Here is a 111,972-nt window from a genome sequence, read left to right as displayed (position 1 = left end):
AGTAGTGCGGCTGCGCGTCGGTCCAGCCCAGCGAGAGCTGGAGCGCGAGGTGCAGATCGCGCAGCGACGACTCGGAGGAGAGCTCGAGGCGCCGCCAGACGACGGGCTTGGTCCCGAGCAGGGCGACGTGGAGCGCGTAGGCCGTCGCCGTGTCCTGGGTCGCCTCGTCGAGGATCTCGAGGCGGGTGGCCTCGCGCTCGCCGAGGAGGACGACCGTCGCGCGGACGACGGAGGCGAGGACGGGCGCCAGGCCCTCCGGCACGGCGTAGCCGAACTCGGGCGAGTGCAGCAGCAGCCCGAGCTCGGCGGTGTCGTCGAGCATCCGCTCGGCCGTGCCGACCATGCGCTCGCGCTCGTCGAGGGCCTCGTCGAGCGAGACTCCGGAGTCGGCTGCCAGCTCGTCGACCAGCTCGCCGACGACCAGGCCCGGGTGGATCTCGGCCTGGCAGGCGACCGCGATGCGGACCAGCACGGCGTCGGTGGTGGTGACCGCGCGCTCCTCCGGGGAGAAGGCGCCGTCCTCGGTGTCGGCGGCCGCCAGCGCGGTCTGGGCGCTGAGGATCCACTGCTCGAGGAAGCGGGCGACGTAGGCGATGCGCTCGGCGGCGGCCTCGTGCGCGTTGGAGCTGCGCCAGAGCACGGCGGCCTCGCCGAGACCTGCGGCGGATCCCTCCTGCTCGAGCACGGCCGAGCCGACCAGCGCGTCCCACCAGGCCGAGACCGGGATGCGGACGGAGTCGTCGCTCGGGGTGGATCCCGCGGAGGAGATGCCCGCCTCGACCGCGATCTCGCGGGCGGCGCGCTCGGTGAGGGTCGCGCCGTCGTCGGCGGCGAGGTGCTCGACCACGACGTCGGCGGCGTGCACGAGAGCGGTGGCGCGCACGGCGGAGAGCTGCTCCTCGGCCGGGACCTCGTCGAGCTCGGCGAGGTCGTCGAGCACGGCCTCCACGAAGGAGCCGGCGAGGTCGAGGACCTCGTCGAGGACGGCCTGGCACTCGTCCAGCTCCTCGTCGGTGCCGGTCCAGAGGTCCTCGTCGGTGAGGAAGTCGAGGAAGTGCTCGACGACCTCGGCGACGGTGAAGAGGGTGTCGTCGAGGTCGGCCTCGCTCTCCTCCCCCGACAGGTCTGCCTCGATCTGGTCGAAGACGGCCTCGAGCAGCTCGGCGTCGGGCTGGGCGAAGGAGCCGCGCGGGCGCAGGTCGCGGGTCATCGCGAAGAGGTCGGTCAGCACCTCGACGGCCTCGTCGGCCTCGAGGTGCTCGTGCTGCATGCCCACCTCGGCGAGGTGCGAGCGGTACCAGCTGCGGAACCGCACCATCAGCGCGGTCTCGGCCGTACGGCCGCCGCCCTGACCGCCGGACCCGCTCTGACCGCCTCCGGATCGTCCCTGGTTGCGCTTCTTGCCCATGATTCCTCCGCGACCGCTCCACTCACGACGAAGCGCTCCAGCCTACCCAGTGCGGGCGCGCGGCGGCACGCGCGGGTCGCCCCCTGTTCACCCTGTGCGCACCGGGTCCGCTCCCTCTGATGCGGCCGATCGCCCGAGTCCCGGGATCCGCGCGCTGTGGGAGTCCTCGCCGCCCGGGCCCCTGCCACACGGGTCGCGATGATGAGAAATCTCGCAGCGATCGGGCGGCGAGGCTTGCGCTCGGACCCTCCGCTTCGGTGGAGTGTCCGGATGACCGACACGACGGACACCGCCGAGACCGCTCCCGGGAAGGCGTCGCTCAAGCGGGTGATCACCGGGCCGCTGCTGTTCGCCTTCATCGTGGGCGACACACTCGGCGCCGGCATCTACACCCTGGTCGGCACGATGGCCGAGGACGTGGGCGGCGTGATCTGGCTGCCGCTGCTGATCGCGCTGGTCGTCGCCCTGCTCACGGCGGGCACGTACGCCGAGCTGATCACCAAGTACCCGCACGCCGGAGGGGCGGCGCGCTACGTGGACCGCGCGTTCGGGAAGCCGTACCTCTCGTTCCTGATCGGCTTCCTGATGATGGCGTCCGGCATCACGACGGCGGCCTCCCTGGCGAACGCGTTCGCCGGCGACTACCTCGGGGCTCTGCTGGACGTGCCGCCGATCCCCACCGCGATCGTCTTCATCGCGATCCTCACCCTGGTGAACCTGCGCGGGGTGAAGGAGTCGCTGACCGCGAACCTGGTCGCCTCGGTGATCGAGGTGAGCGGACTGGTCATCGTCATCGTCTGCGCCGCGATCTTCTTCGGCTCCGGCGACGGCGACGCCTCCCGCGTGCTCGAGTTCAACCCCGACGTCGCTCCGCTGCAGGGGGCGTTCGCCGCCTCGATCGTCGCCTTCTTCTCGTTCCTCGGCTTCGAGGCCGCGGCGAACATGGCCGAGGAGGTGCGGAACCCCTCGAAGGTCTACCCGCGGGCCCTCTTCGGTGCGCTGATCACCGCCGCCGTGGTCTACCTCCTGATCGCGCTCGGCGCCGTGATCGTGCTGCCGAACGACGAGCTCGCGGCCTCCAGCGGCCCCCTGCTGGACGTGGTCGCGGCGAGCGGAGTGGCGGTGCCGCCGTGGCTGTTCGGCCTGATCGCGCTCGTCGCCATCGCGAACGGCGCTCTGCTGTTCATGGTGATGGCGTCGCGGGTCGGCTTCGGGCTCGCCACCTCCGGGCTGCTGCCGAGCGCCTTCGGGAAGGTGCTGCCGGGCCGCCGCACGCCGTGGGTGTCGATCGTGGTCGTCGGCGGAGTGACGATGCTGCTCAGCCTGATCGGCGACGTCGGCACCCTCGCCGAGACGACGGTGCTGCTGCTCCTGCTGGTGTTCATCGCGGCGAACGTGTCGGTGCTGGTGCTGAAGAAGGACCGCGTCGACCACGCCCACTACTCCGTGCCGCGGGTGGTGCCGGTGCTCGCGACCATCGCGAGCGTGGTGCTGCTGACGCAGCAGACGGGCGTGATCTGGCTGGCGACAGCGGGCTACGTGGTCGTGGGGACGCTGCTGTTCCTCGCCACCCGCCTGGGGAAGCGGAAGCACGCGGAGCGGACCCCGGACTGATCCGGGCCGGCGGCGATCCGTCGCGAGCGGCCCGTCCGCGGATCCCCTGCGGGCCGTCCGCGGCGGATCGATCGCGGGGGGCGGTGAGGAGTGGGATCGTGAGGCTATGACCGTCACGCTCGAGCCGATGCCCGCCGCCGCTCTCGCCGCCTGGATGCGGGTCCAGCGCTCGGCGTACATCGAGGACCGGATGCGGGCGGGCGACGACGAGGCGGCCGCGACCCGCAACGCCGACGCCTCGTACGAGAAGTACTTCCCGGGCGGCTCCCCCGCCGCCGGGCACGACGTGCTCCTCGTCTCCGAGGACGGCCGCGCGGTCGGGTCGCTCTGGCTCGGCCCGCACCCGAGCGGACTCGAGGGCGTCGGGTACGTCTGGGACGTGCAGATCGACGCCGCCGAGCGCGGCCGCGGCCTCGGCCGGGCGGCGATGCTGCTCGCGGAGTCGCACGTCCGCTCCCGCGGCGGCTCCGCCCTCGCGCTGAACGTGTTCGGCTTCAACACCGCCGCGCGGGCGCTGTACGAGTCGCTCGGCTACGAGACGACCTCCCTGCAGATGCGCAAGCCGCTGGCCTGAGCGGGGGCTGCTCGACTCCGGGAAGGGGCACGACCCGGTCGCGCAGAACACCGCACGCCGTGCTCGAGGGCGGACGCCGACGGGCGCCCACCGACGAGCACGGCGGCGGTGGTGGAACCGCCGGAAATCAGCGGGACCCTGCGGTCAGCTCGTGGAGGCGACGGCGGTCGGGTCGCCGGTGCCGGACGGACGCGGGGTGTCACCCGGTCCGGTCGGCACCGACGCGCCGGTCGGCACCACGGTGCCGCCGGTCGCCATCCCCCGGCCGAAGGCCTGGCCCTGGAGGATCGCGCCGAGGTCGACGCCGGTCGCCGACCTGACGCTGTCGAACGTCGCGGCGAGACCCGCCGCCTGCTCGCGCGCGATGTGGGTGCCGGCGGTGTCGCCGCCGATCAGCGTCACCGAGCCGACGTTCTGGTAGCCCTTCGCGAACTCGGCCATGAGCGAGGGCAGCTGCCCGATGAGCTCGCGACCCAGGATCGCCTCCTGGTTCTCGCGGAGCGCCTCCGCCTCGGCCGCGATGGCCGCCGCGCTCGCCTCGCCCTTCGCGCGGATGGCCTCCGCCTCGGCGGTCGCGTTCGCGCGCAGCGCCTCGGCCTCTGCGCCCGCCTTGGCCCGCAGTGCGTGGGCCTCGGCCTCGGCGCGGGCGCTCACGGCGGCGGCCTCGGCGGCGGCGGACGCCTGGCGCGCCTCCGCCTGGCGCTGGACGGCGTACGCCTCGGCGTCCGAGACCTGCTGCGCGACCTGGCGGTCCGTCTCGGCCTTCTTCTCGCGTCCGTAGGCGTCGGCGTCGGCCTCGGTCTGACGGCGGTACTTCTCGGCGTCCGCGACGCGCTTGACGTCGGCGTCGAGCTCGGCCTGCCGGTTCTCGGCGCGCTGCACGAGGACGGCCTGCTCGCGCTCGGCGCGGGCCAGGTTCTCGGCCTGCTCGGCCTCGGCGTTGGCGCGGCCGACCTCGGACTTCGCGGCGGCGGTGTTCTTGTCGTAGGCGGTCTGCTCGATCAGGTTCGCCTCGTCCGTGGCCAGCTGGCGAGCCTTGACCTCGCGGGCCGCGTTGATCCGCGCGACGTCGGCCTCGCGGCGGACGCGCTCGATCTCCTGCGCTCCGAGCGCCTCGATGTAGCCGTTGCGGTCGGTGACGCCCTGGATGGCGAAGGAGTCGAGGACGAGGCCCTGGGCGAGCAGGTCGCCCTTGATGCCCTCGGCGATCTCGTCTCCCAGCTTCTGCCGGTCCTGCATGACCTCCTCGACGCTGAGCTTCGCGACGACGCCGCGGAGGGCGCCCTCGAGCTGCTCGGTCGTGAAGACGTCGATGGACTGGTCCTGCGACGCGAAGCGCTCGGCGGCGGCGCGGACCTGGTCGGCCGTGGACCCGATCTTGACCAGGGCGACGCCCGCGAGGTGGATGGTCACGCCGTTCTTGGTCTGCGCGACCGGCTCCATCTTGATCTGGCGGGAGCGCAGCGAGATGCGGTCGGACCGCTGGGTCAGCTTGTTCACGAACGCGCCGCCGCCGGTGATGACGGTCATGTTCGAGGTGAGGCCGTCCTCGCCCTTCTGCTTCTTCCCGACGATCACGATCGCCTCGTCGGCCTGCGGCACCTGGTACCAGGCGCGGAAGAGGAAGAAGCCGATGAGGGCGATCAGCAGGAGTGCGCCGACGGCGACTCCGGCGAGGACGATCCAGAGGAGATCCGGTTCCATGGGCGGGCGACCTTTCGTCCGACCCGCGCGACGCGGGTACCTGAGAGACGTACAGTTTCCATCGTGTCACAGCGCCTCGGACGGCCGCGTCGGCCGGAGGGGGGATACTGCGGACGCCGCCGAGAGCGGTTCACGCGGGGGCGGGCCCGGAGGAGGACGCCACGAACGAGGGCGTCGCGCGGAATGCCGCGGAAGAGATCAGTGCTGGGGTACCTGGACTCGAACCAAGAACAACTGAACCAGAATCAGCCGTGTTGCCAATTACACCATACCCCAATGGTCATCCGGAGGTGATCCCGGGACCAGGCGGCGACCGGATCGAGACCCGAGCGCCGAGAGACGACAGTACCCTACGCGGGCATCCCGCTCAAATCGAGCCGCGGACGACGCTGCCCTCGGACTCCGGGGCGGCCTCGCCGAGGCGGGCGCGGACGAGGTCGCGGTTGATCGCGGAGGCGACCTGGGCGCCCGATCCGGCGGCGACGATCAGCTGCTGCGGGCCGGGAGGGGTGACCTCGCCGGCTGCGTAGAGGCCGGGGACGGACGTGCGGCCACCGGCGTCGACGCGGAGGAAGCCGTCGGCGTCGCGGTCGGGGCCGGCCGCGTCCAGGTAGTCCAGCGCGGGCGTCCAGACGGGGCGGACGAACGCCCCGGTGCGCGGGACGACGTCGCCGTCGACGAGGCGGACGCCGGTCATCTCGGCGCGCTCCCCGGCGAGGTCGGCGACCGGGCGCCGGTCGACCCGGATGCCGATGGAGGCGAGCAGCGACTCGTCGGCGTCGCTCACCGTCCCGACGCCGTTGGTGAAGACGATCAGGTCGGTCGACCACTGCGAGAGGAGCATGGCCCGCTCCGCGAGGTCGTCGGTCTCGCCGATCAGGGCGAGCGCCTCCCCCGCCTTCTCGTAGCCGTCGCACTCCATGCAGCTGTGCACGGCGGTGCCGTAGTAGGCGCGCAGGCTCGGGAGCGCGGGCGGCGTCTCGAGCAGTCCCGCGGCGACCACGACGGCGGTGGCGACGACGGAGCGGTCGGCGCTGCCGCGCACGCCCCGGGCGCCGACGACGAACTCGCCGCCGGAGCGCTCGACCGACGTGACGAGGGCGTTGTGCACCTCGGCGGCCTCGTAGCGCTCGAACTCCTCGCGGCCGAGGCGGCGCAGCTCGAGCGGCGAGATGCCGTCGCGGGTGAGGAACCCGTGCGAGTGCAGGGTCGCGGCGTTCCGCGGGCGGTTGCTGTCGAGCAGCAGCACGCTGCGGCGCGCCCGGACGAGGTTGAGCGCGGTCGAGAGCCCGGCGGGGCCCCCGCCGATCACGACGACGTCGTAGCGTCCGCCGACCGTCTCCGCCACGGTCAGGCCTGCCGGGAGGCGCCGAGGTGAGCGCCCAGGCGGTCGAGGCGGGCGATCGACTCCTGCTTGCCGAGGATCTCCATCGACTCGAACAGCGGCGGCGAGACGCGGCGCCCGGAGACCGCGGTGCGCAGCGGCCCGTAGGCGATGCGGGGCTTGAGGCCGAGGCCCTCGATCAGCGCGGAGGCGAGCGCCTCCTGGATCGAGGCCGTCAGCCACTCGGACGCGGGGACGAGCTCGAGAGCGCCGATCGAGGCGGCGAGCACCTCGCCGGCGTTCGCGGGCAGGCCCTTCAGCGCGTCCTCGTCGTACTCGAGCGCGTCGGAGGAGGTGAAGAGGAACCCGAGCATCCCGGGGGCCTCCCCCAGCAGGCCGATCCGCTCCTGCACGAGGGGCGCGGCGGCGTCGAGCACCGCGCGCTGCTCGGCGGTCGGCTCGCCCGCGAGCACTCCGGCCGCCACGAGGTACGGGATCGTCCGCTCGGTGAAGTCGTCGACGGCCAGGAGGCGGATGTGGTCCCCGTTGATCGACTCGGCCTTCTTGAGGTCGAAGCGGGCCGGATTGGGGTTCACGTCGGCGACGTCGAAGGCGGCGACCATCTCGTCGATCGAGAAGACGTCGCGGTCGTGCGTGAGCGACCAGCCGAGCAGGGCGAGGTAGTTGACCAGGCCCTCCGGGATGAAGCCGCGGTCGCGGTGGTGGAAGAGGTTCGAGGACGGATCGCGCTTGGAGAGCTTCTTGCTGCCGTCGCCCATCACGTAGGGAAGGTGCCCGAAGCGCGGGACGAAGGTCGTCACTCCGATGTCGATCAGCGCGTGGTACAGCGCGATCTGCCGGGCGGTCGAGGGGAGGATGTCCTCGCCGCGCAGCACGTGGGTGATCTGCATGATCGCGTCGTCGACCGGGTTCACCAGCGTGTAGAGCGGCTGGCCGTTGGGGCGCACCACGACGAAGTCGCTGAAGGAGCCCGCGGGGAACGTGATCGGGCCGCGGACCAGGTCGTCGAAGGACAGGTCGGCGTCCGGCACGCGCAGGCGCAGCGCCGGGGCGCGGCCCTCGGCGCGGAAGGCGGCGCGCTCCTCCTCGGTGAGATCGCGGTCGTGGTTGTCGTACCCGTGCTGCTTCGCGCGGCCGGCCGCCTCGTTGCGCGCGTCGATCTCCTCGGCCGTGGAGTAGCTCTCGTAGAGGTGCCCCGAGGCCGTCAGGCGCGCGATCACGTCGAGGTAGACATCGGTGCGCTCGGACTGCCGGTACGGGCCGTGCGGGCCGCCGACTCCGACGCCCTCGTCCCAGTCGAGCTTCAGCCAGCGCAGCGCGTCGAGGATCTGCTCCACGCTCTCCTCGCTGTCGCGGGCGGCGTCCGTGTCCTCGATGCGGAAGACGAACGTGCCGCCGGTGTGGCGCGCGTACGCCCAGTTGAACAGGGCGGTGCGGATGAGGCCGACGTGCGGGGTCCCGGTCGGCGAGGGGCAGAAGCGGACGCGGACGTCGCTCCCGGTCGCGGTCGTGAACGGGTGCGCGTCCGGCGCGCTTTCCAGGGGCGGGGTGAGCTCAGACATACGAGGCCGATCCTACCGGCGGGAGCCGGTGCGGCGCCCGGGATCGCGGGGGCCGTGGCGCCTCCGCCCCGGGCACGGTGCGCGCCTCGCGGCGACTGCTTCTACCGGACAGCACTGCTCCGAGTCAACGGACTCCCCGAGCGAGCAGGAGCAGTGGTGCGCTGACCCCGGGCCTCTCGTCGAGAGGGCCCGAGCGCCGCACCGCAGGCCGCGCCGGGCCTCCGCGCGAGCGTGCCCGGAAGGAGCACTGATGAGCACGATCGATCTCGACCCCCGCACCGACCGCCCGAGCGCCCTCACCGAGGCGGCACGGGAGGAGAAGGACGCCCGCACGCTCTCGCTCTTCCAGGCCGCGGTGAGCGCGGAGGCCGCCGAGGGCGCGCGCATCCGCGAGCGCATCGTGCTCGACCACCTGGGCCTGGCCGAGGCCATGGCCCGCCGGGTCTCCAGGAGCGGAGGCGACTGGGCGGATCTGCGCCAGGTCGCCTACGTGGGCCTCGTGAAGGCCGCCCGCCGCTTCACTCCCGAGCGCGGCGACAGCTTCGCCGCGTTCGCCGTCCCCACGATCACCGGCGAGCTCAAGCGCCACCTCCGCGACCTCGGCTGGATGATCCGGCCGCCGCGCGGCGTGCAGGAGCTGCACCGCCGCTCCGCCGTCGTCGCCGACGAGCTCGCGCAGGAGCTCGGCCGTCACCCCACCGACCAGGAGATCGCCCGCCGCCTCGGAGTGGACGCGACGGAGGTGGCCGACGCGCGCCTCGCGGGGCATCCGCTCTCCCTCGACGAGACCGTGGGCGAGGGCGGCGTCGGCCTGGGCGACACCCTCGGCGGCGAGGACGAGCGGCTGCTCGAGATCGACCGGCGGCACGGGCTCGCCGAGGCCCTCGCCGAGCTCGAGGAGGGCCAGCGCGAGCTCCTGCGCATGCGCTTCGTCGAGGAGCGGACCCAGCAGCAGATAGCCGACGCCCTGGGGACGACGCAGATGCAGGTCTCGCGCCTGCAGCGGCGGATCCTCGCGCAGCTCGCCGACCGGCTCGGCGCCCCCTCGCGCAGCCATCAGCCGCGCGCTCCCCGGGCCCGCGTGGCCACGGTCACTCCGGTCCGACCGGCGACGCGGCTGAAGTCCGCCTGAGGTGGGCCTCGGCACGCGACGGGAGCGATGCGAGGGCGGCGAGGACGTCGTCGACCTGGACCGCGAGCAGCGCCGGATCCGGCTCGGCGGAGAAGACGTCGCCTCGGCGGAGGGAGGCGTCGGTCAGCACGACGTGCGGACCCGAGGCCGGAGGGCCCCAGGCCTCGGGCGGTGCCGGACCGAAGATCACGACCGAGGGGACGCCGTACGCGGAGGCGAGGTGCGCGGCTCCGGTGTCGACGGTCACCACGACCTCGGCGGCCGCGACGACCGCGGCGAACCCGCTGAGCGCGAGCTCCCCCGCCAGCACCTCGCCCGTGCCGGCGAGCTCGGCGACGCGGCGGGCGCGGTCGGCCTCGTTCGCGCCCCCGGTGTAGACGACGCGGTGCCCCTCGGCGGTGAGGGCGCGGGCCACCGCGGCGAAGCGCTCCTCCGGCCACTCGCGCGAGCCGTAGAAGGCCCCGATGTGCACGACGGCGGCTCCGGGGGCCGAGGCGGGCTCCTCCGGGACGGCGATCGCGACGTCCTCGGGGTCGGCGTCGAGACCGATCGAGTTCACCAGCCGGGCCCAGCGGGCGCGCTCGAGCTCGCCGTCGATCCAGAGCGGCCGCGGGTCCTCCGGGCCCGCGCCCGGGTCCAGCGCCGGGACGCGGAACTCCAGCGTGCGCTCGGGCGCGATCTCGCGCAGCCGCAGCCGCGACTCCGGGCCGTTGCCGTGGAGGTTCACGCCGAGCTCGACCCGGCCGGCGGCCATCGGCAGCGGGTCGTCGAGTCCGCGGAGGGTGGGCACGAGCGCGTCCAGGCCCTCGACGAGGTCGACGATCGGCTCGAGCCAGGGCGTGGTCGCCATGATCAGCCGGTGGTCCGGGAAGCCGCGGCGCAGGGCCTTGAGCGCCGGGACGGCGACGAGCAGGTCGCCGAGCTTGAGGGCGCGCAGCGCGAGGATCTCCGGAGTCCCGTCCGGGGCGGTGAGAGCGCGCACGGCGCCTCCTTCCTGTCGGAGTCCCCGTACCCCGCTGCGCGCACCTCAGACGCGCCGCCCGCAGATGCGAGCGACGCGCCCGGAGGGACCGACTTCTCCGGAAGGGGGTTTACATCCCCGGTCGAGGGGTACGAGGAGAAGGTGAACGACTCCTCCTCCCGGAGCGCCGACGAGCGCGCGAGGGCCCCGCGCCTGCGGGGGATCCTCTTCGACCGCGACGCGACGCTCGTGGTCGACGTGCCCTACAACGGCGACCCGGCGCAGGTCTCCCCGATGCCCACCGCCCTCGCCGCGGTCGAGCGGGCGCGCGAGGCGGGGCTGGCCGTGGGCGTGGTCACCAACCAGTCCGGGATCGCCCGCGGGATCATCGACCGCGGCCAGGCCGACGCGGTGAACCGGCGCGTGGACGAGCTCTTCGGCGGCTTCGACGTGTGGATGCTCTGCCCCCACGGCCCGGAGGACGACTGCTCCTGCCGGAAGCCCCGGCCCGGCATGGTTCTCGGCGCCGCCGAGCAGCTGGGACTGCCGGCACGGTCCCTCGCCGTGATCGGCGACATCGGGGCCGACGTCGGCGCCGCCGCCGCGGCCGGCGCCCGTGGAGTGCTGGTGCCGACTCCGGTCACCCGCGCCGAGGAGGTGGACGCCGCTCCGCTGCAGGCGGCGACGCTCCTCGAGGCGGTCGAGCTGCTGCTCGCGATGCAGCCCGACGAGGACGCCGAGTGAGGCGCCGCGTGCTCGTCGCCCGCCTGGACAGCGCGGGAGACGTCCTGCTGTGCGGACCCGCCGTCAGCGCGATCGCGGCCGACGCCGAGGTGCTGCTGCTGAGCGGTCCGCAGGGAGCGCCCGCGGCCGCGCTGCTGCCGGGTCCCTCCTCCGTCCGCACCTGGTGGTGCCCGTGGATCGGCGACGCCTCCCGCCCCGTCGACGCCGAGCTCGTCGACGAGCTGCGCGCGATCGTCGAGGAGTTCGCGCCGGACGAGGCCGTGATCCTCACCTCCTTCCACCAGTCGCCGCTTCCGCTGGCCCTGCTGCTCCGCCTCGCCGGTGTCGCCCGCATCACGGGCGCCTCGGTCGACTTCGCGGGCGCCCTGCTCGATGTGCGCCTCGTCCCGGGCGAGACCCTCGAGGAGGACCAGCCGGAGCCGGAGCGCGCGCTCGCGATCGCGGCGGCGGCCGGCTTCGCGCTGCCCGCCGGCGACGACGGACGGCTCCGCGTGCGCCGCGAGGGCGTGCTGCCCGCCGCTCTCGAGGGGATCGGCCCCTACGCGGTCGTGCACCCCGGGGCAGCCGTCCCCGCCCGCGCCTGGCCCGCGGCGAACGCGGCCCGCGCCGTCGAGCTGCTGGCGGACGCGGGCCTCGCCGTCGTCGTCACCGGCGGCCCGGGCGAGCGCTCCCTCACGGCCGAGGTCGCGGGCTCCCGCGGCATCGACCTCGGCGGGGCGACGGACTTCCCCGGCGCCGCCGAGGTGCTGGCCGGCGCCGAGGTCGTGATCTGCGGCAACACCGGCCCCGCGCACCTCGCCGCCGCGGTCGGCACCCCCGTGGTCAGCCTCTTCGCGCCGGTCGTCCCGGCCGTGCGCTGGGCGCCCTACGGCGTCCCGGTCGCGCTGCTCGGCGACCAGGAGGCGCCCTGCGCCGGCTCGCGCGCCCGCGTGTGCCCCGTCCCCGGCCATCCCTGCCTCGCGGGGGTGAGCGCCGAGGAGGCGGTCGCCGCCGCCCTCCGACTCCGACCCACGACTTCCCCGAGAGAGGCCATCGCATGAGGATCCTGCTCTGGCACGTGCACGGCGGCTGGGCGGATGCCTTCGTCCGCGGCGCCCATACCTACCTGCTCCCCACGACTCCGGCCCGCGACGGCTGGGGCCTGGGCACCGGCGGCCGCGACTGGCCGAGCGCCGTCGAGATCGCCCCCGAGGAGCTGCACGACGCCGACGTCGACGCGGTCCTCCTCCAGAGGCCCGAGGAGCTCGCCGAGGCCGAGCGCCTGCTCGGGCGACGCCTCGGCCGCGACGTGCCCGCCGTCTACGTGGAGCACAACACCCCCCGCGGGGACGTGCCGGACAACCGCCACCCGCTCGCCGACCGCGACGACCTGCTGATCGTCCACGTCACCCACTTCAACGCCCTGATGTGGGACACCGGATCGACGCGGACGAAGGTGATCGAGCACGGGATCCACGACCCGGGCCCTCTCTACACCGGCGAGCTGCCGCACTTCGGCGTGGTCGTCAACGAGCCCGTCCGCCGGGGCCGGGTCGCGGGGACCGACCTGCTCCCCCGCTTCGGCGCCGTCGCTCCGCTGGACGTCTTCGGGATGAAGACCGACCGGCTCGCCGAGCTGCCGGGCCTGGAGGACGTGACGGTCCTCGGCGACGTCCGCACGCAGGCGATGCACGGGGCCCTGGCCCGCCGCCGGGTCTACCTGCACCCGTTCCGATGGACCTCCCTCGGCCTCGCACTGCTGGAGGCGATGCACCTCGGGATGCCCGTCGTCGCGCTCGACGTGACGGAGGCGGGGCGCGCCGTCCCGCCCGAGGCCGGAGCGATCTCGAACGACCTCGACGCCCTCGTCGCCTCGGCCCGGGCGCTCGTCGAGGACCCGGACCGGGCCGCCCGCGCCGGCGCCGTCGCCCGCGAGGCCGCGCTCGCGCGCTACGGCCTCGCCCGGTTCCACCGCGACTGGGACGAGGTCCTCGCCGACCTCCCCGGACGCCGGTCGCCGGAGCCCGCTCTGGAAGGGAGCACCCGATGAAGCAGCACCTCTCCGCCGCGCCCGCGCTCACGATCGCCATGGTCTCGGAGCACGCGAGCCCGCTGGCGACCCTCGGCGGCGTCGACGCCGGCGGCCAGAACGTCCACGTGGCGGCCCTCGCCGACGCTCTCGCGCGCCGCGGCCACCGCGTCGTCGTCTACACCCGCCGCGACGACCCCTCCCTCCCCCGGCGCGTGCCCTTCACCTCGGGAGTCGAGGTCGTGCACATCGACGCCGGACCGCCACGCCGGGTGTCCAAGGACGAGCTGCTGCCCTTCATGGGCGACTTCGCCGTCGACCTCGCCGAGGAGTGGCTGCAGGAGCGGCCGGACCTCGTGCACAGCCACTTCTGGATGTCCGGGGTCGCCGCGCTCGACGCCTCCGAGCGGGTGGAGCGCGCCACCGGGCGGCGCGTGCCCGTCCTCCACACCTTCCACGCGCTGGGCGTGGTCAAGCGCCGCCAGCAGGGCGCGCTCGACACCAGCCCCGAGGAGCGCGCCTGGCTCGAGCCCGGAGTGGGCCAGAAGGCCGACGGCGTCGTCGCCACCTGCTCGGACGAGGCCTTCGAGCTCAAGGGGCTCGGCGTGCCGACCTCGCGCATCTCGGTGGTGCCCTGCGGAGTCGACATCGACCGGTTCTCGGTCGAGGGCCCGGTCGCGCCCCGCAGCGAGCGCTCGCGGCTGATGACCATCGGACGCCTGGTGCCGCGCAAGGGCATGGGCATCGCGATCGAGGCGCTCGCGCACCTGGTCGCGGCCGGCCACGACGCCGAGCTCGTCGTGGTCGGGGGCTCCGGCTCCGGCGACGCGCTGACGGCGGACCCCGAGTACCAGCGGCTGCACGGCGTCGCCGAGAGCCTCGGCGTCGCGGACCGTGTCGACTTCGTCGGCCAGCTCTCGCAGACCGAGATGCCCGCGATGCTCCGCTCGGCCGACGTCGTGGTCTGCGCGCCCTGGTACGAGCCGTTCGGCATCACTCCGCTCGAGGCGATGGCCTGCGGCGTGCCGGTCGTCGCCTCCTCCGTGGGCGGCCTGATCGACACCGTGGTCGAGGACGTCACCGGGGTCCACGTGCCTCCGCGCGATCCGGTCGCCCTGGCCGCCGCCCTCGGCTCGCTGCTGGAGGACCCCGACCGCGCCCGCGCCTACGGGGCCGCCGGCCGCGAGCGCGTCGAGTCCCGCTACTCCTGGGACCGCGTCGCCGCCGACACCGAGCGCGCCTACGTCACGACCCTCGCCGGCCTCGGCGACGAGTCGCTCCTCACCGGCGCCACGAGCGCACCCTCATCCCCCACCACCCGGAAGGCGGCTCCGCGACGATGACCATCGACACCGCGACCATCGACACCGTTCTGGACACCCCGGCCGGCGCCGCCCGGCGCCTCGTCGACGACCACGTGGCGCGCGCGCTCGACGCGGTCGCGCAGCTGGAGCGCCACTCCGACAGGATCGCCGCCTGGGGCGTCGAGCTCGCCGACCGCCTGCACTCCGGCGCGCGCCTGCTCGCCGCGGGCAACGGCGGCTCTGCGGCGGAGGCGCAGCACCTCACCGCCGAGCTCGTCGGCCGCTTCGACGGCGACCGCGTCCCCTTCTCCGCCATCTCGCTGCACGCCGAGACGTCGAGCCTGACCGCGATCGGCAACGACTACGGCTTCGACCACGTGTTCTCGCGCCAGGTCACCGCGCACGCCCGGGCGGGGGACGTCGTGGTGCTGCTCTCCACCAGCGGACGCAGCGCGAACCTCCTCCACGCCGCGGAGGCCGCCCGTGCGGCGGGCGCCCGGTCGTGGGCGCTGACCGGCGAGGGGCCGAACCCGCTCACCGAGCTCTGCGACGAGGCGATCGCCCTCGAGGGCCACGGCTCCAACGTGCAGGAGGCGCAGCTGGTGCTCGTTCACGCGCTCTGCCGGGCCTTCGAGCACCGGATCCGCGCGCGGACGGCGGCCGCCGCGTGAGCCGCCTGCGCCTCGTCGTCGTCGGCGACGTGATGCTCGACGTCGACCTCTCCGGACCCGCCGAGCGGCTGAGCCCGGACGCCCCCGTCCCCGTGGTCGACGTGTCGGCCCGCAGCGCCCGAGCCGGCGGTGCCGGGCTCGTCGCCCGGATGCTCGCCCGCGACGGGCACGAGGTGACGCTGGTGACCGCGCTCGCTGAGGACTCGGATCCGGACGTGGCGGAGCTGCGCGCCGAGCTGTCCGGCGTCCGCCTGGTCGCCGGGCCCTCGGGAGCGGCGACGCCGGTGAAGACCCGCGTCGCCGCCTCCGGCCAGGCCGTCGTGCGGATCGACCGCGGCTGCGAGACGCCGCCCGTCCCCGGCGTCACCGACGCGATGCTCGCCGCGCTCGCCGACGCCGACGCCGTGATCGTCGCCGACTACGGCCGCCGCCTGACCGAGGAGCCGTCGCTCCGCACGGCGCTCGACGCGCTCACCGTGCCGCTGGTGTGGGATCCGCACCCGCGGGGCTCGCAGCCGGTCGCCGCCACCTCCCTCGCCACCCCGAACCTGGCCGAGGCCACCGCCTTCTCGGGAGCCGTCGGCCGCGGAGTGACGCGCGCCGAGTCCGCCGCGACCACCCTCCTCGAGCGCTGGGGCTGCGGTGCGGTCACCGTGACGATGGGATCCTCCGGCGCCCTGCTGCGCTCACGCGGCGCCGGCGTCCCGGTCGTCGCACCGGCCGTCGCCGTGCCGCCCACCGACCCGTGCGGCGCGGGCGACCGGTTCGCCGCCTCCGCCGCCGTCGCCCTCGCCGAGGGCGCGAGCACCTCGGAGGCGGTGCAGGCGGCGGTCGCCGCGGCCGGCGCCTACCTCCTCGCGGGAGGGGTCGCCTCCCTCTCCGCTCCCGCCGACCCCGCACCCCTCCACGGCGGCGGGGTGGACGCCCTGCGCGTCGCCGAGTCCGTCCGCGCGGCAGGAGGAACGGTGGTCGCGACGGGCGGCTGCTTCGACCTGCTCCACGCCGGCCACGCCCGCACCCTCTCCGCAGCACGCGCTCTCGGCGACTGCCTGATCGTCTGCCTCAACTCGGACGACTCCGTGCGGCGCCTCAAGGGCGCGGCGCGGCCGATCATCCCCGAGGACGACCGCGTCGACCTGCTGCTCGCGCTCGAGTGCGTCGACGCCGTGCTGGTCTTCGGCGAGGACACGCCGGACGAGGCGCTGCGCCGCATCCGCCCCGACGTCTGGGTGAAGGGCGGCGACTACTCCGCCGAGTCCCTCCCCGAGACGGCGACGGTGGCGGAGTGGGGCGGCCGGGTCCTGACCGTGCCGTACCACCCGGGCCGCTCGACCACCCATCTCGCCGCCGCGCTCGCGCGCGTCGGCTGACCCGCGGCCCACGAGGCCCGCAGACCACCCCCGGAAGGAAACCATGAGCACCACTCCCACCCCCATCGGCCGCGTCCTGATCACCGGAGGAGCCTCCGGGCTCGGTGCGGCCGTCGCCGCCGCGGTCACCGCCGCCGGCGGCACCCCGATCGTGCTCGACCGCGACGTCTCGTCGGTGAAGGAGGGCGTCGCCGCCTACCAGGTCGACGTCGCGAAGACCCGCGAGGCCGAGAAGGCGGTCGTCGAGATCGCCCGCGAGCACGGCGGGCTCGACGCCGTCGTGACCGCGGCCGGCATCGACCGCTGCGGCCGCCTCGTCGATGTGGAGCCGGAGGAGTGGGAGCGCGTCATCTCCGTCAACCTCCTCGGCACCGCGGCCGTCGTCCGGGCGGCGCTGCCCTTCCTCACCGAGACCCACGGCCGCGTCGTCACCGTCGCCTCCTCGCTCGCGATCAAGGCCGTCTCGGACGCGACCGCGTACTGCGCCTCGAAGTTCGGCGTGCTCGGCTTCACCCGCGCGCTCGCGGCCGAGACCAAGGGCGAGATCGGAGTGACCACGCTGATCCCGTCGGGCATGAAGACGCGCTTCTTCGACGACCGCGACGAGCAGTACAAGCCGGGCCCGGACGCGCTGCTGAACGACCCGGAGAACGTGTCGAACGCCGTCATGTTCGTCCTCGGCCAGCCGCGCGGCTGCGAGGTCCGCGAGCTCGTCATCACGCACGAGGAGGAGCCGTCCTGGCCGTGATCCGCTGATCCGGGCGCGCCCCGGATCCCCCTCCGCGAGACGCCGCCTCGGTTCGCACGCCCCGGCGCGTCGCGTACCGAGGTGGCGTCTCGCGGTTCAGCGGGTGGAGGCGAGCACCCCGCGGACGTCCTCGAGCACCGCCTCGACGCGCACGTCGCCGACGAACGTGACGTCGTGCTCGCAGCGCGGAGCGGTCCAGCCGACCTGCGTGGCGTCGCGCCCGCAGACCGGGCAGTGCGTGGTCCAGCTCAGCTGCACCCGGTGGCGCTGCCGCCCGAGGGCCGCGGCGTTGATCGCGTTGCCCACCCAGAAGATCCCGACCGTCGGAGCGCCGACCGCGGCGGCGAGATGGCGGGGTCCGGAGTCGTTGCCGAGCACGAGGTCGGCGAGCGAGAGCAGCGGAGCGAGGTCCGGAAGGTCCACGACGCCCGCCCAGGAGACCGCTCCCGGCGCTCCGGCGACGATCTCGTCGGCGGCGGGCACGTCCGAGGCGTCGCCCACCACCAGCACGCGCGCGCCGTCCGCCAGCAGCTCCGTCGCCACGGCGGCGAAGGAGGCGGCGGGCCAGCGGCGGCGGGGATCGGTCGCGCCGGGGTGGATCAGCACCAGCGGTCCGCCCGCGGGCAGCGCCGCGGCGAGGCGGTCCCGCCGCTCCGGATCCACGGCGAGCGCCGGCTCGAGGCGTGTCGCGGGCGCTCCTGCCAGCCCGACGATCTCGAGCGCCCGCAGCATCTCGTGCTGGTAGTAGACGTAGGGGATCGTGCGCTCGAGCTCCGCGGCGTCGTCGGTGCGCGACCCGACCGTGTGGCGCGCGCCGAGGCGCTGGAGGAACGGGTTGGAGTAGCGCCCGCCGCCGTGCAGCTGCACGGCCAGGTCGAAGCGGCGCGCGCGCATCCGCTCGGTGAAGTCCTCGACGACCCGGGGGTCCTCCCCCTCTCCGTCGCGGACGCCCTGCGCCACCGGCAGGATCTCGACGTCGGCGATCGGCGACTCGACGCCCGTCAGCAGGACCCGGTGCGCGGGCGTCCCGAGCAGGGTGATCTCGGCTCCCGGGTAGGCGGCCGCGAGGGCGTCGACGGCGGGCAGCGCGAACAGCAGGTCGCCGAGTCCGCCGCCGCGCAGGACGGCGATCCTCTCGACTCCGGCGAAGGGCTCTCGGAGGGGGGCGATGGCGACCACGACGGGTTCCTCTCAGGTGCGGAGGGCGCGCGGGCGCCGCTCCGGGGACGGTGCACTCCTCCACTTCCCCGCCGGGACCGATCCGAAACCGGATCGGCGGCGAGCCCTCGTCGCCGATCCGGGGGCGGATTCCCGAGGCGGCGTGTCTAGGCGCGCACCACCCGGGTACCGGACGGATGCGTCCGCCACTCCGCGGGCGCCCCCGACCGAGAGGTGACCGTGACCATCGACATCACGACCCCCGCCACGACCGCCGCCGACGCCGTCCGCCGCGCGCGGACCGCGTTCCCCGCGTGGGCCGCCACCGCGCCCGCCGAGCGCGGCGCCCTGCTCCGTGCCGCCGCCCACCGCGTGGCCGAGCGCGAGCAGGAGCTCGCCGACCTCAACACGCAGGAGACGGGCAAGCCCGCCGGCGACGCCCTGGGCGGCGTCCGCGCCGGTGTCGACACGCTGCTCCAGTACGCCGAGCTCGGCCCGCTGCACCGCGGGAGGAGCCTGCGCGGAGGGGCGCTCAACGTCGATCTCGCCCTGCCGCACCCGCGCGGTGTCGTGCTCGCCCTCACTCCGTGGAACGACCCGGTCGCCGTCGCTGCGGGCCTCCTGGGCGCCGCGATCGTCTCCGGTGACGTCGTCGTGCACAAGCCGAGCGAGCGCAGTCCGGGCACGGGCGCCCTCTTCACGAGCATCCTCGCCGAGGCGCTGCCCGAGGGCGTGCTGACCCTGGTCGAGGGCGACGGGGCGGTCGGCGACGAGCTGGCGCGCACCGAGGGCGTCGACGTCCTCGCCCACGTCGGCTCGACCGCCACCGGCCGCGCGCTCGCCCGGGTCGCCGCCGTCACCGGCGCGCACGTGATCCTCGAGAACGGCGGCAACGACGCGCTCGTCGTCGACCGCGACGTCGATCCGGTCTGGGCCGCCGAGCAGGCCGCGCTGGGCGCCTTCGCCAACGCCGGCCAGATCTGCACCTCCGTCGAGCGGATCTACGTGCACCGCGACATCGCCGAGGCGTTCACGGCGGCGCTGGTCGCCGAGGCCGACCGCTGGAGCGCGGGCCCGCTCCCCCGCCTTGTCGACGCCCGCATGCGCGACGCCGTCCACGAGCACGTCACGGAGGCGCTCGGCAGCGGCGCGCGCGCCCTCACCGGCGGCACTCCCGGGGACGGCACCTTTTACCCCGCGACCGTCCTGGCCGACTGCACCGAGTCGATGCTGGTGATGACGGAGGAGACCTTCGGGCCCGTCGCGCCGATCCGCGTCGTCGACTCCTTCGACGAGGGCCTGGACCTGGCCGCCGCGAGCCCCTACGGCCTGGCCGCCTCGATCCTCACCGCCGACATGGAGCACGCTCACCGCGCCGCGGCGACGCTGCCGGTCGGCACAGTCAAGGTCAACGGCGTCTTCGGAGGAGCGCCGGGCGGCAGCGCCCAGCCCCGCGGAGCATCCGGCTCCGGCTTCGGCTACGGCCCGGAGCTGCTCGACGAGATGACCACCACCACGGTCGTGCACTTCGGCCTGCCCGTCCTGCCGGGAGGCGCGCGATGAGCCTCGAGGGCTCGGCGCTCCAGCGGGCGAGCGCCCTCCTGGCGCACGTCCACGAGCGCCCACCGGTCGTCGCCGTGATCGGGGACCTCATCCTCGACTCCTGGTGGCTCGGCGAGGCGGAGCGCGTCACGCGGGAGGCGCCCGCGCCGGTCCTGCGGCTCGAGGACGTCGTCGACGTCGCGGGCGGGGCCGCCAACACCGCCGCCAACCTGCGCGCGCTGGGCGCCGTCGTCCGCACGGTCGGTGTGGCCGGACGCGACTCCGAGGGCGACCGGCTCGTGCGCGCCCTCGACCGGGCCGGCCTGGACACCTCCCGGGTCGTCCGCACCGGCGCCGCGACGACGATCAAGACCCGCGTGGTCGGCGGCGACAGCGTGATGCTGCGCGTCGACTCCGGCCCGCACCGCCCGGCCGACGACGAGCTGGCCCTGCTCGCCGGTGCCGCCGCCGAGGCCGCCGCGGGCGCCGACGCCGTCCTGGTCTGCGACTACGGCTCGGGGATCCTCCGCGAGGCCGTCGAGCGCCTGCTCGCCGTCGAGCGCCCCGGCCTCCTCGTGGTCGACGCGCACGAGCTCTCCGACTGGGCCTTCGCCCGGCCGGACCTCGTCACTCCGAACGCCAAGGAGGCGGAGCGGCTGCTCGGCGGCTCCCTCGGCCGCGGGACGGAGCGGGCTGCCGCCGTGCGCGACGCGGCGGACGACCTGCGCGCCCGCTCGGGCGCCCGGCACGTCGTGGTCACCCTCGACCGGGACGGCTCCACCGCGCTCGACGCCGACGGCACGGTCAGCCGCACCTTCGCTCAGCCCGCGGAGGAGAAGCAGGCGTCCGGCGCCGGAGACACCTTCGCCGCGACCGCCACCCTCGCCCTCGCCGCCGGCCGCTCCCTCGCCACCGCCGTCGATCTGGCGCAGGCCGCCGCCGACGTGGTCGTGCAGCGCCCCGGCACCTCCGTCTGCTCGGGCGACGACCTGCTCGCCTCCCTCGCCGCTCCCGGCGCCGTCGTGCTCGGCGAGGACGCCCTCGTCGAGGTCCTCGCGGAGCAGTCGCACCGCGGTCGCCGCGTGGTGTTCACCAACGGCTGCTTCGACGTCCTGCACCGCGGCCACACGGCGTATCTCCGCCAGGCCCGCGAGCTCGGCGACGTGCTCGTGGTCGCGGTGAACGACGACGACTCCGTCCGGCGGCTGAAGGGCGAGGGACGGCCGATCAACCCGGAGGGCGACCGCGCGGGCGTGATCGCCGAGCTGGGCTGCGTCGACTACGTGACTCTCTTCGGCGGAGACACCCCCATCCCGCTGCTCGAGCGCGTGCAGCCCGACGTCTACGTGAAGGGCGGGGACTACAACCCCGACATGCTCGCGGAGGCGGCCGTCGTCCGCTCCTACGGGGGCGTCGTCACCACGGTCGGCTACGTCTCGGAGCACTCCACGACCGAGATGGTCCAGCGCATCCGATCGGCCGCGCCGTGACCAGCCGCCGGTGGTCCGGGCGCTGGGGGGTCCCGGAGGCTCCCCGGCAGCCGCTGATCGACGTGCTGGTGCCGACGGTCGGCCGCCGTGCCGAGCTCGCCGCCACGCTCGCCGGACTCGCCGCCCAGGACGACCCGCCCTTCCGCGTGATCGTGAGCGACCAGTCCGACGACGCGGTCGCCGAGAGCGACCCGACGATCCTCGCGATGCTGCGCGTGCTGGAGGCGCAGGGCCGGGCTCCGGTGGTGCGCCGGCACCTGCCCCGGCGCGGGCTCGCGGAGCAGAGGCACTACCTCCTCTCCCTCGCCACCGCCCCGGCCGTCCTCTTCCTCGACGACGACGTGTGGCTCGAGCCGGGCACGCTCTCGCGGCTGCACGAGGCCCTCGAGCGCCTCGACTGCGGCTTCGTCGGCTCCGCGGTGCAGGGCCTGTCCTACCTCGAGGACGTGCGCCCGCACGAGACCGAGTCGTTCGAGACCTGGGAGGAGCGCGTGGAGCCCGAGCGGGTGCGGCGCGGAACCCCGGAGTTCGAGCGCTGGCCGCTGCACAACGCGGCGAATCTCACGCACGTCGCCGCCCGCCTCGACGTCCCGGAGGGCGCCTGGCGCGCGTACCGGGTCGCCTGGCTGGGCGCGTGCGTCCTCTACCGCCGCGACGCCCTCCTGGCCGTCGGCGGCTTCGACTTCTGGGAGCAGCTGCCCCCGGAGCACAGCGGTGAGGACGTCGCCGCGCAGTGGCGCGTCATGGAGCGCTTCGGCGGCGCGGGCCTCGTGCCCAGCGGCGCCGTGCACCTCGAGACGCCCACGACGGTCACCGACCGGCGCGTCGACGCCTTCGACCGGCTCTTCGCCGAAGAGCACTCGTAACACTCAGCAAGGCGACGAAAGGACAGCACGATGGACGCACCCAACCCGATCCAGATCCAGAAGTACCTCTCGGGCATCGACTACCCCGCCTCGAAGGACACGATCGTCGAGACCGCGGAGAAGGAGGGCGCGGACGGCGACGTCCTCGAGGCCCTCCGTGCGATCCCGGACGGCGACTACGAGAAGCCCACCGACGTGAGCTCGGCCGTCTCGAAGGTCTGACCCCCTCCGCGGGACGCCGCTCCGGTGCACGGCACGCCGTGCCTGCCGTACCGGAGCGGCGTCCCGCGTGCGGCGATCGGCCGGCGCGGAGAGCCGGGGTCAGGCGGAGGCGTGCTCGTGCTCGCGCAGGACGCCGGACTCGAGCGCCTGGAACGACAGCACCTTGTAGCCCTCGGACTCGAAGAAGATCGTCGCCCGGTCGGCCTCCACGCTCATCACGGTGCCGGCGCCCCACTCGCGGTGCTCCACCGACTCGTCGACGCTCAGAGGGGCGTCCACGGGCGCCTCGACGGTCTCGCCGCTCGCCTCGTGCCGCTCGCAGCCGTCGCAGTTGCCGCACCACTCGGCCGACTCCACGCCGAAGTAGTCCAGCAGGACTCGGCGGCGGCACTGGCTGGTCTCCGCGTACGCGCGCATCATCGACAGGCGCGACTCCGCGATCCGCTCGCGGGAGGCCAGAGCCTCCTTCACCGCGTGCACGGCCTCGTCGCCGGAGGCCTCGCGCGTCCCGCGCAGACCGGAGCCGGTCTCCACCAGCCCCGCGTCCGCGAGATCGTTGACGATCCGGGCGATCGTGCGGGCCGGCTTCCCCAGCTCCTTCGCGAGAGCCGCGGAGTCGAGCCCCGGCTGCTCCGAGACGGCCGCCCAGATCACGCGCAGCGCGGCCTTGTCGACCGAGCGCTTGGCGAAGAAGCGGCGGAGACCCAGATCCTCGGCGCGGTAGTGCAGCGCGCCCGTCGCCGGCTCGCCGTCGCGGCCCGCGCGGCCGATCTCCTGGTAGTACGCGTCGAGCGACTCGGTGGTCGTCGCGTGCAGCACGAAGCGGACGTCGGCCCGGTCGATGCCCATCCCGAAGGCCGAGGTCGCGACGACGACGTCGAGCTCGCCAGCGCGCCACTGCTCGTGCACGACCTTGCGCTCGGACACCTTGAGTCCGGCGTGGTACGCCGCGACCCGGCGCCCCTCCGCCGCGATGTCGGCCGCGTAGGCCTCCGTCTCCTTGCGGGTGGCGACGTAGACCAGGCCCGGAGCCGTCCAGCTGCGGGCCTCCTCGACCACGGCGGCGCGCTTCTCGTTCTCGCTCTCGTGGCGGTGCACCACCAGCCGGATCTCCGGACGGTCGACGCCGTGCACCTGGATCTCGGGGTCGGTCATCCGGAGGCGCTCGATGATCTCGTCGCGCACCGGCCCGGAGGCGGTGGCGGTCATCGCGAGCACCGGCGGGTCTCCGAGCTCGCCGCGCACATCGGCCAGGCGGAGGTAGTCGGGGCGGAAGTCGTGGCCCCAGGAGGAGACGCAGTGCGCCTCGTCGACGACCAGGAGCGACACTCCCGCGGCCGCCAGACGCGCCACGTTCTCGGGCTTGGCGAGCTGCTCGGGCGCCAGGAGCACGTAGAGCGGGCCGCCCTCGTCGATCCGGTCCCAGGCGCGGGCGACGGCCGCGGCGCCCTGGGAGGAGTTGATCGCGACGGCGGGCGGGGCCGCCGGAGCCGCCTCGATCGCGGCGAGCTGGTCGGCCTGCAGGGCGACGAGCGGGGAGACGACCAGGACGACGCCGCCGCGCTCGGCTCCGGCGATCTGGTAGACCGCGGACTTGCCGCCGCCCGTCGCCAGCACCAGCAGCGTGTCGCGCCCGGAGGCGGCCGACTCGATCGCCTCGCGCTGACCGGGGAGCAGCGACGACCAGCCGAAGTCCTCCCGGGCGATGCGGCTGACGGAGTCGGTGCGGGAGGAGTTCATAGCTCGACGCTACGACCAGACGGCCCCGGAGGCAGTCCGCTTGACAGCGCCGGGCAGCACGGTGAAGGCGCGTCGCCCGGCCTCACGGCCCGCCTCTGCCCCCTCGCCCCCGCGCTGTCAACGTCCTGCGGAGGGGCCCGTCGCGTGCTGGGCTGGAGCCCCGACGAGAGGAGCCGACATGGCCGACCAGAACGTGAACGAGGACCTTCCCGGATCCGGCGGCGACGCCGCCCCGAACACCGGCGGCGCGCAGACGGTGCTGCCCGGCGAGGACGCGGCCGACGCCTCCGCCGCCGGGGCCGCTCCCGGGGGCACCGCGATCGACCGCGGTGTCACGGACGCCGTGACCGACGGCGACAGCGGAGGGGACACCGTCTCCGGCGACGCCGACCTGCCGGACGAGACCGAGGGCGCGGTCGGCAGCGACCCGGCGAGCGCCGACTGACGTCCCGCTCGGACGCGTCCGGCCCGCCGGATCCGAGGATCCTTGCGGGCCGGAGGCGCTCGTCCCTCCGCGCAGGAGGGCCCGGGCTCAGCGCCGGACGACCACCGGGTTGAACAGCGTGCCGATGCCCTCGACGTCCACCGCGACGGTGTCCCCGTTCGCGATCGGCCCGACGCCGGCGGGCGTCCCGGTGAGGATCACGTCCCCGGGGAGCAGCGTGAAGATGCGCGAGACGTAGGCCACGAGCTCGGGCACCCCGTGGATCATGTCGCCGGTGCTGCCCGACTGCTGCACGCGCCCGTTGACGCGGGTCTCGATCGCGCTCTCGTTCCAGACGAACTCGGTCTCGATGACCGGTCCGAGCGGGCAGAAGGTGTCGTAGCCCTTCGCCCGCGCCCACTGGCCGTCGGAGCGCTGGAGGTCGCGTGCGGTGACGTCGTTGGCGATCGTGTACCCGAAGACCACGTCCTCGTAGTCCTCCGCGCGGACGTTGCGGGCCACGGCGCCGATCACGATCGCCAGCTCGCCCTCGAACTCCACCTGCTGGCTGTCCTCGGGGAGGACGATCGCCTCGTCCGGGCCGATGACCGACGTGTTCGGCTTGAGGAACACCAGCGGCTCCGCCGGGGCGTCGCCGCCCATCTCGGCCGCGTGGTCGGCGTAGTTCTTCCCGATGCCGACGATCTTGGAGCGCGGGATCACCGGCGCGAGGAGCTTCGCCTCCGCGATCGGGATGCGCTCCCCCGTGGTGTCGAACCCGGCGAACATCGGGTCGCCGGCGAGCACGACCAGGTCGTCCTCGTCCACGATCCCGAAGTGGATCGCTCCCCCGTTGTCCCCGTCGCGCTGCGTGGCGAATCGTGCGATCTTCATGCGTCCAGCCTCGTCATCCATCCGTGCGTGTCCTCGCGGCGTCCGTACTGGATGCCGGTCAGCTCCTCGCGGAGCGACATCGTGAGCTCCCCGGCGGGCGCGCTCTCGCGGCCGACGGAGAAGCCCTCGCCCTTGAGCTCGGCGATCGGGGTGATCACGGCGGCGGTCCCGCAGGCGAACACCTCGACCACGTCGCCGGAGGCCACTCCGTCGCGCCATTCGTCGATGCTCACGCGGCGCCGCTCGACGCGGTGGCCGCGGTCCTCGGCGAGCTGCAGGACGCTGTCGCGCGTGATGCCCTCGAGGATCGAGTCCGATTCCGGGGTGACCAGCGTGCCGTCCTTCTTCACCAGCACCACGTTCATGCCGCCGAGCTCCTCGATCCACTGCGACTCCTGCGAGTCGAGGAAGAGGACCTGCGCGCAGCCGTGGCTGTAGGCCTCCTGCTGCGGGAGGAGGGAGGAGGCGTAGTTGCCACCCGTCTTCGCCGCTCCCGTGCCGCCCTTGCCCGCCCGGGCGTAGGAGGTGGAGAGCCAGATCGACACGGGGGCGACGCCGCCCGAGAAGTAGGCGCCGGCGGGGCTGGCGATCACGTAGTAGCCGACGTCCTCGGCCGCGCGCACGCCGAGGAACGCCTCCTGCGCGAACATGAACGGGCGCAGGTAGAGGCTGGTCTCCGGCTCCGAGGGCACCCAGTCGCCGTCGACCGCGATCAGCTGCCGCAGCGACTCGACGAAGAGGTCCGTCGGGAGCTCCGGCAGCGCGAGACGGCGGGCCGAGCGCTGCAGGCGGCGCGCGTTCGCCTCCGGGCGGAAGGTCCAGACGGAGCCGTCCTCGTGGCGGTAGGCCTTCATCCCCTCGAAGATCTCCTGCGCGTAGTGCAGGACGGCGGCGGCGGGGTCGAGCGCGAGCGGGCCGTAGGGCTCGACGCGGGCGCTGTGCCAGCCGTCCGCGCGGGTCCAGCGGAGGCCGACCATGTGGTCGGTGAAGTGCATGCCGAAGCCGGGGTTCGCGAGGATCCGGGCGCGCTCCTCGGCGGAGCGGGGCGCGGGGGCGGCGGTCACCTCGAACGCGAGGTCGGCGGGGGCGGAGTCGGTGCTCATCGTGGTGGTGTCCTTCTGCGGGGGATCAGCGGAGGCGGGCGACGACGGAGTCGCCGATCGCGGCCGTGGAGCGCGGGGTGCCGTCGCGCGACTCGATGTCGGCGGTCACGGCCGCGGTGACGCGGGCGGCCTCGTCGCTCCGGCCGAGGTGGTCCAGCAGCATCGCGGCCGAGAGGATCGCGGCGGTCGGGTCGGCGAGCTGCCGTCCTGCGATGTCGGGCGCGGATCCGTGGACCGGCTCGAACATGCTGGGGAACGCGCCGTCGGGGTTGATGTTGCCCGAGGCCGCGAGTCCGATGCCGCCGCTGATCGCGCCGGCCAGATCGGTCAGGATGTCGCCGAAGAGGTTGTCGGTGACGATGACGTCGAACCTAGCAGGGTCGGTCACGAGGAAGATCGTGGCGGCGTCCACGTGGAGGTAGTCGACGGCCACGTCCTCGAAGGCGGCCCCCACCTCGTCGACGATCCGCTTCCAGAGCGAGCCGGAGAAGACGAGGACGTTCGTCTTGTGGACGAGCGTCAGCCGGGAGCGGCGCGTGCGGGCGAGCTCGAACGCGTGTCGGACGACGCGCTCGACCCCGTAGGCGGTGTTGACCGACACCTCGTTGGCGACCTCGTGCGGGGTGCCCTGCCGGATCGAGCCGCCGGTACCGACGTAGGGCCCCTCCGTGCCCTCGCGGACGACCACGAAGTCGACCTCGCCGGGAGCCGCGAGCGGCGAGGGGACGCCCGCGTAGAGACGGGTCGGCCGCAGGTTGACGTAGTGGTCGAGCTCGAAGCGCAGCCGCAGGAGCAGCCCGCGCTCGATGTTCGCGTCCCGGAGGCGCGGGTCCCCCGGTGCTCCGCCGACGGCGCCCAGGAGGATCGCGTCGTGCCCCGCGATCGCCGCGAGGTCCTCGTCGGTGAGGACGTCGCCGGTCTCGAGGTAGCGGGCGGCGCCGAGCGAGAAGGTGGTCGTCTCGAGCACCAGGTCGGAGTCGGCGGTGACGGCGTCGAGGACCTTGACGGCCTCGGCGGTCACCTCGGGCCCGATCCCGTCTCCGGGGATGACGGCGAGCTTCACGGTGCGGGGCATGGCGGTCCTCAGGCGTACGGGGTCGGAGTCCCCCCAGCGTACTCGCGGCCCGCCCGCGCCGCGGTCCGGGGCACGCGCCCCCGTCGGGCTGGCGAGGGCCGCCCGGGAGGCGCTGCGCGTCCCGGGCGGCCTCCCTCGGGAGGAGAGGAGGAGCGTCAGCTCCGGCGGAGGCGCCAGGCGCCGACCGCGGCGGCGGCCAGCACGAGGACGACACCGAGCCAGGCCGACCAGCCGACGCCCGAGTCGAACGCCGCGCTCGCCGACGCGACGAGGCTCGCGGCGGAGTCGGCGGGCAGCTCGCCGGCGACCGAGACGGCGCCGCCGAGGGTCTCCCCGGCCCGCTGCGCCTGCGCGGCGTCGAGGCCCTCGGGCAGCACGACTCCCCCGCGGTACACGGCGGTGAGGACCGTGCCGAGCGTCGCGGTGCCGAGGACGGCACCGAGCTCGTAGGCGGTCTCGGAGACGGCGGAGGCCGCACCGGCCTTGTCGGCGGGCGCGTTGGCCAGGATCAGCTCGTTCGACACCGTCTCGGCCGCACCGATGCCCAGGCCGAGGAACGCGAAGGCGACGGCGACGGTGAGCGCGGACGCTCCTCCGGGCGCCCCGCTGCCGAGGGCCAGCAGGATGTACCCGACGGCCGAGACCAGCAGTCCGGCCGGGACGACGAGGCGCGGAGCGACGCGGCGCGCGATCGGCACCACGCCGAGCCCGGCCAGGATCATCACGGCGAGGCCCGGCACGAGCACGAAGCCCGCCTCCAGGGGCGAGAGCCCGACCACGAGCTGCAGGTGCTGCGAGAGGAAGAAGAGCCCGCCGACCAGCGCGGTGACGCTGAGGAGGTTGACCACGATCGCCGCACTGAACGAGCCGCGGCGGAAGAGCGAGAGATCGAGCATCGGCGAGGCCCGGCGCTGCTGGCGGCGGACGAACAGAGCTCCCGAGACGACGCCCACGACGAGCGCCGCGACGCCGACCGCGTCGATCCCGTGCTCGGCGAAGGACTTGACCGCGTAGACGACCGGCGCCATGGTCGCCAGCGACAGCAGGATGCTGACCACGTCGACCGGGCCGGGCTGCGGGTCGCGCGACTCCGGCACCAGGATCGGCACCAGGACGACCAGCGGGAGCAGCACGGGCACCGCGAGCAGGAACACCGACCCCCAGGGGAAGTGCTCGAGCAGCACGCCGCCGACCAGAGGGCCGATGCCCGAGCCCACGGCGAAGCCGGTCGCCCAGATGGCGATCGCGAGGCGGCGCTGGTCGCGGTCGGGGAAGACGCTGCGCAGGAGCGAGAGCGTCGAGGGCATCAGCATCGCGCCGAAGAAGCCCAGTGCCGCGCGGGCGCCGATGAGCGCCGCGGCGGTGGGAGCGAACGCGGCCACGACCGAGACGGCGGCGAAGCCGACCGCGCCGACCAGCAGGAGGCGCCGCCGCCCGACGCGGTCGCCGAGACTGCCCATCGCCACCAGCAGGCCCGCGAGCACCAGCGGGTAGGCGTCGACGATCCACAGCAGCTCGGTGCCGGAGGGGCCCAGATCCTCGGCGATCGAGGGGAGCGCGAAGTTCAGCACCGTGTTGTCGACCGAGACCAGCAGCACCGGGAGCATCAGCACCGCGAGCGCCACCCAGGCGCGTCGCCCGACCCGGTCGGCGGCGCCGGCGGTGTCGTGGGTGGAGACGGGAGCGGTGCGCGCGGACACGGGGACGACCTTTCAGAGGAGAACGGAGAGAGTATACCGTCCAGCCGGTACAGTCGCCACTGATCCGCCGTAGGATGGTCGCCGTGCCTCCTGCCCCCGCCCGCGACCGCGTCCTCGACGCGTTCGAGCAGCTCCTCATCGAGCAGGGCGAGCGCGCCGCGACCCTCGACGCCGTCGCCCGCGAGGCCGGAGTCTCCAAGGGCGGGCTGCTCTACCACTTCCCCTCGAAGGACGCCCTCGTCGACGGGCTCCTGCAGCGCCTCGACGCGCGGCGGGAGGCGGACGTCGCGCAGAGCCTCGCCGCTCCCGAGGGCGTGGTCGCCTACCTGCTGCGCACCTCCTTCGCCGCCGACTCGGCCTTCGACCGCACGATCCTCGCCGTGTCGCGCATCGCGCAGGGGCACGACGAGCGCGCCAGCGGCGGCCTCGCGCGGATCCACGACAGCTGGAACGAGGTGGTCGCCGACGCCGTGGGCGACCCGCTCGTCGCCCGGGCGATCGTCCTGATGAGCGACGGGCTCTACTACAACTCCGCCCTGCTCCCCACGGGCTCGCAGTCGCGCGGCGAGGCCGAGGACGTCCTCGCGGTCGTCCAGCGCCTCCTCGGGAGCTGAGCCGCGCCGCCCGGCGGACCCGCTACAGCTCGACGACCCCGTCGATCAGGGTCACCGTCGCGCCGCCGATCCAGATCGCGCCGTCCGTGCTCTCGACGCGCACGCGCCCGGCTCGGCCCAACGCCGCCCCCTGAGCGGCCGTGTAGCGCTCGGGCAGCACGCCGCTGCCGATCAGCCACTGGGCGATCCCCGCATTGAGGCTCCCCGTCACCGGGTCCTCGGACACACCGGCGTCGGGGATGAACGCCCGCACCTCGACCGCGCACTCGCCTCCCGCCGGATGCTCGCCCACGACGCCGACGGGGAGCCCGGCGAGGAGAGCCTGGTCCGGCCGCAGCGCGAGGACCTGCTCCGCCGACGCGAGCCGCACGGCCAGCCAGCCGGGACCGTTGTCGACCCACGCGTGGTCGAGGATCTCCGCGCGCGGGATCCGCAGAGCCGCAGCCACCCGCTCGAGCGTCGCCTCGTCGACCGGTCCGGTCCGCCGGCGGGGCGGGGCGGCGAAGGCGATGCCCTCCTCCGTCACCCGCAGTCGGACGAGACCCGCGGCGCACTCCTGCACGAGCTCCCCCGCCGCGCGGGCCGTCCCTCCGGCCGCGAGCCAGGCGTGCGCGCTCCCGAGGGTCGGGTGCCCGGCGAAGGGCAGCTCCCCGCCCGGCGTGAAGATCCGCAGCCGGTAGTCGGCCGCGGGGTCGCTCGGGCGGAGGAGGAAGGTCGTCTCGGAGAGGTTCGTCCAGCGCGCGAACTCCGCCATCGCGGCGTCGCCCACGCCGTCGCCGTCGACGACGACCGCCACCGGGTTGCCCCGGAACGGCGCGGCGCCGAAGACGTCGACCTGAGCGAACCGCCGGGTGCTCACTGCTCGGTGATGTCGATCTCCTGCATGAGGTCGGCGTCGATCGCGACGCGGACCTTCTCGAGCAGGCCGTCCGGGGCGGGGGAGTCGATGGTGATCACCGAGAGCGCCTTGCCGCCCGCCTCGGTGCGCGCGATCTGCATGCCCGCGATGTTGACCGCGGCGTCGCCGAACTCGCGGCCGTAGACCGCGACGATCCCGGGGCGGTCGACGTAGCTCATGACGACGAGGTGCTTCGCGAGGGGGACCTCGACGTCGTAGCCGTTGATCGCCACGATCTTCTCGACCTGCTTGGTGCCGGTCAGCGTGCCCGAGACCGAGATCTGCGAGCCGTCCGAGAGCGCGCCGCGCAGCGTGATCACGTTGCGGTACTCGTCCGAGACCGGCTCCGTGATCAGGCGCACCTCGATGCCGCGCTGCTCCGCGAGCACCGGCGCGTTGACGTAGGACACCGTCTCCGAGACCACGTTGGTGAACACGCCCTTGAGAGCCGCCAGCTTGAGGACCTTCACGTCGTAGCCGGCCAGCTCGCCGCGCACCTCGACGTCGATGGAGGTGACCGGCGAGTCCGCGAGGCCCGAGAAGACCTGGCCGAGCTTCTCGACCAGCGGGATGCCGGGGCGCACGTACTCGTCGATCACGCCGCCGGCGACGTTCACGGCGTCCGGCACGAGCTCGCCCGAGAGCGCCAGGCGCACCGAGCGGGCGACCGAGACGCCGGCCTTCTCCTGCGCCTCGTCGGTCGAGGCCCCGAGGTGCGGAGTGACGACCACGTTCTCGAGGGCGAGCAGCGGCGATCCGGTCGGCGGCTCCTTGACGAACACGTCGAGTCCGGCGCCGGCGATGGTCTTCGCGACGAGCGCGCGGTGCAGCGCGTCCTCGTCGATGAGGCCGCCGCGGGCCACGTTCACGATGAACGCCGACGGCTTCATCAGCGCCAGCTGATCGTCCGAGATCATGCCCGTCGTCTCGGGGGTCCTCGGCATGTGGATCGTGATGAAGTCGCTCTCGGCCAGCAGCTCCTCCAGGGAGAGGAGCGTGACGCCGAGCTGCTGCGCGCGGGCGCTGGTCACGTAGGGGTCGTAGGCGACGACGTTCACGCCGAAGGCCTGCAGGCGCGCGGTGATCAGCGCGCCGATGCGGCCGAGGCCGATGATGCCGACGGTCTTCTCGTAGAGCTCGACGCCCGTGTACTTCGAGCGCTTCCAGAGGCCCTGCGCGAGCGCGCTGTGCGCGGCGGGGATGTGGCGGGCGAGGCTCAGGATGTGGCCGACGGTGAGCTCGGCGGCCGAGATGATGTTCGAGGTCGGCGCGTTCACGACCATGACGCCCGCAGCGGTCGCGGCGGTGATGTCGACGTTGTCCAGACCCACACCGGCGCGGGCGATCACCTGGAGCGAGGGGGCCGCGGCGATCGCCTCCGCGTCGACCTGCGTCGCGGAGCGCACGAGGATCGCGTGCGCCGTGGCGAGGGCCTCGAGCAGCGCCGGGCGGTCGGTGCCGTCCACGGAGCGGATCTCGAAGTCGGGACCGAGCGCGTCCACGGTGGCGGGCGAGAGTTCTTCGGCGATCAGGACGACCGGCTTTGTCACGAGAGGCGCTTCCTTCGGAGAGGGGACGGAGCGGGCACCGAGGCGGGGGCGTCGGCAGCCCCCCGACACTGTAGCGGAGGGGTGGGCGCGCCCCGCGCCGTGTGACGCCGCCGGTCAGCTCAGCGAGACCAGGCTCTCGACGCCGAGGACGAGCTGCACGTCGAGCGAGAGCGCCGCCGAGAGGCAGAGGGCCGCCGCGAGCAGTCCGACGCGCGCCGGGAGCCCCCGGCGGCGCCCGAGCAGGACGGCGGCGACGAAGCAGGCGACCGGCAGCACCAGGCCGAGCAGGAGCACCGCCCAGCCCGTCGGATTCAGATCGGTGCCGAGGGAGGCCGCGTAGCTGCGCAGGCCGATCAGGTTGCCGACCGCCTCCCAGACGTCCCAGGCGAAGAAGAGCGCGAACACCACGGCGGCGAGGACGGAGGCGGCCAGGCGCCGGCCGGGCCGGTCGCGCCGGCCGGTCCCGCCGAGGGTGGCCCGGGTCGAGTCGGTCATCAGGCCCCCTTCAGGAACGGCAGCGGAGCGAGGAGGACGAGTCCGGCGACCAGCCAGAGCACGCGGATGCGCACCCGGGCGTCGCGGGTGGCGAGGAGCGCCACGGCGAACCACACCGGCGGCGCCAGGACCGCCAGCCAGAGCCCGAGCGAGTAGAGGGCGCCGCCGAGCGCATCGCCCGCGAAGCCGGCCGTGGCGACCGGCGACTGCCGCGTCGCCGTGATCGCCCAGGCGATGGCGTACAGGAGGTAGAGGCCGGCCGCGATGCCCGCGGCGATCAGCAGAGCGGACGAGGACGCGGCCTCGTCGGCGGGGTCCTCGACCTCGGGGTCGTCGTCGTCCGAGCCGTCGTCCGCCGGGCCCGCCCCCGCGACCGCGCGGGGCGTCCGGCGCACGCGCGCCGTCCCCGCGGCGAGCGTCGGGTCCGCGCCCTCGCCCGCCCACTCCAGGGCCTCGTCGTCGGCGTCGTCCTCCGGGCCGGCGTCCGGCCCGCGGTCCACCGGCGGGGTCGCCGCGTCGTCGTCCTCCGGGGAGCGGCCCGGTCCACCATCGATCACCGCAACACCCTAGCCGCGCGCACCTCGCAGGAGGCTCGGAGCCCGCCGCCGCCTCCCCGACACCCGGCGGACACCCCGCGTCCTCCCCCGGGGGCGAGGCTGAGCGGATGGACGACCGCCGCCGCCGCTTCGTCGCCCTCGGCGACTCCTTCACGGAGGGGGTCGGCGACCCGCACCCGCGCCTGCCGAACGGAGTGCGCGGCTGGGCCGACCGCGTCGCCGAGCGCCTGGCGAAGGCCGAGCCGGGCTGGGAGTACGCGAACCTCGCCGTCCGCTCGAAGCGCCTCGCCCAGATCACCGAGGACCAGCTCGCGCCCGCCCTCGCGCTCCGCCCCACCCTGATCACGCTGTACGCCGGCGGCAACGACATCCTCGACCTCGGCACCGACACCGTCGATCTGATCACCCGCTACGAGGCGCTCGTCGACGCGCTCGCGACCACCGGCGCCTCCCTCGTGCTCTTCACCGGCGTCGACATCCCGGGACTGCCCGCCCCGCGGATGTTCCTGCGCCGCAACCACCTCTACAACAGCGCCGTCCGCCGGATCGCCCGCGAGCGGGGCGCGATCCTCGTCGACTACTGGGCGATGCGGGAGTTCCACTCCCCCGTGCTCTGGTCGCCCGACCGGATGCACCTCTCCAAGCGCGGGCACCGCGTCCTGGCCGGCCGAGTGCTCGACACGCTCGGCGTGCCGCACACGATCTCGACCGGGCCCTGGGACGCCCCCGAGCCGCTCCGCCTCCGCGCGCGGCTGCGCGAGCAGCGCCGCTGGGCCGCCGACTGGGTCCTCCCCCTCGTCGGCCGCAAGCTGCGCCGGGTCACGCTCGGCGACCACCTCTCGCCCCGGTGGCCGGACCCCGTCCTCGTCCCGCCGAAGGGCGGTCTCCGCCGTCTCGTCCGCGAGCTCGAGCGGTAGTCGCGCCCCGGACGCGGAGGAGCCCCGGCCCGGCGAGGGGATCCCGGTGGACGGGTCCCTCGTCGGGCCGGGGCTCCCCCGGTCGACGCGGTGCGACTAGCGCGCGACGCTGCCGTCGGTGTAGTCCTCGTCGGTCTGCTTCCAGGCGAAGAGCTTGCGCAGCTCGCGGCCGGTCTCCTCGATCGGGTGCTTCTCGCCCTTGGCGCGCAGCTCCTGGAACTCGGGTCCGCCCGCGTCCTGGTCGCCGATGAAGCGCTTCGCGAAGGCGCCGCTCTGGATGTCGCCGAGGACGGCCTTCATGTTCTCCTTCACGCGCGGGTCGATGACGCGCGGGCCGGAGACGTAGTCGCCGTACTCGGCGGTGTCGGAGACGCTCCAGCGCTGCTTGGCGATGCCGCCCTCCCACATGAGGTCGACGATGAGCTTGAGCTCGTGCAGCACCTCGAAGTAGGCGATCTCGGGCTGGTAGCCGGCCTCGACGAGCGTCTCGAAGCCGTACTGGACGAGCTGCGAGGTGCCGCCGCAGAGCACGGCCTGCTCGCCGAACAGGTCGGTCTCGGTCTCCTCGGTGAAGGTGGTCTTGATGACGCCGGCGCGGGTGCCGCCGATGGCCTTCGCGTAGGACTTCGCGGTCTCCCAGGCGGTACCGGTCGCGTCGTTCTCGACGGCGATGATGTCCGGGATGCCGCGGCCGGCGACGAACTCGCGGCGCACGGTGTGGCCGGGGGCCTTCGGCGCGATGAGGATGACGTCGACGCCCGCGGGCGCCTCGATGTAGCCGAAGCGGATGTTGAAGCCGTGCGCGAAGGCGAGGGTCTTGCCCTCGGTCAGCGCGGACGCGATCTGCTCGCTGTAGATCGCGCGCTGGTGCTGGTCCGGCGCGAGGATCATGATCAGGTCGGCCCAGGCCGCGGCGTCGGCGACGCTCTTGACCTCGAAGCCGTCGTCCTCGGCCTTGGCGGTCGACTTCGACCCCTCCTTCAGCGCGATGACGACCTGGACGCCGGAGTCGCGGAGGTTCTGCGCGTGCGCGTGGCCCTGCGAGCCGTAGCCGACGATCGCGACCTTCTTGGACTGGATGATGGAGAGGTCGGCGTCGGCGTCGTAGATGAGCTCGGTCACGTGGTGAGTCCTTTTCTGTAGTGGAGAGTTCGCGGTCAGTTCTTGAAGACGCGCTCGGTGATCGACTTGGAGCCGCGCCCGATGGCGAGCAGGCCCGACTGCGCGATCTCCTTGATGCCGTAGGGCTCGATCACCCGCAGGAACGCGTTGGTCTTGCCGGTGTCGCCGGTGACCTCGATCACCAGGGCGTCCGTCGCGACGTCGACCACGCGGGCGCGGAAGAGCGTGACGGCCTCGAGCACCTGCGAGCGCGTGACGTTGTCGACGCGGACCTTGACGAGCAGGTGCTCGCGCTGGACCGACTGGTCGGTGTCGAGCTCGACGATCTTGATCACGTTGACGAGCTTGTTGAGCTGCTTCGTGACCTGCTCGAGCGGCAGGTCCTCGACGTCCACGGCGACCGTGATGCGCGAGAGCCCGGCCAGCTCGGTCGGACCGACCGCCAGCGACTCGATGTTGAAGCCGCGGCGGGCGAACAGCCCGGCGACACGGGTGAGCAGTCCCGGCTTGTCCTCGACGAGCAGGGAGAGAACGTGGTGCGTCATGCGGGTCTACTCCTCGTCGTCCCAGGTCGGGCTGTGGTCTCGGGCGTACTGGACGTAGCTGTTGGACACGCCCTGCGGGACCATCGGCCAGACCATGGAGTCGCGGCTGACGACGAAGTCGATGACCACGGGCCGGTCGTTGGTGGCGATGGCGAGACGGATGGCGTCGTCGATCTCCTCCGGCTTCGTGACGCGGATGCCGAGCGCGCCGTAGGCGTCGGCGAGCTTCACGAAGTCGGGCACCCGGACGGTGTCGTGACCCGTGTTGAGGTCGGTGTTGGAGTAGCGGCCCTCGTAGAACAAGGTCTGCCACTGGCGCACCATGCCGAGCGAGGAGTTGTTGATCACCGCGACCTTGATCGGGATGTCGTTGATCGTGCAGGTGGCGAGCTCCTGATTGGTCATCTGGAAGCAGCCGTCGCCGTCGATCGCCCACACGGTGCGCTCGGGCTCGCCGACCTTGGCGCCCATCGCCGCGGGCACGGAGTAGCCCATGGTGCCGGCGCCGCCGGAGTTCAGCCACGAGTTGGGGCGCTCGTACTTGATGAACTGCGCCGCCCACATCTGGTGCTGGCCGACGCCGGAGGCGAAGACGCCCTCGGGGCCGGTGATCTCGCCGATGCGCTTGATGACGTACTGCGGCGAGAGCAGGCCGTCGTTCGGCTCGGTGTAGCCGAGCGGGAACTCCGTCTGCAGGCCCTTGAGGTAGCTCCACCACTCGGAGGTGTCGGCGCGGCCGTCGGCGGAGGCCTTGGCGAACGCGTCGGTGAGGTCCGGGAGGACGTCCTTGAGGTCGCCCACGATCGGCACGTCGGCGGTGCGGATCTTGGAGATCTCGGCCGGGTCGATGTCGACGTGCACGACCTTGGCGTGGGGCGCGAAGAGCGCCGCCTTGCCGGTCACGCGGTCGTCGAAGCGCGAGCCCAGCGCGAGGATCAGGTCCGCCTCCTGCAGCGCGAGCACCGCGGGGACGGTGCCGTGCATGCCGGGCATGCCCAGGTGCTGCTCGTGCGAGTCCGGGAACGCTCCGCGCGCCATCAGCGTGGTCACCACGGGGGCGCCGCAGGCCTCGGCGAACGCCTTCAGCTCGGCGGCCGCGCGGGCGCGGATGATGCCGCCGCCCACGTAGAGCACCGGCTTCCGCGACTCGACCAGCAGCTGGGCCGCGGCCTGGATCTGCTTGCCGTGGGCCTTCGTGACCGGACGGTAGCCGGGCAGGTCGATCTTCGGCGGCCAGAGGAACGGCGCCTGGTCCTGCTGCGCGTCCTTCGTGATGTCGACCAGCACGGGGCCGGGGCGGCCGGTGGTGGCGATCAGCGCGGCGGAGGCGAGGGCCGAGGGGATTTCCTCGGGACGCGTCACGAGGATGGAGTGCTTCGTGATCGGCATCGTGATGCCGACGATGTCCGCCTCCTGGAACGCGTCGGTCCCCATGAGCGTCGAGAACACCTGGCCGGTGATCGCGAGCATCGGAACCGAGTCCATGTAGGCGTCCGCGATCGCGGTGACCAGGTTGGTCGCTCCGGGGCCCGAGGTCGCGATGCAGACGCCGAGCTTGCCGGTCGCCGAGGCGTAGCCCTCGGCGGCGTGGCCGGCGCCCTGCTCGTGGCGGACCAGGATGTGCCGGATCTTCGAGGAGTCCATCAGCGGGTCGTAGACCGGGAGGATCGCGCCGCCGGGCAGGCCGAAGACGTCCTCGATCCCGAGCATCTCGAGCGAGCGGACGACCGCCTGCGCTCCGGTGAGGACCTCGGCCGCGGGGGCGGCCCCGGGAGCGTGGGCGGGTCGGGGTGGCTGGGGCGTCGGTGCGGGCTGCACGGCGGACGGATCCGGAGTCATGCGGGTGTCGATTCCTTCAGGAGGTGGTGCGGCGGCGGGCAGAGCCGGAGGCGAGTGCCCGGGAACGCGAGTGCGCGGCCGGCCGGAGCGGGCCGGGTCACCCGGTGACGGCGCCCTCGGCTGCCGAGCGGACGAGCTTGGCGTACTTGGCGAGGACACCGCGGGTGTAGCGCGGAGGGAGAGGGGCCCAGCCTTCTCGGCGGGCGGCGAGCTCGGACTCGTCGACGAGTAGGTCGATCGAGCGAGCGGCGATGTCGACCCGAATCGGGTCTCCGTCGCGAACGAATGCGATGGGACCTGCGTCCACCGATTCGGGAGCTATGTGGCCGATGCACAGGCCGGTTGTGCCGCCTGAGAATCGTCCGTCCGTCAACAGTAGTACATCTTTTCCGAGCCCGGCCCCCTTGATGGCGGCGGTGATGGCGAGCATCTCGCGCATGCCGGGGCCGCCCTTGGGGCCCTCGTAGCGGATGACCACCACGTCGCCCTTCTCGATCCGGCCCTCGGTCAGAGCGTCCATCGCGGCGCGCTCGCGCTCGAACACGCGGGCCGGACCCTCGAAGACGGAGGCGTCGAAGCCGGCGGTCTTGACGACCGCGCCCTCGGGGGCGAGCGAGCCCTTGAGGATGGTGAGCCCGCCGGTCGCGTGGATCGGGTTGTCGAGGGTGCGGATGACCTCGCCGTCCAGCGGCGCGATGTCCATCGCGGCGAGGTTCTCGGCGACCGTCCTCCCGGTGACCGTCAGGCAGTCGCCGTGGAGCAGCCCGGCGTCCAGGAGCGCCTTCATCACGGCCGGGACGCCGCCGTGGCGGTCGACGTCGTTCATGACGTACTTGCCGAAGGGCTTGAGGTCGCCGATGTGCGGGATCGTGTCGCCGATGCGGTTGAAGTCGTCGATCGTGAGGTCGACCTCGGCCTCGTTGGCGATCGCGAGCAGGTGCAGGATGACGTTGGTCGACCCGCCGAAGGCCATCGCCACCGCGATCGCGTTCTCGAACGCCTCCTTGGTGAGGATGTCGCGGGCCGTGGTGCCGTTGCGCAGCAGCTCGACGACGGCCTCGCCGGACTTGCGGGCGAAGTAGTCGCGGCGGCGGTCGGCGGCGGCGGGCGAGGCGGAGCCGGGCAGGCTCATGCCGAGCGCCTCGGCGACGCTGGCCATGGTGTTGGCGGTGTACATGCCGCCGCAGGAGCCCTCGCCCGGGGCGAAGGCGCACTCGATGCGCTTGGCGTCCTCCTCGGACATGATCCCGGCCTTGACGCCGCCGACGGCCTCGAAGGAGTCGATGATCGTGATGTCCTTCTCGGTGCCGTCCGAGAGCTTGACCCAGCCCGGGGCGATCGAGCCGGCGTAGACGAACACGGCGGCGAGGTCGAGGCGGGCCGCGGCCATCAGCATGCCGGGCAGCGACTTGTCGCAGCCGGCCAGCATGACGGTGCCGTCCAGACGCTCGGCCATCATCACGGTCTCGACGGAGTCGGCGATGACCTCGCGGGAGACGAGCGAGAAGTGCATGCCCTCGTGCCCCATCGAGATGCCGTCCGAGACGGAGATGGTGCCGAACTGGAGCGGGTAGCCGCCGCCGGAGTGCACGCCCTCCTTCGCGGAGCGCGCGAGGCGCTCGAGCGAGAGGTTGCAGGGGGTGATCTCGTTCCACGAGGACGCGATGCCGATCTGGGGCTTCTCCCAGTCGTCATCGCCCATCCCGACCGCCCGCAGCATCCCGCGCGACGTCGTGGCCTCGATGCCGTCCGTGACGGTGCGCGAGCGGGGCTTCCAATCGATTTCCGGCATGCGATGAGGCTACCGCCTCGCGCGCGGTGCCCCTGCTCGCCGGGCGGACCCGGACCGGCCCGCGCACCCGTCCCGGCCCCGGCCTCCGGCAGCGGCACCGGATGCGGACGTCCCCGCGGATCTCCGACTCGTCGCGAACGGCCGCTCCCCGCGTCGGCGGACGGCCGTCCTCGGCGAGTCGGCGATCCGGGACCCGCCGACGCTGACCGCCGGAAGGGGGCTGCTACTCCGCGCGCAGGTCGGCCAGCAGCCGGAGTGCCTGCGCGACCTGCTCGGGACCGCGGACCCGGTAGGAGGCCGCGGTGGTGCCCTCGCCGCTCTTGATGCCGACGTCGCCGGAGCCGAGGACCGCGAAGGCGTCCTCGTCCGTCACGTCGTCGCCCGCGTAGAGGACGGCGGTCGCGCCGGTGTAGCGGCGGAGGTGCTGCACGGCCTCGCCCTTGGTGGTCGAGCGGACCGAGAACTCCAGGACGTTCTTCCCCTCGCGGACGGTGACCCCCTGCACCTCTGCGCGCGCCTCGGAGAGGGCGACGACGTGGGCGACGCGGCTGTGGCGCTCGGTCGCGAGGCGGGTGTGCAGGGCGAAGCCGGCCGGCTTGTCCTCGATCCAGACGTTGTCGATCCCGCGGGCGATGCCCTTCAGGACGTCCTCGAGCACTCCCACCTTCTCGAGCTCGTCGTCGTCGAGCCGGACCGCGTCCTCCTCGGGGTCGAGGCGGATCTCGATGCCGTGGGAGCCGACCAGCAGCGCCTCGTCCGGCAGCTGCGAGACCTCCTCCAGGCTCCCGAGCGCCCGGCCGGAGACCAGCGCGACCCGGGTGCCGGGGAGGGCGAGGAGCCGCAGCACGGCCTCGCGCGCCTCGGGGAGCGCCCGCGCGCGGGCGGGGTCGTCGACCTCGGGCGCGAGGGTGCCGTCGAAGTCGAGGGCCACCAGGAGCCGTTCGGTCGCGGCGAGCTCCCGCAGCGCCGCCGCGAGCCGCTCGGGCACTCCTTCGCTCATCGCGCGCCGCCGTCGAGCTCGCGGTCGTCGGCGGCCTCCCGCTCGAGCTCGGCCGCCTGTCCGTGGGCCGCGTCGTCGCGGTGCTCGGCCTCCTGGCCGTGCGGCGCCTCCTGCCCGCGGGCGGCGGGCCGCACGTCGAGCTGCTGGCCGGCCGCGTGCTCCGCGAGAGCGGAGAGGAACGACTCGGACCAGCGCGCCACGTCGTTCTCGAGCACGCGGCGACGGAGCGCGCGCATGCGCCGGGTGCGCTCGACGCGCGGCATCCGCACCGAGGCCTCCATCGCGTCCTTCAGCCCCGAGATGTCGTGCGGGTTCACCTGCACGGCCTGCTTGAGCTCGTCGGCCGCTCCGGCGAACTCGCTCAGCACGAGCACGCCGTCGTTGTCGAAGCGGGACGCGACGTACTCCTTCGCGACGAGGTTCATCCCGTCGCGCAGCGCCGTCACGAGCATGACGTCGGCGGCGAGGTAGAGCGCCACCATCTCCTCGCGCGGGTAGCCGTGATGGAGGTAGCTGATCGCCGGGTGCCCGAGCGTGCTGTAGTCGCCGTTGATCCGGCCGACCTGCAGCTCGATGTCGTCGCGCAGCTGCCGGTAGGTGTCCACGCGCTCGCGGCTCGGGCTCGCGACCTGCACCAGCACCGCGTCCTCGGAGGTGAGGCGGCCGTCCGCCAGGAGCTCGCCGAAGGCCTTCAGGCGGTGGCCGATCCCCTTGGTGTAGTCGAGCCGGTCGACGCCGAGCATGATCGTCGCGGGGTTGCCCAGCTCGGCGCGGATCTCGGCGGCGCGGGCCTGGATCTCGGGGGTGCGCGCCATCGCCTCGAACGACGCGGAGTCGATCGAGATCGGGAAGTGCCGGGCGACGACCGGGCGCACGCTCGCCCCGCGCCGCGAGCGGTTGACGCGGCGGGTGCCGCCGACGGCCTCCTCCTCGACCGGGACCTCGACGACCGTGCTGCGGGTGTCGTAGCCGAGCAGGCGCCGGACCGCGCGGAGGAAGCTGCCCGCGTCTCCCTGGCGCTGGAAGCCGATCACGTCGGCGCCGAGCAGGCCCTCGACGATCTGCCGGCGCCACGGGAGCTGCGCGAAGATCCCGTAGGGCGGGAACGGGATGTGGTTGAAGAAGCCGATCGTGACGTCGGGCCGGAGCTCCCGCAGCATCTTGGGCACGAGCTGGAGCTGGTAGTCCTGCACCCAGACCACGCCGTCCTCCTCCGTCACGGCCGCGGCCGCCTCGGCGAAGCGCTGGTTGACCCGCACGTAGGCGTCCCACCAGTCGCGGTGGTAGGTCGGGGGCGCGATCACGTCGTGGTACAGCGGCCAGAGCGTGTCGTTCGAGAAGCCCTCGTAGTAGTCCTCGAGCTCCTGCGCACTGAGGGCGACCGGGACGATCTGCACGCCGTTGTCGACGAACGGGGCGACCTCCTCGTCGGCCACGCCGGGCCAGCCGACCCAGGCGCCCTCGTTCGCACGCATCACGGGCTCGAGCGCGGTGACCAGCCCGCCGGGCGAGGTCTTCCAGGAGGCGGTGCCGTCCTCGGCCACGACGCGGTCCACGGGGAGGCGGTTCGAGACGACCACGAACGCGTTGCGCTCGGTTCCTCCCGAGGTCCCGGCGTCGGTCCTGTCAGCGGCGGAGGAGGCGGAGGCGGAGTGCGGAGGAATGGTGGTCCCTTTTCGTCGGTCGAGCCGTCGTCGTGCCCGTCGAGGCTATCAGCCGGCCCCGCTCGGGGGACGGGGGATCAGCCCTGCACGAGGGCGAGGGCGAGCGTCGCTCCGCCCACCGTCGGGACGACCGCGACGAGTCCGAGGAGCGCGTACTGGCGCCACGAGACGTGCACGCCCAGCGCGGTCAGCCTCTGGTGCCAGAGCAGGGTGGCGAGCGAGGCCCACGGGGTGATCAGCGGTCCGGCGTTCACGCCGATCAGCAGGGCGACCAGGCGGAGCGGATCCGCCGCGACGGGCTCGAGGGCGAGGTAGGCGGGCAGGTTGTCGACCAGGTTGGAGGCGACCGCGCCGGAGCCGGCGAGGCGCAGCAGGTCGAGTGTCCCGCTCCCCTCCCCCGCGACCACGGCGAGCGCCGCGCCCAGCCCGAGCTGGTGCGCCGCCTCCATCGCCACGAAGAGGCCCGACGCGAACACGACGAGCTGCCACGGCAGGAGGGCGGGCGTGAGCGCCGCGGGACGTCGCACCGCGAAGAGGACGATCAGCGCGACCGCGGCGACCGCCGCCGGGATCCACACCTCGAGGCCCGAGACGAGCGCCGGCAGGAGCAGAGCTACGACGATCCCCGCGCCGACCAGCAGCACCCGGTCCTCCACCGGCGTCCGCTCCCCCGGGGTGTAGCGCCCGGCCAGCTCGCGCCGGTACCGGATCGCGAGGATCAGCACGGGCACGACGGCCGCGACGAGCGCGGGCACCGCGGTCAGCGCGGCGAAGGCGAAGGGGCCCTCGACCCCCAGGCGCCGCTGTGCGAGCAGGTTGGTGAGGTTCGAGACGGGGAGGAGGAGGGAGGCGCAGTTCGCCAGCCAGACCGTGGCCATCGCGAACGGCAGGGGCGGGACGCGCACGTGCGCCGCGAGCAGGACCACGACCGGGGTCAGGAGCACGGCGGTCGTGTCGAGCGAGAGGAACACCGTGCTGACGACGGCCATCGCCACCACCAGCAGCCAGAGCACCGCGGTCCGCCCGCGGCCCCACTCGGCGGAGCGCTCGGCGACCACGGTGAAGACGCCGGCCTCGGAGGCCAGCTCGGCGACCACGGTCACCGCGACCACGAAGCCGAGGATCGGCGCCGTCCGCTCGACCAGCTCGCCCAGCGCGTCCATCGGGAGGACCCCCGTGACGACGGCCACCGCCCCGACGACGAGCAGCACCGCCCCGATCACAGCCGTGCGCATGTCGTTCCCGTTCTCCTCGGTGTGCCCCGGCTCGAGGATTCGGGTCCCGGCGGCGGTCCACCGTAGCGGGACAACCCCTCGGTGCTGTCAAGCGTTCCTCTGAGAGCTTTCGCACCCGCTAGCGTCGGGGTGAACACGGGAGGCACACGCATGCGCAAGTTCATCCTCAACTCCAGCGTCATCAGCGCGATCGTCGGCGGCTGGTCGATCCTGCAGACCACGCGCAAGGGCCCGCGCGACTGGCGCCTGGCCCTCCAGTGGGTCAGCTGGGCCATCTCGGTCACCGTCGCCCTGGGCTCCGTGTCCTACGACTCGAAGGAGATCGTCAAGGAGGAGCGCGGCAGGAAGCGCGACCGCTAGGCCCTCCTGACGCGCCGCCTCCCCGCGGGGCGGCGTGTCAGCCGGTCTCCCGACCCGGTGGCGGCGACACTGTTCCCAGTCGCTGCCGGCACGGGAAACGGGGTTCGTCATGAGGTTTCGTCTGAGGCGCCGCAAGGCGGCCCCCGAGGTCGTCGAGTCGGCCCCCGTCCTCACGCAGGACGAGCTCTTCGCCGTCGTCCACGAGCGCCTCGCTGCCTTCGTCGGATCCGAGGGCGCCTGGGTCGTCACGCGCCGCAGCCACGACGACCGCGACCCGATCTTCCACGGGATGCTCGCGCGCTCCCTCGCCCACGAGCTCTCCGCCGCCATCCAGGAGGAGCAGCTCCGCGCCGGCGCCGAGCGGACGTCGTCCCCGGTCACCGAGGCGATCCCCGTGATGCGCGCCTCCACTCCCCCGGTGGAGCCGGCCGCCCTCACCTGGGAGCCGAAGCCGATCGCCGTCTGGGCGGAGCCGGCCCCCGCCGACGTCGCCGTCGACACCCCCGTCGCGACCCGCTCCTGACCCGAGCGGTCGGCCGGCGGGCTCGCCCTCCGGCCGACCCGACGAGCGACGTCGCGCTTCCCGCTGATCGAGGAGGCGGCGCAGCCGCCGTCTCGAGATCCCCCGCGGCCGCCCCTGCCTCTGCCGCCCGTCAGAGCGTCGGCCAGCTCCCGGGTCCCTCGCTGCCCGCCGGGTACTCGTCGAGCGGCACCCGGTCCGCGTGCCACGCGTCGATCGCGGGCTGCACGATGCGCCAGCACTCCTCGGCGGCGTCCCCGCGGACTGAGAGCGACGGGTCGTCGTCGAGGATCCCCGAGATGACCTCGCCGTACGCCAGCAGCTCGCCCGCGCCGAAGGTCGCCTCCAGCGAGGCGCGCTCGAGCGTGTACGGGTCGCCGGGGCCGTTGATGTTCAGCTCGAGCGACATCTGGTCGGGCGCGAGGAACAGCCGCAGCACGGACGGCGCCTCGGTGCCCACGAAGCCGCGGGGCAGGTGCGGCACCGGCTTGAAGCGGATGACCACTTCGCGCCGCCGCTCCCCGAGCGCCTTGCCGGAGCGGAGGGTGAACGGCACGCCGGCCCAGCGCCAGGTGTCGATCTCGACGACCAGCTCGGCCAGCGTCTCGGTCCGGCGAGCGGCGTCCACGCCCTTCTCATCCGCGTAGGCGGGCAGCTCGCGTCCGTCGATCGTCCCCGCCGTGTAGCGGGCGCGGCGCGAGCTCGCGGCGGGGTCGTCGCCGTGCAGGCGGGTGGCGCGCAGGACGATCGACTTCGCGTCCCGGAGGTCGGCCGCGTCGAGCGAGGACGGCGGCTCCATCGCGATCACCGCGAGGACCTGCAGCAGGTGGCTCTGGATCATGTCGGTCAGTGCGCCCGCGCCGTCGTAGTAGCTCGCCCGCCCCTCGAGGGCCAGCTGCTCGTCGTAGACGATCTCGACGCTCTCGATGTGCTCGGCCGACCACAGCGGCTCGAGGATCCGGTTCGCGAAGCGCAGGCCGAGCACGTTCATCACGGTCGCGCGGCCGAGGAAGTGGTCGACGCGGTGGATGCGGTCCTCGGGGACCAGCGCGGCGAGGCGCTGGTTGAGGGCGTGCGCGCTCGCCTCGTCGGTCCCGAACGGCTTCTCCAGCGCCAGCACGGTGCCCTCCGGCAGGTCGTGGGCGGCGAGCGCCTCGCAGGCCTTCGCCGCGATCGCCGGCGGGAGGGCGAAGTAGACCGCCACCGGACCGGCGCAGCTCGCGAGCAGTGCGGCGAGCGCCTCCGGATCGGTGACGTCGATCTGCTGGTAGCGCGTGCCGGAGGTGAGCGCGTCCACGCCCTCGCCCTGGGCCTCGACGGTGGCGAAGGAGGCGGTCAGCACCTCGTGCCAGTGCTCCTGGGTCCAGTCCTCGCGTCCCGCGCCGACGAGATGGACCCGCCGGTCGGTCTCGCGGGTCAGCAGCTGGCCGACGGCGGGGAGGAGGAGCCGCGAGGACAGGTCCCCCGTCGCTCCGAGGATGAGCAGGGTCGAGACGGTCTGTGCCATGCGGCTCACCCTACGGCGGCGCTGAAGAGCCCCGCTCCGCCTTGACTGGGAGGCCACAGCCGCACCTGAGAGGATCGCCGCATGGTCTCCCCGATCGAGGACTACGCCGTCCTCTCCGACTGCCGCACGGCCGCTCTCGTCTCCCGCGACGGGGGGATCGACTGGCTGTGCCTGCCGCGCTTCGACTCCGCCTCCGTCTTCGGCGCCCTCCTCGGCGGCGACGACCAGGGGCGCTGGTCGCTGCGGCCGGTGGACGGGGAGGCGACGAGCGAGCGCCACTACCTCGGCGACACGCTCGCGCTGGTCACCCGGTGGACGACTCCCACCGGCGTCGTCGAGGTGGTCGACGTGATGCCGCTGCGCGACGAGCGCGCCGAGCTGGTGCGCCGGGTGCGCGGAGTGTCGGGGACCGTCCGGATGCGGCAGGAGCTGCGCATCCGCTTCGACTACGCCCGCACCATGCCGTGGGTGCGGCAGGAGGGGACGGACGAGGATCCGCTGCTCGTCGCCGTCGCCGGGCCCGACGCGGTCGTGGTGCGCGGAGTGCGGCTGAAGGCCGTCGACCACGCCCACGCGGCGGAGTTCGACGTCGACGCGGACGCGGTCGTCGACCTCTCGATGGCGTGGTTCCCCTCGCACCAGCGGGCGCCGAAGCGCCTCGACGTCGACCGCGCGCTGGAGCGCACGCTCTCCTGGTGGTCCGAGTGGGCGTCGGCGATCGACTACGACGGGCCGCACCGCGACGCCGTCGTCCGCTCGCTGCTGACCCTCCGCGCCCTGACCGACGACGAGACCGGCGGCATCGTCGCGGCGGCGACCACCTCGCTCCCGGAGCAGTTCGGCGGCGCCCGCAACTGGGACTACCGCTACGTCTGGCTCCGCGACGCCTCGCTCACCCTGCAGGCCCTGCTCGCGCACGGGTTCGAGCAGGAGGCGCAGAAGTGGCGGGCCTGGCTGCTCCGCGCGGTCGCGGGCGCGCCGGAGGACGTGCAGATCATGTACGGCCTCGCCGGCGAGCGCGACCTGCCCGAGCGGGAGATGCCGAGCCTGCCCGGCTACGACGGCGCCTCCCCCGTGCGGATCGGGAACGCCGCCGTCGACCAGTACCAGGCGGACGTGATCGGCGAGGTGATGGTCGCTCTGCACGAGGCCCGCGTGGCCGGAGTGGACGAGACGGAGTTCTCCTGGCCGCTCCAGCGCGCGCTCCTGGGCTTCGTCGAGACCAACTGGCAGCGGCCGGACAACGGCATCTGGGAGATCCGGGGCGAGCCGCGGCACTTCACGCACTCGCGGGTCATGATCTGGGCCGCGCTCGATCGGGGCGTCCGCGCCGTGCGCGAGAACGGCCTGCCCGGTCCGGTCGGGACCTGGGAGCGCCTCCGCGACGAGGTGCGCGCCGAGATCGAGGCCCAGGGCTTCGACGCCGAGCGCGGCCACTTCGTGCAGTCCTACGGCTCGCCCGAGGTCGACGCGTCGCTCCTCGTGCTGCCGATGGTCGGGTTCGTCCCCGCCGACGACCCGCGGATGCTGGGCACCGTCGCCGAGCTGGAGCGCGTGCTCCTGCAGGACGGCCTGCTTCACCGCTACCGGACCGAGTCCTCGGTCGACGGCCTCGCCGGCGGCGAGCACCCGTTCCTCGCCTGCTCCTTCTGGCTCGTCCGGCAGTACGCCGACTCCGGCCGGATCGACGACGCGCGGACCCTGATGGACCGGCTCGTCGGGCTCTGCAACGACGTGGGCCTCCTCTCGGAGGAGTACGACGTCGAGGGCCGCCGGCACGCGGGGAACACTCCCCAGGCCCTCTCCCACCTCGCCCTGGTGCAGGCGGCCGACGCGATCGCGGCAGCCCGATGAGGCGCCGCCGCGTCGTTCTCGCGAGCATCGGCGGAGTCCTCGGAGTCGCGGTCCTCGGCTTCCTCACCTGGAGCTCGATCGTCAGCGGCCCCGACGAGGACGCCCTCGCCCGTGTGCGCGCCGATCCGGCGATCGCGGTCGAGCGCACGGACGACGCGCTCGTGATGACGCCGACCTCGACCGGCGAGCTGGCCGGCACGGGCCTGGTCTTCATCCCCGGAGCGAAGGTCGACGCCTCCTCCTACGAGGCGACCCTGGCTCCGCTGGTCGACGCCGGGGCGACCGTCGTGATCACGCGGCCGATCCTGCACCTGGCCTTCTTCGACCTCCGCTCCCTCGAGACCTTCACCAGCCAGGCCGAGGGCGTCGACCGCTGGCTCGTCGGCGGCCACTCCCTCGGCGGCGTGAAGGCCTGCCAGTGGGCCGAGGACCCGGCGGTGGCGGGCCTGGTGCTGCTCGGCAGCTACTGCGCGAACGACCTCTCGGGCTCCGGGCTCCCCGTCCTCAGCGTCAGCGGATCGGAGGACGGGCTCAGCACGCCGGAGAAGGTCGCCGACGCGAGCGTCCGGCTGCCCTCCTCCGCCGACCTCGTCGAGATCGACGGCGCCAACCACGCCGACTTCGGCTGGTACGGGCCGCAGGCGGGCGACGGCGAGGCGACTATCAGCCACGAGGAGGCGGACGCCCGCATCGCCGAGGCCCTCCTGGGCTTCAGCCGCGAGGTCGGCTGAGTCGCCCGCTCCCGCTTGACCTCGAGCGCACTCGAAGTCGTAGGTTGACGCCATGTCCACCGCCACCGCCGCCCCGGCCGAGCCGGAGGTGCTGTCGATCTCGCAGGTCGCCGCCGTCACCGGTCTCACCGTGCACACCCTGCGCTACTACGAGCGCGCCGGGCTCATGCTCGACCCGGTCGAGCGCGCCTCGTCGCAGCACCGCCGCTACCGGCCGGCCGACGTCGGCTGGGTCGACTTCCTCACCAAGCTCCGCGCGACCGGGATGCCGATCGCGAGGATCCGCGAGTACGCCCGGCTCCTCCGGATCGGGCCCGCCACGGAGCCGGAGCGCCTCGCGCTGCTCCGGACGCACCGCGAGGAGGTCGAGGCGCAGCTCGCCCGGACACACGCCAGCCTCGCCGCGATCGACATCAAGATCGCGGCGTACCAGGAGAGGACCACCCACTGATGAAGACGATCACCCTCGGATCCGACGTCGCCGCTCTCGAGGTCTCGCGCCTCGGTCTCGGCGCGATGGGCATGTCGGCGTTCTACACTGGCGCCGGCACCGACGACGCGGAGTCGATCCGCACCGTGCACCGCGCCCTCGAGCTCGGCGTCACGTTCCTCGACACCGCCGAGATCTACGGCCCGTACACCAACGAGGAGCTGCTCGGCCGCGCGCTGGCAGGCCGCCGCGACGAGGTGGTGCTGGCGAGCAAGTTCGGCATGATCCGCCACCGCGGCGACGGGGGCCGCGGACTCGACGGCTCCCCGGAGAACCTGCGGCTCGCCGTCGAGGGCTCGCTCGCGCGCCTCGGCACCGACCGCATCGACCTCTACTACCAGCACCGCATGGACCCGGGCGTCCCGGTCGAGGAGACCGCCGGGGCCTTCGCGGAGCTGATCCAGGAGGGCAAGCTCCGCGGCTACGGCCTCTCGGAGGCGGCGCCCGCGACGATCCGGCGCGCTCACGCCGTGCACCCGGTCACCGCTGTGCAGTCCGAGTACTCGCTCTGGACCCGCGACCCCGAGGCGGAGGTGCTGCCGGTCCTCCGCGAGCTCGGCATCGGCTTCGTCCCGTACTCGCCGCTGGGCCGCGGCTTCCTCACGGGCAGCATCCGCTCGGTCGCCGAGCTGGGCAGCGACGACTTCCGCCGCGACAACCCCCGCTTCGCCGACGGAGCGCTGGAGGCGAACCTCCGCATCGTGGAGGCCGTCGACCGTGTGGCGGCAGAGGCGGACGCGACCGCCGCGCAGGTGGCGCTCGCCTGGCTGCTCGCCCAGGGCGAGGACATCGCTCCGATCCCGGGCACCAAGCGCGTCTCGCGCATCGAGGAGAACGCGGCCGCGGACGCCCTCGTGCTGACCGCGGAGCAGCTCGACGTCCTCGGCGCGCTCGAGGCCCCCGTCGGCGACCGCTACGCCGACATGAGCTCCGTGAACCGCTGACCGCCCTGCGGGACGCCGCTCGCCGCGCGCACCCCGGGCGCGGCCGTGGGAGCGGCGTCCTCGCAGGAGTCAGTCCCTCGGCGGCAGCTCCCGCTTCGGGGTGTCCCGCTTCGGGGTGTCCCGCTTCGGGGTGTCCCGCAGGTCGATGAGACCCGTGAACATCGCCCCCCGCTCGTTCGAGCGCTCGTCGCCCGAGAACAGGTTGTCCGGGGCGGAGGACCCGTGCCGGCGCGGTGTCGCGGTGGGAGCGGGCTCCCGCTCCATCTCGACGCGCTGACGCGGCAGGGCGACGGGGTCGTTCTCGTGCAGCCACGAGACGAGCCGCTCGCGCACGTAGCAGCGCAGGTCGAAGAGCGTCGGCGCGTCCTTCGCAGTGACGAGCACCCGGATCCGGACGAAGCCGCCCGTCGCGTCGGTCACCTGCAGCACGCTGGTGCGCCGGTCCCAGAGGTCGGTCTCCTCGAGCATGCGGTGCAGCTCCTCGCGCATCTGCTCGGGGCTGACCCGCCAGTCCAGGTCGAGCTCGACGGCGCCGAGCAGCTCGGACCCGGTGCGGGTCCAGTTCTGGAACGGCTGGGTCGTGAAGTAGTTCGTGGGCAGCACCAGGCGGCGGTCGTCCCAGAGGTGGACGACGACGTAGGTCAGCGTGATCTCCTCGATCCGCCCCCACTCGGTCTCGACGATCACCACGTCGTCCAGGCGGATGGCGTCGCTGAAGGCGAGCTGCATCCCGGCGAAGATGTTCGTGAGGCTCGACTGCGCGGCCAGGCCCGCCACGATCGAGAGCACGCCGGCCGAGGCCAGGAGGCTCGCACCGGCCGTGCGGGCCTCGGGGAAGGTCAGCAGCGAGGCGCCGATCGCGATGACCACGACGGCCGCCACGGCGACCCTCCGGATGATCGTCATCTGCGTGCGGAGGCGGCGTGCCCGGCGGTTGTCGGCCGTGTCGGTCCGGTAGCGCTCGGCGCCCAGGTCCTCGAGGAACACGAACAGGGAGCCGATCACCCACGCCGCCGCGCCGATCGTGGCGATCTGGAACACCCGCTGCACGAGACCCGGCCAGGGGTCGCCCGACACGGTGGCGGCGAGCGCGGCCCAGACCGCGATGGTCATCAGCAGCACGCGGAACGGGATGCGCAGACGCCGGATCAGCAGGCGCGCCCAGGTCTTGCGCTTGCCGACCGAGCGCAGCACGAGGGCGACGACGGCGGTCGCGACCACGGCGATCACGACCGCGATCACCACGGCGAGCGCGATCGAGCCGATCACGGGGAGGACGTCTTCGGGCACATCGGTCCTTTCTGGAGGGGAAACGGAAGCGAACGGAGATCCTGCCACGCGAACGGGGGTCGGTCCGCATTCTGCGCCGGACACCGTGCGGATGCTCAGGCGCCTGTTAGCGTCGGCGGACGGAGACGTCGACCTCGCCTGGAGCACCGTCGCCCGGGCCTTCACGCGGACGGGCATCACCCTGAGCCTGACCGCCGCCGCCGCCGATCAGGCCCGGGCCTCGGACGCGCTCGACATCGGGATCGGCTCCACGAGCGTCGGCTTCCGCGGAGTCCTGCCGCCTTTCGACCCGTCGACCGCCGCACCCTCCAGCGAGTGAGCACGGGCCGGCGCTCCCCCTGCGGGCGCTCGGAGGAGGTCGGGAACGGACACGGACCGGGAACGACGAAGCCCCGCACCTCACGAGGAGGTGCGGGGCTGGTGGTGCACCCCCTCGGACTTGAACCGAGAACCCACTGATTAAGAGTCAGTTGCTCTGCCGATTGAGCTAGAGGTGCATTCCGGCCGGCTGATCGTGCGTGCCGAACCGAGGGATCACATTACCAGCGTCTCCCCCCGTCTCGTCAAATCGAGTGCGACGGACCGCCCGCGGCAGCGATCGGAGGCTCCGCGGGACCCACCGGTATCGTGGTCGCGTGACCCCGCAGAGCAGTGACCAGAGCTTCGACGACGACCTCCGACTCGCCCTCCGCCTGGCGGACGCGGCCGATGCGATCTCGCGGGAGCGGTTCGGCGCGCTCGACCTCGTCGTGGACACGAAGCTCGACCGCACCCCGGTCACCGACGCCGACCGCGCCGTCGAGGAGGCGATCCGCGCGCTGCTCGCCGCCGAGCGTCCGGACGACGCGATCCTCGGCGAGGAGTTCGGCACCTCGGGCGAGGCCTCGCGGCAGTGGATCCTCGACCCGATCGACGGCACCGCCCACTTCCTCCGCGGCGTCCCGATCTGGGCGACCCTGATCGCGCTCGCGGTCGACGGCGTCCCCGTCGTCGGAGTCGTCTCCGCTCCCGCTCTCGGCACGCGCTGGTGGGCGGCTGAGGGCTCCGGCGCCTGGGCCGTCGAGCTGGAGGCCGGGGCCGAGCCGCGACCGCTGCGCGTCTCGGGGATCGACACGCTCGCCTCGGCGACCTTCAGCTACAACAGCATCCAGCAGTGGAAGGGCGCGGGCCGTCTCCCGCAGCTGCTCGAGCTCGCCGGCGCCGTCTGGCGCGACCGGGCGTACGGGGACGCGTGGCCCTACATGCTCGTCGCCGAGGGCCTCCTCGACGGTGCGGGCGAGTTCGACGTGAAGCCCTACGACCTGGCGGCCCTGGTGCCGATCGTGCAGGAGGCGGGCGGCCGCTTCACCTCCGCCGACGGGGAGGACGGGCCGTGGCACGGCAGCGCCGTCGCCACCAACGGCCTGCTGCACGACGAGGTGCTCGCGATCGTGGCGCCGCGATGAGGAGCCGGACGGCCGCGCTCGCCTCGGCGGCGCTCCTCCTGCTCCTCTCGGGCTGCTCCTCCGTCGTCGGGCCGGACGGCCCGGAGGCCGTGCGTGACGAGGGCGGCACGGTGGCGACCGCCGGCGTCACCGACGTGTTCTCGCTGCGGCGCGGCGACTGCCTGGCCGACCCGGGCGACGACCGCATCGCCGACGTGGACGTCGTCCCGTGCGCCGAGGAGCACGCACTGGAGGTCTTCCACACGTTCGCGCAGCCCGGAGACCGCTACTCCAGCCGCAACACGCTGCTCGCCCAGGCCGAGGCGGGCTGCGAGCCGGAGTTCGGCGCCGTGATGGGGATCGCCTACGGCGACTCCGCCCTCGAGTACCGCTCGCTCGTCCCCTCCGAGGTCGGCTGGCGCCACGGGGACCGCACGATCGTCTGCGCGGTCCTCGATCCGGCCGACGACTCCACCACCGGCAGCCTCTTCGGCTCCGCTCGCTGACCACGGCTCCGATCGACCCCCGTTCGGCTCATTGACACGCGCTCCGTCGGAGCGCAGGGTGAAGGGACGAACGGCAGGCGCGAGGGGGCGCGGAGACCGGCGGCTCAGGAGTCGACATGCAGGACCGGCACGACCAGGAACCCCCCGAGCGCTCGCGCACGGCCGAGCAGCACTGGGGACCGGCGGACAGCCTGTTCCCGAGGCTCCACCGGCAGAGCTCCCTGCTCGCCGCGGCGGAGGCGGTCGCGCAGGTCGACGGGCCCGGCCCGGGCGACGTCTGGTCGCGGCTCCTGCACGACTACGCCCACGCCTCCGACCGCGTCGTCTCGGTGGACGGCGACGACGAGGCCGCCACGCTCGGCTGGCTGAAGCCGCGCGGTGTGGTCTCGCTGCTGGTCACCGAGCGGTGCGACGACGACGACGCCGCCGAGCACCTGGTGGCCGCGCTCGCCGCGATGAACGCCGTGACCCTCTCCGTGCACGAGGCGCGAGCAGCACGGCTCCGTCCCCTGCTGGACGTGCTGCACCGGCTCCTGCCCGACGCGTTCGCCGAGCTGCCGGTGGACCGCAGCGCCCACTACCCGGCCGGCACCGCCGTCGCCGTGCTGGCGCCGGGCGTGCTCTACCGGGGCTGGGCCCCGCCGCAGGCTCTCGCCGGCCCGGCGCACGACGACGACAGGCTGGCGATGCTCACCCTCTACGGGCGGATCAGACAGCTCGACGTGCGACCGTCGTGAGGCCGGCGGAGCGGAGCTCCCAGTGTGCGACGACGACCGGTGGTGGAGATGGGGGGAATCGAACCCCCGTCCATCGCTGTGATTCTGCGCCTTCTACGGGTGTAGCCGATGAGAGCGTTCTGCTCGGCCCCGACCGTTACCATCGGCGCATCGGTCGACGGGCCCAGCCCGAGTGCAAGTCCCGCGTCGCCCTCAGGCGTAACGACGCAGCAAGTCCTCTAGATGACGCCAGGATCCGGGGCGAGGACGCACCCACGGGCTGACGGACTATCTACTCTGGCTTAGGCAGCGAGAGCGAAGTCGGTGCGCTTCTGTTCGGCACCTGTGTTTTCCAGGGATCGTTGACGAGATGACCCTGGATCCTCGACCCGCTTCTCGCAGTTTCGCAGGCAATGTCGAAACCGATCATCCCCGCGAGCACTCGACGGCCCGGAGGCCGCTGGAGTGGGTCGTTCGTCGCACACTGTGGAGTTACGGGTCCTAGTCTACCTCAGCTCCGCGGGCGGTCACCCGGCGGCGGCGCAGATCGAGCAGACCCAGCACGAGCGCGAGCGCGATCAGCCCGAGGGTGACGAAGTAGCCGTTGCGGAAGGCGTCGTGGTAGCGGTCCAGCCCCTCCGCCATCCCCTGCTCGCTCGCCAGCGTCGCGAAGAAGACGGCGGAGGCGCAGGCGGTGCCGACCGCGGTGCCCACGCGCTGGCCGAGCTGGCCCACGGAGCCCGCCACGCCGCCCTGCGCCGGCGGGATCTCGGCGAGGGTGAGCGTCTGGTTCGGCGACACGACGAAGCCGCCGCCGGCCCCGGCGACGAGCATCGCGGCACCCATGCCGTAGGCCGCGGTCTCGGCCGGGAGGAGCTCGGCGGCGAGCAGCACGAGCGTGAAGCCGATGACCACGAGCACGATGCCGAGCACCACCAGTGCGCGGCCGTAGCGCTGCACGAGCTTGCCGCCGTACCAGGCGGTCACCGCCGAGGTCAGCGCGAACGGGATGCTCACCATGCCGGCGAACACCGGCTCGAGGCCGAGCCCCTGCTGGAGGAAGAGCGTGGTGAGGAGGAAGGTCGCCGGGATCGCGGCGAAGTAGGAGGTCGCGACCAGGATGCCGTTGCGGTAGGAGCTGGTCCGGAAGATGCGGAAGTCGATGACGGGCGTCCGCCCCGACGCGGCGTAGTGCGCCTCCCAGCGCACGAAGACGGCGGCGGCGGCCGCGGCGAGGACCAGCCAGAACCAGCGGTAGGGCGAGTCCGAGGAGGAGCCCGTGGTCAGCAGGAACGGCAGCATGAACGCGAAGATCGCGACCGCCAGCAGGAGCAGGCCGACCGGGTCGAGGGACCGGTCTCCCTCGGGCCGCGAGCGCTTCTTCGGGATGAGCTTCCAGGCGAAGACCAGCGCGGCGACGCCCAGCGGGATGTTCATCCAGAACAGCAGGCGCCAGCCGTCCTGCTCGCCGCCGATCGCGATCAGGAGGCCGCCGAGGGTCGGGCCGAAGGCGGTCGACAGGCCGATGGTCGCGCCGAAGACCCCGAAGGCCCGGGCCCGCTCGGCGCCGGTGAACATCTGCTGCACCAGCCCGAGGACCTGGGGCATCTGGATTCCCGCGGCGACGCCCTGCAGGAAGCGCGCGACGACGAGCAGCTCGATCGACGGCGCGAGCGCGCAGAGCAGGCTCGTCACCGTGAACGCAGTCAGCCCGATGAGGAACAGCAGGCGGCGCGAGCGGATGTCGCCCAGCCGACCGGCCGGCACGAGCGCCAGTCCGAAGGCGAGCGCGTAGCCCGCGACGATCAGCTGCAGCTGGCTCGCGTCCGCTCCGAGCGAGCGCTCGATCGACGGCAGGCCGACGTTGACCTTCGAGAGGTCGAGGATCGTGATGGCCGCGACTCCGACGCTCACCGCGAAGGCGCGCCACCGCGTCTTCTCGTCGGCGGCGCTCAGGGCGGCGGGGGCGCTGTTCTCGGGGGAGGTCACGCGCCCCAGTCTCCCAAAGCACGGGGCGCGAAGAAGAGGCTTGCGCGGCACCCGTCGGACAGTGCCCGCCGGGGCCTACTCGCCGAGGCGGCGGCGGGTCGACATCGCACGGTCCGCCTCGCGGCGGTCCTGGCGCTCTCGGAGGACCTGGCGCTTGTCGTAGTCCTTCTTGCCCTTGGCCACGGCAAGCTCGACCTTGGCCTTGCCGTCGCTGAAGTACAGCGAGAGCGGGATCAGCGTGTACCCGCCCTCCTTCACCTTGTTGTGGATCTTGAGGATCTGCGCCTTGTGCAGCAGCAGCTTGCGCTTGCGGCGCGGCGGGTGGTTCGTCCAGGTGCCCTGGGCCCACTCGTTGATGTGGACGGCGTCGAGCCACGCCTCTCCCCCGTCGACGAACGCGTAGCCGTCGACCAGCGAGGCTCGGCCGGCCCGGAGGGACTTCACCTCGGTGCCGGTGAGCACGAGGCCCGCCTCGTAGGTGTCCTCGATGAGGTAGTCGTGGCGCGCCTTGCGGTTGGTCGCGACGACCTTCTGTCCCTGTTCTCTGGGCACGGCTGCTCCTCGGGTCGCGAGCGGATGAAGGGGGCGGGCATCGTCGGGGCGATGCACCGGTGGGCCGCCCCGAACGGGACAGCCCACCAGTATACGTCCGGTCCGGGATCAGACCCGCAGGTACCGCGCGATCGCGACGTTCGCCGAGACGGCGGCCAGGACGATGCCGACCACGATCAGGATCGGCACGACGATCAGAGCGTCGTCGAGTCCCACGAAGGAGGTCAGCGGGATCCGGTACGCCAGGAACCCCTGCACGAAGACCTGCACGATGGCGACCACCGCGACTCCCGCGAGGATCGAGCCGACCAGCGCGGCGAAGACCCCCTCGAGGATGAACGGGGTCTGGATGAACCTGTTCGAGGCCCCCACGAGCCGCATGATGCCCAGCTCCCGTCTCCGCGAGAACGCCGAGAGGCGGATCGTGGTGGCGATGAGCAGCACGGCCGCGACGAGCATCAGGACGGCGATGCCGATGGCCGTGTAGCTCGCCGCGTTGAGGATCGAGAAGATCTGGTCGAGGTACTGCCGCTGGTCGGTGACGCTCTCGACTCCCGAGACGCTCGACAGGCTCTCCACGATGACGTCCGACTGGGTCGGGTCCTTCAGGTTGATCCAGAAGGTCTGGTTGAGCAGGTCGGGAGTGACGTACTCGGCGACCGGGTTGCCCGCGAACTGCTCCTGGAAGTTCGCGTAGGCCTGGTCGTGGTCCTCGAAGTAGGAGCGGTCGATGTACGGCGCGAGCGTGGCGCCCTCGAGCTGGCCCTGCACCGCGTCGATCTGCTCGGCGGTGGCGTCGGAGCCGCTGCAGTTCGAGCCGCCGGAGGTGGCGGTGCACATGTACACCGCGACCTGCGCCTTGTCGTACCAGAAGTTCTTCATCTGGCCGATCTGCATCTGGAGCAGGATCGCCGTGCCGACGAAGGTGAGGGAGATGAAGGTCACCAGGATCACCGAGACGACCATGGAGACGTTGCGCCGGAGGCCGCTGGCGACCTCCGACCAGATCAGTGCGAATCTCACTTGACGGGTCCTACGTTCTGCTGGTCGTCGCCGGTCTCGTCGCCCTCGCCCGCGTGGGCGCGGAGGCCGAGGCGTGCGGCGAGCGACTCCTCGGGCAGGGCTCCGGTGTCGGCGGGGAGGAAGATCGGACCGGTCTGGCTCTGCAGCTCGACGACGCGCGGGGCGGCGGCGGGCCCGGCGGCCGGCTCCGGCTCGCGCTCCGGCTCGACGGCGGCGGAGCGGCGGCCCTCGGGGACGCGGGGCTGGGCGGCGGTCTGCGAGAGGCGGGCCGGCTCGGGCGGCGGGGCCGGGGCCTCCTGGCGCAGGTCGATCTCGGGGACCTCGGCGGGCGCGAGCTCGCTGTCGATGATCGCCGGGGGCGCGGGCTGCTCGGCGACAGCGTGGTCGTCGGCCGCCACGACCACGACGCCGTCGTGGACGACGGTGATGCTCTCGGTCTGGCCGTAGCCGCCCTGGCTCTCGTCGCGGACGATGCTGCCTGCCGAGAGCTCGATGACGCGGCGCTTCATCTGGTCGACGATGCCGGCCTCGTGGGTCGCCATGATCACGGTCGTGCCGCCCGCGTTGATCCGCTCGAGCAGCGCCATGATGCCGGCGCTCGTGGTCGGGTCGAGGTTGCCCGTGGGCTCGTCGGCCAGCAGGACGGCCGGCTTGTTGACGACGGCGCGGGCGATCGCCACGCGCTGCTGCTCGCCGCCGGAGAGCTCGTGGGGCAGGCGCGACGCCTTGCCCGCGAGGCCCACCATCTTGAGCGTGTCCGGGACGGCCTCCTGGATGTAGCCCTTCGACTTGCCGATCACCTGGAGGCTGAACGCGACGTTGTCGAAGACCGACTTGTTCGGCAGCAGCCGGAAGTCCTGGAACACGACGCCCATGTTGCGGCGGAAGTACGGGACCTTGCGGCTCGAGATCTTGCCGAGGTTCTGCCCGAGCACGTGGATCGACCCGGAGGAGGGGCGCTCCTCCTTGAGGATCAGGCGGAGGCAGCTCGACTTGCCGGAGCCGGAGGCGCCGACGAGGAAGACGAACTCGCCCCGGAGGATCTCGAGATCGATGGCGTTGAGGGCGGGTCTCGTGCCGCCCCGATACTGCTTGGAGACGTTGTCGAAGCGAATCATGTCGGTACGAGGGTAAGCGACGATCCCGAAGAGTCCGCCGAGGGGGCGCGCGGCGCGTCGGTGGGGACGCGCCCGAGCCGCGCTAGGAGGACTTCCGCCAGCGGATCCCGGCGGCGATGAAGCCGTCCAGATCGCCGTCGAACACGTGCGAGGGGTTGCCGACCTCGTGGTCGGTGCGCAGGTCCTTCACCATCTGGTACGGAGCGAGGACGTAGCTGCGCATCTGGTCGCCCCAGCTCGCGGTGATGGTGCCGGCGAGCTCCTTCTTGGTGGCCGCCTCCTGCTCCTTCTGCAGCAGCAGGAGCCGCGACTGGAGCACGCGCATCGCCGCGGCGCGGTTCTGGATCTGGCTCTTCTCGTTCTGCATCGACACGACGGTGCCGGTGGGCAGGTGGGTGAGGCGCACCGCGGAGTCGGTGGTGTTCACCGACTGGCCGCCGGGGCCGGAGGAGCGGAAGACGTCCACGCGGATGTCGTTGTCCGGGATCTCGATCGCCCCGGCCTCCTCCATCAGCGGGATGACCTCGACCGCGGCGAAGGAGGTCTGGCGCTTGCCCGCGGCGCCGAAGGGGCTCATCCGCACGAGGCGGTGGGTTCCGGCCTCGACCGAGAGCGTGCCGAAGGCGTAGGGGGCGTCGATCTGGAAGGTGGCCGACTTGATGCCCGCCTCCTCCGCGTAGCTGGCGTCCATGACGGTCGCCGCGTACTTGTGCTTCTCGGCCCAGCGGAGGTACATGCGCATGAGCATCTCGGCGAAGTCGGAGGCGTCGACGCCGCCCGCTCCCGCGCGGATGGTGACCACGGCGGGGCGGTCGTCGTACTCGCCGTCGAGCAGGGTCTGCACCTCGAGCTCGCCCATGACCTTCTGGAGGGAGGAGAGCTCGGCGATCGCCTCCTGCTCGGACTCGGCGTCCTCGGCCTCGTTCGCCATCTCGACGAGCACCTCGAGGTCGTCCAGGCGCCGGTCGATCGCGGTGATCCGCGCGAGCTCGGACTGGCGGTGGCTGAGGGCGCTGGTCACCTTCTGCGCGTTGGCCGTGTCGTCCCACAGGTCGGGGGCGCCGGCCTGCTCGCTGAGCTCGGCGATCTTCGAGCGGAGGCCGTCCACGTCGATGACGGCGCGGATGTCGGCGAAGGTGGAGCGGAGAGCAGTGATCTGCTCGGTGAAGTCGTTGTCCAGCATGGTGCGTCCAGACTACCGGGGGCCGGGGGCCGCCCTCCGGCCCGGGCGTACCCTGGGGACGGTGACCAGCACCGCTCCGCGCCCCTTCCCCGTCGGGCCGCTGCTGCTGTCGACCTTCCTCCCCACCCTCCTCTTCTCCATCGGCGAGGGGGCGATCATCCCCCTCCTGCCGGCCGCGGCCGGCGACCTCGGCGCGACGCTGGCTCTGGCGGGCCTCGTGGCCGGGATGATCATGATCGGCGAGCTGGCGGGCGACATCCCCAGCGGCTGGATCGTCTCGCGGATCGGCGAGCGCGGCGCCATGCTCGGAGCCTCGGCCGCGTCGATCCTCGGGCTCGTGGTGTGCCTGCTCTCGACGTCGTGGGTCGGGCTGACGATCGGCGTCTTCGTGATCGGCCTCGCGACCGCGGTCTTCGCGCTGGCGCGCCACGCGTTCATGACGTCGTTCGTCCCGATCACGCACCGCGCCCGCGCGCTCAGCGCCCTCGCCGGGGCGTTCCGCGCGGGCTGGCTGATCGGCCCGTTCCTGGCGGCCGGGGTGGTGCACCTCACCGGCTCCGTCGAGTCCGTCTTCTGGGTGCACATCGTCTGCTGCGTGGCGGCGGTCGTGGTCCTGCTGCTCGTGCCCGACCCCGCGACGGTGCTGCGGCGGGCGCAGGCCGCGGCCGACCGCGCCGCTCCGGAGGACGTGGTCGCCGCGGAGGCGTCGGCGACCGTCCTGGAGTCGCCGCAGTCGCTGCTCGGGACGCTGCGCGAGCACCGCGGGGTCCTCGCTCGGATGGGGACCGGCGCCGCCGTGATCGGGGCGCTGCGGGCGAGCCGGACGCTGATCCTCCCCCTCTGGGCGGTGAGCATCGGGCTCGCCGAGACCGACACCGCGATCATCATCGGCATCGCCGGCGCGCTCGACTTCGCCCTCTTCTACGCCGGCGGCCAGCTGATGGACCGCTTCGGCCGGGGCGCCACCGCGATCCCCTCGATGATCGGCCTCGGGCTCGGCCACCTCGCCCTCGCCGCCTCGGTGCTCGCCCTCGATCCGGTGCCCTGGTTCGTCGCCGTGGCCTGCGTGCTCGCGGCCGCGAACGGCATCGGCTCCGGGATCCTGATGACCATCGGCGCCGATCTCGCGCCCCCGGCCGATCCGGCCCCGTTCCTCGGCGCGTTCCGCTTCACCGGTGACGCGGGCAACGCCGCCGCCCCGATCGTCGTGTCGGCACTCACCGCCCTGGTCTCCCTCCCCTTCGCCGCCGTCGTGATGGGGGTGCTCGGTCTGGGCGGAGCGGGGGCGCTCGCCCGCTGGATTCCGCGGTACCTCCCCCGGGCGGCCTCCCGCGGCTGAGGCGCGGGGCCCTCCTCCTACACTGGAGCCCGCACGCGGGAGTGGTGGAATGGCAGACACGCAGGATTTAGGTTCCTGTGCCGAGAGGCGTGAGGGTTCGAGTCCCTCCTTCCGCACGGGATCGGCCGGTACGCTGAGCGCGCTCGCGTGACCGCCGACCGGCCACCGGCCCCCGTCGACTGGAGATCCGTTGAATCACGCCGCCCTCGTCCCCTGGCTCGATCCGGAGACGATCCTGACCTCGTTCGGCCCCTGGGGCGTGCTCGTGGTCTGCCTCATCGTGTTCGCCGAGACCGGACTGCTGATCGGCTTCCTCTTCCCGGGCGACACGCTGCTGATCATCACGGGCCTGCTGGCGCACGAGAACGCGTCGAACGGCGGCCTCGGCATCCCGATCTGGCTCATCTGCCTGGCTGTCGGGTTCTCGGCCTTCGTCGGCGGCGAGGTCGGCTACCTGATCGGGCATAAGGCCGGCCCGCGCATCTTCGAGCGCAAGGAGTCCGGCTTCTTCAGCATCGAGAATGTGAAGCGGACCAACGCGTTCTTCGAGCGCTTCGGCGGCCTCGCCGTGATCCTCGCGCGCTTCGTGCCGATCGTCCGCACCTTCGCGCCGATCGCGGCCGGCGTGGCCCACATGAACTACCGCAAGTACAGCCTCTACAACCTCATCGGCGCCCTGATCTGGGGCAGCGGGGTCACCCTGATCGGGTGGCTGCTCGCCTTCATCCCGCCGGTCGCCGACTTCGTCTCGCACTACATCGACGTGATCCTGATCGGCGCGGTCGTGCTCGCGCTGGTGCCGACGCTGTTCCACTTCTTCCAGCAGCAGCGCAAGGCGAAGCTCGCCGCCGACCCCGAGACCGACGCGACCGAGTCGGCCGCCTACGTGCTCGACGCCGACACCCTGGACGACAAGCACCCGAAGTCCTGACCTCCGCCTCCGCGAGACGCCACTCCGGCACGCCGCACGCCGACAGGCGTGCACCGGAGTGGCATCCCGCGGTGGGAACCCGCCGGGGTCAGAGCCGGGCGGACAGGGCGGCGAGCTCGGCGCGCAGCGCGGTGAAGGCGCGGGCGCGGTGGCTCCGAGCGTTCTTCTGCTCGGGAGCGAGCTCGGCCGCCGTGAGCGCCCCGGCCTCGGGGACGAACACCGGGTCGTAGCCGTGGCCGTTCGCACCGCGCGGCGCCGTCGCGATCGCGCCGTCCCAGCGGCCCTCGACCACCGTCTCCTGCCCGCCGGGGAGCACGGAGTCCGGCACCACGAGGGCGATGGTGCAGCTGAAGTGCGCACCGCGGTGCTCCGCCTTCACGTCGTGCAGCTGCGCCAGGAGGAGCTCGAGGTTGGCCGTCGCGTCGTGCGCGCGTCCCGACCAGCGGGCCGAGAAGATGCCCGGCGCGCCGCCGAGGACGTCGACGCAGATCCCGGAGTCGTCCGCGAGCGCCACGAGGCCGGTGTGCGCCGCCGCCGCGCGCGCCTTGATCAGCGCGTTCTCGGCGAAGCTCACGCCGTCCTCGACGGGCTCGGGTCCGTCGTAGGCGCGGACGCCGACTCCGGGGAGCGCGCCGGCCAGCATGGCGCGGAACTCCTCCACCTTGCCCGCGTTGTGAGTGGCGAGGACGAGGTCCAAGCTCACGCTCCGGGCTCCGCGGCGAGCGCTTCGGCCTGGATGCGGGCGAGGTCGGAGGCACCGGCGACCGCGAGGTCGAGCAGGGCGTCGAGCTCGCGGCGGTCGAACGGGGCCCCCTCGGCGGTGCCCTGCACCTCGACGAACAGGCCGCGTCCGGTGACGACGACGTTCATGTCGGTCTCGGCGCGCACGTCCTCGACGTAGGCCAGGTCGAGCATCGGCACGCCGTCGATGATGCCGACGGACACCGCCGAGAGGCTGTCGATCAGCGGCTGCGCCTTCTGCCCCACGTACTTCTTGCCGCGCGCCCACTCGATCGCGTCGGCCATCGCCACGTAGGCGCCGGTGATCGCCGCGGTGCGGGTGCCGCCGTCGGCCTGGAGGACGTCGCAGTCGATCACGAGGGTGTTCTCGCCGAGCGCCTTCGTGTCGACCACCGCGCGCAGGCTCCGGCCGATCAGCCGCGAGATCTCGTGCGTGCGCCCGCCGACCTTCCCCTTGACCGACTCGCGGTCCATGCGGGAGTTGGTGGATCGGGGCAGCATCGCGTACTCGGCGGTGACCCAGCCCTTGCCCTTGCCCTGCAGCCAGCGCGGCACGCCGTTCGTGAAGGAGGCGGTGCAGAGCACCCTGGTGTTCCCGAACGAGACGAGCGCGGAGCCCTCCGCCTGGGTGCTCCAGCCGCGCTCGATCGTCACGGTGCGCAGCTCGTCGGGCGCCCGCCCGTCCTTGCGCGCGGCCTTCGATGCGGTGCTGTCGGTCACTCGGGTCTCCCTCGATCGTGCGGGAGCGCGGCCCGGTCGAGCTCGCGCAGGTTGATGGTGCCGGTCTCGACGAGGTCGACGCTCGAGACCTCCGGACCGAGGAAGCGGCGGGCGAGGCGGACGAAGTCGCTCGAGCCCGTCTCCTCCCACCGGTAGGTCGGAGGAGCGGCGGAGGTGCGCTGCAGGCCGTGCGCCACGAGGGTCCGGTAGACGTCGAGCGCGGTCTCCTCGGCGCTCGAGACGAGGCGGACGTCCGGCCCCATCACGTACGCGATGGCACCGCGCAGCAGCGGGTAGTGCGTGCAGCCGAGGACGAGCGTGTCGACCCCCGCGGCCTTGAGCGGCGCGAGGTACTCCTCCGCCACCGCGAGCAGCTCGTCGCTCCAGGTGACGCCCGCCTCGACGAACTCGACGAAGCGCGGGCAGGCGGCGGTGAACAGCTGCAGGTCGGGCGCGGCGACGAAGGCGTCGTCGTAGGCGCGGGAGCGGATCGTCCCGACCGTGCCGATCACGCCGACGCGGCGGTTGCGCGTGTCGCGGACAGCGCTGCGGACGGCGGGCTGGATGACCTCGATCACCGGGATGCCGCGGCCGAGCGTGTAGCGCTCGCGGGCGTCGCGCATCATCGCGGCCGAGGCGGTGTTGCAGGCGATGACGAGCAGCTTGGCGCCCTGGTCGACCAGCGTGTCGAGGGTGTCGAGGGCGTAGGCGCGGACGTCGGCGAGCGGCTTGGGACCGTAGGGCGAGTGCGCGGTGTCGCCGAGGTAGACGATCGACTCGTTCTGCAGCTGGTCGATCACGGAGCGGGCGACGGTGAGCCCGCCGACCCCGGAGTCGAAGATGCCCAGCGGTGCGTCCGTCACGGAGGAACAGCCTACCCGCGCCCTGCGGCCCGGTCCCGGCCGCACGCCGTTCCCGGGCCCGGCGGCGTGCGCAAGCCCCGGCACCCGCGCCTGGGCCGCGCGGGGGCGGCCGTGGAACACTGAGCGGATGGACTCCACGGCCTTCCTCACCGACCGGTACGAGCTCACGATGGTCGAGGGCGCCCTCGGCAGCGGCACCGCCGACCGCCGCTGCATGTTCGAGGTGTTCGCCCGGAGCCTCCCGCCCGGACGCCGCTACGGCGTGCTCGCGGGCACCGGCCGGCTCCTCGAGCTGATCTCGCGGTTCCGCTTCGGCGACGACGAGCTGTCCTGGCTCCGCGGGAACCGCGTCGTCGACTCCCGCACGCTGGACTGGCTCGCCGACTACCGCTTCCGGGGCGACGTCTGGGGCTACCGCGAGGGCGAGGTCTACCTCCCGGGCTCCCCCGTGCTCATCGTCGAGGCGCCCTTCGCCGACGGCGTGCTGCTGGAGACCCTGGTGCTCAGCGTCCTCAACCACGACAGCGCCGTGGCGAGCGCCGCCGCGCGGATGGTCTCGGCCGCCGACGGGCGACCGCTCGCCGAGATGGGTTCGCGCCGCGCCGGTGAGCGGTCCGCCGTCGCGGCCGCTCGCGCCGCCTACATCGCCGGATTCGGCGCCTCCTCGAACCTGGAGGCGGGCCGCAGCTTCGGCGTGCCCACGATGGGCACCTCCGCGCACTCCTTCACGCTCCTCCACGACTCGGAGGAGGAGGCCTTCCGCGCGCAGGTCGCCGCGCTCGGCCCCGGCACGACCCTCCTGGTGGACACCTACGACGTGACGGCCGCCGTCGACCTGGCGGTCCGCGTCGCCGGCACCGGCCTCGGCGCCGTGCGCATCGACTCCGGCGACCTCCCCCAGCAGGTGGCCGCCGTCCGGCAGCAGCTGGACGCGCTCGGCGCGACCGGCACGCGCATCACCGTCACCAACGACCTCGACGAGTACGGGATCGCCGCGCTCGCGGCCTCACCGGTCGACTCCTACGGCGTCGGCACCTCGGTGGCGACGGGCTCGGGCCACCCGACCGCGGGCATGGTCTACAAGCTGGTCGCGCACGAGGACGACGCGGGCGAATGGGTCGCGGTGGCGAAGAAGTCGGTCTCGAAGGCGTCGATCGGCGGGCGGAAGGCCGCCGGCCGTCTGCTCTCCGACGACGGGGTCGCCGAGGCCGAGGTCGTGCACGTGGGCGCCGGCCCCGAGGGCGCCGTCGGCGAGGACGAGCGGGCGCTGCTCGTCCCCCTGATCGAGGACGGGACGATCCGTCCCGAGCACCTCGGCATCGAGGGAGTGGCGGCAGCCCGCGCGCACCACGCGAACGCGGTCCTCGAGCTGCCGATCGACGCGCTCCGGCTCGGCCGCGGCGAGCCCGTCATCCCGACCCGCTACGAGTGAGCGGGGCGGGAGCTCACTTCATCTTCGCGTAGATCTCCTTGCAGGCCGGGCACACCGGGAACTTCTCCGGGTCGCGGCCCGGGAGCCACTTCTTGCCGCAGAGCGCGCGGACCGGCTTGCCGGTGATGGCGCTCTCGAGGATCTTGTCCTTCGGCACGTAGTGGGAGAAGCGCTCGTGGTCGCCCGGCTCGATGGACTCCTGGTTGAGGAGCTCCTCGAGCTCGCGGTCGAGCGTGGCGGTTCCTCCGCCTCCCTCGAGGGGGTCGGTGCTGCTGTTCTGGACGCGCGGAATCATGCCGACGATCCTACGCGCGGAGCCCGGGCCCGCGGCCGTGCGCTCCGGATCGGGCGGCGCTAGTAGCGGCTGGTGAACGCGACCAGCTCGGTCGCGCGGCGCTCGAACAGCCGGCCGCCGAGGAGCACGCCGAGGGCGAAGACGACCACGGCGCTGCCGAAGCCGACGAGCACGGCGTCGCCCGCCGCCTCCGGGTCGACGAACAGGGCCCGGACGCCGAGCACCACGGCCGGAGCCGAGAGGAGCAGCCCCAGGCCGAACGCGAGGGACTGCGGACCGGCGCCACTGGCTCCGGGGGCCTGGGGCTGCGTGAACGCGCTGTCGCCCGGGCGCGGAGCCGGATAGGCGAGCCGTGCCGAGACGGCGCTGGCGACGCCGGCGGGGACGAGCAGGAGGCAGGTGTTCACCGCGAGCACGACGGGCAGCGCATCGGGGAGCCCCGAGGTCGCGCTGCTGATCAGCGAGCCGAGCACGACGACCGGCACGCCGAGCAGGAGGGTCGGGAAGGCGCGGCCGAGCCGGTCCGACCAGCCGCGGACGCCCGCGGCCACGTGGAGCCAGAACGCCGAGCCGTCGTAGGCGACGTCGTTGTGCAGGAACCAGCCGAGGAACAGCGCGATCAGCGGGACCGGGAGCAGCGAGAGCAGCGGGAAGGGGACGCCGACGACCGCGAGCAGCAGCAGGGCCGCGACCGGCAGCACCGGCACGGCGACGAGCGACGCCTGGTAGCGCGGATCCCGGAGCCAGTAGGTGATGCTGCGCGCCGCGATCGCGCCGGTCCGGGTCGAGCCGAGGACGTCGAACCAGCCCAGCCGGAGGCCGCGCGGCGGCCGGTGCGTGCGCTCGGGGCGCTCCGTCAGCAGGCGGACGACGAGCCACCAGAGCGCGCCCGCCGCGACGAGCGTCGCCAGGGCCAGCAGGAGCGGGCCGAGCGCGTCGCCGGTCCGGGCGGCCGGGGCGATCATCCACGCCGCGCCGAACGGAGTGGCCCCCATCGCCGCGCCCCAGCGCTCGAGCACCGGGGTGTCCCCCGTGTCGACCAGCGCGGCAGCGCCGAGGGCGGCGGGACCGCCCAGCATCAGCACCAGGCCGAGGACGGCCAGCAGCTCGCGGGCGGTCCGGGAGGGGACGAGGGCGGCGGAGGCGGCGAGGCCGATCCGCGCGAACAGCGAGGCCGTCGCCACCGCGAGGAGCGGGCCGACCACGGCGAAGGCGCCTGCGCCCGGGACGAGCGGCGCGCACGCGAGCCCGACCACCAGCAGGGCGAGCGTGGGGACCGAGACGAGGCCGGCCAGGGCGAGCGCCCCGGCGAGGCGGAGCGGCGGAAGGCCGAAGAGGCGGAACGCGCGCGGATCCATCGGGTCGAGCGGGCCGAGCAGGAAGGGCAGCACCAGGAAGCCGACGGAGACGAGTCCGCCGGCGGTCACGAGAGCGCCCGCCGCCGCGTCCGAGGAGCGCAGAGCGCCGATCGCCCCGATCAGCAGGGCCGTCACCGCGACGACCACGAGCACGCCCAGGACGGCGCCGGCCGAGCGCGCGGGCCCGGAGCGGAACGCGCCCAGGAGGACGTCGATCCTCAGCCGGAGAAGTCGTGCAGCCACTGCAGCCCCTCGGCGATCTGCTTGCCGCCCGCGAGCTCGAGGAAGCGCTCCTCCAGCGTCGCGGTGCCGGCGACCTCCGCGACCGTCCCGGAGGCGAGCACGCGCCCGCCGACGATCACGGCCACGTCGTCGCAGACGCGCTCGATGAAGTCGAGCCCGTGGCTGGAGAGGACGACGGTGCCGCCGCCCTCGACGAAGCGGCGCAGCACGGTGATCACGGCGGCCGAGGAGACCGGGTCCACCGACTCGAACGGCTCGTCGAGGACCAGCACGCGCGGGGCGTGGATCATCGCCGCCGCGAGGGCGACCTTCTTCGCCATCCCCGCGGAGTAATCCGAGATCAGGCGCTCCAGCGCGTCGGAGAGGCCGAGCGCCTCGGCCAGCTCGACCGTGCGCTGCTTCGCCGTGGCGAGGTCGATGCCGCGCAGCGCGGCGGAGTAGGCGAGGAACTGGGCGCCGGTGAGCCGGTCGAACAGCCGGAGGCGGTCGGGCAGGACCCCGATCAGCGGCTTCGCGGCCGACGGGTCCTTCCAGACGTCGACGCCGTGCACGAGGACGCGGCCGGTGTCGGGTCGCAGAAGGCCCGTCATCATCGAGAGCGTGGTGGTCTTGCCCGCGCCGTTCGGGCCGATGATCCCGTAGAAGGTCCCCGCGCGGACGGCCAGGTCGATGCGGTCGACAGCCACCGTCCTCCCGAAGGTCCGGGTCAGCTGGTGCAGCTCGAAGACGACGGGCGAGGCGCCGTCCGGATCCGCGGCACCCTCAGCGGGCTCGGCGTTCGTCACGGACGTCATCCGGCTACGGTACCAACTCGCCCGCGGGGCCCCGGCGCCCGCGCCGACACCCGGCGACACGGCGAGAGGTCAACCACCCTGGCCCCGGGGGGCGTGAACTGTACACTAGGTCTCTACCCGAGGAGTCGATCAGATCGAGACGCAGCGGTTAATTCGAGGAGAACACACGATGATGCACACAGGTTCGACGAGCAGCAGCCCCGCCACCGTCGTCATCCTCGCCGCAGGGATGGGCAGCCGGCTCGGCCGCTCCCTCCCCAAGCCGCTCACGCCGCTCAGCGACGGGCGCACGATCATGCAGCAGCAGTTCGACAACATCCACCACGCCTTCGGCACCAATATCCCGGTGAGCATCGTCGTCGGCTACAAGCTCGAGCACATCATCGAGGCCTTCCCCTCGGCGACGTTCGTCTACAACGAGCAGTACGACCAGACCAACACCTCCAAGAGCCTCCTCCGCGCGCTGCAGGCGAGCGGGCAGGGCGGCGTGCTCTGGATGAACGGCGACGTCGTCTTCGACCCGCGCATCCTCGACCGGGCGGCCGCGCTGATCGCGAAGGACGTCTCCTTCGTCACCGTCAACACCTCGAAGGTGTCGGACGAGGAGGTCAAGTACACGACGAGCGCCGAGGGCTTCATCCAGGAGCTCTCCAAGACGGTGCGCGGCGGCCTCGGCGAGGCGGTCGGGATCAACTACGTGTCCGCCTCCGACAAGGCCGCGCTGGTGCGCCAGCTCGCCCGGGTCGACGCCCAGGACTACTTCGAGCGTGGCATAGAGTTGGCGATCGAGCAGGACCGCCTGCTCGTCGAGCCGATGGACATCTCCGACCTCTACGCCGTCGAGGTGGACTTCGCCGAGGACCTCGAGCGCGCGAACCTCTTCGTCTGACGCTCCCGGCTCCTCCCCCGGCTCGAGCGGAGCCGACGGGAGGAGTCGCGCAGTGAGTACGGCCGACACCCTCGCGACCGAGACGGCCCTGCGCCACCGGCGCTCCCGGGCCTGGCGCTACCGCCACTCCCTCTGGCTGCTCACCAGGCGCGACCTCACCGTCCGGTACGCCACGAGCGCGCTCGGCTACGTCTGGTCGGTTCTCGACCCGCTCGTGATGTCGGGCATCTACTTCTTCGTCTTCACCGTCGTCTTCCAGCGGACCGTCGGCGAGGACCCGTACATCGTCTTCCTGCTCGCGGGCCTGCTGCCGTGGATGTGGTTCAACCAGGCGACGTCCGACGCGACCCGCGCGTTCCTCCGCGAGGCGAAGCTGGTGCGGTCGACGTCGATCCCGCGGACCATCTGGGTCGGGCGGATCGTGCTCTCGAAGGGCATCGAGTTCGTGGCGAGCCTGCCGGTGCTGGTGCTCTTCGCCGTGATCGCCGGCGCGCACCTGACCTGGGCGGCGCTGCTGTTCCCCGTGGCGATCCTGCTGCAGGCGGTGCTCACGCTCGGCGTGGGTCTGCTGGTGGCCCCGCTCGTGGTGTTCTTCCGCGATCTGGAGCGGGCCGTGAAGCTCGTGCTCCGGTTCCTCTTCTACGCGTCGCCGATCATCTACTCCACGGCCAACCTGCCGGAGCAGATCCGGCCGCTCGCGGCGCTCAACCCGCTCAGCGGGATCTTCGCCCTCTACCGCTCCGCGTTCTTCGAGAGCGAGCTCGACGTCCCGCTCATCCTCGCCTCCGCGGGCATCTCGGTGCTCGTGCTGGCGCTGGGCCTCGTCGTCTTCCGCCGCTCCGAGCGCGCGGTGCTGAAGGAGCTGTGATGGCCGACGCCCCGGTGGTCATCGAGTGCCGCGGCCTCGGGATCCGCTTCCGCCGCAACCGGCGGGGCCGCCGCTCCTTCAAGGACCTCTTCGCCGGCCGCTCCCGCCGCTCGCGGCCCGGCGAGTTCTGGGCGCTGCGCGGGCTCGACGTGCAGGTGCGGGCGGGCGAGGCGATCGGTGTCGTCGGCCGGAACGGTCAGGGGAAGTCGACGCTGCTCAAGCTCGTCGCCGGCGTGGTGCTGCCGGACGAGGGCGCGGTGGAGGTGCGCGGGGGCGTCGCTCCGCTCATCGAAATCACCGGCGGCTTCGTGGCCGACCTGAACGTCCGCGAGAACGTCTACCTGACCGCGGGTCTCCACGGGATGTCCAAGCGCGAGGTCGACGCGCGCTTCGACTCGATCATCGAGTTCGCCGAGATCGGCGACTTCCTCGACACCCCCTACAAGCACCTCTCGAGCGGGATGAAGGTGCGCATCGCCTTCTCCGTCGTGTCGCGGCTCGAGGAGCCGATCATCCTGGTGGACGAGGTGCTCGCGGTCGGCGACAGGGCGTTCCGCGAGAAGTGCTACGCGCGGATCGAGGAGCTGCTCGCCTCCGGCCGCACCCTCTTCTTCGTCTCGCACAACGAGCGCGACCTCCGCCGCTTCTGCACGCGCGGCCTCTACCTGGACAAGGGCCGCCTGGTGCTGGACGCGCCGATCGAGGAGGTGCTCGCGCGTTACGCTGAGGACTACGCGCCGACACCGCGGAGCAGCACGGCGCCGGCCGAGGGCCCGCCCGTCCAGGGCACCGTCTCCGACGACTGACCCCTCCCGCACGCGGCGCCCGAGGACGCAGGAGTGCACGACATGGCCCAGAAGGACCGCAAGCGCGAGCGCGCCGTGGAGAGGGCCGGCGAGGTGGAGCAGGCCGACGGCTCCGAGAACGCGCAGCTGGCGAAGCTGCTCGACCGGCTCCTCGCGGTGCAGCGCCCGGCCGTGCTGGCGAACATCCGCCTGCTGCGGCGCCGGCGTCCCGGGGCGACTCCGGAGCAGATCATCACGTCGCTCGAGCGGCAGTACCTCTCGAGCGTGGCCGCGGGAGGCGCGGCGATCGGGGCGACCGCCGTCGTCCCCGGCATCGGCACGGCCGCCTCGGTGGCTCTCTCCGGCGCGGGAGCCGCAGGGTTCCTGGAGGCGAGCGCGCTCTTCGCGCAGTCGGTGACGGAGGTGCACGGGATCCCGCTCGAGGACCCGGACCGCGCGCGGGCCCTCGTGCTCACGCTGATGATGGGCTCCTCCGGCAGCGAGATGGTGCGCCAGGTGGCCGGGCAGGCCGTCGGCGGGGGCAGCGGCCTCAACCAGTACTGGGGCTCGGTGGTCACGAAGGGCCTGCCGTCCTTCCTCGTGGGCGAGCTGGCGGACCGCGCGAAGAAGTCCTTCGCCAAGCACTTCATCGCCCAGCAGGGCGCGGGCCTGGTCGGCCGGGCGATGCCGTTCGGGATCGGAGCGGCACTGGGCGGCGTCGGCAACGCGATGCTCGGCCGCAAGGTGATCCACAGCGCGCGCGATGCGTTCGGGCCGGCACCGCAGGCGTTCGGCAACACCCTCGTGCTCGAGCCGACCCGCGCCGAGCGGAAGGCGCTGGCCGCCGCGCCGGCCGAGCCGCTGGCGCTGTTCGTCCGCGACTACGGCGGAACGGGCGAGCGCACGGCGCTCCTCCTCCACGGCCTCGGCTCCGACTCACGGATCTGGTACGCCCTGGTCCCGACGCTGCACGAGCACGGCTACCGCGTGGTGGCCCCCGATCTCGCCGGTCACGGCGGCTCGCCGGCATCGCCCGTGTACTCGCCGGAGCGCTGGGCGTCGGACGTCCGCGCCTCGGTGCTGCAGACCCCCGACCTCGTCATCGGCCACGGCCTCGGCGCCGTCGTCGCCGCCCGGCTCGCCCCCGAGTACGGCGCCGACCGGCTCGTCCTGCTCGACCCCGCGTTCTCGGACGCCCGCGGACTGGCGGGCGCGCTCCACCGCGGCGGCTCGGTCGCGCACGTCGAGAAGGGCGACGCCGACTCCCTCCGCCACCGCCACCCGATCTGGACGGACGAGCAGATCGAGCTCGACGTGTCGGCCCACGCGCTCTGGGAGCAGGACTCCGCCGTCGGGCTGACGGCACGGGGTGCGGCCGAGGCCCCCGAGACGTTCCCCGTGGCGACGCTCGCCGTGATGCCGGAGGACCCGCTGGGCCACGGCTCGCTGAGCGGCGTCCTCGCCGGCCGCGGCGTCGAGGTGCGGACCGTGCCGGGGGGCGGGGCCTCGATCCTCCGTGAGGACCGCGCGGCGCTGATCGCGGCGCTGGAGGACCGGCTCTAGCTCAGACCATCCTGCTCGGCGCGGGCCGCGCGCTGTGGTCCGGAGCCGTCGGAGGCGTTCGGTCAGCGTTCCCGAGGCCGGCGCCCGGGCCCGACGAGCGGCATCCCGAGCACGGTGCGGAGGAGTCCGCCGCCGTCGCGGTCCTCGGCGATCACACGGAGGCCGGTCTTCTCGGCGACGCGCCTCGAGGCGGCGTTGGCCGGGTGCACGAGCGCCACGAGTCGTCCCGCGAGGCGGTGGGCGAGCGCGAGGTCGCGGCAGGCCGCAGCCGCCTCGGTGGCATAGCCGCGGCCGTGCAGCCCGGCCCGCACGTGGTAGCCGACCTCGAGCTCGATCCCGCCGTCGACGCGCTGCCAGGTCAACCCGCAGTCGCCGACGAACTCGCCGTCGAGGGTCTCGACGATCCACAGCCCGAAGCCGTGCTCGCGGTAGTTCCGCCGGTTCCACTCGATCCAGGCGGCCGCCTGCTCGCGGTCCTTCGGCGCGGGGTAGTACCGCATCACGACCGGGTCGCCGAGAAGATCCGCCATCTCGGGAAGGTCCTCGGCGGTCATCTCGCGGAAGCGCAGCCGGGCGGTGGGGGCGGGGATCATCGGGTCAGGCTACTCGGCCGGCGACTGCGGAGCCGGCGACCGGGACCGTCGTCGAGCGCTCGATCGATCCGGCCGCCGCCCCCGGCCCTACTTCTCCGCCTTGGCGGCGGCCTTCGCGGCCTGCTTGGTGGCGCGGACCTTCGTCAGCGACTCCGGAGAGACGATGTCGGCGACCGAGCGGAAGGCGCCCTCCTCTCCGTAGGCGCCCGCGGCCGCGCGCCAGCCCTCCCCCGAGAATCCGCGCTGCTTGCCGAGCAGGGCGAGGAAGATCCGCGCCTTCTGCTCGCCGAAACCGGGCAGCGCCTTCAGACGCGCGAGGACCGTGCGGCCGTCGGGCTCGTCCCGCGTCCAGACGGCCGCGGCGTCGCCGTCCCAGTCGTCGACCAGAGCGCGGCAGAGGACCTGCACGCGCCCCGCCATGTTCGCCGGGTAGCGGTGGATCGCGGGCGGAGTCCGGCAGAGCTCAGAGAACGCGTCCTCGTCGAAGCCCGCGATCGACGCGGCGTCGAACGAGGCGCCCTCCGCCTCGAGGCGCTCCTCGATCTTGCGGGGCCCGGAGAAGGCCGTCTCCATCGCGACCTGCTGGTCGAGGAGCATCCCGATCAGCAGGGCCAGCGGGTCGCGGCTGAGCAGCGCGTCGGCGTCGGGATCGTCGGTGATGTGCAGGGCGGAGTCGCGGGTCATCCTCCAGGGATACCACGGACGGCCCCTGCGGCGAGCGCGCGGACGGTCCGGTCGACGAGGTCCAGCGCCGCAGCGAGCTCGAGGTCGCCGACATGGCCGTAGCCGAGGACCAGCGCCTCGGTCGCAGCCCATCCCGACAGGGCGTACTCGTGCAGAGTGGCGACGAGCAGTCCCTCCCGGAGCAGCGCGGCCGCGACGGCGTGCGCGTCCAGAGGCGCGGGCAGGGAGAGGACGACGTGCAGACCCCCGTCGAGTCCGCTCGCGCGCCCCCAGGGCACCGCCTCCGCGAATGCGTGGACCAGCTCACGGCGGTGGGCGTAGCGCCGTCTCGAGCGCGTGAGATGCCTCCGGAACGCCCCGCTCGCCATGAACTGCGCGAGCGCCGCCTGCGTCGGACCCGAGGCGGAGGCGTCCTTCTCGTCGTCGAGGCCGGCCAGCGCCCCGCGGAGCCAGGACGCCGGCGGAACGGCCAGGTAGGCGATGCGGAGCCACGGCGAGACGGTCTTCGAGAACGACCCGACATGGGCGACTCCGCCGCCGGAGTCGAGCGAGGCGAGCGCGGGCAGCGGGGCGCCGACGTAGCGGAACTCGCTGTCGTAGTCGTCCTCCACCACGAGCAGAGGGCCGGCCGACGCGCGGCGCACCAGCTCCAGGCGCTCGGCGAGGGCGAGCCTGCCGCCGGTCGGGTACTGGTGCGACGGAGTCACGACGACCACGTCCGCGCCGGAGCTCGCGAGAGCGTCGAGGTCGATGCCGTCGCCGCGCACCGGGACGCCGACGACCTCGTGCCCGTCGGCGCGCAGGCGGCGCCGGACGGCCGGGTAGCCGGGGTCCTCGACGGCGACGCGCACCTCGCGTCCGAGCGAGGCCGAGGCGGCGCGGACCAGGAGCGCGACGGCGCCCGCGGTACCGCTGGTCACCACCACGTCCGACGCCTGCACGTCGACTCCGCGGGACCGGCGCAGCTGCTCGGCGATCTGCTCCCGCAGGGCCGGGTCCCCGGAACCCCGAGGAGGCGCCGAGGGCGGCGAGGCGAGCGCCAGGCGCCAGGCGCCCCGCCACTCCGGGGTGTCGAGGGCGCGGGTGTCCGGCCGGCCCGGCCTCAGGTCCACCGCGGCGGGCGGGACGACGGTCTCCCGGGACTCCGGCCGCGGCTCCTGCGGCGCCGGCGCCAGCAGTCCGTCGGAGGCGACAGTCACCGCTGCGCGCGGGTGGGCGACGAGGTAGCCCTCCCCCACCAGCTGATCCACCGCGGCGACGACGGAGCCCCGCGAGACGCCGAGCCGCTCGGCGAGCACGCGGCTCGACGGGATCGGATCGCCCGCCCGGTAGCGCCCGTCCAGCACCGCCTGGCGCAGCGCCTCGGCGAGCCCGGCGCGGACCGAGCCGCGCGGCGACGGCCCGAGAAGGAGCGGGATCTCCAGATCGCCCGACGCCATCGACCGCTCCGCTCTGGACCACTCCGATCGCGGCCCAGTGGCATCCTGGCAGATCCAGTCGGCGCGGGACGATTCCGACATGGACAGCCTCCCCGTCACCGACCGCACCCGCGTCTCCCGTCTCCGCGACCGCCAGCGCACCGATCCCGCCGAGCTGCACGCCCTGCTCGACGAGTCGCTGATCGCTCACGTCGCCGTCGTGCGGGACGGCGCCGCGATCGTGCTGCCGATCCTCTTCGCCCGCGACGGCGACTCCCTCCTGCTGCACGGGTCGAGCGGGGGAGGACTGCTGCGGGAGGCGGCGCGGCACTCGCTCCTCACCGCCTCGGTCACGCTGGTCGACGGACTGGTCGTCGCCCGCTCCACCTTCGACAGCTCGATGAACTACCGCTCGGCGATGGTGATCGGCCGGGCCGAGGCGCTGGAGGGCGAGGAGAAGGCGCGGGCCCTCGATCTGCTGGTGGCACGCCTCCTCCCGGGGCGCGACGAGGAGGTGCGAGCGAGCACCGCCCGCGAGATCGCGGCCACGCTGGTGCTGCGCCTCCCCCTGGCCGAGGCGAGCCTGAAGGTGCGCGCGCACGGAGCCGGCGACGAGCCGGAGGCCGGGGTCTGGGCGGGCGTCGTGCCGCTGGTCACCCGCACGCTCGCGCCGGTGCCGGCGGAGGAGGGCGTCGCGGTCCCGGAGTCGGTCCGCCGCTTCAGCGCTGCGGTCGACGGCGCGGTGCCGCCCTGGCGCTGAGCGGACCGGCCGTCGCGGTGCGGTCCGCTACTTGGTGTCCTGACGGGGGAAGACGACCTTCTGCACGACGATGATCACCGAGGCCGCGACCGGGATCGCGACCAGGGCGCCGAGCACGCCCGCGATGGTGCCGCCCGCCACCGCCGCGATCACGACGACCGCACCGGGGACCGAGACGGCCTTGTTCATGATGCGGGGGCTGAGGAGGTACGCCTCGACCTGCATGTAGACGAGGTAGTAGATCGCGGCGACCAGCGCGGTCAGCGGCGAGGCCAGGAGGCAGGCGAGCGAGATGATCACGGCGCCCGAGAGCGTGCCGACCAGCGGGATCAGGGAGCCGAGGAACGCGACGCAGGCCAGCAGCGCCGGCACCGGGGCGCCGATCGAGAGCAGCAGGACGAACGTGAGCACGCCGTTCACGCCGGCGAGTGAGACCTGGCCGACCACGTAGCGGCCCACGGCGCCGGTGATCTCGTCGCCGACCTCGTGCGCCTTCGCGCGGTGCGAGGCGGGGGCGAAGCGGTAGGCGACGGCCTTCATCGAGCGCAGCGACGCGAGGAAGTACAGCGTCAGGATCAGCACGATGACGGCGCCGGTCACGCCGCTGGCGATCCCTGTCCCGACCGCGATCAGTCCGCCGCCGAGCGAGAGCAGGTTGTTGGGGTTGCCGATGAAGCTCTGGACGCTCTCGATCAGCTCGTCGATGTCGATCACGCCGCGCAGCTGCTGCTCGAGGTCGAGCACCCACTGCTGCGAGGCGATGTCGGTGACGATCTGCGGGGCGCTCGTGACGAACATCGTCAGCTGCTCGACCAGGATCGGGATGATGTAGACCAGCAGGCCGGCGAAGATCAGCACCACCGCGGCGAAGACCGCTGTGATCGCGAGCGGCCTCGGCAGGCGCTTGCTCTCGAGCCAGGAGACCAGCGGATCGAGGCCGAGCGCGAAGAACAGCGCCACGAAGATGTAGGTCAGCACCGTGCCCAGCTGCACGACGAGGCCGCCCAGGACGAGCGCCACCAGCACGCCGAGCGCGCCGAACAGGCCGATGCGGAAGGAGCGGATCGTGAAGACCGGCTTCTCCGGGTCGGCGGAGACCACGATGTCCGGCTCGACCGCGGGCTGGGCGGATGCCGACCGGCGCCGGCGGGAGCGGGCGAAGGCGCGCGGGGTCATCATGGGACGAGCGTAGCGGGGCATCGGGAGGCCGCCCGGCGACCGGCCCACCCTTGACGCGGCCGTTCGAGCGGTGCTCCCGCCCGCTCAGCCCTCCGGATCGTGGTCGTCGACCGCGCCGTCGCCCCGGTGCAGAGCGGCGTGCCGCTCCCACTCGGTGAGCAGGTGCTCGATCGCCTCGTGGAAGCGCCGCGTGGCCGCTCCGGGCGACGTGTCGCCGAAGTAGCGGTGCACCCAGCGCTCCAGCCGCTCGACCGCCTCCGGATCGTGCTCGGCGCTGTCGATCCGCGCGATGATCGCGGAGGCGTCCTCGGCGTGCAGCCACTCCGCGTCGCCGAGGTAGCCGCTCTCGTCGACCTCGGCCTCGGCGCTGACGGGCCGGGTGACCAGCAGCGGGCGCCCCGTGGCCAGCCGGTCGTAGACCATCGCCGACACGTCGAGGATCGCGAGGTCGGCGGCGGCGAGCTGCCAGCCGAGCTCGGCACCGGTGTCGTGCACGTGACCGGCGCGCGGATCGGCCGCGTTGGCGGCGGCGATCATCGCGACGATCGCCCGGTCGGCCGCGGCGTAGTCGGAGTCGACCGCGCCGCTGCGGGGATGCGGGCGGTAGACGAGCCGGAACCGCGGGTCGGCCAGGAGCCCGCGCACGAGGGCCGTGCCGTGGCTCCGGATCGAGCCGTAGCCCGCGGCGGGGCGGTCGCCCTCCCAGGTCGGCGCATAGAGCACCACGCGGCGCTCGTCGGGCGTGAACGGCACGGCGCCGGCGAAGTGGTCCGCCTGAGGACGGCCGATGGCGAGGGCGCGCCTGTCGAAGTCGTAGTCCCAGAGCACGCGGCGCAGCCGGGCGAGGGCGGCGTCCCCGGCGATCATGCTGTAGTCGTACGCCTTGAACTGGTTCGTCGTCATGTACATCTTGTCGCTCTCGCCGTGGTTGACGAAGACGTGCCAGCGGCGCCCGTAGCGCATCATCTGGAAGTTGCGGGCGTTCTGGTTGACGTAGAGCACGATCCGCAGCGGCTGGCTCGCGATGGTGCCCTCGAGGTCGGAGACGGAGCGGACGTAGGCGACCGGGACCGGGCTCTCGCGCAGCAGCACCTCCGCGGCGCCGGCGTTGCGGCTGAGCAGCACGACCGGGTGCGTCTCCGCCAGCTCGGCCAGCGGCCGGTACCACTGCCGCAGCTGGTACAGGTTGATGTCGCCATCGGCGAAGTAGACGCCGATCTCGAACCGGCCCTCGGGCAGCGGCCCGCGCTCCGCGAGCAGCCGGGTCACCGCGTGGCGGGCCCGGCGAGCCGCGAGCAGCTCGCCGCCCACCTTGCGCGCGAGTCGCGCGTCGGTGCGGAGGCGGGCGATCAGGGCACGGGGAGCGGGAGTCATCCGCCCCAGGGTACCGGCGACGGCCCCCGCGCCGGGGGCGTCGCGCGGGCCGATCAGGCCGGGGTCACCCTCAGCCAGACGAACTGCAGCGGAGCGAGACGGAAGCCCTCGCGCAGGTCGACCGCGATCTCGGTGACCAGGTCGACCGCCTCCGCGGCGAACCCGCCGAACCGCTCGGCCGCGACCTCCTGGACCTCGTCCGACACGTTCGCGAGCACGAGCACCGACTCCGCGTCGCCGGGGCGCTGGTAGCCGAGCACGTGGTCGTTGACCGGGTCGAAGACGCTCAGCTCGGTGCCCGCGAACATCGGCACGGCCTTGCGCACGGCGATGAGGTGCAGCAGCCCGCCGAAGACCTCGCTCGCGGCAGTCCCCGGGACCTCGCGCTCGTCGTAGCGCTCCGCGGGGCGGCGGGGCCGGTTCACCCAGCGCGAGTCGCCGGCCGTCGTCGGGTCGTCGAGGTAGCCGTGGTCGTTGAGCTGGCCGACCTCGTCGCCGAGGTAGAGCAGCGGCAGCCCGCCGGTGCTCAGGGCGATCGAGTGCGCGAGCAGCACGCGGTCGATCCCGTAGGCGTCGCCCGCCTCCACTCCGGCGAGGGACGCGGTGGTGCCCGAGACGCGGCGGTCGCCGGTGCGCGGGTTCTCCTGGAACGGCACTCCGCGGGCGAACGTGCCGTCGAACCGGTCGGTGTAGAAGTCGTTGAGGAAGCGGCGGTGGCCGGCCGCGTCGATCCCGAGCTCGGCGGCGTCCTCGTCGGCGAAGGTCCAGCCGATGTCGTCGTGCCCGCGCACGTAGTTGACCCAGGCCGTGCCCTCGGGGAGGGCGTGCCGGCGCTCGAGGGCCTGCGAGAGGAGACGGACGTCGCGGGTGGCGAGCGCCTCCCAGGTGAGCGCCATCTGCAGCGGGTTGTACGAGAGCTGGCACTCCTCGACGTCGATGTACTCGATCACCTCGTCGGGGTGCACGATCGCCTCGGACTTGAACAGCAGCGCCGGAGCGGCCAGGCGGCAGACCTCGTTGAACGCGCGCAGCAGCAGGTGCGCCTGCGGCTGCGACTCGCAGGTGGTGCCGAGCTCCTTCCAGATGAACGCGACCGCGTCCATCCGCAGGGCGTCGACGCCCTGATTGGCGAGGAAGAGCATCTCTCCCGCCATCGCCCGGAACACCTCGGGGTTGGAGTAGTTGAGGTCCCACTGGTAGCGGTGGAACGTGGCCCAGACCCAGCGGCCGTCCTCCAGCTGCACGAAGGAGCCGGGATGGTCGTCCGGGAAGATCTCGCGCGTCGTGCGCTCGAAGGCGTCGGGCTGCTCCCGGTCCGGGTAGATCCAGTAGTAGTCCTCGAAGCGCTGCTCGCCGGCCAGTGCGCGCTGCGCCCACTCGTGCTCGTTCGAGGTGTGGTTGAAGACGAAGTCGACCACGAGTGCGATGCCCTGCTCGCGCAGCTCGGAGGCCAGCCCGCGGAGCTGCTCCATGTCGCCGAGGTCCGGCCGCACGCGCCGGTAGCTCGAGACCGCGTAGCCCCCGTCCGACTCGCCCTCGGGCGCATCGAAGAGCGGCATCAGGTGCAGGTAGTTCAGGCCGATCTCGCGGAGGTACGGGATCTCGGCGCGCAGCCCCTCGAGGTCGCCCGCGTAGCGGTCGACGTAGCAGACCCCGCCCAGAGCCTTGTTCGAGAGGAACCAGGTCGGGTGCTGCTCGCGGGCGCGGTCGAGCGCGCGGAGCTCCTCGGGCCGCTCCTCCCAGGAGGCGGCGGCGAGCTCGACGATCGCGACCAGCTGGTCCTCGAGGTCGTCGCGGCCGGCGTACACCGTGGCGAGCAGATCGACCAGGCGCGGGAGGTGCTCGTCGAGGCGGCCGGAGAACTCGTCGTCGACGGCGCCGAGGCGCTCGCGGACCGCCGTCAGGAGGTCCGGTCCGGCAGGGGTCGCCTCCGCCTCGGCGCGCTCGGGCGGGGAGAGCTGGGTCGAATCGAACACCGTCGTCCTTTCGGGGGCCCCGGCGGGGGCGGATTCCCCGATGCTAGACGATCGGCGGACGCCCGGCGAACGCCATCCGGAGCACCGTGCGGGCCGAGAGGACGCGCCGGCCGGCCGGATCCGAGCGCCATCCCTCCCGCCAGCCGGCGAACCAGGCGCGCAGGGCGGCCGGGTCGCGACGCCAGCGGAGGCACTGGATCGCGGTCCAGGACCCCACGTAGACGAGCGCCAGAGGTGCGGCGAGGTTGCGGCGGGCGAGCCAGACGCGGTTGCGCGCGTTCAGCCGGTAGTAGTCGGCGTGCCGGGTCGGCTGGATGACCGGGTGCTGGGCGACGAGCTCTCCCGCGTACCAGGCGGTGCGACCCGTGTCCCAGACCCGCCAGGCCAGCTCGATGCCCTCGTGGGCGTAGAAGAACGGACCCGCCCAGCCGCCCGTCCGGGCGAACACGTCGCGCCGCAGCACGACCGCTCCCTCCCAGACCGAGAAGACGGGGCCGGAGCGGCGGGGGTCGCCCTTGAGGATCCGCGGGATCCAGCGCCGCGGGCTCGGCGTGCCGTCCGTGCTGTCGACGCGGGGCTGCACCAGGCCGATGCGGCGGTTCGAGGCGAGCAGCGCGATCGCGTCGACGAGGAAGCGGGGAGACGGGATCCGGGCGTCGTCGTCGAGGAAGAAGAGGTACTCCCCCGCGACGGCGTCGACTCCGGCGTTCCGGCCCGCGGGGATGCCGAGGTTCTCGGGCAGCGCCAGGGCGCGCACTCCCTCGGGCAGGCCGTCGGGCTCCCAGCCGTTGCCGACGCAGACGACGTCCAGCTCGACGCCCTCCTGCGCGAGGACGCCGGCCAGCCCCGCGGCGAGGTCGTCGGGCCGGGTCCCCTGCGTCAGGACGACGACGCCGACCCGCGGCTCAGGAGCGGACACGCTTGGACGCCATGATCGCGACGAAGTGGCCGACCAGGGCGAGGAGGGCGAGCGGCAGCAGCGCCCCGACGAGGACCCGGTCGGCCGTGCCCGCTCCGACGACGAGGCCCACGAGGGCGGTCGCGAAGGCCAGCATCGTCAGCTCGACGGAGTGGTAGAGGCGGTGGAAGGGCAGGAAGCGGGCCGCGCGGCGAAGCCCCGCCAGCCCGGACGAGGACGGCACCGCCTCGCCCTTCGTGTCGGCCAGCTTCGTGAGACCGGCGTTCGCGCGCGCCACGTGCACCATGTCGTTGAGCGCCTTGTTGAGGACGATCACCAGGGCCAGGGCGAAGCCGATCGTGGTCCAGAGGAAGTCCGCCGGCGCCTCGAACGGGACGCCCGCCGCTCGCAGCCCGAGCGCGATCGGGATCAGCGCCTCGGTCGTGTAGTGCCCGACCTTGTCGAGGAACACGCCCGCGGGCGAGGACGTGCGGCGCCAGCGCGCGACCTCGCCGTCGCAGCAGTCCACCAGCATCTGCAGCTGGCCGAGGAGCAGCGCCAGCGCCGCTCCGGCGATCCCCGGGATCAGGAGGGCTGCCGCCGCGCTCCAGCCGACCAGGATCATCAGCCCGGTGACGCCGTTCGCCGAGATCGAGGTCTTCAGCAGCAGCCAGGTCAGGTAGGGCGAGAAGCGGCGCAGGTAGAGCGACGCCGTCCAGTGCTCGGCGTTGCGGCGCCCGCGCACCTCCGGGGGCTGCGCGACGGCGCGCAGCTCGGCGATGGAGCGGGGTCTCGTCGTCGTGGTCATGCGCCCCTCGGCGAGTCGGACCGCGGCTGGTGGCGGTGGGCGGAGATGTTGCTGGTCAGCCCGGCGAAGCCGAGCACGAAGCCGGTCCCCCAGGCCACGTGGACCGCCGGGATGACCACGGCGAACCACAGCATCGCACGCGCGCCGTCCGGCCGCGCGACCACGAGAGTGGCCGCCGCCACCAGGAGGAGGTAGGCGGCGGGCACCGCGAACCCGAGCAGGAGCCAGGGCGCGGCTCCGGCGAGCGCCTGGACGACTCCCGCCAGCCCGACGAGCAGCCCGATGGCGAGCATGGCGACGAGCACGGGCGGAGCGAAGTAGCGCAGCGACCGCGAGGCCGGGAACATCCGGGTGAGCTCGCCGCGCCACATCCCGGTCGAGAGGAACTGCCGGAGCAGCGCGCGCATCGAGGGCCGCGGCCGGTAGGTGACGGTGAGGCGCGGAGTGAACCAGACGACCTCGCCGCGCTCGCGCAGCCGCCGGTTCAGCTCCCAGTCCTGCCCGCGCTTGAAGCGCTCGTCGAACAGGCCGGCGCGCTCGAGGGCGGAGCGGCGGAAGACGCCGAGGTACACCGTGTCGGCCGGGCCCTCCTCGCCTCCCACGTGGTGGGGCGTGCCGCCCAGGCCGATGCGGGAGCCGTACGCCCGGGCGACCGCGCGCTGGAACGGGGTGAGGCCCTCCGCCGCCATCACTCCGCCGACGTTCGCCGCTCCGGAGCGCTGCAGCGCCTCGACCGCCGTGCGCGCGTACTCGGGCGGCAGGACGGAGTGCGCGTCGACCCGGACGACGACCGGGTGGCGCGAGGCGCGGATCGCGGCGTTGAGGCCCGCAGGAGTGGAGCCGACCTCGTTCGGCACGACCCGGATCCGCGGATCGGCCGCGCTCAGCTCGGCGACGAGCTCCTCCGTGCCGTCGATGCTCGGGGCGACGGCGAGGACGACGTCGAAGGGGCCGGTGTAGTCCTGGTGCAGCAGCGAGTCGACCGCGGCGCGCACGTGGGCGACCTCGTTGAGGACGGGCATGACGTAGGAGACGCCGGGCAGGTCGGAGAGGTCGTCTTCCGGGATCTCGTGCTGCATGGGTCCAGTTCGTGCGGGAGGAGCGCGGGCGCAGGGATCCACCACCCTACCAGCGGGGAGCGCCGCGCCCCGGGCCGGGCCCGGACGCGGAACAGCCCCCCGGGGACGGATCCTCGAGGGGCTCTACGCGGCGGCGGAGCACAGCCCCCCGGGGACGGATCCTCGAGGGGCTGTGCGCGGCGGCGGAGGGTCAGCCGGCGGCCATCTGGCCGAGCGTCGCCTTCGCCTGGTAGCTCTGGCCGTTGCGGACGTAGGTCAGCTCGACCGCGGCGTTCGCGGCCTGCGCGCGGACCTGCGCGGTGAGGTCGGACGCGCTCGTGATCGGAGTGCTGTCGATCGCGGTGATGATGTCGCCCTTGGCGAGACCGGCCGCCTGCGCGGCACCGCCTCCGGAGACCTCCTCGATGCGGGCGCCGAGGACGTCCGCGGTCGAGTCGGAGACGCTCGCGCCGAGCAGGCCGTGCGAGGCGGAGCCGTTCGCGATGATCTCCTTCGCGATGCGCTCGGCGATCGCGCTGGGGATCGCGAATCCGACTCCGATGTTGCCGGACTGGCCGCTCGAGGAGGACTGGCCGGCGCTCGCGATCGCGACGTTCACGCCGATCAGCTCGCCGTCGCTGTCGAGCAGCGCGCCGCCGGAGTTGCCCGGGTTGATCGCCGCGTCGGTCTGGATGACGGGCAGCGAGATGGTGCTCTTCGCCTGGGTCGGCGCCTGCTGGCCCGGGATGTCGAAGTTGAACGGGCTCTCGGTGCCGCCGCTCGAGCTGTCGCCCGAGTCGTCCGGAGCCGCCGAGGAGGCGACCTGGATGCTGCGGTTGAGCGCGCTGACGATGCCGTCGGTCACGGTGCCGGAGAGGCCGAGCGGGGCGCCGATGGCGACCGCCGTGTCGCCGACGTTGATCTTGGTGGAGTCCGCGAACGTCATCGGGCTGAGGTCGGTCGCGCCGGTCAGCTTGATGACGGCGAGGTCGAGGGTCGGGTCGGTGCCGACGACGGTCGCGTCGAAGATCCGGCCGTCGCTGGTCGTGACCGAGACGGCGCCGTTCGCGATCTCGCCGTCGAGGGTGACCACGTGGGTGTTGGTCAGGACGTAGCCGTCCTTCGAGAGCACGATGCCGGAGCCGGTGCCGGCGGACGAGCTGCCGCTCACCGCGATGGTGACGACGCTCGGAGTGGCCTTGGCGGCGACCGCGGTGGCGGTCGTCGCGTCCTCGGCGTTGTTGACCGTGATCGTCTGCGAGCCGCCGGCGGAGACCACGCGGGTCCCGCCGCCGTTGGAGGCGGACCAGAGGCCGAACACGCCGGCTCCCGCGACTCCGCCCACGACCGCGCCGATGGCGAGCGCCGCGACGACGCCCACTCCGGCTCGGCGCTTCGTGGCGGTGGGGGCGGGGGTGTACTCGGCGCCCGGGCCGAAGGGGCTCGAGGAGGGCGGCTCCTCGGAGCCGTGCAGGGTGTTCGCGGCGGGCGGCGCGTACTGCCCGTAGCGGGCGGGCTGGGAGACGGGCTGCGCCTCGTTGCCGGCCGTCGCGTTCGGCGTGTACGGCGGCTGGGGGGCCGAGGAGGAGGGGTAGGGGACGGTCGGGTTCTCGCTCTCGCGGTGCGCTCCGCCCCGGTGGATCGGCTCGGTGGGCCCGGTGGTCGAGGACGACGCTCCGGAGCTCTCGCCGGGGGTGCGCTCGGTCGCCTCTCGGGCGCCGGACTCCGTCGGCGTGGTGGGTTCCTCCGGCTGACGAGGACCCTCGTGACTCTCGGTCATGGGTGCTGCTCCTTCCAAGCGGGGATAGCTTGGCGATCGTACCTGGGGGTTTCTTATGACGGGCCTGCGAGCGGGAAATGAAACCGGCCGGACTGCTCGAGCGGGCACACTGGGCACGTGAGCATTCCCGGATCCTGGTCCCGCGCCGCGGCGGGCGCCGGCCTCCTCGGCCCCGGTGGCGAGGTCGCCGCCACCGTCTTCAGCGAGATGAGCGCGCTCGCCCTGCGCACCGGAGCGGTGAACCTCGGCCAGGGCTTCCCGGACGAGGACGGCCCGCGCGAGATCCTCGACGCCGCGCGCGACGCCATCGCGTCCGGGCTCAACCAGTACCCGCCGGGTCCCGGCTTCCCCGTCCTGCGCGAGGCGATCGCCGCGCACCGGCTGCGCTTCTCCGGGATCTCCCTCGACCCCGACGGCGAGGTCCTCGTCACCACGGGCGCCACCGAGGCCCTGGCCGCGGCTCTGCTGGCCCTGCTCGAGCCGGGCGACGAGGTCGTCACCTTCACTCCCCACTACGACGCCTACGGAGCCCTGATCGCCCTCGCCGGAGGGGTGCATCGCACCGTGCTCCTGCGCGGCCCCTCCTTCACGGTCGACCACGACGAGCTGACCGCCGCAGTGAGCGACCGCACGCGCGTCATCCTGGTGAACGACCCGCACAACCCGACCGGTGCCGTCCTCCCGGCCGAGACCCGCCAGTTGATCGTGCGGCTCGCCGAGCGGCACGACGCCGTGATCCTGACGGACGAGGTCTACGAGCACCTGCGCTTCGACACCCCGCACGTCCCGCTGGCCTCCCTTCCCGGAGCCTTCGAGCGGACGCTGTCCGTCTCCTCGGCGGGCAAGACCTTCAGCACCACGGGCTGGAAGATCGGCTGGGTGACGGGCCCGCGCGAGCTGATCACGGCCGTCCTCGCCGTGAAGCAGTTCCTCACCTACGTCAGCGGCTCGCCGTTCCAGGGGGCCGTCGCCCTCGGGCTCGGGCTCCCGGACGCCTTCTTCACCGGCGCGGCGCAGACTCTTGCGGCCAAGAAGGACCTGCTGTCGGCGGGCCTGGCTGCTGCGGGCTTCGGCGTCGCGCCCTCCTCGGGCGGCTACTTCGTCGTCGCGGACGCCGCACCGCTCGGCTACGACGACGGGGTCGCGCTCTGCCGGGCGCTCCCGGATCTCGCGGGAGTGGTGGCGGTGCCCGTGTCGGCGTTCTGCCGCCCCGAGGACGCCGCTCCCTACCGCTCGCTCGTCCGCTTCGCCTTCTGCAAGCGGTTCGAGGTGCTGGAGTCCGCGGTCGCGGGCCTCGCCCGCATGGCGCGCTGAGGAGCCGGCCTCAGCGGATTCGGTCGGATGCCCGGCGCCGTCGGGCCGGGGGCGGCGGTCAGAGCGGCAGCACCCGGAAGCGCCGCAGCGCCAGAGCGGGGTTCTTCGCGCGCGCCGCGTCGATCCGCTCGCGCGAGACCCAGGCGACGGCGACATCCTCGACCTCGCCGAGGGTGACGGTCTCGACGCCCATCGGATCGACGATCATGCTCGTGCCGACCCCGATCGGCGGGGTCTGGTCGGCTGCGACGAGGTACACCGTGTTCTCGAGCGCGCGGGCGGTGACCAGCGTCCGCCAGTGCGGCTCCTTGAGCGGGCCGCGCACCCACTCGGCCGGTGCCGCGATGACGTCGACCCCGGCGTCGACCAGCCAGCGGCTGACCTCCGGGAAGCGCAGGTCGTAGCAGGTCTGCAGCCCGACGACGAGGCCGCCGACCTCGAACGTCTCGGGTGCGGCGATCTCCCCCGCGGCGACCCACTCCGACTCGGTCTGGCCGAAGGCGTCGTACAGGTGCAGCTTGCGGTAGCGGGCCACGAGCGCGCCCTCGGGGTCGAGCGCGACGAGCGTGTTCGCGATGCGGCGCCCGTCCACCGCCTCGACCATGCCCGCCACGAGGTGGATCCGGAGCTCGCGCGCGAGGGCCGCGAGAGCCGTGACGAACGGGCCGCCGAGCGCCTCGCCCGCCGCGACCAGCTCGGGCCCGAGCGGATCGGTGAAGGCGGAGCTGTACTCCGGCAGCACCACCATGCTCGCGCCGCGCTCGGCGGCGATCCGGGCCAGGCGCCCGATCGTCGCGATGTTCGCCTCCCGGTCCGTCGAGGGGGCGAACTGCGCCACGGCCATGCCGACGGCGCCGGTCATCAGCTCGGCGGGTAGAGGAAAAGGGCGACCTGGGAGGCCGGGATGGTGCGCTTGTGGTACGCGTGGTCGTTGCCCCAGTTGTACTCCTCGAGCGAGACCGTGCCGTCGGAGTTGACGGCCTGCACGTAGGCGACGTGGTTGCCGGTGAACCAGGCGACCGCGCCGGGGACGGGCGTGCTGCTGGTCACCCAGCCGTGTGAGGCCCACTGGCCGGCCCACGCGTAGGCGCTGCCTCCGCCCGGGGTCATGTTGCCCCAGGTCCACTTGAAGGGTGCGCTCGTCGAGCCCTGGTCGCGGTTGATCCGCCAGGCGACGAAGTCGACGCACTCGCGGTAGTAGTACCGCAGCGGCGAGAGGCCGCCGCCCTGGTCGTCGGTGAGCTGGTCGCGCCAGGGGTAGTCGTCGCCCTCCTCGCGGGGCGTGACCGAGGTGCTGGTGCCGCCGCTGCCCGCGGCCGCGCCGTCCGCGCCGGTCGTGCCTGCCGCGGCCTGCGCCTCCTGGGCGAGGCGGGCGGTCTCGGCGTCGCGGGCGGCCTGCTCGGCGGCGGCGAGCGCGCGCGCCTGGGCGGCCGCCTCGTCGAGCTGGGCCTGGGTCGGTGCGGTGAAGGAGTCGCGGATGACCTGCTCCTGGACAGCGGTCGGCGCGACGGTGAGCTTCTGGTTGCCGAGCGCCTGCACGCGGGCGGCGGCCTCGACGGCGGCCTGCGAATCGGGTGCCGGGTCGAAGGAGTAGGCGGGGAGCGCGGAGACCGCCACGAGGCCCGCGATGGCGGCGAGGGCGACCGTGCTGACGGTCGCGCGGAAGACACGGCCCCGGCGGCGCCGCACGGGGCGGACGGGCGTGAGGACCGGAGTGGCGACGCGTGCCGCGGGCAGCGCGTGCGGCGCCTGCCGCAGGCTCCGCCGGGTCGGGCGGCCGCCGAGCCCCTCGTTCGAGCCGTCGTCTCGGCGTTCGTCCCTCACAGCAGCACCCCTCGCATCGGGGTCGAGCCTAACGTGCGGGCCGGTCCGGCACACGCGTCGGCGCGGAGCGTCGGGAGGCCGGTCCGCGGATGCGGGTCGCGCGAGCCCGGCACGAAGTCGGCGGCGGCGCCGGGCGGATCCGACGGTGACGCGGACGGGCGACCGGAGTAGCGTCCGGAGCGGAGCGGGCGCGACGGTGCGGCCGCGGGACGGAGGACGGCGATGATCCGGAGCGAGAGGGCCTTCAGCGGCTTCAGCGTGGACGACGTGGAAGCGGCGCGGGCCTTCTACGGCGGAGTGCTCGGGCTCGAGGTCGCGCTGAACGCGATGGGGATCCTCGACATCCGGCTGCCGGGCGGAGGCCGCGCGATCGCGTACCCGAAGCCGGACCACGAGCCGGCGTCGTTCACGATCCTGAACTTCTCGGTGGAGGACGTCGACGCGGCGGTCGCCGAGCTGCACGCGGCAGGCGTCACCACGGCGATCTACGACGACCCGTCGCTGCCGACCGATGAGGGCGGAGTGATGCGCGGCCACGGGCCGACGATCTGCTGGTTCCGCGATCCGGCGGGCAACGTGCTGAGCGTGATCGAGGGCGACTGAGGTCTCGGCCCGCGCACTGTCAGCCGCGGGAAGCACGTCCGCGACCCGTGTTAACGACGAAAGCCGGCCCCTCTCAGGACCGGCTTTCGCTTTCTTGTTGCGGGGGCAGGATTTGAACCTACGACCTCTGGGTTATGAGCCCAGCGAGCTACCGAACTGCTCCACCCCGCGGCACAAGAAGAGACATTACACGCGTTCCGGCGCCGGTGCAAATCGACGCGGCGGTGGGAGTGGGCTCCGGTCTCAGGCGGGCTTGGCGGCGCGCAGCACGGCGCTCCCGTCCACGCTCAGCCCGACCGCCGTCAGGGCGGCTGCGAGCTCGGACGAGGTGCGCGACCAGGTGCGGACGTCGGCGCCGACGGGAGCGGACGACGACGGGGCGACGAGCACCGCTCCGCCGGGGGCGACGAACCACTCCACCAGCCGCGCCCACTCCTCCAGGTCGGGGAGCCACGAGACGACGCCGGCGCTGCAGAGCACGACGTCGAACGAGTCGGGCTCCGGCAGCATGTGCCGCAGCTCGTAGAGGTTCGCGCAGACGAAGCGGGCGGAGCCGGCGAGGTCCCTGTCCGCGGCGGCGGCGCGTGCTCGGCGCACCGCGGGCATCGAGAAGTCGACACCCACCACGCGGGCGCCGCACTCGGCGAGCTCGAGCGCGTCGAGCCCGTCGCCCGAGCCGAGCTGGAGGATCCTCGGCCCGGGGTCGAGGAGCGCCGCGGTGACGAGCTCCGGGTGGAGCGCACCCTCGCCGGTGCGCTCCTCCCAGTACGTGCGGTTCAGCTCGAGCCACTCCCCCGAGCGGAGGTGCTCGCCGCGGTCGACCTGCACCATGCGGGCTACTGGCCGCCCTCGGCCTGCAGCGCCCGCGAGAGCGCCTCGGTCAGCTGCTCGTCCGCCGCCGCGAAGGCGGTGAGGTCGCCCGCCTTGAGGGCGTTCTCGCGAGCCGTGAGTGCGTCCCGCGCGTCGTTCAGCGCCTGCTGCAGCGCCGTCTGGTCGCCCGTGGCCGGCGTGGAGCCGGTGCCGCCGGTCGTGCCGCCCGAGGTGCCGGTGCCGGCGTCCGGAGTCGTCGGCGTGCCGGTGTCGCCCGCGTCGGCTCCCGAGTCGCCGCCGAAGAGGCTGTCGAGGGCCGCGTCGAGGGTGTCCTCGAAGGCGATGTCGTCACCGAACGCGACCAGCACCTTCTGCAGGAGCGGGAAGCTCGTGTCTCCGTTGGAGCGCACGTAGATCGGCTGGACGTAGAGCAGGCCGCCGCCGACCGGCAGCGTGAGCAGGTTGCCCCTCGTGACGGTGGTGTCGCCGCGGGAGAGGATGTTCAGCTCGTTCGCGACCGTCGGGTCGGTGGTGAACGCGTTCTGCACCTGGCCGGGGCCGGGCACAGTGTCGTCCTTCGGCAGCTCGAGCAGGCGGAGCGTGCCGTAGCCGTCGGCCACGGAGCCCGCCGTCGAGCCGGCGTCGGAGTCGGCCACGAGGTAGCCGGTCAGCACGTTGCGGCTGGCCTGCGCGCCCTGGACGCTCGCCGGGATGTACGTCGAGTAGAGCGAGTACGACGGCACGTCCTGATCCGGCGTCTGCAGCGTCAGGTAGTACGGAGGCTGCAGGCTGGTGCCGGTCGCGGCGGCCGTGGTCGCGGCTCCGCTCGTCGGGTCGTTCGGCGTCGCCCAGGCGTCCTCGCGGGAGTAGAAGGAGCCCGCGTCGGTGACGTGGTAGGTGCCGAGGACCGCGCGCTGGACCTTGAAGAGGTCCTCCGGGTACCGGACATGGCTGAGCAGCTCACCCGACATGTCGCTCACGGGCTTCACCGTGGTCGGGAAGATCTTCTGCCAGGTCTGCAGGATCGGGTCCTCGGTGTCCCACGCGTAGAGCGTGACGCTGCCGTCGTACGCGTCGACGGTCGCCTTCACCGAGTTGCGGATGTAGTTGACGTCGTCGGTCGGGAACTGCTGCTGCGTGTTCGTGTCGGCGATCGCCTGCGAGAGGCTCTGCACCTCCGAGTACGGGTAGTCGGCCGAGGTGGTGTACCCGTCGACGACCCACTTCACGCGGCCGTCGACGACGGTCGGGTAGGCGTCGGAGTCGAGCTTGAGGTACGGCGCGACCTTCTGGACGCGCTGCACGGGATCGCGGTCGTAGAGGATCTGCGAGTCGTCGTTCACGCCGTCCGACAGGAAGATCTGCTCGGACTGGAACTTGATCGCGTAGACGAGCTTCTTGAAGACGTTGTCGAGAGCGGGGCCGCCCTCGCCGTCGAAGGTCGTGTAGGTCTGCTGCGCGCCGTCGGTGCCCGAGGGGTAGTCGAGCTCGATGTCGCGCGAGTCGTTGCCGCCCACGATCGAGTACGGCGGGGAGTTCTCGCCGAAGTAGATCCGCGGCTCGTAGTCGCCGAGGTCGCCCGTCGTCGGGACACCGGACTCGATGAACACCGGCTCTCCGTCGGCCGAGCGCTGGTTGCCGTACGCGGCGACCAGGCCGTAGCCGTGGGTGTAGACCAGCGTCTGGTTGTACCAGGTCTGGTTGGTGCCGAGGCCGTTGAGGTTCAGCTCGCGGACGCCGACCACGGCGTCCTGCGTCGATCCGTCGATGGAGTAGCGGTCGACGTCGAGCGCGTTCTGCGTGTCGCCGAACTTGTAGTACTGGCGGAACTGCTGCAGCTGCGAGAACGCGTCGGTGACGACGGCGGGGTCGAGGATGCGGATGTTCGCGGTGGTCTCGGCGTCCGAGCGCAGGGCGCCCGGCTCCGCGTCGGTGGTCGCGTCGTAGGGGATGACGTCGACGTCGCTGACGCCGTAGGCCTGGCGCGTCATGTCGATGTTGTTCTGGATGAAGGGCTGCTCGAGCGTGCGCTCGTTGGGCTCGACCTGGAACTTCTGCACGATCCACGGGTAGAGGGAGCCGACGAGCAGGCTCGACACGATCAGCAGCGCGGTGCCGATGACCGGGAAGCGCCAGCGGCCGATGAAGGCGGTGACGACGAAGAGGATCGCGACCAGCGCCGCGATGCCGGCCAGGATCTGCAGGCCCGGGATCGTCGCGTTGACGGTGGAGTAGGTGGCGCCGGTGATGCGGGGCCCCTGCTGCGCGAGCGTCGCGTACTGGTCGAGCCAGAGGCTGACCGCCTGCACGGCGAGGTAGAGGGCGGCGATGACCGCCAGCTGGATGCGCGAGGCCTTCGAGATGCGGATCTCGCGGCCGTTCACCCGGATCGCTCCGTAGAGGTAGCCGGTGGCGAGGGTCGCGAACGCCGAGATCAGCAGGACCGCCGACGCGAAGCCGACGATGCTCTGGTAGAAGGGCAGCTCGAAGAGGTAGAACGACGTGTCGAGGCCGAACTGCGGATCCGTGGTGCCCGAGGGCGTGCGGTTCCAGAAGGTGAGGCTCGTCTGCCAGCGGGTGGCGGAGGAGACGCCGGCGAAGAGGCCGAGCACCGCTGGGATCCCGAAGGTGGCCAGGCGCCGCAGCGGCTCCACGACCTGCTGGTAGCGGTCGATCTGCGAGTTGAGCTTCGCGTAGACCGGCCGGAGGCGGTAAGCCAGCATCAGGCTGATGAACACCGGCACCGCCATGGCGACGAAGCCGATGACGAAGAGACCGCCCGCCGCCGCCCACTGCGTCGTGAGCACGGAGAGGAAGCCGAGCTGGTCGTACCAGAGGATGTCGGTGTACAGACCGGCGAAGACGAAGAACGCCACCACCAGGACGGCCACCACCACGACAGTGACGGCGAGGACGCTCCGTCTCTTCCGCGGCGGGGTTTCGGTTGCTGTGGAACTCACGTGAGGGCCTCTTGCTGTCGAGATGTGAGGGGAGGCCACCCATGCTATGCGACGGCTGTCCGGCTCACCTGGGCGTCGACCCGGGGTCGGCGGGCGGGATCAGTCGAGGGGAGAGGCGGTGCTGCAGTCCGGCAGCCCGGAGGTGTCGCCCGCGGCGATGCCCTTCAGGGCGGCGAGGGCGTCGTCGAGGGTCGAGACCGCGAGCACGTCGAGCCCGTCGGGGACGTGGCCGACGACCTCGTTGCAGTTGGTCGCGGGGGCGAGGAAGTACTCGGCTCCGGCGCCCTCCGCCCCGTAGAGCTTCTGGCGGATCCCGCCGATGGCGCCGACCTCGCCGGCCGCGTCGATCGTGCCGGTCCCGGCGACGCTCCGCCCGCCGTTGAGCTCGCCCTCGGTGAGCTTGTCGATGATCCCGAGGGCGAACATCATGCCCGCGCTCGGCCCGCCCACGTCGTCCAGCTGGATGTCGACCTCGAACGGGAAGTCGAAGGCCGCTCCGGGGAGGACGCCGATGACGGCGGCGCCGTTCGAGTCGCGCGGCGTGACCTCCACCTCCTGCCGGACGCCCTCGCGCTCGATGCTGACCTGCACCGGGGAGCCGGTGCCGAGGGTCTGCAGGGTCGCGCGCAGGGCGGTCGCGTCGGCGACCGGGGTGCCCGCGACCGCGAGGATCTCGTCCCCCGCCTCCAGGACGCCCTCGGCCGGGGAGCCCTCGGGCACCTGCACGACCGAGACGCGCTGCTCGACGGGGTAGCCGAGCTCGGTGAGCGCGGCGGCGATCGCCTCCTGCTGGGAGTCGGTCATCTCGGCCTGGTTCGCCTCGTCGCGCTCCTCGACCGTGGAGGAGGGAGGGAAGATCGCGTCGACCGGGACGACCGCCTTGGTCCTGTCGAACCAGGCGCTCGCGACCTCGACCCAGGTGGGCAGGCTCTGCGGGTTGCCGACGACCGACACGGTGAGCATGTCGAGCGTGCCGGCCGTGGGATAGGTGGTGCGGTCCGGGATCGAGATGAGGGGCACGTCCTTGCTGCTGCCCAGGGTGTCGAACACGGGGCCGGGCTGCTCGATCACGTAGGGGGCGGGCGCGACGCCCAGACCGACCACGACGGCGACACCCGAGAGGAGGACGACCGGTCCGACCCACGGGCGGCGCGGGGAGGAGGAGGGGCGCGGGTCGTCGGAGAACAGCGACACGGGGGCCTTTCTGGCAACGGGTGGAGCGGCTCCGCCGGGATGTTCGCGGCGGGCGGAAGCGGGCTGGGCCCGAGCGGTGCTCTGCACGCCGAGGCCCCGGGCGCTCGGGCTAACGTAGCTTGCACGACTGGGAGTCGCGCCGGAACCGGCGCCCTGTGCAGGGCCGCGGAGGCGGTGCGGCGACCGGATTCACGTGAGCGACGGAGGGCTGATCCCGATGGCCGATGGCGACAGTGCGGACCGAGCGGGCGGCGGCTCCGAGGACGAGTTCCGGGAGATGCTGCGGCAGTTCCTCTCGGGGAACGGCCCGGTCGACCCCTCGCAGCTCGCCGGAGCGGCGGGACTGCCGAACGACCCGGTGGCCCTGCAGAACCTGCTCTCGCAGCTGCAGAGCGCGATGCAGCAGAACGGCGACGGCGGCGTCAACTGGACGCTCTCGCTCGAGCAGGCGAAGCAGCTCGCGCGCGCCGAGTCCGCGCCGGTGTCCGACTCCGTGCGGGCTCCGATCGACGCGGCCTTCGGCGTCGCCGCGCTCTGGCTCGACGAGGTCGCGTACGTCTCCGAGCTGAGCCGCACGCCGCGCTCGATCAGCCGCCTCGAGTGGATCTCCCTGACGATGCCGGTCTGGACCCAGCTCGCCGAGCCGGTGGCGCTGAGCATCTCGGACGCGCTGACCCGCGTGCTCCGCGAGCAGGCCCCGGAGGAGATGCAGGCGATGATCGCCGGTGCCGAGGGCATGATGCGCGGGATCGGCGGCACCCTGTTCGCCCTGCAGCTGGGCCAGGTCGTCGGGCAGCTCGCCGCCGAGGTCGTCTCGGGCGGCGACATCGGCATCCCGCTGCTGGAGGAGAACGACGCGGCGATCCTGCCGCAGAACGTCGCCGCGTTCGGCGAGGGCCTCGACATCCCGCTGGACCAGGTGCGGCTGTACCTGGCGGTCCGCGAGCTCGCGCACGCCCGCCTCTTCCGGCACGGCAAGTGGCTCCGTCTCGCCCTCATCTCGCAGATCACCGACTTCGCGCGCGGGATCAGCATCGACACCACCCGCCTCGAGGAGCTGGCTGAGGGCTTCGACCCGTCGAACCCCGAGGAGCTCCGCGACGCGATGACCTCCGGCGCGCTCATCCCGCCGAAGACGGAGGAGCAGCTCGCCGCGCACGGCCGCCTCGAGACCGTCCTCGCCCTCATCGAGGGGTGGGTCGACGTCGTCACCGCGGCGGCGACCACCCGCCTGCCCAGCGCCGGGGCGATCGCCGAGACGGTCCGCCGCCGCCGCGCCTCCGGAGGCCCGGCCGAGTCCGCCTTCGCGACCCTCGTCGGCCTGGAGCTGCGCCCGCGCCGCCTCCGCGAGGCCGCCGCGATGTGGCAGGCCGTGACCGACGCCGTCGGGCCCGAGGCCCGCGACTCCCTCTGGTCGCACCCCGACCTGCTCCCCGGCTCGGAGGACCTGGACGACCCGAGCGCGCTCGTCGCCCGGCTCACGGCCGAGGCCCGCGGCGAGACCCCGGAGCCCGACGAGATGGACCGCGCGCTGGAGGACCTGCTGAACGGCACGATGCCGCGCGAGGGCGACGGCGCCTCCGGAGACGCTCCGGACACGACCGACGACGCCGGCTCGCCGGACGACGACGACCGCGGCTCCTCCCCCACGGGCGACCGCCCCGTCTGACCCCCCGTCCGGCGCCCGCCTGTGGACAACTCGCGCGGCGCCGGGCCGGTCTCGGCCATGATCGCCGGATGGTGCTCCGGCTCGATCCCCGACTCCCCCTGCTCTGGCGCTCCGCGACCGCGGTGCAGCTCGGCCTCGACCGGCCGCACGCGGTCCTGGACGGCGTCGGCTACCCGGAGGAGCTGCTGCTCGACGCCCTCCGCGTGGGCACCAGCGCCGGCACCGTCCGCCTGATCGCGGCGCGCGCCGGAGCGAGCGAGGCGCGTGTCGACGAGGTGCTCGAGGCGCTCCGGCCGGTCCTGCTGCGCAGCGTCGAGCCCGGCCCTCCCCCGGCACCGCGGGTCGTCGTCGAGGGGACGGGCGCGGCACCGGACGCACTGCGCACGCTGCTCCGGAGCGAGGGCTGCTCGTTGCTCACCGACGACGGGACGCCGGACCTCGCCGTGCTGATCGCCGACTTCGCGGTCGCCCCCGCCCGCGCCGCGCACTGGCTCGCGGCCGATGTGCCGCACCTGGCGGTGGTGTTCGGCGACGAATCGGTGCGCGTCGGACCCCTGGTGGAGCCGGGGTCCGGACCGTGCCTGCACTGCGCCGAGCGGGACCGGATGGACCTCGACCCGGATCGCGCGCGCCTCGTGATCCAGGTGCTCGGCCGCTCAGCCCCCACCCGCACGCCGCTCGCGAGCGCGGCGATCGCCGTGGCGGCCGCCGACGCCGTGCTGCGGCGGCTCCTCGCCGGCTGGCGAGGGCTCCGCGCGGCCGAGCGGGTCTACAGCGACGCCTCCGGAGCGTTCACCGTGCGGGAGCGGGAGCCGCACCCCGAGTGCGCGTGCCGAGCTCTTCGAGGAAGCGCGACGGCTCCCTCCGCGTGACGCGGCCGACCGTCGAGCGCGCCCACGAGAGGCGCAGGCGCCGGCGGGCCCGGGTGATGCCGACGTAGAGGAGGCGCCGCTCCTCGTCGATCGCCTCGAGGCCGGCGGCGTACGAGATCGGCAGCAGGCCCTCGGCGAGCCCCATCAGGTGCACCGACTCCCACTCGAGACCCTTCGCCGAGTGCAGCGTGGCGAGGGTGACCGCGCCGCGGTCCGGCTCGTGGTGCACCTGCTGGCGTGCGATCAGGTCGTCGGTGAACTGGCGGAAGGTCCATCCGGCAGGGGCCTCGTCGACGAGGCGGGCCAGCGTGTCCAGCGACTCCCACCGGTCGCGCACCGCACCGGGCGCCGACGGGGGCTCGGCGCTCCAGCCGAGCGAGCGGAGGACGTCGCTCACCGACTTGAACAGCGGCTCGCCGCTGATCGACACGGACGCCGCTCGCAGCTGCATCACGGCCTGCTTCACCTCGGGCAGGTCGAAGAAGCGCTTGCCGCCGCGCATGTGCGCGCTCACTCCACGCTCGTGCAGGGCGTGCTCGATGACCGCCGACTGGCTGTTGGTGCGGAAGAGGACCGCGATGTCGGAGGGGCGCACCCCCGCCTCGATGTCGGCCGCGACCCGCGCCGCGATCCCGCGCGCCTCCGCGATGTCGTCCGGGTAGGCGTCGATCGCGGGCTCCGGCGCCTCGGCGGCGGCGACGGCGTGGAGCGAGAGGGCGCCGGGCCTGCCCCGCATGAGGCGGTTCGCGGTCTGCACGATCGGCACGGCCGAGCGGTAGTTCTCCTCCAGGCGCACCACGGTGGCGGCCGGCCAGCGGGACGGGAAGTCGAGGAGGTAGTCGGCCCGCGCACCCGCGAAGGAGTAGATGGTCTGGCTGGCGTCGCCGACGACGCAGAGGTCGCTCCGGTCGCCGAGCCAGAGCTCCAGGAGCCGCTGCTGCAGCGGCGAGACGTCCTGGTACTCGTCGACGACGAAGAAGCGGTACTGCTCGCGCACCTGCATCGCCATCGCAGGCTCGGACTCGAGCATCCCGGCGGTCACGAGCAGGACGTCCTCGAAGTCGATCTGGCGGCGCTGGTCCTTCAGCCCCTCGTACTCGTCCACGAGCGCGACCGTCTGCTCCAGGGTGAGCCGTCCGGGCAGGGGGCGCGTGCGGGCGGCGACGGCGTACTGCTCGAGCGAGAGGGCGGACACCTTCCGCCACTCGATCTCGGCCGAGAGGTCGCGGAGCGTCGCCGTGTCGAGCTTCAGGCGGAGCCGCTCGGCCGCGTGCCCGAGCAGGCGCGCCTTGCCGTCGAGCAGCTGGGGCATCGTGCCCCCCACCAGCTGCGGCCAGAAGTAGCCGAGCTGCGAGAGGGCGGCGGCGTGGAAGGTGCGGGCCTGGACGCCCCCGGCGCCGAGCACCCGCAGGCGCGAGCGCAGCTCGGCCGCGGCGCGGCTCGTGAAGGTCAGGGCCATGACGCGACCGGGCGTGTAGACGCCGGTCGCCACTCCGTGCGCGATGCGGTGCGTGATCGTCCGGGTCTTGCCGGTGCCCGCTCCCGCGAGGACGCAGACCGGCCCCAGCAGCGCCTCCGCAGCCTCGCGCTGCCCCTCGTCGAGTCCGTCGAGCAGGGTCACGCGATCGGGCCGTTCTCCAGCTCGCCTCCGTACCAGTCCTCGATCATCGCGCGGGCGATGGACGAGCGGCCGGGCAGCAGCACGGACTCGAGCGAGTCGTGCAGCTGCTGCCGGGTGAACCAGCGCAGCTCGACGATCTCCTCGCCGTCCGGGAGCAGATCCTCCGGGGACTGGTCCTCGGCGAGGCGGGCGGTGAAGCCGACCATGAGGGAGGCGGGGAAGGGCCAGGGCTGCGAGCCGAGGTACTGCGGGTCGACGACGCGCATGCCCGACTCCTCGCCGATCTCGCGGATGACGGCGGCCTCGAGCGACTCGCCCGGCTCGACGAAGCCGGCGAGCAGGGAGAAGCGGCCGGTGCCCCACATCGCGTTCGAGCCGAGGAGGAGGCGGTCGTCCGCGTCGAGGACGCAGACGATGATCGCCGGATCCGTGCGCGGGAAGACCTGGCTGCCGTCGGTGGGCGAGCGGCGGACCCAGCCGCCCTGCTCGACGACGGTCGGGTCGCCGTTGCGGGGCGAGTAGCCGTGCGAGGCGTGCCAGTTCGCGATGGCGAGAGCCTCGGTGAACAGGCCCGCGTCGCGGTCGCTCAGGCGCTCGGCGATCGGGCGCAGGCCGCTCCACCGCTCCTCGTCGGGCTCGAGCTCGGCGGCGGCCGCGTCGGTGAGGACGGTCGCGATGACGGGGGTTCCGACCGGCTCGCCGGGGGCCTCGGCGAGCGTGCGGCCGAGGTAGATCCGGAGGGTGCCGGCGGTCACGTCCTCGGGGCGGCGCAGGAGGAGGCGGTCGGCCTCGACCAGGGTCCGGTCGTGGTGCAGGACGAGCACGCGGGTGGCGGGATCGGCGAGCAGCTCGTCGAAGAGCGCGGGCCGCGAGCGTCCGACGCCGTCGCGGTCGGCCGCCTGTCGCGAGAGCGGGAGGCGATCGGCGAAGGGCAGTGACATCCGGGGCTCATTTCGTGACGGGGGCCGCGAGGACCGCTGTCGCGGGCCTTCGACGGCATCGGCGGGACAGCGCGTGGCGGCGGGCCGGCCGGGCACGAGCCGCCTACCCTGGAAACCATGGCCAGATCCCATCTCACTCTAGCCGCGCTGGCCACCTCGGCCGTCGAGGGCCTCGACGTCCGCTCCGCGCGCCCCTTCACCTCCTCGACGCACGGCGACTTCGACTCCGCCCTGCTGACGACGCGCGAGGGCGCCCGCCTCGTCGTGCGCGTGCCCACGTCCGCGCTCGCGGAGCAGGAGCAGCTCGGCGACCTCGTCGCGCTCCGGGCGCTGACCGCCGGCATCCGCAGCCGCCTGCCCTTCGATCTGCAGGAGAGCGTCGGGCAGACGCCGTTCGACGGCACCCGCGCGGTCGTCTACGAGTACCTCGAGGGAGATCGCGTCCTCATCGACGACGTGGCCGCGCAGAGCGGGCTCGCGGACTCGATCGGCCGGGCCGTCGGGGCGATCCACTCGCTCCCGGTGTCGTTCGTCCAGGAGGCGGGCCTGCCGATCGCGACCGCGCGCGACAGCGTGAACGAGACGGTCGCGGTGATCGAGCGCGCGGCCGACACCGGCCACGTCCCGGCGGCGCTCGTCGCGCGCTGGGAGTCGGCCTCCTCCGACGAGGCGCTCTGGCAGTTCGACCCGACCGTGGTGAACGGCTCGATGACCGCCGACTCCTTCCTCCGCTCGGGCGACGTCGTCGCGGCCGTGCTCGGCTGGGCGGCGCTGCGGGTCGGCGACCCGGCGCGCGACCTGCACTGGCTGCTGAGCGCCCCGGGCTCGGAGACGGCGCTCTCCGCCTACTCCCGGATGCGCGCGGGAGCAGTGGACCGCACGATCCGCCAGCGCGCCCAGCTCTACGCCGAGCTCGAGCTCGCCCGCTGGCTGCTGCACGGCACCGAGACCGACGACTCCGCCATCGTGGACGACGCGGTCGCCATGCTGGACACGCTTGTGGACAGCGTGCTCGGCGACCTCTCCGCGCCCCTCTCGACCGACACCGGCCCGGTGCTGGAGGTCTCGGAGGTCGAGGAGCTGCTCAACCGCACGCCGGGAGCCCGCACGGGCTCCTCCGCTCACGGCCGCGGGCTCGCGCCCGTCGCCGAGGAGAGCGACTCCGCGAGCTCGCGCTCGGAGTAGAACCGCTCGGGCCGCAGCACGAGGTCGTCGGCGACGAAGTAGAACACGGCGTCGACGCTCTCGAGCGGCACCCCCCGCCAGCGCGAGTAGGCGAGCCGGTACAGCGCGAGCTGGAACTGCTTGAGCTCGAGGTCGGCGGCGTCCTTCGGCGCCCGCCCGGTCTTCCAGTCGACGATCTGCACGCCGTCCTCCGTCGGGTACACCGCGTCGAGCTTGCAGACGACGACGTGGCCTGCGAGCTGGAGGTGGATCTCGATCTCGACCGCCTCCGGGCGCCGGTCGGCCCACTCCGAGCGCTCGAAGGTGGCGATCAGGGCGTCGAGCCGCTCCTGCTCGACGCTCGCGGGGCCGGCGTCGTCGAGCTCGTCGGGGAAGGTGTCGACCGCCTCCGCCCCGCCCTGGACGCCGAAGCGGTTCTCGACCCAGGAGTGGAAGGTCGTGCCGAGCCGGGTCTGCCGGTAGGGGCGCTCCGGCATCGGCCGGCGCAGCTGCGCCGCGACCTCGTCCGGCGTGCTGACGATGTCCTTGAACCGGGAGGCGGGGATGCGGGTGGGCAGCGGCGTGCGCTCGCCCCCGGCCAGCCGCACCGCCCGCTCGGCGAGCAGCAGGCGGATGTCGTCGCCGCGCGCTCCGAGCAGAGCGGGCTCGGCGCTGCGGACCCGGGCGGCGGCGGCGCGGACCCGGTCGCCGCGGGAGCCGAGCGGATCGTGGGGCCAGCGGAACGTGCGCGGGGCCCGCTCGAGCGGGTTCTCCTCGTTCGCGGGCTCGGTCGGCAGCGGCGCGATCGTGCCGGCCTCCTCGAGGTCGCGGAGGAAGACGCCCGGTCCGCGCGGCTTGGCCTGGCCTGCCCACCACGAGCCGCTGAGCAGGAGGTGGTGACGCGCCCGCGTGACGGCCACGTAGGCGAGACGCCGCTCCTCCGCCTCGTTGCGCTCGCGGAGGGTGTCGCCGAACGCTCCGATCGCGTCGACGACCTCCTTCTGCGTGCTGCAGCCGCGCCAGGCGAGATCGGGGAGCTCGGCGGCGTCGCCGCGGAACGCGTAGGGCATCGCGCCCAGTCTGACCCACCCGCGGAAGCCCTCGACCGGCGTGCCGGGGAGCTCGCCGTCGACCATCCGCGGGACGGCGACGAGGTCCCACTCCAGACCCTTGGAGCCGTGGATCGTCAGCAGCTGCACCGTCCCCGGTTCCGGGTCCTCCGGTCGCGGGGCCAGGCCGTCGCGCTTGTCCGCGAGGACGAGCCAGCGGAGGAATCCGCGGAGAGAGGAGCCGGTGCCGGCGCCGCGGTCGTCCGTCTGCAGGTACCCGGCCACCGCCTCCCGGAAGGCCTCGAGGTTGGCGCGGCCGTCCCCGCGCGACTCGTTCGCCTCGACCTCGATGTCCAGGCCCAGCTCCTGCTCGACCAGGGTGACGAAGTCGAGGAGGTCGAGCCCGGCCCGGGCGCGCAGCCGGGCGAACAGGGTGCCCGCCTCGTGCAGGCGCCGCAGGCCCTCGGCGCTGAACCCGCCGAGCGCGGAGTGGTCGATCCGCCCGTCGTCGCCGGGGCGGCGCGCCGCGATGAAGTCGAGGGCCTCGACGATCGAGCCGCCCTCGCCCTCGGTGACGGACGCGCGCATCCGCTCGCGCACCTCCTCCGGGAGCAGCCGGTGCGCGTGGTCGCGCGCCGCGAGCCACGAGGCGAGGTCGCGCAGCGCCTTGAGGTCGCGGACGCCCAGACGCCAGCGGGCGCCGGCCAGGAGGCGCACGAGCTCGCTGCCGGCGGCCGGGTCCTCGACCACGGTGAGCGCGGCGACGAGGTCGGCGATCTCGGGCTGCCGCAGCAGGCCCCCGATGCCGAGGATGTGGTACCGGACGCCGTGCTTCGCCAGCGCGGCGGCGAAGCGGTCCATGTGCGCGCGCACCCGGAAGAGCACCGCGGCCGACGGCGGCTCGGCGTTCTCGCGCAGGCGCCTGGCGAACCAGGCGGCGACGTCGTCCGCCTCCTCCTCGATCGTCTCGGGGAAGGTGAGCTCGACCGGGTGCTCGGAGGCCTGAGGACCCGCGCTCAGCGTGTCGACCGCGACCGCGCTGCCCGCCGACAGCGGCTCCACGATCGCGTTCGCGGCGGTCAGCACGCGGCGGCCGTTGCGCCAGCTCGTGCTGAGGGAGAAGCGGCCCGCTCCCCCGAAATCGGTGCCGAAGCGGCCGAGCCCCTCGGCGCTCGCACCGCGCCAGCCGTAGATCGACTGGTGCGGGTCGCCCACCGCCATCACTCCCTGCCCGGCGAAGAGCCGCGAGAGGAGGCGGGTCTGCAGCACGGAGGTGTCCTGGTACTCGTCGAGGAGCACCACCCGGTACCTCGCGCGGTGCTCGTCCACGATCCGCGGCACCCTGTCGACGATCCGCAGCGCGAGGGCCACCTGGTCCGAGAACTCGACGAAGCCGCGCTCGGCCTTCGCCTCCTGGAACCGCTCGGCGAGCGCCGTCAGCACCGGCAGCGCGCCCACGGCCTGCAGCGCCTTCTCGAGCTCGCGGTAGAGCCCCGAGCCGCTGCCTCCACGCGGGAGCTCGCCCAGGCGGAGGAAGTCCTCGGCGAACGCGGCGACCGCGGCCGGATCGGCGAGGTTGTCGGCGAGGTCGTGCGCGAGCGAGACGACGAGGTCGGTCAGCCGGTCGATGCCCGCCTCCACCTCGAGGATGCGCGGATCGGCCGTGTCGGCCACGACTCCCCGCGCGAGATGCCAGGCGGAGGCCTCGGAGAGCACGGTCGCGTCCCCCTCGCGGCCGATCAGGGCCGCGTTGTCGCGGAAGATCGTGTTCGCGAAGGCGTTGTAGGTCGAGACGGTGGCGGCCTCGAACGGGTCGGGCGCCGACTGCCCGGGCGCGAGCGGGAGCAGGCCCGCCGCGCCGAGCTGGTCGATCCTCCGCCCGATGCGCTCGCCGAGCTCGGCCGCCGCCTTACGGGTGAAGGTGAGGCCGAGCACCTCCGACGGCGCCGCGTGGCCGTTCGCGAGGAGCCAGAGGACGCGGTTGGCCATCGTCTCGGTCTTGCCGCTGCCGGCACCGGCGACCACCAGGGCAGGCTCGAGCGGCGCCTCGATGACAGCGCGCTGCTCGGCGGTGGGCGGGCGCAGGTCGAGGCGCTCGGCGATGGTCAGGGCGTCGATCACGGCAGCTCCTCCTCGAGGACGGCGGAGGGGTCGGGGTCGGCGGGGCCGGAAGGATCGGCCGGCGCATCGGGACCCGGCTCCTCGGAGTCCTCCAGGTCCTCTGTCTCGTCGACCTCGTCGATCGCCAGGAGTCCGTCCCCCGGGACCTCGGGCACCGCGTGGATGCGGTACCGCAGGGCGTCGCCGGGGGAGAACGGGGTCGCGTCGAGCAGGCCCGAGAAGCCCGCCGCCGCCATGCCCAGGGCCGCGGCGCGGACGCGATCGCGCAGCCGCTCCAGCTCCTCCTCGCCGAAGCGCTCCTGGACCACCTCGCGGTACGGCTTCCCGCGCACGCCCGTCGCCACGAAGAGCAGCTTCGCGCCTCCCCCGTCGGCCGGGTCGGCCGCCTCGATCGCCCCTTCGGCGACGGCGAGCTGATAGCTGCCCAGCTGCGCGTGCTCGGCGATGTCGTCCTTGCGGGGGGTGCTGCGGCCCGTCTTGAGATCGACGATCGTGACGGAGCCGTCGGCCGCGCGCTCGACGCGGTCGATCGAGCCCCGCACCCGGGCGGGCGGGACGTCGAGCTCGAACTGCTGCTCGCGGCCGAGCACCACGCCTCCCCCGCGCTCGAAGTCGGCGAGGTAGCCCGCGAGGCCGTCGATCAGCCGCCGTGTGACGCGCTTCTGCCGCTCCCCCAGCCAGGGCGACTCGAAGACCAGCTCGGGCCACCGCGACTCGAGAGCCGCCCACAGCTCCTGCGGATCGGGCCGCTCGGCGTTCTCGAGGACCCAGTGCACGAGGGTGCCGACCCCCATCGCCGTGCTCGTCGTGGAGCCGGAGACGGCGTCGACGAACCAGTCCAGAGGGGACCGCTCGAAGGCCTCGAGCCGGCTCGGCGAGACGGAGACGGGCCGCTCGGGGTCGCCGACGTCGAAGAGCGGCTCCGTGGTCGAGGGCTCGAGCACCCCGGACCAGGAGGAGGGGTCGGCGCCGGGGACCTCCGCGAGCGCCAGGGCGCTGAGCCCTCGGATGGCGGCGGGAGCCTCGGTCGAGTCCGGTGTGGTGGCGGTCCGGCGCAGCGCCGCCACCGCCCCGCGCAGCGTGAGCGGCACCGCGGAGGCCGGATCGAGCCGCGGCGCGTCCGGCGGGGTGAGCCGGAAGAAGAGGGAGGGCGTCTCGTCCTCGCCCGCGACGGCGCTGAGCACCAGCTGCCGCCGGGCGCGCGAGGCGGCCAGGGCGAACATCCGGAGCTCGTCGTCGAGAGTGGCCTTGCGGGCGTCGAGCGGCAGTCCGCCCTCGCCGCGGGCGTGCCGCAGCAGGCCGTCCGGATCGAGCAGCGAGCCGCGCTGGCGGAGGTTGGGCCAGACGCCGTCCTGCAGCCGCGCCACCACCACGACGTCGAACTCGAGGCCGACGACGGAGGAGGGCGTGCCGATCAGGACCGCGTCCTCGACGGAGCGCGGAGCGAGCGTGTCCTCGGGGACCTCCGCCTCGAGGATCTCGGTGACGAAGCCGATCGCGGAGTGCCCGGTCGCCCGCTCCACGAACCGGCGCGCGGCGCTGAAGAGGGCGACCACGCCGTCGAGGTTGCGGTTGGCCTCGGCGGCGGTCAGGCCGGTGCCGAGGGCGAGCTCGCGCCAGGAGGACGCGACGCGGCTGGACTCCCACGCCGACCACAGGAGCTCCTCGATCGAGCCCCCCTCCTCGTGCAGGCGGCGGACCCGGTCGATCGTCACGGCCAGCCGCTCGGCCTGCCGGGCGGGAGCGGAGTCGATGGTCGCGAATCGGCCGGGCGCGGCGAGGGCCTCGACCAGCAGCGGGTCGCTCGCGCGGATGCCGCCGCCGGCCAGCTCCTCCGCCCGGAGTGCGAGCCGGAGCCTGCGCAGCCCCAGCCGGTCGACCCCGCCGAAAGGGCCGAGCAGCAGCTCCGCCGCGAGTTCCGCATCGAGGGGCCGCTCGCCGATCGCGACGCCGACCAGCACGAGCAGCGCCCGGGCCGCGTGATCGTCGCGCAGCGCCCGTCCGGCGAGCACGGAGCGGGTCGGCACCTCCGCCACCGCGAGCGCCTTCACCAGCGGCTGGACCGCGGCTCCGGAGCGGACGACGACCGCCATCCGCCGCCACGGCACTCCGTCGCGCAGCCGCCGCTCGCGCAGCAGCCGCGCCACCGTCGCCGCCTCCCGCGCCGCCGTCGGGGCGTGCAGCACCAGGACGGGCGCCGGGCCCGCCTCGGGGGCCGGAGCCGCGACCGCCGCCCGCTGCCGGCCGGCCGCCGCGGTGCCGATCCGCTCGGTGGCCGCCGACACGACCGCCCGCAGCGCGGCCGAGTGGCGGTGCACGCGCGCGAGCACCAGAGTCTCGACGTCGGACGCGCCGATGCTCGCGGCGAACCGGCCGAGCGTGTCGGAGGCCGCGCCGCGGTAGGCGCTGGTCGCCACGTCCGGGTCGCCCAGCGCGATCACGGTCACCCCGCGCTCCGTCAGCGCCCGCAGCAGCACGAGCGTCGACTCGCTCGCCTCCTGGAGGTCGTCGACGACGACGAGACGCAGCGCGTCGATCCGCTCGCCGCCCTCGCCCGCGCGGATCGCCTCGGCCGCGTAGGCCGCGAACTCCGCCGCGTCCAGGCGGGTCCCCGCCTGGGGCGCCATCCACTCGACCACCTCGCGCAGCTCGTCGAGCACGTCGGCCGCCGCGCTCCACTCGCCGCGCTCGGCGTCGACCCCGAGGGCGCGGATCGCGTCCGAGTCGAGCCCGTGCTCGGTCGCCCGCATCCCGAACTCGCGGAGCTCGGTCCGGAAGGTCCGCAGCCGCAGCACCTCGGGGCTGAACTCCTCCGGCCACCGCGGGCCGGTCCCCTCCTCGAGGTGGCCCTCGACGAGCTCCGAGAGGAGGGCGTCCTGCTCGCCGCCGGTCAGGAGGGTCGGCCGCTCGAGGCCGCGCTCCTTAGCGGAGGAGGTGACCGCCTCGAACGCGAGCGAGGTCGCGGTCCGGGCGAGCGGGCCCCGGGTCGGCACTCCCAGCCGCAGGGCGAGCACGTCGCGCAGGGCGGTGGCGGCGGTGCGGCTGGCCGCGAGCACCACGACCGACTCGGGCGGGTACCCCCGCTCGAGGACGCGCTCGGCGACCAGCTCGACGACCGTCGTGGTCTTGCCCGTCCCCGGCGCCCCGAGCACGGCGGCGCTGCGGCCCTCGGGCAGCGCGAGCACCGCGCGCTGGGAGTCGTCCAGCACGACCGCGGGCTCGCCCGGGAGCGCCTCGCCGACGGAGGCTGCGGTGGAGGGAGCGGGGGTCGCGGGAGCGGTCACACGACCACGGTAGCCACCGGGTCCGACACTCCCGCCCGTCCCCGCCGGGAGCCCCGGCCGCCCGCTCCGCTCACCGCGAAACCGGCGCGGTCGTCCGAGCGCGGTCCCGTATCCTGACACCCTCGTCCCCTCCCGAAAGGCACTGCTGGTGGAAATCCGTATTGGAATGGTCAACACCCCGCGCGAGCTCAACTTCGAGTCGTCGATGTCCGTGACCGAGGTCGAGAAGACGGTGACCACCGCTCTCGAGGCCGGCACCGCCGTCCTCCGCCTCCGCGACGAGAAGGGCAAGATCTACATCGTCCCGACCGCCACCATCGCCTTCGTCGAGGTCGGCTCCGAGGAGTCGCGCCGCGTCGGCTTCGTCGCCTAGAGCGTCCCGGGCGGACACGTCGTGGAGCTCCTCTTCATCACCCTGTTCGGGGTCCTGATCGGTCTCGCCGCGCGCTACGGGCTGCCGCACCGGCACCTGCACGGCTCCGTGCTGGTCCCGGCGATCGGCGGCCTCGTCGCCGCAGTCGTCTGGGTCGCACTGACCTGGGCGGGCCTGCCGTGGGACGGCGGCCTGATCTGGGTCCTGTCCCTCGTCGCGACCGCCGTGGTCGTCGTCCCGGTCGGCCTCTCGCTCGGGCGCAGCCGCGCCCGCCGCGACGAGGCCTCCCTGCAGGCGATGCTCTCGGGACGCGTCGCCCCCTGATCCGAGCCGGAGGCGCGGGAGTCCTCGGACTTCCGCGCCTCCGTCGTTCCGGATTCCGGGGCAGTGCGACGCCGGGAACCGTCAGGCCGTGAGCCCCAGCGCGTCCATCCGGCGCGTGTGCGAGGCGATGAGCTCGGTGAACACCGGCTCGATCCGCGACTCGTCGGAGTCGTGGTTGCCCGAGCCCATCAGCGCGGAGCGCGCCACGAGGAGGGTGTCGCCCACCAGGCGGCGGCCCCAGACGGCCAGGCGCGAGCCCAGGCGCCCGTCCGCGGCGATCTCGCGGCGGAGGATCGCGATCACGCCGTCGACGCCCGTGTCCGCGCCGAGCGTCTGCGCGATGCGCGGCCCCACGTCGGTGGGCAGCCCGCCGGTGAGGCGGATGAAGAAGTCGTCGAGCAGGCCCGCCGTGATGTACGCCGAGAGCAGCGTCTCGTGGAGGTCCGCGCCGCGGGTGAGCCGCTCGAAGGTGTCGATCGCTGGGCGGAACGGCGCCATGGCCTCGCCGGGCTCCACGTCGCGGCGGCGCAGCTCGGCGACGACGGCGTGGTGCTTCGCGAGCGCCGTGCCGGCGGCGGAGGAGATGGCCTCCTTGTCCGCGAGGTCGTCGGTCTCGGCGACGGCGCGCGCCAGCACCTCGAACACCGCGAGCTGGAGGTAGGCGACCTGGCCGAGGTAGGGCAGCACCTCGGGGGTGAGGTCGGCGAGGTCGACGCGGTCGCGCTTCTGGCTCGACTCCCCGCGGGGCGTCAGGCGGGGCACCTCGAGCAGGGGACGTCGACGTCGGAACCAGGCAGCCATTTCCTCAGCATAGGGCGCCGGAGGAGCGGGGTTCCGGGGCCGGCGGGGCCGGGAGCAGTAGACTCGCCGGGATGTCACCGGCGCTGGATCGGTGACCCTGCGCCCGGAGTCGTACAGGGGCGTAGACCGTTCGACACGACAGGCGCTTCACTCCGTGACTTTCTCCGATCTGAACATCGACGACGACATCGTCGCCGCACTCGCCGCCAAGGGCATCCTCGAGCCGTTCCCCATCCAGGAGCAGACGATCCCCCTGGCCCTGCAGAAGCAGGACATCATCGGCCAGGCCAAGACCGGCACCGGCAAGACCTTCGGCTTCGGCCTCCCCCTCATCCAGGCCCTCGGCACCGACCCGGAGCCGGGCGTCAAGGCGCTCATCGTCGTCCCGACCCGCGAGCTCGCCGTGCAGGTCACCGAGGACATCGAGCTGGCCGCCTCCAACCGGCCGACCAAGATCGTCTCGATCTACGGCGGCAAGGCCTACGAGGGCCAGATCGAGCAGCTGAAGGCCGGCGCGCAGATCGTCGTCGGCACGCCCGGCCGGCTCCTCGACCTCGCCGGGCAGCGCCTGCTCTCGCTCGCCAACGTGCAGGTGATGGTCCTCGACGAGGCCGACAAGATGCTCGACCTGGGCTTCCTCTCGGACATCGAGAAGCTGTTCGCGCAGACGCCGCCCACCCGCCACACCATGCTCTTCTCGGCGACGATGCCGGGCGCGATCGTCGCGCTCGCGCGCCGCTTCATGAACAAGCCCATCCACATCCGCGCGACCGACCCCGACGAGGGCATCACGCAGGCGAACATCAAGCACATCGTCTACCGGGCGCACTCGCTCGACAAGGACGAGGTCATCGCGCGCATCCTGCAGTCCGAGGGCCGCGGCAAGACCGTCATCTTCACCCGCACGAAGCGCGCCGCCGCCCGCATCGTCGAGGAGCTCAACGACCGCGGCTTCAACGCGGCGGCTGTGCACGGAGACCTCAACCAGGAGCAGCGCGAGCGCGCGATGGCGGCGTTCAAGGCCGGCAAGAAGGACATCCTGATCGCCACCGACGTCGCCGCGCGCGGCATCGACGTGAACGACGTCACCCACGTGATCAACCACACGATCCCGGACGACGACCAGACCTACCTGCACCGCGTCGGCCGCACCGGGCGCGCGGGCAAGACCGGCATCGCGGTGACCTTCGTCGACTGGGAGGACCTGCACAAATGGGCCCTCATCAACCGGGCGCTGGAGTTCGGCCAGCCCGACCCGGTCGAGACCTACTCGTCGTCGCCGCACCTCTACACCGACCTCGACATCCCCGCGGGAACCAAGGGACGGCTGAAGCCGACCCCGATCCCCGCCGAGGCGAAGGCCGACGCGCGCCCGGACCGGGGCGAGCGCTCCGACCGCGGCGAGCGCTCCGAGCGGGGCGACCGGCCGCCGCGTCGCCGCACCCGCTCCGACTCCGCCGACTCGACCGCTCCGCAGCAGACCGGCCCCGCTCCCTCGAGCGAGAGCAAGGAGCACCACGACGGCAACAGCGAGCCGCGCCGCCGCACCCGGTCGCGCCGCCGCTCCCCGCGCCCCGACGCGCAGGCCTGAGCCTCCGCGCCCCGAGCCCGTCCCCCCGCGATCCGTCGCGGGAGGGCGGGCTCTCGGCGTCTCAGCGGCTCTCCCGCGACTCAGCGGGGTCCCCACGCGACTCAGCGGCTCTCCGCCCCTCAGCGGTCACGGTGATCCGGCGGCTCTCCGCCTGTCAGCGGCTCTCCGCGACTCAGCGGGCGGAGGAGCGGATCGAGTCGACGGTCGCGCGCGCAGTCGTGTTCTCGCCCAGGCGGTTGGGCTTGCCCGTGCCGTGGTAGTCGCTCGAGCCCGTGGTGACGAGCGAGTACTGCTCGGCGAGCTCGCGCAGGCGGCGCTTGCCGTCGGCCGTGTTCTCGCGGTGCTCGACCTCGAGGCCGAACAGGCCGGCGTCGACGAGCTGCGGGAGGATCGACTCGACCGCGATCCCGCGGGCGCTCGCGGCCGGGTGCGCGATGACCGGGACCCCGCCCGCCGCGCGGACCAGGCGCACGGCGTCGACCGGGTCGGGCGCGTAGTGCGGGCGGTAGTAGCCGCCGCGCCAGTCGAGGATCCCCGCGAAGGCCGCGGAGCGGTCGGTGGCCAGGCCGCGGGCGACGAGCGCGTCGGCGATGTGCGGACGCCCGATGGTCGTGCCCGGGCTGGTCTGGGCGAGGACGTCGTCCCAGGTGAGGTCGTAGTCGGCCGCGATCGCGGTGACGATCGCCTCCGCGCGGTGCGTGCGGGCCGAGCGGATGCGCGCGGTCTCGGCCACGAGCCCCGGATCCGCCGGATCGACGAGGTACGCGAGGACGTGGACGCTGGCCCAGCCGACGCGGGAGGAGAGCTCCATGCCGGGCAGCAGGTCGATGCCCGCCTCCTCGGCCGCGGCGAGCGCCTCGGCCCAGCCGCCGGTCGTGTCGTGGTCGGTGAGCGCCACTCCGGCGAGCCCGGCCGCGGCCGCGGCCCGCACCAGGACGGCCGGAGCCTCGGTGCCGTCGGAGACGACGGAGTGGGTGTGGAGGTCGTAACGGCCCCCGTCGACATGCATGCGCTCATCGTAGACGCGCCGCCTGCGAGCCCTCCGATGCCCTAGTAGCCTGGGCGGCGATGGGGACGAGACTGGTGAAGACCGCGGTGGCGGTGATCGTGGCGATCGCTCTGCTGGTGGTCGCGGCGCCCGGCTTCTTCGGGATCGCCCGGGAGGCCCCCTTCGCCCAGCTGGTGCCGTTCCGGCTCGCGACGGGCGCGGCGGCCGTCGGGCTCGCCGCTGTCCTGGTCGTGATCGCGGTCCTCGTCGCTCCGGTCAGGCGCCTCGCGCTGGCCCTCGCGGCGCTCGGCGTCGTCTTCGCGCTCGTGCTCGCGGGAGTGCAGGGAGCGCGGGGCTACGACTCCGCCGCTCCGCGCGCCCACCGCCTCGCCGACGTGCGCCTCGCGACCTGGAACGTGCTGCACGACGGCGTGCCCGTCGACACGATCGCCTCGCTCGCCCGGGAGAGCGCGGTCGACGGCATCGCCCTCCTCGAGGTCTCGCAGACGCACGCGCAGGACGTCGTGAACGCGCTCAGCGCCCAGGGGATGTCGATGACCCTCCACTACGCCGGGTCGGGCGCCGACGACGGGGCGGCCCTGCTGCTCTCCCCCTCGCTCGGCGGCTACAGCGTCGACACCGCCGCGGTCGTCACCGGATCGACACCGTCCCTCGTCGCACGCCCCGACACTCCCGAGCGCCCCGTCCTCGCCGCGGTGCACACCATGGCGCCGATCCCCTCGCGCCTCGCGGAGTGGCGGAGCGATCTGCTCTCGGTCTCCGCGCTCTGCTCCGCGGAGGAGGACGTCGTGGTCCTCGGCGATCTGAACTCCACGGTCGACCACTGGACCGGGCTGCCGGGCTCGGCCACGCTGGGCGGCTGCCGCGACGCGGGGACCGTCGCGGGCGGCGCCGCCCTGGGCACCTGGCCGTCCTCGGTCCCGCCCGCGCTCGGCGCCCCGATCGACCACGTCCTCTTCTCCGGACGCTGGGAGGTCTCGGGCTACCAGGTCGTCGACGACCGCGACGACGCCGGGAGCGACCACCGGCCGCTGGTCGTCCAGCTCTCGGTCCGCGGGATGGTGAAGGACGCGTCCTGACGTTCCTCCCCGACGCCGACTCCCCGTCCTCCTCCCCCGCCCGGCCCGTGGCGGCCCCCGCGGCCGTGCGGAGGAGGACAATGGGAGTCATGACGAACACGGAGGAGCGGACCGCCGCTCAGACGCCCGACCCCGCCGCCGCCCCGCGCCCCCGCGTCACCGCGATCGCGGCCGACTACGACCTCACCTGGGACGACGTCCTCGCCCAGACCAGCCCGGGCACGAC

General features: G+C 73.5%; 100 protein-coding genes, 4 tRNA genes and 1 other RNA gene (1 of these 105 only partly in view). 45 read left to right on the top strand and 60 right to left on the bottom strand.

Annotated features, from left to right (window positions below; genetic code table 11):
- Window positions 1-1,408, bottom strand: the 5' portion of a protein-coding gene (locus C5C50_RS02110; RefSeq protein ID WP_104272741.1) for a plasmid pRiA4b ORF-3 family protein. It extends 431 nt beyond the left edge of the window; 1,408 of the gene's 1,839 nt are visible here — the first part of the coding sequence; its start codon is at window positions 1,406-1,408; the stop codon falls past the left edge of the window.
- 270 nt (window positions 1,409-1,678) lie between these two features.
- Here C5C50_RS02110 and C5C50_RS02105 point away from each other — a divergent pair, with 270 nt between their 5' ends.
- Complete coding sequence (locus tag C5C50_RS02105) at window positions 1,679-3,022, top strand: APC family permease (RefSeq protein ID WP_104272740.1); 1,344 nt, start codon at window positions 1,679-1,681, stop codon at window positions 3,020-3,022.
- Between the two features lie 106 nt (window positions 3,023-3,128).
- The gene (locus tag C5C50_RS02100) at window positions 3,129-3,596 is read left to right on the top strand and encodes an N-acetyltransferase (RefSeq protein ID WP_104223517.1); all 468 of its coding nucleotides are present in this window, start codon (window positions 3,129-3,131) and stop codon (window positions 3,594-3,596) included.
- A gap of 144 nt (window positions 3,597-3,740) precedes the next feature.
- Here the strand turns inward: C5C50_RS02100 and C5C50_RS02095 are convergent, their stop codons facing one another.
- From C5C50_RS02095 to gltX, 4 genes are all read right to left on the bottom strand, one after another.
- Entirely contained in the window at window positions 3,741-5,300 is a 1,560-nt protein-coding gene (locus C5C50_RS02095) for a flotillin family protein (RefSeq protein WP_104267064.1), read from the bottom strand.
- A gap of 204 nt (window positions 5,301-5,504) precedes the next feature.
- Window positions 5,505-5,576 (bottom strand) — tRNA-Gln (locus tag C5C50_RS02090).
- Between the two features lie 91 nt (window positions 5,577-5,667).
- The gene (locus C5C50_RS02085) at window positions 5,668-6,648 is read right to left on the bottom strand and encodes an NAD(P)/FAD-dependent oxidoreductase (RefSeq protein WP_104276156.1); all 981 of its coding nucleotides are present in this window, start codon (window positions 6,646-6,648) and stop codon (window positions 5,668-5,670) included.
- A 2-nt stretch (window positions 6,649-6,650) separates the two neighbouring features.
- Window positions 6,651-8,207, bottom strand: coding sequence for a glutamate--tRNA ligase (gene gltX / locus C5C50_RS02080; RefSeq protein ID WP_104223519.1), 1,557 nt, complete (start codon window positions 8,205-8,207; stop codon window positions 6,651-6,653).
- A 250-nt stretch (window positions 8,208-8,457) separates the two neighbouring features.
- Between gltX and C5C50_RS02075 the strand changes: the two genes are divergently transcribed.
- Window positions 8,458-9,339, top strand: coding sequence for a sigma-70 family RNA polymerase sigma factor (locus C5C50_RS02075; RefSeq protein ID WP_104226266.1), 882 nt, complete (start codon window positions 8,458-8,460; stop codon window positions 9,337-9,339).
- Here the strand turns inward: C5C50_RS02075 and C5C50_RS02070 are convergent.
- Complete coding sequence (locus C5C50_RS02070) at window positions 9,299-10,321, bottom strand: glycosyltransferase family 9 protein (protein ID WP_104272739.1); 1,023 nt, start codon at window positions 10,319-10,321, stop codon at window positions 9,299-9,301. The two genes, C5C50_RS02075 and C5C50_RS02070, sit on opposite strands and share 41 nt — an antisense overlap.
- Window positions 10,322-10,462: 141 nt before the next feature.
- Between C5C50_RS02070 and C5C50_RS16810 the strand changes: the two genes are divergently transcribed.
- From C5C50_RS16810 to C5C50_RS02040, 7 genes are read left to right on the top strand one after another with little or no spacing between them, the layout of a single operon-like run.
- Entirely contained in the window at window positions 10,463-11,044 is a 582-nt protein-coding gene (locus C5C50_RS16810; RefSeq protein WP_104309436.1) for an HAD family hydrolase, read from the top strand.
- Window positions 11,041-12,084 carry a glycosyltransferase family 9 protein gene (locus C5C50_RS02065; RefSeq protein WP_219814068.1) on the top strand — a complete coding sequence of 348 codons (1,044 nt, stop codon included), beginning with the start codon at window positions 11,041-11,043 and terminating at the stop codon, window positions 12,082-12,084. Before C5C50_RS16810 ends, C5C50_RS02065 begins: the two co-directional genes overlap by 4 nt.
- The gene (locus C5C50_RS02060; RefSeq protein ID WP_104272738.1) at window positions 12,081-13,073 is read left to right on the top strand and encodes a glycosyltransferase; all 993 of its coding nucleotides are present in this window, start codon (window positions 12,081-12,083) and stop codon (window positions 13,071-13,073) included. The genes C5C50_RS02065 and C5C50_RS02060 overlap by 4 nt, the downstream gene beginning before the upstream one ends.
- Complete coding sequence (locus tag C5C50_RS02055) at window positions 13,070-14,395, top strand: glycosyltransferase (protein ID WP_104272737.1); 1,326 nt, start codon at window positions 13,070-13,072, stop codon at window positions 14,393-14,395. Before C5C50_RS02060 ends, C5C50_RS02055 begins: the two co-directional genes overlap by 4 nt.
- Entirely contained in the window at window positions 14,392-15,027 is a 636-nt protein-coding gene (locus tag C5C50_RS02050; protein ID WP_104262692.1) for an SIS domain-containing protein, read from the top strand. Before C5C50_RS02055 ends, C5C50_RS02050 begins: the two co-directional genes overlap by 4 nt.
- 5 nt (window positions 15,028-15,032) lie before the next feature.
- Window positions 15,033-16,397, top strand: a complete 1,365-nt coding sequence (locus C5C50_RS02045) for a PfkB family carbohydrate kinase (RefSeq protein ID WP_104223583.1) — start codon at window positions 15,033-15,035, stop codon at window positions 16,395-16,397.
- A 43-nt stretch (window positions 16,398-16,440) separates the two neighbouring features.
- A complete protein-coding gene (locus C5C50_RS02040; RefSeq protein WP_104272736.1) occupies window positions 16,441-17,145 on the top strand; it encodes an SDR family oxidoreductase in 705 nt (234 codons plus the stop codon).
- A gap of 96 nt (window positions 17,146-17,241) precedes the next feature.
- Here the strand turns inward: C5C50_RS02040 and C5C50_RS02035 are convergent, their stop codons facing one another.
- On the bottom strand, window positions 17,242-18,324 hold the full coding sequence (locus tag C5C50_RS02035) for a glycosyltransferase family 9 protein (protein WP_104268721.1): 1,083 nt from the start codon (window positions 18,322-18,324) through the stop codon (window positions 17,242-17,244).
- 219 nt (window positions 18,325-18,543) lie between these two features.
- Between C5C50_RS02035 and C5C50_RS02030 the strand changes: the two genes are divergently transcribed.
- Genes C5C50_RS02030 through C5C50_RS02015 form a run of 4 tightly spaced genes read left to right on the top strand, consistent with a single transcriptional unit; the run spans window position 18,544 to window position 22,423 of the window.
- Window positions 18,544-19,866, top strand: a complete 1,323-nt coding sequence (locus tag C5C50_RS02030) for an aldehyde dehydrogenase (protein ID WP_258063235.1) — start codon at window positions 18,544-18,546, stop codon at window positions 19,864-19,866.
- Window positions 19,863-21,335: a D-glycero-beta-D-manno-heptose 1-phosphate adenylyltransferase gene (gene rfaE2, locus C5C50_RS02025; protein ID WP_104272735.1), complete on the top strand. Its 1,473-nt coding sequence runs from the start codon at window positions 19,863-19,865 to the stop codon at window positions 21,333-21,335. Before C5C50_RS02030 ends, rfaE2 begins: the two co-directional genes overlap by 4 nt.
- A complete protein-coding gene (locus C5C50_RS02020; RefSeq protein WP_219812158.1) occupies window positions 21,332-22,201 on the top strand; it encodes a glycosyltransferase family A protein in 870 nt (289 codons plus the stop codon). The genes rfaE2 and C5C50_RS02020 overlap by 4 nt, the downstream gene beginning before the upstream one ends.
- 30 nt (window positions 22,202-22,231) lie before the next feature.
- Window positions 22,232-22,423: a DUF2795 domain-containing protein gene (locus C5C50_RS02015; RefSeq protein ID WP_104223528.1), complete on the top strand. Its 192-nt coding sequence runs from the start codon at window positions 22,232-22,234 to the stop codon at window positions 22,421-22,423.
- Window positions 22,424-22,522: 99 nt separating this feature from the next.
- Here the strand turns inward: C5C50_RS02015 and C5C50_RS02010 are convergent, their stop codons facing one another.
- Window positions 22,523-24,163, bottom strand: a complete 1,641-nt coding sequence (locus tag C5C50_RS02010) for a RecQ family ATP-dependent DNA helicase (protein WP_104247444.1) — start codon at window positions 24,161-24,163, stop codon at window positions 22,523-22,525.
- A gap of 178 nt (window positions 24,164-24,341) precedes the next feature.
- Here C5C50_RS02010 and C5C50_RS02005 point away from each other — a divergent pair, with 178 nt between their 5' ends.
- Entirely contained in the window at window positions 24,342-24,608 is a 267-nt protein-coding gene (locus C5C50_RS02005; RefSeq protein WP_104247445.1) for a hypothetical protein, read from the top strand.
- Window positions 24,609-24,695: 87 nt separating this feature from the next.
- Here the strand turns inward: C5C50_RS02005 and C5C50_RS02000 are convergent, their stop codons facing one another.
- From C5C50_RS02000 to C5C50_RS01985, 4 genes are all read right to left on the bottom strand, one after another.
- Window positions 24,696-25,481 (bottom strand): fumarylacetoacetate hydrolase family protein, encoded by a 786-nt coding sequence (locus C5C50_RS02000; protein WP_104247446.1) that lies wholly within the window; start codon window positions 25,479-25,481, stop codon window positions 24,696-24,698.
- Complete coding sequence (locus C5C50_RS01995) at window positions 25,478-26,584, bottom strand: branched-chain amino acid aminotransferase (protein ID WP_104247447.1); 1,107 nt, start codon at window positions 26,582-26,584, stop codon at window positions 25,478-25,480. Before C5C50_RS01995 ends, C5C50_RS02000 begins: the two co-directional genes overlap by 4 nt.
- A 25-nt stretch (window positions 26,585-26,609) precedes the next feature.
- On the bottom strand, window positions 26,610-27,659 hold the full coding sequence (locus tag C5C50_RS01990) for a 3-isopropylmalate dehydrogenase (protein ID WP_104223533.1): 1,050 nt from the start codon (window positions 27,657-27,659) through the stop codon (window positions 26,610-26,612).
- Between the two features lie 155 nt (window positions 27,660-27,814).
- Window positions 27,815-29,359, bottom strand: coding sequence for an MFS transporter (locus tag C5C50_RS01985; RefSeq protein ID WP_258067607.1), 1,545 nt, complete (start codon window positions 29,357-29,359; stop codon window positions 27,815-27,817).
- Window positions 29,360-29,433: 74 nt separating this feature from the next.
- Between C5C50_RS01985 and C5C50_RS01980 the strand changes: the two genes are divergently transcribed.
- Window positions 29,434-29,973, top strand: a complete 540-nt coding sequence (locus tag C5C50_RS01980) for a TetR/AcrR family transcriptional regulator (protein ID WP_208543367.1) — start codon at window positions 29,434-29,436, stop codon at window positions 29,971-29,973.
- Between the two features lie 22 nt (window positions 29,974-29,995).
- Here C5C50_RS01980 and C5C50_RS01975 read toward each other — a convergent pair whose 3' ends face one another.
- The 4 genes from C5C50_RS01975 to C5C50_RS01960 form a co-directional block, all read right to left on the bottom strand.
- Window positions 29,996-30,832: a PhzF family phenazine biosynthesis protein gene (locus tag C5C50_RS01975; protein ID WP_104267060.1), complete on the bottom strand. Its 837-nt coding sequence runs from the start codon at window positions 30,830-30,832 to the stop codon at window positions 29,996-29,998.
- Window positions 30,829-32,421 (bottom strand): phosphoglycerate dehydrogenase, encoded by a 1,593-nt coding sequence (serA, locus tag C5C50_RS01970; protein ID WP_104223535.1) that lies wholly within the window; start codon window positions 32,419-32,421, stop codon window positions 30,829-30,831. The genes C5C50_RS01975 and serA overlap by 4 nt, the downstream gene beginning before the upstream one ends.
- 114 nt (window positions 32,422-32,535) lie before the next feature.
- The gene (locus C5C50_RS01965; protein WP_104272734.1) at window positions 32,536-32,916 is read right to left on the bottom strand and encodes a hypothetical protein; all 381 of its coding nucleotides are present in this window, start codon (window positions 32,914-32,916) and stop codon (window positions 32,536-32,538) included.
- Window positions 32,916-33,473, bottom strand: a complete 558-nt coding sequence (locus C5C50_RS01960; protein WP_104272733.1) for a hypothetical protein — start codon at window positions 33,471-33,473, stop codon at window positions 32,916-32,918. Before C5C50_RS01960 ends, C5C50_RS01965 begins: the two co-directional genes overlap by 1 nt.
- A gap of 107 nt (window positions 33,474-33,580) precedes the next feature.
- Between C5C50_RS01960 and C5C50_RS01955 the strand changes: the two genes are divergently transcribed.
- Window positions 33,581-34,390: an SGNH/GDSL hydrolase family protein gene (locus C5C50_RS01955; RefSeq protein WP_104223538.1), complete on the top strand. Its 810-nt coding sequence runs from the start codon at window positions 33,581-33,583 to the stop codon at window positions 34,388-34,390.
- A gap of 96 nt (window positions 34,391-34,486) precedes the next feature.
- Here C5C50_RS01955 and ilvC read toward each other — a convergent pair whose 3' ends face one another.
- The 7 genes from ilvC to C5C50_RS01920 all read right to left on the bottom strand — a co-directional run bounded on the left by ilvC (window position 34,487) and on the right by C5C50_RS01920 (window position 43,587).
- Window positions 34,487-35,512 carry a ketol-acid reductoisomerase gene (gene ilvC, locus C5C50_RS01950; protein ID WP_104223539.1) on the bottom strand — a complete coding sequence of 342 codons (1,026 nt, stop codon included), beginning with the start codon at window positions 35,510-35,512 and terminating at the stop codon, window positions 34,487-34,489.
- Window positions 35,513-35,547: 35 nt separating this feature from the next.
- Complete coding sequence (gene ilvN / locus C5C50_RS01945; RefSeq protein ID WP_104223540.1) at window positions 35,548-36,057, bottom strand: acetolactate synthase small subunit; 510 nt, start codon at window positions 36,055-36,057, stop codon at window positions 35,548-35,550.
- 6 nt (window positions 36,058-36,063) lie between these two features.
- The gene (locus C5C50_RS01940; RefSeq protein WP_104272732.1) at window positions 36,064-37,896 is read right to left on the bottom strand and encodes an acetolactate synthase large subunit; all 1,833 of its coding nucleotides are present in this window, start codon (window positions 37,894-37,896) and stop codon (window positions 36,064-36,066) included.
- Window positions 37,897-37,993: 97 nt separating this feature from the next.
- Window positions 37,994-39,688, bottom strand: a complete 1,695-nt coding sequence (ilvD, locus tag C5C50_RS01935) for a dihydroxy-acid dehydratase (RefSeq protein ID WP_104233215.1) — start codon at window positions 39,686-39,688, stop codon at window positions 37,994-37,996.
- Between the two features lie 223 nt (window positions 39,689-39,911).
- Entirely contained in the window at window positions 39,912-40,688 is a 777-nt protein-coding gene (gene otsB / locus C5C50_RS01930; RefSeq protein WP_104272731.1) for a trehalose-phosphatase, read from the bottom strand.
- Window positions 40,685-42,268, bottom strand: coding sequence for a trehalose-6-phosphate synthase (locus C5C50_RS01925; RefSeq protein ID WP_104272730.1), 1,584 nt, complete (start codon window positions 42,266-42,268; stop codon window positions 40,685-40,687). Before C5C50_RS01925 ends, otsB begins: the two co-directional genes overlap by 4 nt.
- A 161-nt stretch (window positions 42,269-42,429) precedes the next feature.
- Window positions 42,430-43,587, bottom strand: coding sequence for an SLC13 family permease (locus C5C50_RS01920; RefSeq protein ID WP_104272729.1), 1,158 nt, complete (start codon window positions 43,585-43,587; stop codon window positions 42,430-42,432).
- Between the two features lie 150 nt (window positions 43,588-43,737).
- On the opposite strand from C5C50_RS01920, the gene C5C50_RS01915 reads away from it, so the two are divergent.
- The gene (locus C5C50_RS01915) at window positions 43,738-43,947 is read left to right on the top strand and encodes a hypothetical protein (protein WP_104226242.1); all 210 of its coding nucleotides are present in this window, start codon (window positions 43,738-43,740) and stop codon (window positions 43,945-43,947) included.
- Between the two features lie 109 nt (window positions 43,948-44,056).
- The gene (locus tag C5C50_RS01910; protein WP_104272728.1) at window positions 44,057-44,470 is read left to right on the top strand and encodes a hypothetical protein; all 414 of its coding nucleotides are present in this window, start codon (window positions 44,057-44,059) and stop codon (window positions 44,468-44,470) included.
- 130 nt (window positions 44,471-44,600) lie between these two features.
- Here C5C50_RS01910 and C5C50_RS01905 read toward each other — a convergent pair whose 3' ends face one another.
- The gene (locus C5C50_RS01905; RefSeq protein ID WP_181133872.1) at window positions 44,601-45,974 is read right to left on the bottom strand and encodes a glucose-6-phosphate dehydrogenase; all 1,374 of its coding nucleotides are present in this window, start codon (window positions 45,972-45,974) and stop codon (window positions 44,601-44,603) included.
- Window positions 45,975-46,055: 81 nt separating this feature from the next.
- Between C5C50_RS01905 and C5C50_RS01900 the strand changes: the two genes are divergently transcribed.
- From C5C50_RS01900 to C5C50_RS01885, 4 genes are read left to right on the top strand one after another with little or no spacing between them, the layout of a single operon-like run.
- Window positions 46,056-47,828, top strand: a complete 1,773-nt coding sequence (locus C5C50_RS01900) for a glycoside hydrolase family 15 protein (protein ID WP_104272726.1) — start codon at window positions 46,056-46,058, stop codon at window positions 47,826-47,828.
- Complete coding sequence (locus C5C50_RS01895) at window positions 47,825-48,559, top strand: alpha/beta hydrolase (protein WP_104233210.1); 735 nt, start codon at window positions 47,825-47,827, stop codon at window positions 48,557-48,559. Before C5C50_RS01900 ends, C5C50_RS01895 begins: the two co-directional genes overlap by 4 nt.
- Window positions 48,560-48,611: 52 nt before the next feature.
- Window positions 48,612-49,010, top strand: a complete 399-nt coding sequence (locus C5C50_RS01890) for a MerR family transcriptional regulator (protein WP_104223551.1) — start codon at window positions 48,612-48,614, stop codon at window positions 49,008-49,010.
- Complete coding sequence (locus C5C50_RS01885; RefSeq protein WP_104226238.1) at window positions 49,010-49,993, top strand: aldo/keto reductase; 984 nt, start codon at window positions 49,010-49,012, stop codon at window positions 49,991-49,993. Before C5C50_RS01890 ends, C5C50_RS01885 begins: the two co-directional genes overlap by 1 nt.
- Window positions 49,994-50,062: 69 nt before the next feature.
- Here C5C50_RS01885 and C5C50_RS01880 read toward each other — a convergent pair whose 3' ends face one another.
- Window positions 50,063-51,283 (bottom strand): mechanosensitive ion channel family protein, encoded by a 1,221-nt coding sequence (locus C5C50_RS01880; protein WP_258067605.1) that lies wholly within the window; start codon window positions 51,281-51,283, stop codon window positions 50,063-50,065.
- Between the two features lie 91 nt (window positions 51,284-51,374).
- On the opposite strand from C5C50_RS01880, the gene C5C50_RS16805 reads away from it, so the two are divergent.
- The gene (locus C5C50_RS16805; protein ID WP_181133877.1) at window positions 51,375-51,602 is read left to right on the top strand and encodes a hypothetical protein; all 228 of its coding nucleotides are present in this window, start codon (window positions 51,375-51,377) and stop codon (window positions 51,600-51,602) included.
- A 102-nt stretch (window positions 51,603-51,704) separates the two neighbouring features.
- Here the strand turns inward: C5C50_RS16805 and C5C50_RS01875 are convergent.
- Window positions 51,705-51,780 (bottom strand) — tRNA-Lys (locus C5C50_RS01875).
- Window positions 51,781-51,918: 138 nt separating this feature from the next.
- Here C5C50_RS01875 and C5C50_RS01870 point away from each other — a divergent pair.
- The 3 genes from C5C50_RS01870 to C5C50_RS01860 all read left to right on the top strand — a co-directional run bounded on the left by C5C50_RS01870 (window position 51,919) and on the right by C5C50_RS01860 (window position 53,950).
- Window positions 51,919-52,728 carry an inositol monophosphatase family protein gene (locus tag C5C50_RS01870; protein ID WP_104233205.1) on the top strand — a complete coding sequence of 270 codons (810 nt, stop codon included), beginning with the start codon at window positions 51,919-51,921 and terminating at the stop codon, window positions 52,726-52,728.
- Window positions 52,725-53,213: a septum formation family protein gene (locus C5C50_RS01865; protein ID WP_104223555.1), complete on the top strand. Its 489-nt coding sequence runs from the start codon at window positions 52,725-52,727 to the stop codon at window positions 53,211-53,213. Before C5C50_RS01870 ends, C5C50_RS01865 begins: the two co-directional genes overlap by 4 nt.
- 116 nt (window positions 53,214-53,329) lie before the next feature.
- A complete protein-coding gene (locus C5C50_RS01860) occupies window positions 53,330-53,950 on the top strand; it encodes a hypothetical protein (protein ID WP_104272724.1) in 621 nt (206 codons plus the stop codon).
- Window positions 53,951-53,990: 40 nt separating this feature from the next.
- On the opposite strand, the gene ssrA is transcribed toward C5C50_RS01860, so the two are convergent.
- The 6 genes from ssrA to prfB all read right to left on the bottom strand — a co-directional run bounded on the left by ssrA (window position 53,991) and on the right by prfB (window position 59,794).
- Window positions 53,991-54,363, bottom strand: a transfer-messenger RNA (tmRNA) gene (ssrA, locus tag C5C50_RS01855).
- Window positions 54,364-54,430: 67 nt separating this feature from the next.
- Window positions 54,431-55,918 (bottom strand): MFS transporter, encoded by a 1,488-nt coding sequence (locus C5C50_RS01850; RefSeq protein WP_104223557.1) that lies wholly within the window; start codon window positions 55,916-55,918, stop codon window positions 54,431-54,433.
- Window positions 55,919-55,993: 75 nt separating this feature from the next.
- On the bottom strand, window positions 55,994-56,470 hold the full coding sequence (smpB, locus tag C5C50_RS01845) for an SsrA-binding protein SmpB (protein ID WP_104223558.1): 477 nt from the start codon (window positions 56,468-56,470) through the stop codon (window positions 55,994-55,996).
- A 108-nt stretch (window positions 56,471-56,578) separates the two neighbouring features.
- The gene (gene ftsX / locus C5C50_RS01840) at window positions 56,579-57,493 is read right to left on the bottom strand and encodes a permease-like cell division protein FtsX (RefSeq protein WP_104223559.1); all 915 of its coding nucleotides are present in this window, start codon (window positions 57,491-57,493) and stop codon (window positions 56,579-56,581) included.
- Window positions 57,490-58,611 (bottom strand): cell division ATP-binding protein FtsE, encoded by a 1,122-nt coding sequence (gene ftsE / locus C5C50_RS01835; RefSeq protein ID WP_104226968.1) that lies wholly within the window; start codon window positions 58,609-58,611, stop codon window positions 57,490-57,492. The genes ftsX and ftsE overlap by 4 nt, the downstream gene beginning before the upstream one ends.
- An 82-nt stretch (window positions 58,612-58,693) precedes the next feature.
- Window positions 58,694-59,794 carry a peptide chain release factor 2 gene (prfB, locus tag C5C50_RS01830; protein WP_104226967.1) on the bottom strand — a complete coding sequence of 367 codons (1,101 nt, stop codon included), beginning with the start codon at window positions 59,792-59,794 and terminating at the stop codon, window positions 58,694-58,696.
- A gap of 61 nt (window positions 59,795-59,855) precedes the next feature.
- Between prfB and C5C50_RS01825 the strand changes: the two genes are divergently transcribed.
- From C5C50_RS01825 to C5C50_RS01815, 3 genes are all read left to right on the top strand, one after another.
- Window positions 59,856-61,133, top strand: a complete 1,278-nt coding sequence (locus tag C5C50_RS01825) for an MFS transporter (protein WP_258067604.1) — start codon at window positions 59,856-59,858, stop codon at window positions 61,131-61,133.
- Between the two features lie 35 nt (window positions 61,134-61,168).
- A tRNA-Leu gene (locus C5C50_RS01820) sits at window positions 61,169-61,249 on the top strand.
- A gap of 74 nt (window positions 61,250-61,323) precedes the next feature.
- The gene (locus tag C5C50_RS01815; RefSeq protein ID WP_104272722.1) at window positions 61,324-62,064 is read left to right on the top strand and encodes a DedA family protein; all 741 of its coding nucleotides are present in this window, start codon (window positions 61,324-61,326) and stop codon (window positions 62,062-62,064) included.
- An 88-nt stretch (window positions 62,065-62,152) separates the two neighbouring features.
- Here C5C50_RS01815 and rdgB read toward each other — a convergent pair whose 3' ends face one another.
- Genes rdgB through murI form a run of 3 tightly spaced genes read right to left on the bottom strand, consistent with a single transcriptional unit; the run spans window position 62,153 to window position 64,388 of the window.
- The gene (gene rdgB, locus C5C50_RS01810; protein WP_104223564.1) at window positions 62,153-62,767 is read right to left on the bottom strand and encodes an RdgB/HAM1 family non-canonical purine NTP pyrophosphatase; all 615 of its coding nucleotides are present in this window, start codon (window positions 62,765-62,767) and stop codon (window positions 62,153-62,155) included.
- Entirely contained in the window at window positions 62,764-63,525 is a 762-nt protein-coding gene (gene rph, locus C5C50_RS01805) for a ribonuclease PH (protein ID WP_104233199.1), read from the bottom strand. Before rph ends, rdgB begins: the two co-directional genes overlap by 4 nt.
- Window positions 63,522-64,388 (bottom strand): glutamate racemase, encoded by an 867-nt coding sequence (murI, locus tag C5C50_RS01800; RefSeq protein ID WP_104223566.1) that lies wholly within the window; start codon window positions 64,386-64,388, stop codon window positions 63,522-63,524. The genes rph and murI overlap by 4 nt, the downstream gene beginning before the upstream one ends.
- Window positions 64,389-64,515: 127 nt before the next feature.
- Between murI and C5C50_RS01795 the strand changes: the two genes are divergently transcribed.
- A complete protein-coding gene (locus C5C50_RS01795; protein WP_104261189.1) occupies window positions 64,516-65,820 on the top strand; it encodes a nicotinate phosphoribosyltransferase in 1,305 nt (434 codons plus the stop codon).
- A gap of 13 nt (window positions 65,821-65,833) precedes the next feature.
- Here the strand turns inward: C5C50_RS01795 and C5C50_RS01790 are convergent, their stop codons facing one another.
- From C5C50_RS01790 to C5C50_RS01780, 3 genes are read right to left on the bottom strand one after another with little or no spacing between them, the layout of a single operon-like run.
- Window positions 65,834-66,115: a DUF3039 domain-containing protein gene (locus C5C50_RS01790; protein WP_104223568.1), complete on the bottom strand. Its 282-nt coding sequence runs from the start codon at window positions 66,113-66,115 to the stop codon at window positions 65,834-65,836.
- A gap of 59 nt (window positions 66,116-66,174) precedes the next feature.
- The gene (locus tag C5C50_RS01785; protein ID WP_104247836.1) at window positions 66,175-67,716 is read right to left on the bottom strand and encodes an ABC transporter permease; all 1,542 of its coding nucleotides are present in this window, start codon (window positions 67,714-67,716) and stop codon (window positions 66,175-66,177) included.
- Window positions 67,692-68,510 carry an ABC transporter ATP-binding protein gene (locus C5C50_RS01780; RefSeq protein ID WP_104223570.1) on the bottom strand — a complete coding sequence of 273 codons (819 nt, stop codon included), beginning with the start codon at window positions 68,508-68,510 and terminating at the stop codon, window positions 67,692-67,694. The genes C5C50_RS01785 and C5C50_RS01780 overlap by 25 nt, the downstream gene beginning before the upstream one ends.
- Before the next feature lie 172 nt (window positions 68,511-68,682).
- Here C5C50_RS01780 and C5C50_RS01775 point away from each other — a divergent pair, with 172 nt between their 5' ends.
- The 4 genes from C5C50_RS01775 to C5C50_RS01760 are packed head-to-tail and all read left to right on the top strand — an operon-like array spanning window position 68,683 to window position 72,615.
- The gene (locus C5C50_RS01775) at window positions 68,683-69,399 is read left to right on the top strand and encodes an NTP transferase domain-containing protein (RefSeq protein WP_104272771.1); all 717 of its coding nucleotides are present in this window, start codon (window positions 68,683-68,685) and stop codon (window positions 69,397-69,399) included.
- A gap of 52 nt (window positions 69,400-69,451) precedes the next feature.
- A complete protein-coding gene (locus C5C50_RS01770) occupies window positions 69,452-70,267 on the top strand; it encodes an ABC transporter permease (RefSeq protein WP_374953048.1) in 816 nt (271 codons plus the stop codon).
- Window positions 70,267-71,073: an ABC transporter ATP-binding protein gene (locus C5C50_RS01765; RefSeq protein ID WP_104272721.1), complete on the top strand. Its 807-nt coding sequence runs from the start codon at window positions 70,267-70,269 to the stop codon at window positions 71,071-71,073. Before C5C50_RS01770 ends, C5C50_RS01765 begins: the two co-directional genes overlap by 1 nt.
- A 42-nt stretch (window positions 71,074-71,115) precedes the next feature.
- Complete coding sequence (locus tag C5C50_RS01760; protein ID WP_104272720.1) at window positions 71,116-72,615, top strand: alpha/beta fold hydrolase; 1,500 nt, start codon at window positions 71,116-71,118, stop codon at window positions 72,613-72,615.
- Between the two features lie 62 nt (window positions 72,616-72,677).
- Here C5C50_RS01760 and C5C50_RS01755 read toward each other — a convergent pair whose 3' ends face one another.
- The 3 genes from C5C50_RS01755 to C5C50_RS01745 form a co-directional block, all read right to left on the bottom strand.
- Window positions 72,678-73,208, bottom strand: coding sequence for a GNAT family N-acetyltransferase (locus tag C5C50_RS01755; protein ID WP_104272719.1), 531 nt, complete (start codon window positions 73,206-73,208; stop codon window positions 72,678-72,680).
- A gap of 87 nt (window positions 73,209-73,295) precedes the next feature.
- The gene (locus tag C5C50_RS01750; RefSeq protein ID WP_104272718.1) at window positions 73,296-73,892 is read right to left on the bottom strand and encodes an HhH-GPD-type base excision DNA repair protein; all 597 of its coding nucleotides are present in this window, start codon (window positions 73,890-73,892) and stop codon (window positions 73,296-73,298) included.
- Window positions 73,889-75,331, bottom strand: a complete 1,443-nt coding sequence (locus tag C5C50_RS01745; protein ID WP_181133871.1) for a PLP-dependent aminotransferase family protein — start codon at window positions 75,329-75,331, stop codon at window positions 73,889-73,891. The genes C5C50_RS01750 and C5C50_RS01745 overlap by 4 nt, the downstream gene beginning before the upstream one ends.
- Window positions 75,332-75,410: 79 nt before the next feature.
- On the opposite strand from C5C50_RS01745, the gene C5C50_RS01740 reads away from it, so the two are divergent.
- Window positions 75,411-76,070, top strand: coding sequence for a pyridoxamine 5'-phosphate oxidase family protein (locus tag C5C50_RS01740; RefSeq protein WP_104272716.1), 660 nt, complete (start codon window positions 75,411-75,413; stop codon window positions 76,068-76,070).
- Between the two features lie 27 nt (window positions 76,071-76,097).
- On the opposite strand, the gene C5C50_RS01735 is transcribed toward C5C50_RS01740, so the two are convergent.
- The 7 genes from C5C50_RS01735 to C5C50_RS01705 form a co-directional block, all read right to left on the bottom strand.
- Window positions 76,098-77,249, bottom strand: coding sequence for an AI-2E family transporter (locus C5C50_RS01735; RefSeq protein WP_258067602.1), 1,152 nt, complete (start codon window positions 77,247-77,249; stop codon window positions 76,098-76,100).
- Window positions 77,250-77,333: 84 nt separating this feature from the next.
- Complete coding sequence (locus C5C50_RS01730) at window positions 77,334-78,623, bottom strand: CDP-glycerol glycerophosphotransferase family protein (protein WP_258067599.1); 1,290 nt, start codon at window positions 78,621-78,623, stop codon at window positions 77,334-77,336.
- Window positions 78,624-78,676: 53 nt separating this feature from the next.
- A complete protein-coding gene (locus C5C50_RS01725; protein WP_104272768.1) occupies window positions 78,677-80,527 on the bottom strand; it encodes an alpha-amylase family protein in 1,851 nt (616 codons plus the stop codon).
- Between the two features lie 115 nt (window positions 80,528-80,642).
- Window positions 80,643-81,518, bottom strand: coding sequence for a glycosyltransferase family 2 protein (locus C5C50_RS01720; protein WP_104272715.1), 876 nt, complete (start codon window positions 81,516-81,518; stop codon window positions 80,643-80,645).
- A complete protein-coding gene (locus tag C5C50_RS01715) occupies window positions 81,505-82,305 on the bottom strand; it encodes a CDP-alcohol phosphatidyltransferase family protein (RefSeq protein ID WP_104223579.1) in 801 nt (266 codons plus the stop codon). The genes C5C50_RS01720 and C5C50_RS01715 overlap by 14 nt, the downstream gene beginning before the upstream one ends.
- On the bottom strand, window positions 82,302-83,384 hold the full coding sequence (locus C5C50_RS01710) for a glycosyltransferase family 2 protein (protein ID WP_181127337.1): 1,083 nt from the start codon (window positions 83,382-83,384) through the stop codon (window positions 82,302-82,304). The genes C5C50_RS01715 and C5C50_RS01710 overlap by 4 nt, the downstream gene beginning before the upstream one ends.
- Before the next feature lie 190 nt (window positions 83,385-83,574).
- Complete coding sequence (locus tag C5C50_RS01705) at window positions 83,575-85,143, bottom strand: S1C family serine protease (protein WP_104272714.1); 1,569 nt, start codon at window positions 85,141-85,143, stop codon at window positions 83,575-83,577.
- Window positions 85,144-85,260: 117 nt separating this feature from the next.
- Between C5C50_RS01705 and C5C50_RS01700 the strand changes: the two genes are divergently transcribed.
- Window positions 85,261-86,457, top strand: a complete 1,197-nt coding sequence (locus C5C50_RS01700; RefSeq protein WP_104272713.1) for an aminotransferase class I/II-fold pyridoxal phosphate-dependent enzyme — start codon at window positions 85,261-85,263, stop codon at window positions 86,455-86,457.
- Window positions 86,458-86,515: 58 nt separating this feature from the next.
- On the opposite strand, the gene C5C50_RS01695 is transcribed toward C5C50_RS01700, so the two are convergent.
- Window positions 86,516-87,319, bottom strand: coding sequence for a carbon-nitrogen hydrolase family protein (locus C5C50_RS01695; RefSeq protein WP_104272712.1), 804 nt, complete (start codon window positions 87,317-87,319; stop codon window positions 86,516-86,518).
- Window positions 87,319-88,281: a CHAP domain-containing protein gene (locus C5C50_RS01690; RefSeq protein WP_104272711.1), complete on the bottom strand. Its 963-nt coding sequence runs from the start codon at window positions 88,279-88,281 to the stop codon at window positions 87,319-87,321. Before C5C50_RS01690 ends, C5C50_RS01695 begins: the two co-directional genes overlap by 1 nt.
- Before the next feature lie 222 nt (window positions 88,282-88,503).
- Here C5C50_RS01690 and C5C50_RS01685 point away from each other — a divergent pair, with 222 nt between their 5' ends.
- Entirely contained in the window at window positions 88,504-88,884 is a 381-nt protein-coding gene (locus tag C5C50_RS01685; protein WP_104272710.1) for a VOC family protein, read from the top strand.
- Window positions 88,885-88,981: 97 nt separating this feature from the next.
- Here C5C50_RS01685 and C5C50_RS01680 read toward each other — a convergent pair.
- The 4 genes from C5C50_RS01680 to C5C50_RS01665 form a co-directional block, all read right to left on the bottom strand.
- Window positions 88,982-89,055: transfer RNA gene (locus C5C50_RS01680), tRNA-Met, on the bottom strand.
- A 72-nt stretch (window positions 89,056-89,127) separates the two neighbouring features.
- Complete coding sequence (locus C5C50_RS01675) at window positions 89,128-89,715, bottom strand: bifunctional 2-polyprenyl-6-hydroxyphenol methylase/3-demethylubiquinol 3-O-methyltransferase UbiG (RefSeq protein ID WP_104272709.1); 588 nt, start codon at window positions 89,713-89,715, stop codon at window positions 89,128-89,130.
- Window positions 89,716-89,720: 5 nt separating this feature from the next.
- Window positions 89,721-92,654 carry a UPF0182 family protein gene (locus C5C50_RS01670; RefSeq protein ID WP_181074986.1) on the bottom strand — a complete coding sequence of 978 codons (2,934 nt, stop codon included), beginning with the start codon at window positions 92,652-92,654 and terminating at the stop codon, window positions 89,721-89,723.
- A gap of 99 nt (window positions 92,655-92,753) precedes the next feature.
- Window positions 92,754-93,848 (bottom strand): PDZ domain-containing protein, encoded by a 1,095-nt coding sequence (locus C5C50_RS01665; protein ID WP_104272708.1) that lies wholly within the window; start codon window positions 93,846-93,848, stop codon window positions 92,754-92,756.
- 217 nt (window positions 93,849-94,065) lie between these two features.
- Between C5C50_RS01665 and C5C50_RS01660 the strand changes: the two genes are divergently transcribed.
- Both C5C50_RS01660 and C5C50_RS01655 read left to right on the top strand, forming a co-directional pair.
- Window positions 94,066-95,517 (top strand): zinc-dependent metalloprotease, encoded by a 1,452-nt coding sequence (locus tag C5C50_RS01660; protein WP_104272767.1) that lies wholly within the window; start codon window positions 94,066-94,068, stop codon window positions 95,515-95,517.
- Window positions 95,518-95,585: 68 nt separating this feature from the next.
- Entirely contained in the window at window positions 95,586-96,389 is an 804-nt protein-coding gene (locus C5C50_RS01655; protein ID WP_104261195.1) for a hypothetical protein, read from the top strand.
- On the opposite strand, the gene C5C50_RS01650 is transcribed toward C5C50_RS01655, so the two are convergent.
- Window positions 96,310-98,010, bottom strand: a complete 1,701-nt coding sequence (locus tag C5C50_RS01650; RefSeq protein ID WP_104224836.1) for an ATP-dependent helicase — start codon at window positions 98,008-98,010, stop codon at window positions 96,310-96,312. The genes C5C50_RS01655 and C5C50_RS01650 overlap by 80 nt on opposite strands.
- Window positions 98,007-98,951 carry an NAD(+) diphosphatase gene (nudC, locus tag C5C50_RS01645; protein ID WP_104233180.1) on the bottom strand — a complete coding sequence of 315 codons (945 nt, stop codon included), beginning with the start codon at window positions 98,949-98,951 and terminating at the stop codon, window positions 98,007-98,009. The genes C5C50_RS01650 and nudC overlap by 4 nt, the downstream gene beginning before the upstream one ends.
- Before the next feature lie 117 nt (window positions 98,952-99,068).
- Here nudC and C5C50_RS01640 point away from each other — a divergent pair, with 117 nt between their 5' ends.
- Complete coding sequence (locus C5C50_RS01640) at window positions 99,069-100,136, top strand: phosphotransferase (RefSeq protein ID WP_104224838.1); 1,068 nt, start codon at window positions 99,069-99,071, stop codon at window positions 100,134-100,136.
- On the opposite strand, the gene C5C50_RS01635 is transcribed toward C5C50_RS01640, so the two are convergent.
- Both C5C50_RS01635 and C5C50_RS01630 read right to left on the bottom strand, forming a co-directional pair.
- On the bottom strand, window positions 100,073-103,285 hold the full coding sequence (locus C5C50_RS01635) for an ATP-dependent DNA helicase (protein WP_104272707.1): 3,213 nt from the start codon (window positions 103,283-103,285) through the stop codon (window positions 100,073-100,075). The two genes, C5C50_RS01640 and C5C50_RS01635, sit on opposite strands and share 64 nt — an antisense overlap.
- Complete coding sequence (locus tag C5C50_RS01630; RefSeq protein WP_104272706.1) at window positions 103,282-106,569, bottom strand: ATP-dependent DNA helicase; 3,288 nt, start codon at window positions 106,567-106,569, stop codon at window positions 103,282-103,284. The genes C5C50_RS01635 and C5C50_RS01630 overlap by 4 nt, the downstream gene beginning before the upstream one ends.
- A 148-nt stretch (window positions 106,570-106,717) precedes the next feature.
- Between C5C50_RS01630 and C5C50_RS01625 the strand changes: the two genes are divergently transcribed.
- Together C5C50_RS01625 and C5C50_RS01620 are read left to right on the top strand one after the other, a co-directional pair.
- The gene (locus tag C5C50_RS01625; protein ID WP_104224841.1) at window positions 106,718-106,942 is read left to right on the top strand and encodes a DUF3107 domain-containing protein; all 225 of its coding nucleotides are present in this window, start codon (window positions 106,718-106,720) and stop codon (window positions 106,940-106,942) included.
- Between the two features lie 21 nt (window positions 106,943-106,963).
- Window positions 106,964-107,266: a hypothetical protein gene (locus C5C50_RS01620; RefSeq protein ID WP_104226942.1), complete on the top strand. Its 303-nt coding sequence runs from the start codon at window positions 106,964-106,966 to the stop codon at window positions 107,264-107,266.
- A gap of 81 nt (window positions 107,267-107,347) precedes the next feature.
- On the opposite strand, the gene C5C50_RS01615 is transcribed toward C5C50_RS01620, so the two are convergent.
- Window positions 107,348-108,067, bottom strand: coding sequence for a ferritin-like fold-containing protein (locus tag C5C50_RS01615; RefSeq protein ID WP_104261755.1), 720 nt, complete (start codon window positions 108,065-108,067; stop codon window positions 107,348-107,350).
- A 154-nt stretch (window positions 108,068-108,221) separates the two neighbouring features.
- On the opposite strand from C5C50_RS01615, the gene C5C50_RS01610 reads away from it, so the two are divergent.
- Complete coding sequence (locus tag C5C50_RS01610; RefSeq protein ID WP_104224844.1) at window positions 108,222-109,658, top strand: DEAD/DEAH box helicase; 1,437 nt, start codon at window positions 108,222-108,224, stop codon at window positions 109,656-109,658.
- A gap of 172 nt (window positions 109,659-109,830) precedes the next feature.
- Here the strand turns inward: C5C50_RS01610 and C5C50_RS01605 are convergent, their stop codons facing one another.
- Entirely contained in the window at window positions 109,831-110,667 is an 837-nt protein-coding gene (locus C5C50_RS01605) for a PHP domain-containing protein (RefSeq protein WP_104233176.1), read from the bottom strand.
- 59 nt (window positions 110,668-110,726) lie between these two features.
- Between C5C50_RS01605 and C5C50_RS01600 the strand changes: the two genes are divergently transcribed.
- The gene (locus C5C50_RS01600; RefSeq protein WP_146078796.1) at window positions 110,727-111,746 is read left to right on the top strand and encodes an endonuclease/exonuclease/phosphatase family protein; all 1,020 of its coding nucleotides are present in this window, start codon (window positions 110,727-110,729) and stop codon (window positions 111,744-111,746) included.
- Window positions 111,747-111,972: the final 226 nt, after the last annotated feature.

Source organism: Rathayibacter sp. AY1D9, assembly GCF_002932395.1.
Lineage (GTDB): Bacteria > Actinomycetota > Actinomycetes > Actinomycetales > Microbacteriaceae > Rathayibacter.
The sequence above is the reverse complement of the archived record's forward strand: the minus strand, read 5'-3'. Positions and strand labels throughout refer to the sequence as shown.

What these genes read in the sequence shown, in the direction of transcription:
- C5C50_RS02105 (WP_104272740.1), top strand. Translation starts at nt 1,679, where the DNA reads ATGACCGACACGACGGACACCGCCGAGACCGCTCCCGGGAAGGCGTCG.
- C5C50_RS02100 (WP_104223517.1), top strand. Translation starts at nt 3,129, where the DNA reads ATGACCGTCACGCTCGAGCCGATGCCCGCCGCCGCTCTCGCCGCCTGG.
- C5C50_RS02095 (WP_104267064.1), bottom strand. Translation starts at nt 5,300, where the DNA reads ATGGAACCGGATCTCCTCTGGATCGTCCTCGCCGGAGTCGCCGTCGGC.
- gltX (WP_104223519.1), bottom strand. Translation starts at nt 8,207, where the DNA reads ATGTCTGAGCTCACCCCGCCCCTGGAAAGCGCGCCGGACGCGCACCCG.
- C5C50_RS02075 (WP_104226266.1), top strand. Translation starts at nt 8,458, where the DNA reads ATGAGCACGATCGATCTCGACCCCCGCACCGACCGCCCGAGCGCCCTC.
- C5C50_RS02060 (WP_104272738.1), top strand. Translation starts at nt 12,081, where the DNA reads ATGAGGATCCTGCTCTGGCACGTGCACGGCGGCTGGGCGGATGCCTTC.
- C5C50_RS02055 (WP_104272737.1), top strand. Translation starts at nt 13,070, where the DNA reads ATGAAGCAGCACCTCTCCGCCGCGCCCGCGCTCACGATCGCCATGGTC.
- C5C50_RS02050 (WP_104262692.1), top strand. Translation starts at nt 14,392, where the DNA reads ATGACCATCGACACCGCGACCATCGACACCGTTCTGGACACCCCGGCC.
- C5C50_RS02040 (WP_104272736.1), top strand. Translation starts at nt 16,441, where the DNA reads ATGAGCACCACTCCCACCCCCATCGGCCGCGTCCTGATCACCGGAGGA.
- rfaE2 (WP_104272735.1), top strand. Translation starts at nt 19,863, where the DNA reads ATGAGCCTCGAGGGCTCGGCGCTCCAGCGGGCGAGCGCCCTCCTGGCG.
- C5C50_RS02015 (WP_104223528.1), top strand. Translation starts at nt 22,232, where the DNA reads ATGGACGCACCCAACCCGATCCAGATCCAGAAGTACCTCTCGGGCATC.
- C5C50_RS02010 (WP_104247444.1), bottom strand. Translation starts at nt 24,163, where the DNA reads ATGAACTCCTCCCGCACCGACTCCGTCAGCCGCATCGCCCGGGAGGAC.
- C5C50_RS02005 (WP_104247445.1), top strand. Translation starts at nt 24,342, where the DNA reads ATGGCCGACCAGAACGTGAACGAGGACCTTCCCGGATCCGGCGGCGAC.
- C5C50_RS02000 (WP_104247446.1), bottom strand. Translation starts at nt 25,481, where the DNA reads ATGAAGATCGCACGATTCGCCACGCAGCGCGACGGGGACAACGGGGGA.
- C5C50_RS01995 (WP_104247447.1), bottom strand. Translation starts at nt 26,584, where the DNA reads ATGAGCACCGACTCCGCCCCCGCCGACCTCGCGTTCGAGGTGACCGCC.
- C5C50_RS01990 (WP_104223533.1), bottom strand. Translation starts at nt 27,659, where the DNA reads ATGCCCCGCACCGTGAAGCTCGCCGTCATCCCCGGAGACGGGATCGGG.
- C5C50_RS01980 (WP_208543367.1), top strand. Translation starts at nt 29,434, where the DNA reads ATGGTCGCCGTGCCTCCTGCCCCCGCCCGCGACCGCGTCCTCGACGCG.
- C5C50_RS01965 (WP_104272734.1), bottom strand. Translation starts at nt 32,916, where the DNA reads ATGACCGACTCGACCCGGGCCACCCTCGGCGGGACCGGCCGGCGCGAC.
- C5C50_RS01955 (WP_104223538.1), top strand. Translation starts at nt 33,581, where the DNA reads ATGGACGACCGCCGCCGCCGCTTCGTCGCCCTCGGCGACTCCTTCACG.
- ilvN (WP_104223540.1), bottom strand. Translation starts at nt 36,057, where the DNA reads ATGACGCACCACGTTCTCTCCCTGCTCGTCGAGGACAAGCCGGGACTG.
- C5C50_RS01940 (WP_104272732.1), bottom strand. Translation starts at nt 37,896, where the DNA reads ATGACTCCGGATCCGTCCGCCGTGCAGCCCGCACCGACGCCCCAGCCA.
- ilvD (WP_104233215.1), bottom strand. Translation starts at nt 39,688, where the DNA reads ATGCCGGAAATCGATTGGAAGCCCCGCTCGCGCACCGTCACGGACGGC.
- otsB (WP_104272731.1), bottom strand. Translation starts at nt 40,688, where the DNA reads ATGAGCGAAGGAGTGCCCGAGCGGCTCGCGGCGGCGCTGCGGGAGCTC.
- C5C50_RS01920 (WP_104272729.1), bottom strand. Translation starts at nt 43,587, where the DNA reads ATGCGCACGGCTGTGATCGGGGCGGTGCTGCTCGTCGTCGGGGCGGTG.
- C5C50_RS01915 (WP_104226242.1), top strand. Translation starts at nt 43,738, where the DNA reads ATGCGCAAGTTCATCCTCAACTCCAGCGTCATCAGCGCGATCGTCGGC.
- C5C50_RS01910 (WP_104272728.1), top strand. Translation starts at nt 44,057, where the DNA reads ATGAGGTTTCGTCTGAGGCGCCGCAAGGCGGCCCCCGAGGTCGTCGAG.
- C5C50_RS01905 (WP_181133872.1), bottom strand. Translation starts at nt 45,974, where the DNA reads ATGGCACAGACCGTCTCGACCCTGCTCATCCTCGGAGCGACGGGGGAC.
- C5C50_RS01900 (WP_104272726.1), top strand. Translation starts at nt 46,056, where the DNA reads ATGGTCTCCCCGATCGAGGACTACGCCGTCCTCTCCGACTGCCGCACG.
- C5C50_RS01895 (WP_104233210.1), top strand. Translation starts at nt 47,825, where the DNA reads ATGAGGCGCCGCCGCGTCGTTCTCGCGAGCATCGGCGGAGTCCTCGGA.
- C5C50_RS01890 (WP_104223551.1), top strand. Translation starts at nt 48,612, where the DNA reads ATGTCCACCGCCACCGCCGCCCCGGCCGAGCCGGAGGTGCTGTCGATC.
- C5C50_RS01885 (WP_104226238.1), top strand. Translation starts at nt 49,010, where the DNA reads ATGAAGACGATCACCCTCGGATCCGACGTCGCCGCTCTCGAGGTCTCG.
- C5C50_RS16805 (WP_181133877.1), top strand. Translation starts at nt 51,375, where the DNA reads ATGCTCAGGCGCCTGTTAGCGTCGGCGGACGGAGACGTCGACCTCGCC.
- C5C50_RS01865 (WP_104223555.1), top strand. Translation starts at nt 52,725, where the DNA reads ATGAGGAGCCGGACGGCCGCGCTCGCCTCGGCGGCGCTCCTCCTGCTC.
- C5C50_RS01860 (WP_104272724.1), top strand. Translation starts at nt 53,330, where the DNA reads ATGCAGGACCGGCACGACCAGGAACCCCCCGAGCGCTCGCGCACGGCC.
- ftsE (WP_104226968.1), bottom strand. Translation starts at nt 58,611, where the DNA reads ATGATTCGCTTCGACAACGTCTCCAAGCAGTATCGGGGCGGCACGAGA.
- prfB (WP_104226967.1), bottom strand. Translation starts at nt 59,794, where the DNA reads ATGCTGGACAACGACTTCACCGAGCAGATCACTGCTCTCCGCTCCACC.
- C5C50_RS01795 (WP_104261189.1), top strand. Translation starts at nt 64,516, where the DNA reads ATGGACTCCACGGCCTTCCTCACCGACCGGTACGAGCTCACGATGGTC.
- C5C50_RS01790 (WP_104223568.1), bottom strand. Translation starts at nt 66,115, where the DNA reads ATGATTCCGCGCGTCCAGAACAGCAGCACCGACCCCCTCGAGGGAGGC.
- C5C50_RS01780 (WP_104223570.1), bottom strand. Translation starts at nt 68,510, where the DNA reads ATGACGTCCGTGACGAACGCCGAGCCCGCTGAGGGTGCCGCGGATCCG.
- C5C50_RS01775 (WP_104272771.1), top strand. Translation starts at nt 68,683, where the DNA reads ATGCACACAGGTTCGACGAGCAGCAGCCCCGCCACCGTCGTCATCCTC.
- C5C50_RS01765 (WP_104272721.1), top strand. Translation starts at nt 70,267, where the DNA reads ATGGCCGACGCCCCGGTGGTCATCGAGTGCCGCGGCCTCGGGATCCGC.
- C5C50_RS01760 (WP_104272720.1), top strand. Translation starts at nt 71,116, where the DNA reads ATGGCCCAGAAGGACCGCAAGCGCGAGCGCGCCGTGGAGAGGGCCGGC.
- C5C50_RS01755 (WP_104272719.1), bottom strand. Translation starts at nt 73,208, where the DNA reads ATGATCCCCGCCCCCACCGCCCGGCTGCGCTTCCGCGAGATGACCGCC.
- C5C50_RS01750 (WP_104272718.1), bottom strand. Translation starts at nt 73,892, where the DNA reads ATGACCCGCGACTCCGCCCTGCACATCACCGACGATCCCGACGCCGAC.
- C5C50_RS01745 (WP_181133871.1), bottom strand. Translation starts at nt 75,331, where the DNA reads ATGGCGTCGGGCGATCTGGAGATCCCGCTCCTTCTCGGGCCGTCGCCG.
- C5C50_RS01740 (WP_104272716.1), top strand. Translation starts at nt 75,411, where the DNA reads ATGGACAGCCTCCCCGTCACCGACCGCACCCGCGTCTCCCGTCTCCGC.
- C5C50_RS01735 (WP_258067602.1), bottom strand. Translation starts at nt 77,249, where the DNA reads ATGATGACCCCGCGCGCCTTCGCCCGCTCCCGCCGGCGCCGGTCGGCA.
- C5C50_RS01730 (WP_258067599.1), bottom strand. Translation starts at nt 78,623, where the DNA reads ATGACTCCCGCTCCCCGTGCCCTGATCGCCCGCCTCCGCACCGACGCG.
- C5C50_RS01715 (WP_104223579.1), bottom strand. Translation starts at nt 82,305, where the DNA reads ATGACCACGACGACGAGACCCCGCTCCATCGCCGAGCTGCGCGCCGTC.
- C5C50_RS01710 (WP_181127337.1), bottom strand. Translation starts at nt 83,384, where the DNA reads ATGCAGCACGAGATCCCGGAAGACGACCTCTCCGACCTGCCCGGCGTC.
- C5C50_RS01705 (WP_104272714.1), bottom strand. Translation starts at nt 85,143, where the DNA reads ATGACCGAGAGTCACGAGGGTCCTCGTCAGCCGGAGGAACCCACCACG.
- C5C50_RS01695 (WP_104272712.1), bottom strand. Translation starts at nt 87,319, where the DNA reads ATGACCGGCGCCGTCGGCATGGCCGTGGCGCAGTTCGCCCCCTCGACG.
- C5C50_RS01685 (WP_104272710.1), top strand. Translation starts at nt 88,504, where the DNA reads ATGATCCGGAGCGAGAGGGCCTTCAGCGGCTTCAGCGTGGACGACGTG.
- C5C50_RS01675 (WP_104272709.1), bottom strand. Translation starts at nt 89,715, where the DNA reads ATGGTGCAGGTCGACCGCGGCGAGCACCTCCGCTCGGGGGAGTGGCTC.
- C5C50_RS01660 (WP_104272767.1), top strand. Translation starts at nt 94,066, where the DNA reads ATGGCCGATGGCGACAGTGCGGACCGAGCGGGCGGCGGCTCCGAGGAC.
- C5C50_RS01655 (WP_104261195.1), top strand. Translation starts at nt 95,586, where the DNA reads ATGGTGCTCCGGCTCGATCCCCGACTCCCCCTGCTCTGGCGCTCCGCG.
- nudC (WP_104233180.1), bottom strand. Translation starts at nt 98,951, where the DNA reads ATGTCACTGCCCTTCGCCGATCGCCTCCCGCTCTCGCGACAGGCGGCC.
- C5C50_RS01640 (WP_104224838.1), top strand. Translation starts at nt 99,069, where the DNA reads ATGGCCAGATCCCATCTCACTCTAGCCGCGCTGGCCACCTCGGCCGTC.
- C5C50_RS01615 (WP_104261755.1), bottom strand. Translation starts at nt 108,067, where the DNA reads ATGGCTGCCTGGTTCCGACGTCGACGTCCCCTGCTCGAGGTGCCCCGC.
- C5C50_RS01605 (WP_104233176.1), bottom strand. Translation starts at nt 110,667, where the DNA reads ATGCATGTCGACGGGGGCCGTTACGACCTCCACACCCACTCCGTCGTC.
- C5C50_RS01600 (WP_146078796.1), top strand. Translation starts at nt 110,727, where the DNA reads ATGGGGACGAGACTGGTGAAGACCGCGGTGGCGGTGATCGTGGCGATC.